The 108,548-nt window shown below is 71.5% G+C and carries 115 protein-coding genes, 1 tRNA gene, 10 pseudogenes and 2 riboswitches (2 of these 128 running past the window's edge); of the genes and pseudogenes, 65 read left to right on the plus strand and 61 right to left on the minus strand.

What is annotated here, in order from left to right; genetic code table 11:
• From RBJ77_RS32205 to bla, 4 genes are all read left to right on the plus strand, one after another.
• A protein-coding gene (locus RBJ77_RS32205; protein WP_372348198.1) for a hypothetical protein crosses the window boundary here: on the plus strand, positions 1–258 show its final stretch. 654 nt of this gene lie to the left of the window's left edge; the window shows 258 of its 912 coding nt (coding positions 655–912); its start codon lies beyond the left edge, outside the window; it ends in the stop codon at positions 256–258.
• A gap of 38 nt (positions 259–296) precedes the next feature.
• A complete protein-coding gene (locus tag RBJ77_RS32210) occupies positions 297–827 on the plus strand; it encodes a carboxymuconolactone decarboxylase family protein (RefSeq protein WP_372348199.1) in 531 nt (176 codons plus the stop codon).
• A gap of 83 nt (positions 828–910) precedes the next feature.
• The gene (locus RBJ77_RS32215; protein WP_372348200.1) at positions 911–2,185 is read left to right on the plus strand and encodes an MFS transporter; all 1,275 of its coding nucleotides are present in this window, start codon (positions 911–913) and stop codon (positions 2,183–2,185) included.
• Positions 2,186–2,463: 278 nt separating this feature from the next.
• Positions 2,464–3,447: a class A beta-lactamase gene (bla, locus tag RBJ77_RS32220; protein ID WP_372348201.1), complete on the plus strand. Its 984-nt coding sequence runs from the start codon at positions 2,464–2,466 to the stop codon at positions 3,445–3,447.
• Positions 3,448–3,468: 21 nt separating this feature from the next.
• Here the strand turns inward: bla and RBJ77_RS32225 are convergent, their stop codons facing one another.
• Positions 3,469–5,115, minus strand: a complete 1,647-nt coding sequence (locus tag RBJ77_RS32225; protein ID WP_372348202.1) for a TlrC/CarA/OleB/SrmB family ABC-F type ribosomal protection protein — start codon at positions 5,113–5,115, stop codon at positions 3,469–3,471.
• A gap of 214 nt (positions 5,116–5,329) precedes the next feature.
• On the opposite strand from RBJ77_RS32225, the gene RBJ77_RS32230 reads away from it, so the two are divergent.
• From RBJ77_RS32230 to RBJ77_RS32245, 4 genes are all read left to right on the plus strand, one after another.
• A complete protein-coding gene (locus tag RBJ77_RS32230; RefSeq protein ID WP_372348203.1) occupies positions 5,330–5,569 on the plus strand; it encodes a hypothetical protein in 240 nt (79 codons plus the stop codon).
• Positions 5,569–5,943, plus strand: coding sequence for a toxin Doc (locus RBJ77_RS32235; RefSeq protein WP_372348204.1), 375 nt, complete (start codon positions 5,569–5,571; stop codon positions 5,941–5,943). Before RBJ77_RS32230 ends, RBJ77_RS32235 begins: the two co-directional genes overlap by 1 nt.
• Positions 5,944–6,032: 89 nt before the next feature.
• Positions 6,033–6,611: an RNA polymerase sigma factor gene (locus RBJ77_RS32240; protein WP_372348205.1), complete on the plus strand. Its 579-nt coding sequence runs from the start codon at positions 6,033–6,035 to the stop codon at positions 6,609–6,611.
• Positions 6,608–7,606 (plus strand): hypothetical protein, encoded by a 999-nt coding sequence (locus RBJ77_RS32245; RefSeq protein WP_372348206.1) that lies wholly within the window; start codon positions 6,608–6,610, stop codon positions 7,604–7,606. Before RBJ77_RS32240 ends, RBJ77_RS32245 begins: the two co-directional genes overlap by 4 nt.
• A gap of 63 nt (positions 7,607–7,669) precedes the next feature.
• Here the strand turns inward: RBJ77_RS32245 and RBJ77_RS32250 are convergent, their stop codons facing one another.
• The 4 genes from RBJ77_RS32250 to RBJ77_RS32265 form a co-directional block, all read right to left on the minus strand.
• Complete coding sequence (locus RBJ77_RS32250; RefSeq protein ID WP_372348207.1) at positions 7,670–8,557, minus strand: geranyl diphosphate 2-C-methyltransferase; 888 nt, start codon at positions 8,555–8,557, stop codon at positions 7,670–7,672.
• Between the two features lie 16 nt (positions 8,558–8,573).
• Positions 8,574–9,914, minus strand: a complete 1,341-nt coding sequence (locus RBJ77_RS32255; RefSeq protein ID WP_372348208.1) for a family 2 encapsulin nanocompartment cargo protein terpene cyclase — start codon at positions 9,912–9,914, stop codon at positions 8,574–8,576.
• A 111-nt stretch (positions 9,915–10,025) separates the two neighbouring features.
• Positions 10,026–11,438, minus strand: a complete 1,413-nt coding sequence (locus RBJ77_RS32260) for a family 2B encapsulin nanocompartment shell protein (RefSeq protein ID WP_372348209.1) — start codon at positions 11,436–11,438, stop codon at positions 10,026–10,028.
• 464 nt (positions 11,439–11,902) lie between these two features.
• Positions 11,903–12,352 carry a MarR family winged helix-turn-helix transcriptional regulator gene (locus RBJ77_RS32265; protein WP_372348210.1) on the minus strand — a complete coding sequence of 150 codons (450 nt, stop codon included), beginning with the start codon at positions 12,350–12,352 and terminating at the stop codon, positions 11,903–11,905.
• A gap of 73 nt (positions 12,353–12,425) precedes the next feature.
• On the opposite strand from RBJ77_RS32265, the gene RBJ77_RS32270 reads away from it, so the two are divergent.
• On the plus strand, positions 12,426–13,295 hold the full coding sequence (locus tag RBJ77_RS32270; RefSeq protein WP_372348211.1) for an alpha/beta fold hydrolase: 870 nt from the start codon (positions 12,426–12,428) through the stop codon (positions 13,293–13,295).
• Positions 13,296–13,300: 5 nt separating this feature from the next.
• Here the strand turns inward: RBJ77_RS32270 and RBJ77_RS32275 are convergent, their stop codons facing one another.
• Genes RBJ77_RS32275 through RBJ77_RS32295 form a run of 5 tightly spaced genes read right to left on the minus strand, consistent with a single transcriptional unit; the run spans position 13,301 to position 16,617 of the window.
• The gene (locus tag RBJ77_RS32275; RefSeq protein WP_372348212.1) at positions 13,301–13,726 is read right to left on the minus strand and encodes a hypothetical protein; all 426 of its coding nucleotides are present in this window, start codon (positions 13,724–13,726) and stop codon (positions 13,301–13,303) included.
• Positions 13,727–13,728: 2 nt separating this feature from the next.
• Entirely contained in the window at positions 13,729–14,478 is a 750-nt protein-coding gene (locus RBJ77_RS32280) for a class I SAM-dependent methyltransferase (RefSeq protein ID WP_372348213.1), read from the minus strand.
• On the minus strand, positions 14,475–15,224 hold the full coding sequence (locus RBJ77_RS32285) for a DUF2071 domain-containing protein (protein WP_372348214.1): 750 nt from the start codon (positions 15,222–15,224) through the stop codon (positions 14,475–14,477). Before RBJ77_RS32285 ends, RBJ77_RS32280 begins: the two co-directional genes overlap by 4 nt.
• Before the next feature lie 38 nt (positions 15,225–15,262).
• On the minus strand, positions 15,263–16,222 hold the full coding sequence (locus tag RBJ77_RS32290) for a hypothetical protein (protein WP_372348215.1): 960 nt from the start codon (positions 16,220–16,222) through the stop codon (positions 15,263–15,265).
• On the minus strand, positions 16,192–16,617 hold the full coding sequence (locus RBJ77_RS32295; protein WP_372348216.1) for a DoxX-like family protein: 426 nt from the start codon (positions 16,615–16,617) through the stop codon (positions 16,192–16,194). The genes RBJ77_RS32290 and RBJ77_RS32295 overlap by 31 nt, the downstream gene beginning before the upstream one ends.
• 95 nt (positions 16,618–16,712) lie before the next feature.
• Between RBJ77_RS32295 and RBJ77_RS32300 the strand changes: the two genes are divergently transcribed.
• Positions 16,713–17,078 (plus strand): hypothetical protein, encoded by a 366-nt coding sequence (locus RBJ77_RS32300; protein ID WP_372348217.1) that lies wholly within the window; start codon positions 16,713–16,715, stop codon positions 17,076–17,078.
• Positions 17,079–17,177: 99 nt separating this feature from the next.
• Here the strand turns inward: RBJ77_RS32300 and RBJ77_RS32305 are convergent, their stop codons facing one another.
• The 3 genes from RBJ77_RS32305 to RBJ77_RS32315 all read right to left on the minus strand — a co-directional run bounded on the left by RBJ77_RS32305 (position 17,178) and on the right by RBJ77_RS32315 (position 18,360).
• Positions 17,178–17,486, minus strand: coding sequence for a hypothetical protein (locus tag RBJ77_RS32305; RefSeq protein ID WP_372348218.1), 309 nt, complete (start codon positions 17,484–17,486; stop codon positions 17,178–17,180).
• 87 nt (positions 17,487–17,573) lie between these two features.
• Positions 17,574–18,080 carry a DinB family protein gene (locus tag RBJ77_RS32310; protein ID WP_372348219.1) on the minus strand — a complete coding sequence of 169 codons (507 nt, stop codon included), beginning with the start codon at positions 18,078–18,080 and terminating at the stop codon, positions 17,574–17,576.
• Between the two features lie 148 nt (positions 18,081–18,228).
• Positions 18,229–18,360 carry a hypothetical protein gene (locus tag RBJ77_RS32315; protein WP_372348220.1) on the minus strand — a complete coding sequence of 44 codons (132 nt, stop codon included), beginning with the start codon at positions 18,358–18,360 and terminating at the stop codon, positions 18,229–18,231.
• 213 nt (positions 18,361–18,573) lie between these two features.
• Here RBJ77_RS32315 and RBJ77_RS32320 point away from each other — a divergent pair, with 213 nt between their 5' ends.
• From RBJ77_RS32320 to RBJ77_RS32330, 3 genes and pseudogenes are all read left to right on the plus strand, one after another.
• Entirely contained in the window at positions 18,574–19,620 is a 1,047-nt protein-coding gene (locus tag RBJ77_RS32320; protein WP_372348221.1) for a hypothetical protein, read from the plus strand.
• A gap of 129 nt (positions 19,621–19,749) precedes the next feature.
• Complete coding sequence (gene mptB, locus RBJ77_RS32325; protein WP_372348222.1) at positions 19,750–21,183, plus strand: polyprenol phosphomannose-dependent alpha 1,6 mannosyltransferase MptB; 1,434 nt, start codon at positions 19,750–19,752, stop codon at positions 21,181–21,183.
• A gap of 245 nt (positions 21,184–21,428) precedes the next feature.
• Positions 21,429–22,034 (plus strand): annotated as a pseudogene (locus RBJ77_RS32330) (glycosyltransferase family 87 protein); the annotation flags it as partial.
• A gap of 300 nt (positions 22,035–22,334) precedes the next feature.
• Here RBJ77_RS32330 and RBJ77_RS32335 read toward each other — a convergent pair.
• Positions 22,335–23,549 carry a YbhN family protein gene (locus RBJ77_RS32335; protein ID WP_372348223.1) on the minus strand — a complete coding sequence of 405 codons (1,215 nt, stop codon included), beginning with the start codon at positions 23,547–23,549 and terminating at the stop codon, positions 22,335–22,337.
• Positions 23,447–24,427, minus strand: a complete 981-nt coding sequence (locus tag RBJ77_RS32340) for a DUF2804 domain-containing protein (RefSeq protein ID WP_372348224.1) — start codon at positions 24,425–24,427, stop codon at positions 23,447–23,449. The genes RBJ77_RS32335 and RBJ77_RS32340 overlap by 103 nt, the downstream gene beginning before the upstream one ends.
• Positions 24,428–24,598: 171 nt before the next feature.
• Between RBJ77_RS32340 and RBJ77_RS32345 the strand changes: the two genes are divergently transcribed.
• Both RBJ77_RS32345 and RBJ77_RS32350 read left to right on the plus strand, forming a co-directional pair.
• Positions 24,599–26,197 (plus strand): amidohydrolase family protein, encoded by a 1,599-nt coding sequence (locus RBJ77_RS32345; protein WP_372348225.1) that lies wholly within the window; start codon positions 24,599–24,601, stop codon positions 26,195–26,197.
• A gap of 153 nt (positions 26,198–26,350) precedes the next feature.
• A complete protein-coding gene (locus RBJ77_RS32350; RefSeq protein WP_372348226.1) occupies positions 26,351–27,328 on the plus strand; it encodes a teichoic acid biosynthesis protein C in 978 nt (325 codons plus the stop codon).
• 55 nt (positions 27,329–27,383) lie between these two features.
• Here RBJ77_RS32350 and RBJ77_RS32355 read toward each other — a convergent pair whose 3' ends face one another.
• Complete coding sequence (locus RBJ77_RS32355; protein WP_372348227.1) at positions 27,384–27,857, minus strand: hypothetical protein; 474 nt, start codon at positions 27,855–27,857, stop codon at positions 27,384–27,386.
• A gap of 189 nt (positions 27,858–28,046) precedes the next feature.
• Between RBJ77_RS32355 and RBJ77_RS32360 the strand changes: the two genes are divergently transcribed.
• Positions 28,047–28,736: a DUF4232 domain-containing protein gene (locus RBJ77_RS32360; protein WP_372348228.1), complete on the plus strand. Its 690-nt coding sequence runs from the start codon at positions 28,047–28,049 to the stop codon at positions 28,734–28,736.
• Positions 28,737–28,792: 56 nt separating this feature from the next.
• Here RBJ77_RS32360 and RBJ77_RS32365 read toward each other — a convergent pair whose 3' ends face one another.
• Positions 28,793–28,960 (minus strand): hypothetical protein, encoded by a 168-nt coding sequence (locus RBJ77_RS32365; RefSeq protein ID WP_372348229.1) that lies wholly within the window; start codon positions 28,958–28,960, stop codon positions 28,793–28,795.
• 432 nt (positions 28,961–29,392) lie between these two features.
• Positions 29,393–29,590, minus strand: a complete 198-nt coding sequence (locus tag RBJ77_RS32370; RefSeq protein ID WP_372348230.1) for a hypothetical protein — start codon at positions 29,588–29,590, stop codon at positions 29,393–29,395.
• A 273-nt stretch (positions 29,591–29,863) separates the two neighbouring features.
• Between RBJ77_RS32370 and RBJ77_RS32375 the strand changes: the two genes are divergently transcribed.
• Positions 29,864–30,415 (plus strand): hypothetical protein, encoded by a 552-nt coding sequence (locus RBJ77_RS32375; RefSeq protein ID WP_372348231.1) that lies wholly within the window; start codon positions 29,864–29,866, stop codon positions 30,413–30,415.
• 53 nt (positions 30,416–30,468) lie between these two features.
• On the opposite strand, the gene RBJ77_RS32380 is transcribed toward RBJ77_RS32375, so the two are convergent.
• Positions 30,469–31,092: a hypothetical protein gene (locus tag RBJ77_RS32380; RefSeq protein WP_372348232.1), complete on the minus strand. Its 624-nt coding sequence runs from the start codon at positions 31,090–31,092 to the stop codon at positions 30,469–30,471.
• Between the two features lie 182 nt (positions 31,093–31,274).
• On the opposite strand from RBJ77_RS32380, the gene RBJ77_RS32385 reads away from it, so the two are divergent.
• Positions 31,275–31,886, plus strand: coding sequence for a hypothetical protein (locus RBJ77_RS32385; RefSeq protein ID WP_372348233.1), 612 nt, complete (start codon positions 31,275–31,277; stop codon positions 31,884–31,886).
• On the opposite strand, the gene RBJ77_RS32390 is transcribed toward RBJ77_RS32385, so the two are convergent.
• Positions 31,871–32,737 (minus strand): GNAT family N-acetyltransferase, encoded by an 867-nt coding sequence (locus RBJ77_RS32390; RefSeq protein WP_372348234.1) that lies wholly within the window; start codon positions 32,735–32,737, stop codon positions 31,871–31,873. The two genes, RBJ77_RS32385 and RBJ77_RS32390, sit on opposite strands and share 16 nt — an antisense overlap.
• Positions 32,738–32,959: 222 nt before the next feature.
• Here RBJ77_RS32390 and RBJ77_RS32395 point away from each other — a divergent pair, with 222 nt between their 5' ends.
• Positions 32,960–34,162: a serine hydrolase domain-containing protein gene (locus tag RBJ77_RS32395; RefSeq protein WP_372348235.1), complete on the plus strand. Its 1,203-nt coding sequence runs from the start codon at positions 32,960–32,962 to the stop codon at positions 34,160–34,162.
• Here RBJ77_RS32395 and RBJ77_RS32400 read toward each other — a convergent pair.
• Positions 34,156–36,339: an MMPL family transporter gene (locus RBJ77_RS32400; RefSeq protein ID WP_372348236.1), complete on the minus strand. Its 2,184-nt coding sequence runs from the start codon at positions 36,337–36,339 to the stop codon at positions 34,156–34,158. The genes RBJ77_RS32395 and RBJ77_RS32400 overlap by 7 nt on opposite strands.
• Positions 36,340–36,615: 276 nt before the next feature.
• Here RBJ77_RS32400 and RBJ77_RS32405 point away from each other — a divergent pair, with 276 nt between their 5' ends.
• From RBJ77_RS32405 to RBJ77_RS32415, 3 genes are all read left to right on the plus strand, one after another.
• Positions 36,616–37,725 carry a sensor histidine kinase gene (locus RBJ77_RS32405; RefSeq protein ID WP_372348237.1) on the plus strand — a complete coding sequence of 370 codons (1,110 nt, stop codon included), beginning with the start codon at positions 36,616–36,618 and terminating at the stop codon, positions 37,723–37,725.
• A gap of 31 nt (positions 37,726–37,756) precedes the next feature.
• On the plus strand, positions 37,757–38,428 hold the full coding sequence (locus RBJ77_RS32410) for a response regulator (RefSeq protein ID WP_372348238.1): 672 nt from the start codon (positions 37,757–37,759) through the stop codon (positions 38,426–38,428).
• A gap of 97 nt (positions 38,429–38,525) precedes the next feature.
• Entirely contained in the window at positions 38,526–39,152 is a 627-nt protein-coding gene (locus RBJ77_RS32415; RefSeq protein WP_372348239.1) for a GNAT family N-acetyltransferase, read from the plus strand.
• 36 nt (positions 39,153–39,188) lie between these two features.
• Here the strand turns inward: RBJ77_RS32415 and RBJ77_RS32420 are convergent, their stop codons facing one another.
• A complete protein-coding gene (locus RBJ77_RS32420; RefSeq protein WP_372348240.1) occupies positions 39,189–43,223 on the minus strand; it encodes a trypsin-like peptidase domain-containing protein in 4,035 nt (1,344 codons plus the stop codon).
• 8 nt (positions 43,224–43,231) lie between these two features.
• Complete coding sequence (locus RBJ77_RS32425) at positions 43,232–43,543, minus strand: trypco2 family protein (protein ID WP_372348241.1); 312 nt, start codon at positions 43,541–43,543, stop codon at positions 43,232–43,234.
• Between the two features lie 200 nt (positions 43,544–43,743).
• Between RBJ77_RS32425 and RBJ77_RS32430 the strand changes: the two genes are divergently transcribed.
• From RBJ77_RS32430 to RBJ77_RS32445, 4 genes are all read left to right on the plus strand, one after another.
• The gene (locus tag RBJ77_RS32430) at positions 43,744–44,976 is read left to right on the plus strand and encodes a cytochrome P450 (protein WP_372348242.1); all 1,233 of its coding nucleotides are present in this window, start codon (positions 43,744–43,746) and stop codon (positions 44,974–44,976) included.
• A gap of 222 nt (positions 44,977–45,198) precedes the next feature.
• Positions 45,199–45,810, plus strand: coding sequence for a DUF6417 family protein (locus RBJ77_RS32435; protein WP_372348243.1), 612 nt, complete (start codon positions 45,199–45,201; stop codon positions 45,808–45,810).
• Between the two features lie 46 nt (positions 45,811–45,856).
• The gene (locus RBJ77_RS32440; RefSeq protein ID WP_372348244.1) at positions 45,857–46,726 is read left to right on the plus strand and encodes an NAD(P)-dependent oxidoreductase; all 870 of its coding nucleotides are present in this window, start codon (positions 45,857–45,859) and stop codon (positions 46,724–46,726) included.
• 53 nt (positions 46,727–46,779) lie between these two features.
• Positions 46,780–47,298, plus strand: a complete 519-nt coding sequence (locus tag RBJ77_RS32445) for a hypothetical protein (protein WP_372348245.1) — start codon at positions 46,780–46,782, stop codon at positions 47,296–47,298.
• Positions 47,299–47,333: 35 nt separating this feature from the next.
• On the opposite strand, the gene RBJ77_RS32450 is transcribed toward RBJ77_RS32445, so the two are convergent.
• The 3 genes from RBJ77_RS32450 to RBJ77_RS32460 form a co-directional block, all read right to left on the minus strand.
• A complete protein-coding gene (locus RBJ77_RS32450; protein WP_372348600.1) occupies positions 47,334–48,215 on the minus strand; it encodes an IS5 family transposase in 882 nt (293 codons plus the stop codon).
• Positions 48,216–48,335: 120 nt separating this feature from the next.
• Positions 48,336–49,463, minus strand: coding sequence for a lipid II:glycine glycyltransferase FemX (locus tag RBJ77_RS32455; RefSeq protein ID WP_372348246.1), 1,128 nt, complete (start codon positions 49,461–49,463; stop codon positions 48,336–48,338).
• Positions 49,464–49,659: 196 nt separating this feature from the next.
• Positions 49,660–50,214, minus strand: a complete 555-nt coding sequence (locus RBJ77_RS32460; protein ID WP_372348247.1) for a hypothetical protein — start codon at positions 50,212–50,214, stop codon at positions 49,660–49,662.
• A gap of 254 nt (positions 50,215–50,468) precedes the next feature.
• Between RBJ77_RS32460 and RBJ77_RS32465 the strand changes: the two genes are divergently transcribed.
• Both RBJ77_RS32465 and RBJ77_RS32470 read left to right on the plus strand, forming a co-directional pair.
• Complete coding sequence (locus RBJ77_RS32465) at positions 50,469–50,753, plus strand: hypothetical protein (RefSeq protein WP_372348248.1); 285 nt, start codon at positions 50,469–50,471, stop codon at positions 50,751–50,753.
• Positions 50,754–50,879: 126 nt separating this feature from the next.
• On the plus strand, positions 50,880–51,131 hold the full coding sequence (locus tag RBJ77_RS32470) for a hypothetical protein (protein ID WP_372348249.1): 252 nt from the start codon (positions 50,880–50,882) through the stop codon (positions 51,129–51,131).
• Between the two features lie 101 nt (positions 51,132–51,232).
• On the opposite strand, the gene RBJ77_RS32475 is transcribed toward RBJ77_RS32470, so the two are convergent.
• Positions 51,233–51,308, minus strand: a tRNA-Trp gene (locus RBJ77_RS32475).
• A 246-nt stretch (positions 51,309–51,554) separates the two neighbouring features.
• Between RBJ77_RS32475 and RBJ77_RS32480 the strand changes: the two genes are divergently transcribed.
• A complete protein-coding gene (locus tag RBJ77_RS32480) occupies positions 51,555–52,355 on the plus strand; it encodes a GTP pyrophosphokinase family protein (protein ID WP_372348250.1) in 801 nt (266 codons plus the stop codon).
• A 47-nt stretch (positions 52,356–52,402) separates the two neighbouring features.
• Here the strand turns inward: RBJ77_RS32480 and RBJ77_RS32485 are convergent, their stop codons facing one another.
• Positions 52,403–53,629 carry an MFS transporter gene (locus tag RBJ77_RS32485; RefSeq protein ID WP_372348251.1) on the minus strand — a complete coding sequence of 409 codons (1,227 nt, stop codon included), beginning with the start codon at positions 53,627–53,629 and terminating at the stop codon, positions 52,403–52,405.
• A gap of 55 nt (positions 53,630–53,684) precedes the next feature.
• Between RBJ77_RS32485 and RBJ77_RS32490 the strand changes: the two genes are divergently transcribed.
• A complete protein-coding gene (locus RBJ77_RS32490) occupies positions 53,685–54,047 on the plus strand; it encodes a winged helix-turn-helix transcriptional regulator (RefSeq protein ID WP_372348252.1) in 363 nt (120 codons plus the stop codon).
• A 65-nt stretch (positions 54,048–54,112) separates the two neighbouring features.
• Here the strand turns inward: RBJ77_RS32490 and RBJ77_RS32495 are convergent, their stop codons facing one another.
• Positions 54,113–54,457 carry a hypothetical protein gene (locus tag RBJ77_RS32495; protein WP_372348253.1) on the minus strand — a complete coding sequence of 115 codons (345 nt, stop codon included), beginning with the start codon at positions 54,455–54,457 and terminating at the stop codon, positions 54,113–54,115.
• Between the two features lie 162 nt (positions 54,458–54,619).
• Between RBJ77_RS32495 and RBJ77_RS32500 the strand changes: the two genes are divergently transcribed.
• The 3 genes from RBJ77_RS32500 (at position 54,620) to RBJ77_RS32510 (ending at position 57,442) form a co-directional block, all read left to right on the plus strand.
• Positions 54,620–55,243 (plus strand): YdcF family protein, encoded by a 624-nt coding sequence (locus RBJ77_RS32500; RefSeq protein ID WP_372348254.1) that lies wholly within the window; start codon positions 54,620–54,622, stop codon positions 55,241–55,243.
• Positions 55,244–55,358: 115 nt separating this feature from the next.
• On the plus strand, positions 55,359–55,841 hold the full coding sequence (locus tag RBJ77_RS32505) for a pyridoxamine 5'-phosphate oxidase family protein (protein ID WP_372348255.1): 483 nt from the start codon (positions 55,359–55,361) through the stop codon (positions 55,839–55,841).
• 125 nt (positions 55,842–55,966) lie between these two features.
• The gene (locus tag RBJ77_RS32510; RefSeq protein WP_372348256.1) at positions 55,967–57,442 is read left to right on the plus strand and encodes an FG-GAP and VCBS repeat-containing protein; all 1,476 of its coding nucleotides are present in this window, start codon (positions 55,967–55,969) and stop codon (positions 57,440–57,442) included.
• Positions 57,443–57,503: 61 nt separating this feature from the next.
• Here RBJ77_RS32510 and RBJ77_RS32515 read toward each other — a convergent pair whose 3' ends face one another.
• A complete protein-coding gene (locus RBJ77_RS32515) occupies positions 57,504–58,748 on the minus strand; it encodes an MFS transporter (protein ID WP_372348257.1) in 1,245 nt (414 codons plus the stop codon).
• A gap of 190 nt (positions 58,749–58,938) precedes the next feature.
• On the opposite strand from RBJ77_RS32515, the gene RBJ77_RS32520 reads away from it, so the two are divergent.
• Together RBJ77_RS32520 and RBJ77_RS32525 are read left to right on the plus strand one after the other, a co-directional pair.
• Complete coding sequence (locus RBJ77_RS32520) at positions 58,939–59,238, plus strand: hypothetical protein (RefSeq protein WP_372348258.1); 300 nt, start codon at positions 58,939–58,941, stop codon at positions 59,236–59,238.
• 90 nt (positions 59,239–59,328) lie between these two features.
• Entirely contained in the window at positions 59,329–59,892 is a 564-nt protein-coding gene (locus tag RBJ77_RS32525) for a GNAT family N-acetyltransferase (RefSeq protein WP_372348259.1), read from the plus strand.
• Between the two features lie 64 nt (positions 59,893–59,956).
• On the opposite strand, the gene RBJ77_RS32530 is transcribed toward RBJ77_RS32525, so the two are convergent.
• Positions 59,957–60,901, minus strand: a complete 945-nt coding sequence (locus RBJ77_RS32530) for an SDR family oxidoreductase (RefSeq protein WP_372348260.1) — start codon at positions 60,899–60,901, stop codon at positions 59,957–59,959.
• Positions 60,902–61,081: 180 nt separating this feature from the next.
• On the opposite strand from RBJ77_RS32530, the gene RBJ77_RS32535 reads away from it, so the two are divergent.
• The gene (locus RBJ77_RS32535) at positions 61,082–61,951 is read left to right on the plus strand and encodes a helix-turn-helix transcriptional regulator (RefSeq protein WP_372348261.1); all 870 of its coding nucleotides are present in this window, start codon (positions 61,082–61,084) and stop codon (positions 61,949–61,951) included.
• Between the two features lie 54 nt (positions 61,952–62,005).
• Here RBJ77_RS32535 and RBJ77_RS32540 read toward each other — a convergent pair whose 3' ends face one another.
• The gene (locus RBJ77_RS32540) at positions 62,006–62,776 is read right to left on the minus strand and encodes a calcium-binding protein (protein ID WP_372348262.1); all 771 of its coding nucleotides are present in this window, start codon (positions 62,774–62,776) and stop codon (positions 62,006–62,008) included.
• Between the two features lie 90 nt (positions 62,777–62,866).
• Here RBJ77_RS32540 and RBJ77_RS32545 point away from each other — a divergent pair, with 90 nt between their 5' ends.
• From RBJ77_RS32545 to RBJ77_RS32575, 7 genes are all read left to right on the plus strand, one after another.
• On the plus strand, positions 62,867–63,076 hold the full coding sequence (locus RBJ77_RS32545) for a hypothetical protein (RefSeq protein ID WP_372348263.1): 210 nt from the start codon (positions 62,867–62,869) through the stop codon (positions 63,074–63,076).
• A 113-nt stretch (positions 63,077–63,189) separates the two neighbouring features.
• A complete protein-coding gene (locus RBJ77_RS32550; protein ID WP_372348264.1) occupies positions 63,190–64,314 on the plus strand; it encodes an NADH:flavin oxidoreductase in 1,125 nt (374 codons plus the stop codon).
• 170 nt (positions 64,315–64,484) lie between these two features.
• On the plus strand, positions 64,485–64,931 hold the full coding sequence (locus RBJ77_RS32555) for an LAETG motif-containing sortase-dependent surface protein (RefSeq protein WP_372348265.1): 447 nt from the start codon (positions 64,485–64,487) through the stop codon (positions 64,929–64,931).
• 22 nt (positions 64,932–64,953) lie between these two features.
• Positions 64,954–65,655, plus strand: a complete 702-nt coding sequence (locus RBJ77_RS32560) for an RNA polymerase sigma factor (RefSeq protein WP_372348266.1) — start codon at positions 64,954–64,956, stop codon at positions 65,653–65,655.
• The gene (locus tag RBJ77_RS32565; protein ID WP_372348267.1) at positions 65,652–66,107 is read left to right on the plus strand and encodes a hypothetical protein; all 456 of its coding nucleotides are present in this window, start codon (positions 65,652–65,654) and stop codon (positions 66,105–66,107) included. The genes RBJ77_RS32560 and RBJ77_RS32565 overlap by 4 nt, the downstream gene beginning before the upstream one ends.
• Before the next feature lie 117 nt (positions 66,108–66,224).
• Entirely contained in the window at positions 66,225–66,788 is a 564-nt protein-coding gene (locus tag RBJ77_RS32570) for a dihydrofolate reductase family protein (protein ID WP_372348268.1), read from the plus strand.
• A 77-nt stretch (positions 66,789–66,865) separates the two neighbouring features.
• Complete coding sequence (locus tag RBJ77_RS32575; RefSeq protein WP_372348269.1) at positions 66,866–67,114, plus strand: SCO4226 family nickel-binding protein; 249 nt, start codon at positions 66,866–66,868, stop codon at positions 67,112–67,114.
• Positions 67,115–67,135: 21 nt separating this feature from the next.
• On the opposite strand, the gene RBJ77_RS32580 is transcribed toward RBJ77_RS32575, so the two are convergent.
• A complete protein-coding gene (locus tag RBJ77_RS32580; RefSeq protein WP_372348270.1) occupies positions 67,136–67,756 on the minus strand; it encodes a DUF6000 family protein in 621 nt (206 codons plus the stop codon).
• A 286-nt stretch (positions 67,757–68,042) separates the two neighbouring features.
• Between RBJ77_RS32580 and RBJ77_RS32585 the strand changes: the two genes are divergently transcribed.
• From RBJ77_RS32585 to RBJ77_RS32595, 3 genes are all read left to right on the plus strand, one after another.
• Positions 68,043–68,573, plus strand: a complete 531-nt coding sequence (locus RBJ77_RS32585) for a hypothetical protein (RefSeq protein WP_372348271.1) — start codon at positions 68,043–68,045, stop codon at positions 68,571–68,573.
• Positions 68,574–68,676: 103 nt separating this feature from the next.
• Positions 68,677–69,348 (plus strand): HEAT repeat domain-containing protein, encoded by a 672-nt coding sequence (locus tag RBJ77_RS32590; RefSeq protein WP_372348272.1) that lies wholly within the window; start codon positions 68,677–68,679, stop codon positions 69,346–69,348.
• Positions 69,349–69,351: 3 nt separating this feature from the next.
• Positions 69,352–70,365 (plus strand): MerR family transcriptional regulator, encoded by a 1,014-nt coding sequence (locus RBJ77_RS32595; protein WP_372348273.1) that lies wholly within the window; start codon positions 69,352–69,354, stop codon positions 70,363–70,365.
• 87 nt (positions 70,366–70,452) lie between these two features.
• Here RBJ77_RS32595 and RBJ77_RS32600 read toward each other — a convergent pair whose 3' ends face one another.
• From RBJ77_RS32600 to RBJ77_RS32610, 3 genes are all read right to left on the minus strand, one after another.
• Positions 70,453–71,409, minus strand: a complete 957-nt coding sequence (locus RBJ77_RS32600; RefSeq protein WP_372348274.1) for an SDR family oxidoreductase — start codon at positions 71,407–71,409, stop codon at positions 70,453–70,455.
• Complete coding sequence (locus tag RBJ77_RS32605; RefSeq protein WP_372348601.1) at positions 71,406–71,996, minus strand: TetR/AcrR family transcriptional regulator; 591 nt, start codon at positions 71,994–71,996, stop codon at positions 71,406–71,408. Before RBJ77_RS32605 ends, RBJ77_RS32600 begins: the two co-directional genes overlap by 4 nt.
• Before the next feature lie 124 nt (positions 71,997–72,120).
• The gene (locus tag RBJ77_RS32610; RefSeq protein WP_372348275.1) at positions 72,121–72,549 is read right to left on the minus strand and encodes an arsenate reductase ArsC; all 429 of its coding nucleotides are present in this window, start codon (positions 72,547–72,549) and stop codon (positions 72,121–72,123) included.
• A gap of 118 nt (positions 72,550–72,667) precedes the next feature.
• On the opposite strand from RBJ77_RS32610, the gene RBJ77_RS32615 reads away from it, so the two are divergent.
• Together RBJ77_RS32615 and arsB are read left to right on the plus strand one after the other, a co-directional pair.
• Entirely contained in the window at positions 72,668–72,979 is a 312-nt protein-coding gene (locus RBJ77_RS32615) for an ArsR/SmtB family transcription factor (protein WP_372348276.1), read from the plus strand.
• Positions 72,979–74,097, plus strand: a complete 1,119-nt coding sequence (arsB, locus tag RBJ77_RS32620) for an ACR3 family arsenite efflux transporter (RefSeq protein WP_372348277.1) — start codon at positions 72,979–72,981, stop codon at positions 74,095–74,097. The genes RBJ77_RS32615 and arsB overlap by 1 nt, the downstream gene beginning before the upstream one ends.
• 10 nt (positions 74,098–74,107) lie before the next feature.
• Here arsB and RBJ77_RS32625 read toward each other — a convergent pair whose 3' ends face one another.
• Positions 74,108–74,509, minus strand: coding sequence for an ArsR/SmtB family transcription factor (locus RBJ77_RS32625; protein WP_372348278.1), 402 nt, complete (start codon positions 74,507–74,509; stop codon positions 74,108–74,110).
• A gap of 197 nt (positions 74,510–74,706) precedes the next feature.
• Here RBJ77_RS32625 and RBJ77_RS32630 point away from each other — a divergent pair, with 197 nt between their 5' ends.
• A complete protein-coding gene (locus RBJ77_RS32630; RefSeq protein WP_372348279.1) occupies positions 74,707–76,101 on the plus strand; it encodes an NAD(P)-binding domain-containing protein in 1,395 nt (464 codons plus the stop codon).
• Between the two features lie 128 nt (positions 76,102–76,229).
• Positions 76,230–76,550, plus strand: coding sequence for a GNAT family N-acetyltransferase (locus RBJ77_RS32635; protein ID WP_372348602.1), 321 nt, complete (start codon positions 76,230–76,232; stop codon positions 76,548–76,550).
• A 103-nt stretch (positions 76,551–76,653) separates the two neighbouring features.
• Here RBJ77_RS32635 and RBJ77_RS32640 read toward each other — a convergent pair whose 3' ends face one another.
• A complete protein-coding gene (locus tag RBJ77_RS32640; protein ID WP_372348280.1) occupies positions 76,654–77,286 on the minus strand; it encodes an SMI1/KNR4 family protein in 633 nt (210 codons plus the stop codon).
• 155 nt (positions 77,287–77,441) lie between these two features.
• Here RBJ77_RS32640 and RBJ77_RS32645 point away from each other — a divergent pair, with 155 nt between their 5' ends.
• Positions 77,442–77,825 carry a hypothetical protein gene (locus RBJ77_RS32645; protein ID WP_372348603.1) on the plus strand — a complete coding sequence of 128 codons (384 nt, stop codon included), beginning with the start codon at positions 77,442–77,444 and terminating at the stop codon, positions 77,823–77,825.
• Positions 77,826–77,866: 41 nt separating this feature from the next.
• The gene (locus RBJ77_RS32650) at positions 77,867–78,349 is read left to right on the plus strand and encodes a hypothetical protein (RefSeq protein ID WP_372348281.1); all 483 of its coding nucleotides are present in this window, start codon (positions 77,867–77,869) and stop codon (positions 78,347–78,349) included.
• 33 nt (positions 78,350–78,382) lie between these two features.
• Here RBJ77_RS32650 and RBJ77_RS32655 read toward each other — a convergent pair whose 3' ends face one another.
• A complete protein-coding gene (locus RBJ77_RS32655) occupies positions 78,383–78,988 on the minus strand; it encodes a hypothetical protein (RefSeq protein WP_372348282.1) in 606 nt (201 codons plus the stop codon).
• A 254-nt stretch (positions 78,989–79,242) separates the two neighbouring features.
• Here RBJ77_RS32655 and RBJ77_RS32660 point away from each other — a divergent pair, with 254 nt between their 5' ends.
• Positions 79,243–79,671: a PleD family two-component system response regulator gene (locus RBJ77_RS32660; RefSeq protein ID WP_372348283.1), complete on the plus strand. Its 429-nt coding sequence runs from the start codon at positions 79,243–79,245 to the stop codon at positions 79,669–79,671.
• Between the two features lie 319 nt (positions 79,672–79,990).
• Here the strand turns inward: RBJ77_RS32660 and RBJ77_RS32665 are convergent, their stop codons facing one another.
• Genes RBJ77_RS32665 through RBJ77_RS32680 form a run of 4 tightly spaced genes read right to left on the minus strand, consistent with a single transcriptional unit; the run spans position 79,991 to position 84,462 of the window.
• Positions 79,991–80,635, minus strand: a complete 645-nt coding sequence (locus RBJ77_RS32665; RefSeq protein ID WP_372348284.1) for an SRPBCC family protein — start codon at positions 80,633–80,635, stop codon at positions 79,991–79,993.
• A gap of 25 nt (positions 80,636–80,660) precedes the next feature.
• Positions 80,661–83,072, minus strand: coding sequence for a xanthine dehydrogenase family protein molybdopterin-binding subunit (locus tag RBJ77_RS32670; RefSeq protein WP_372348285.1), 2,412 nt, complete (start codon positions 83,070–83,072; stop codon positions 80,661–80,663).
• On the minus strand, positions 83,069–83,608 hold the full coding sequence (locus RBJ77_RS32675; RefSeq protein WP_372348286.1) for a (2Fe-2S)-binding protein: 540 nt from the start codon (positions 83,606–83,608) through the stop codon (positions 83,069–83,071). The genes RBJ77_RS32670 and RBJ77_RS32675 overlap by 4 nt, the downstream gene beginning before the upstream one ends.
• A complete protein-coding gene (locus tag RBJ77_RS32680; RefSeq protein WP_372348287.1) occupies positions 83,605–84,462 on the minus strand; it encodes a xanthine dehydrogenase family protein subunit M in 858 nt (285 codons plus the stop codon). Before RBJ77_RS32680 ends, RBJ77_RS32675 begins: the two co-directional genes overlap by 4 nt.
• Positions 84,463–84,609: 147 nt before the next feature.
• On the opposite strand from RBJ77_RS32680, the gene RBJ77_RS32685 reads away from it, so the two are divergent.
• A complete protein-coding gene (locus RBJ77_RS32685) occupies positions 84,610–85,746 on the plus strand; it encodes an XdhC family protein (protein WP_372348288.1) in 1,137 nt (378 codons plus the stop codon).
• On the opposite strand, the gene RBJ77_RS32690 is transcribed toward RBJ77_RS32685, so the two are convergent.
• Positions 85,721–86,140 (minus strand): MarR family winged helix-turn-helix transcriptional regulator, encoded by a 420-nt coding sequence (locus RBJ77_RS32690; RefSeq protein ID WP_372348289.1) that lies wholly within the window; start codon positions 86,138–86,140, stop codon positions 85,721–85,723. The genes RBJ77_RS32685 and RBJ77_RS32690 overlap by 26 nt on opposite strands.
• A gap of 64 nt (positions 86,141–86,204) precedes the next feature.
• A complete protein-coding gene (locus tag RBJ77_RS32695) occupies positions 86,205–86,810 on the minus strand; it encodes a TetR/AcrR family transcriptional regulator C-terminal domain-containing protein (protein WP_372348290.1) in 606 nt (201 codons plus the stop codon).
• A gap of 67 nt (positions 86,811–86,877) precedes the next feature.
• Here RBJ77_RS32695 and RBJ77_RS32700 point away from each other — a divergent pair, with 67 nt between their 5' ends.
• Complete coding sequence (locus RBJ77_RS32700; RefSeq protein ID WP_372348291.1) at positions 86,878–88,110, plus strand: beta-ketoacyl synthase; 1,233 nt, start codon at positions 86,878–86,880, stop codon at positions 88,108–88,110.
• A 108-nt stretch (positions 88,111–88,218) separates the two neighbouring features.
• The gene (locus RBJ77_RS32705) at positions 88,219–88,914 is read left to right on the plus strand and encodes a class I SAM-dependent methyltransferase (RefSeq protein WP_372348292.1); all 696 of its coding nucleotides are present in this window, start codon (positions 88,219–88,221) and stop codon (positions 88,912–88,914) included.
• A 155-nt stretch (positions 88,915–89,069) separates the two neighbouring features.
• Here RBJ77_RS32705 and RBJ77_RS32710 read toward each other — a convergent pair whose 3' ends face one another.
• The 4 genes and pseudogenes from RBJ77_RS32710 to RBJ77_RS32725 form a co-directional block, all read right to left on the minus strand.
• Positions 89,070–89,450 carry a glutamate synthase-related protein gene (locus tag RBJ77_RS32710; protein ID WP_372348293.1) on the minus strand — a complete coding sequence of 127 codons (381 nt, stop codon included), beginning with the start codon at positions 89,448–89,450 and terminating at the stop codon, positions 89,070–89,072.
• A 107-nt stretch (positions 89,451–89,557) separates the two neighbouring features.
• Positions 89,558–89,815, minus strand: coding sequence for a glutamate synthase-related protein (locus RBJ77_RS32715; RefSeq protein ID WP_372348604.1), 258 nt, complete (start codon positions 89,813–89,815; stop codon positions 89,558–89,560).
• A pseudogene (locus tag RBJ77_RS32720) lies at positions 89,745–90,038 on the minus strand (glutamate synthase-related protein); the annotation flags it as partial. The gene RBJ77_RS32715 and the pseudogene RBJ77_RS32720, both read right to left, overlap by 71 nt.
• A gap of 11 nt (positions 90,039–90,049) precedes the next feature.
• Positions 90,050–90,373, minus strand: coding sequence for a hypothetical protein (locus RBJ77_RS32725; protein WP_372348294.1), 324 nt, complete (start codon positions 90,371–90,373; stop codon positions 90,050–90,052).
• A gap of 347 nt (positions 90,374–90,720) precedes the next feature.
• Positions 90,721–90,843, plus strand: a riboswitch (cobalamin riboswitch).
• Between the two features lie 57 nt (positions 90,844–90,900).
• Between RBJ77_RS32725 and RBJ77_RS32730 the strand changes: the two are divergent.
• From RBJ77_RS32730 to RBJ77_RS32740, 3 genes and pseudogenes are all read left to right on the plus strand, one after another.
• A pseudogene (locus tag RBJ77_RS32730) lies at positions 90,901–91,343 on the plus strand ((2Fe-2S) ferredoxin domain-containing protein).
• A 352-nt stretch (positions 91,344–91,695) separates the two neighbouring features.
• Positions 91,696–91,908: a hypothetical protein gene (locus RBJ77_RS32735; protein WP_372348635.1), complete on the plus strand. Its 213-nt coding sequence runs from the start codon at positions 91,696–91,698 to the stop codon at positions 91,906–91,908.
• Positions 91,875–91,970 (plus strand): (2Fe-2S)-binding protein, encoded by a 96-nt coding sequence (locus RBJ77_RS32740; protein WP_372346924.1) that lies wholly within the window; start codon positions 91,875–91,877, stop codon positions 91,968–91,970. Before RBJ77_RS32735 ends, RBJ77_RS32740 begins: the two co-directional genes overlap by 34 nt.
• Positions 91,971–92,206: 236 nt before the next feature.
• Here RBJ77_RS32740 and nrdR read toward each other — a convergent pair whose 3' ends face one another.
• The 3 genes and pseudogenes from nrdR to metE all read right to left on the minus strand — a co-directional run.
• On the minus strand, positions 92,207–92,695 hold the full coding sequence (nrdR, locus tag RBJ77_RS32745) for a transcriptional regulator NrdR (RefSeq protein WP_372348605.1): 489 nt from the start codon (positions 92,693–92,695) through the stop codon (positions 92,207–92,209).
• Between the two features lie 271 nt (positions 92,696–92,966).
• Positions 92,967–93,350: pseudogene (locus RBJ77_RS32750) on the minus strand (VOC family protein).
• Positions 93,351–93,626: 276 nt separating this feature from the next.
• Positions 93,627–95,983: pseudogene (gene metE / locus RBJ77_RS32755) on the minus strand (5-methyltetrahydropteroyltriglutamate--homocysteine S-methyltransferase); the annotation flags it as partial.
• 109 nt (positions 95,984–96,092) lie between these two features.
• A riboswitch (cobalamin riboswitch) is annotated at positions 96,093–96,314 on the minus strand.
• 125 nt (positions 96,315–96,439) lie between these two features.
• Here metE and RBJ77_RS32760 point away from each other — a divergent pair.
• Together RBJ77_RS32760 and RBJ77_RS32765 are read left to right on the plus strand one after the other, a co-directional pair.
• Complete coding sequence (locus RBJ77_RS32760) at positions 96,440–96,688, plus strand: NUDIX domain-containing protein (protein WP_372348295.1); 249 nt, start codon at positions 96,440–96,442, stop codon at positions 96,686–96,688.
• A gap of 476 nt (positions 96,689–97,164) precedes the next feature.
• A complete protein-coding gene (locus RBJ77_RS32765) occupies positions 97,165–97,356 on the plus strand; it encodes a hypothetical protein (RefSeq protein WP_372348296.1) in 192 nt (63 codons plus the stop codon).
• A gap of 227 nt (positions 97,357–97,583) precedes the next feature.
• Here RBJ77_RS32765 and RBJ77_RS32770 read toward each other — a convergent pair.
• The 8 genes and pseudogenes from RBJ77_RS32770 to RBJ77_RS32805 form a co-directional block, all read right to left on the minus strand.
• A pseudogene (locus tag RBJ77_RS32770) lies at positions 97,584–97,920 on the minus strand (pyridoxamine 5'-phosphate oxidase family protein); the annotation flags it as partial.
• The gene (locus RBJ77_RS32775) at positions 97,917–98,447 is read right to left on the minus strand and encodes a hypothetical protein (protein WP_372348297.1); all 531 of its coding nucleotides are present in this window, start codon (positions 98,445–98,447) and stop codon (positions 97,917–97,919) included. The pseudogene RBJ77_RS32770 and the gene RBJ77_RS32775, both read right to left, overlap by 4 nt.
• Positions 98,384–98,878, minus strand: coding sequence for a hypothetical protein (locus RBJ77_RS32780; protein WP_372348298.1), 495 nt, complete (start codon positions 98,876–98,878; stop codon positions 98,384–98,386). The genes RBJ77_RS32775 and RBJ77_RS32780 overlap by 64 nt, the downstream gene beginning before the upstream one ends.
• Entirely contained in the window at positions 98,872–99,051 is a 180-nt protein-coding gene (locus RBJ77_RS32785) for a hypothetical protein (protein ID WP_372348299.1), read from the minus strand. The genes RBJ77_RS32780 and RBJ77_RS32785 overlap by 7 nt, the downstream gene beginning before the upstream one ends.
• Positions 99,052–99,495: 444 nt before the next feature.
• Positions 99,496–100,689: pseudogene (locus RBJ77_RS32790) on the minus strand (metallophosphoesterase); the annotation flags it as partial.
• A 717-nt stretch (positions 100,690–101,406) separates the two neighbouring features.
• Positions 101,407–101,643, minus strand: a complete 237-nt coding sequence (locus tag RBJ77_RS32795; protein ID WP_372348606.1) for a cysteine hydrolase family protein — start codon at positions 101,641–101,643, stop codon at positions 101,407–101,409.
• Positions 101,612–101,839, minus strand: a complete 228-nt coding sequence (locus tag RBJ77_RS32800) for an isochorismatase family protein (protein WP_372348300.1) — start codon at positions 101,837–101,839, stop codon at positions 101,612–101,614. Before RBJ77_RS32800 ends, RBJ77_RS32795 begins: the two co-directional genes overlap by 32 nt.
• Positions 101,840–101,929: 90 nt before the next feature.
• Positions 101,930–102,703, minus strand: a pseudogene (locus tag RBJ77_RS32805) (MBL fold metallo-hydrolase).
• Between the two features lie 513 nt (positions 102,704–103,216).
• On the opposite strand from RBJ77_RS32805, the gene RBJ77_RS32810 reads away from it, so the two are divergent.
• The 3 genes from RBJ77_RS32810 (at position 103,217) to RBJ77_RS32820 (ending at position 106,260) form a co-directional block, all read left to right on the plus strand.
• Positions 103,217–105,004, plus strand: coding sequence for a glycosyltransferase (locus RBJ77_RS32810; RefSeq protein WP_372348301.1), 1,788 nt, complete (start codon positions 103,217–103,219; stop codon positions 105,002–105,004).
• 241 nt (positions 105,005–105,245) lie between these two features.
• Positions 105,246–105,506, plus strand: coding sequence for a hypothetical protein (locus RBJ77_RS32815; protein ID WP_372348302.1), 261 nt, complete (start codon positions 105,246–105,248; stop codon positions 105,504–105,506).
• A gap of 529 nt (positions 105,507–106,035) precedes the next feature.
• Positions 106,036–106,260, plus strand: a complete 225-nt coding sequence (locus RBJ77_RS32820; protein WP_372348303.1) for a hypothetical protein — start codon at positions 106,036–106,038, stop codon at positions 106,258–106,260.
• Positions 106,261–106,295: 35 nt separating this feature from the next.
• Here the strand turns inward: RBJ77_RS32820 and RBJ77_RS32825 are convergent.
• Positions 106,296–107,110, minus strand: a pseudogene (locus tag RBJ77_RS32825) (class I SAM-dependent methyltransferase).
• 850 nt (positions 107,111–107,960) lie between these two features.
• Here RBJ77_RS32825 and RBJ77_RS32830 point away from each other — a divergent pair.
• Positions 107,961–108,548: pseudogene (locus tag RBJ77_RS32830) on the plus strand (cyclopropane-fatty-acyl-phospholipid synthase family protein); it runs 187 nt beyond the window's last position.

Genomic DNA, 108,548 nt, shown 5'->3' on the forward strand with positions numbered 1-108,548 from the left:
CACGTCCACCCGGAGGGCGCCCCCGGTGACGGCGTCACGGCACCGGGCCCGGAGATCGCGTTCATGGCGGCCGCCCCGTCGGCGGGCAGCTACCGGCTGTTCCTGGACTTCCAGCACGAAGGCGTCGTGCGGACCGCCGAGTTCACCGTCCGTACCACCGAGGCCGGCCACGCCGACCACGCCGACCACGCCGACCACATGGCCCCGGCGGCACCCGGGCACGCCGGTCACCACCACGGCGCCCACGCCCACCACTGAGCGACCGACCGCGATCGACCAGCAGCGGAAGGAGCACCATGCCACGCCTCGCCCGGCTCACCCCCGACACGGCCGTCGGCACCTCGCGCGACCTCCTCGCCGAACTGACCTCCCGGCACGGCCGGACCGGCGACATGGTCGCCACCATGGCCCACTCGCCGGCCGTCCTGAGCGGCTACCTCCAGCTCAGCCGGGCCATGGGACGAGCCAAACTCGACCGCCGGATCGGCGAACGCGTCTCCATCGCCGTCCAGACCCTGCAAGGCTGCGCACTCTGCCTCGACGCCCACGTCGACGCCGCCCGCGCCAGGGGAGTGGACGAGGAGGAGATCGACCGGGCCCGCGAAGGCACCTCGGCCGACCCGGCGATCGCCGCGATCATCACCCTCGCCCTCCAGGTCTACCGGCAGCCGACGTCGATCACCGACGAACAGATCACCGCCCTGCGCGAGTTCGGCCACAGCGACCGGGCGATCGCCGACGTCGTCGGCATCGTCGCCCTGAACGTCCTCACCGGCGCGTTCAACCTCGTCGCCGGCCTCACACCGGGGAGCGACACCGGTGCGTGACGACACCCCCGCCGCCTGTATCCGCGGGGCGCGCTCCCCGCGCAGGGGCCGCGCCCCGCCGGACGCCACCGAAGGAACCCGCCATGCGACTCTTCGCCATCCGCGACTACCGCCACCTCTTCGCCGCCCAGGTCATCGCCCTGTTCGGCACCGGACTCACCACCGTGGCCCTCGGACTGCTCGCCTACGAGCTCGCCGGCCCGCGCGCCGGAATGGTCCTCGGCACCGCCCTCACCATCAAGATGGTCATGTACGTCGCCATCGCCCCGCTGGCCGCCGCGTACATCGACCGGCTCCCCAGAAGAACCCTCCTGGTGCTCCTCGACGTCATCCGCGGCGCCGTCGTCCTGGCGCTCCCGCTGGTCACCGAGGTCTGGCACATCTACGTCCTCATCGGCCTGCTCCAGGCGGCCTCCGCCGCGTTCACGCCGACCTTCCAGGCGGTCATCCCCGACATCGTCACCGACGAGGCCGCGTACACGCGGGCCCTGTCCGCGTCCCAGGTCGCCTCCACGATGGAGAGCCTGCTCAGCCCCGTACTGGCGGCCCTCGCCCTGACGTTCCTCTCCTTCGACCGGCTGTTCCTGGGCACCTCCGCCGGATTCCTGATCTCCGCCGTACTCGTCCTGCTGACGCGCATCCCCGACGCCCGCCCCAGCACCCACACCCGGGCCCGGGACAAGGCGGCCGCCGGGATCAGGACCTTCCTCGGTACACCGCGGCTGCGCGGCATCATGGCGCTCAACCTCACGGTCGCGGCCGCAGGTTCGATCGTCGTCGTCAACACCGTCAACTACGTGCGCGACGAACTCGGCGGTTCGCAGCAGGACGTCGCCTGGATGCTCGCCGCCTCCGGCACCGGAACCCTCCTGGCCGCCCTCGCACTGCCCCGCGTCCTCGACCGGGTCGCCGCCCGTACCGTCATGATGACCGGCGCCAAGGTCCTCGTCGCCGCCACCGCCGCCGCGGTCACCCTCATCGCCACCGGCCTCACCACCTGGGCGGGCACGGCGATCGTGTGGACCGCGACCGGCATCGGCATGGCGCTGATCATCACGCCGACCGGCAAGGTGCTGCGTGCCTCCGTCGAACGCGCCGCGATCCCCGAGGCGTTCGCGGCCCAGTTCTCCCTGTCCCACCTGGCCTGGCTCCTCACCTACCCCGTCGCGGGCTGGCTCGGCACCCGGGCCGGTTTCACCCCGGCCTGGTCCGTCCTCGCGACGCTCGCCGCGGCGGGCGCGGTCGGTGCCCTGCTCCTCTGGCCGCGCCACGACGGTCGCGGAACGGCCGCCGTGCCGAGCGCGACCGGCCCGGCCGCCACCAGCGAGGACCGGTCCACCCTGGTCAAGGCCGCGTGAGCGCCGCGTGCCAGGAGCAGCTCCCGGCAGTACGGCCCGGCCTCCCGCAAGTCCGCCTTGTGGGAGGCCGGGCCGCGCTCCGTGGAACCACCCGCCCCGGTCGCCTTCCGCAGGGCGCGCGGGCCGGATGTAATGGCCGCCGCACGCCATGATCGGCGAGGGTTGGCCCCGGGTGTCACCGACGCCCCGGCCGGGAGCCCGTCGCGAGCCGGCCGTCCGCTGCCCGAAGACCGGAGCCGTCACGCCCGGCGCCCGGGCCCATCGGAAGGACTCGACCGATGCACCACCAGCGACCGCCCCACCGCCGACGAACGACCCGGGTGCGCCGCGCGGGCCTCGGCGTGTGCGCCGCCCTGGGGCTCCTCCTCGTGACGGGCTGCGGACAGGACGGCGGCGGGGGCAGCGGCGGGCCGTCCGCCGCCGCGTCGTCCGACCGGCCGACGCCGACGCCGACGCCGGCATCCAGGAGCGTCGACCTCGCCGGCCTGGAGCGCGACTACCGGGCGCACATCGGCCTGTACGCCGTCGACACCGGCAGCGGCCGTGCGGTCACCTGGAACGACACCCGGCGCTTCTCGTACAACTCGACCGTCAAGTCCTTCCTCGCCGCGGCCGTCCTGAAGAAGAACGGCATCGACGGGATGGACCGCGTGCTGCGCTACGACCGCTCCGATCTGATCGCCAACTCACCCGTCACCGAGCGGCACGTGGACACCGGCATGAGCCTGCGGGCCCTGTGCGACGCCGTCGTCCGCTACAGCGACAACACGGCCGCCAACGTCCTCTTCGAAGATCTCGGCGGCCCCGGCGGACTGGGCGTCTTCCTCAAGGGCGAGCTCGGTGACACGGTCACCCGCACCGACCGCATCGAGCCCTACCTCAGTCGATGGAGCCCGGGGGAGGAGCGCGACACCTCGACACCGCGCCAGATGGCGTCCAACCTGCGCGACCTTGTCCTCGGCGACACGCTGCCCGCGGCCGAGCGGCGCCTGCTGACCACCTGGCTGCGGACCAACACCACCGGGGACAGGGCCATTCGGGCCGGGGTCCCGGACGGCTGGGTCGTCGGGGACAAGACCGGGACCGGCTCCTACTTCGCCGCGCGCGACGACATCGCGGTGATCTGGCCGCCCGGCCGCAAGCCGCTGGTGATGGCGATCCTCACCTACCGCGACGGCGCCAAGGACTCCGACGCCGACGACCAGCTCCTCGCCGACGCGGCGGCAGCGGCGGTCGCCGCCCTGGAGGCCGACGACGGCTGAGGGCCCCTCGGGCGCCCCGCGTCACACCCCCACGACGGTCCGCCCGCCGGCCAGTTCGAGCCGGGCTCCCCGGAACCGTGCCCGCATCCGCCGGTCATGGGTGACGACCACCAGCGCACCCTCGTACGAGGCGAGGGCCTCCTCGAGTTCCTCGACCAGCGCGGGCGCGAGGTGGTTGGTCGGCTCGTCCAGGAGCAGCAGGTCGACCGGTCGTGTGACGAGCCGTGCCAGTTCGATCCGCCGCCGCTGCCCGTACGACAACTCGCCGACCCGCAACCGCAGTTCGGCGGGCCGGAACAGGCCGAGCGAGAGCAGCTGTTCGCGCTGTTCCTCCCGGTCGCCCGGCCGGTCGTGGGCGAAGGCGCCGAGCACGCTGACGCCGGCGGGCCACGGCGTCTGGTGCTGGCGCAGGATGCCCACCCGGCCGGGCACCCGCACCGTGCCGCGCCGCGGTCGCACCTCGCCGGCCAGAATCCCGAGCAGCGTGGACTTGCCCGCCCCGTTGGGACCGGTGACGAGCAGCCGCCGGCCCGGATCGAGGCTCAGGTACGGCACGTCGAGGCGGCCGTCCAGGTGGACGTCGACGAGTTCGGCGGCGGGCCCGGCCACCGTGTCCCGGTCGGCGGCCGTGGCGACCGACGCCTCGAACACCAGTGGATCGGGCGGCAGTTGGGCCGGTGCGGCGGTGAGCCGGGCGACCCGCTCCTTGGCGTTGCGGATGCGGACCGTCGCGCCGTGGGTGCGGCCCCGCGCGCGGAACCCGCCGTGCCCGAAATTCGCCAGCGGCACCTTGCGCGGGATCGCGTCGAGGCGCTGCGCGTGGGACTCGGCGAGGTGGCGGTTGCGTGCGAGGTCGTCGCGCCACCGCTCGTACTCCTGGATGCGGCGGCTGCGTTCGGCGGCCTTCGCGGTGCGGTAGCCGGCGTAGCCGTCGCCGTAGCGGGTCACTCGTCCTTCTCCCACCTCCAGGACGGTGCTGGTCAGGTTCTCCAGGAACGTGCGGTCGTGGGTGACCGCGACGACGGTGCCGCGGTGTCCGCGCAGGTGTGCCTCCAGCCAGCCGACGGCCTGGTCGTCCAGGTCGTTGGTCGGTTCGTCGAGGAGCAGCAGTTCGGGCCGGGCGGCGAGCGTGCCGGCGAGTGCGAGCCGGGACCGCTCGCCGCCGGACAGCGAGCCGAGCCACCGGTCCCGCGCGAGGCCCGGCAGCCCGAGCCCGTGCAGCGCCATGTCGACGCGCGCCTCGGCCGCGTAGCCGTCGCGCGCTTCGTAGCGGGCGAGGTGACGCTCGTACGAGGCGAGGGCCGCGTCGAGACCGGCGCCCTCGGCCGACTGGAGCTGTCGCTCGTCGTGGCGCAACTGGGCCTCCAGTGCGCGCAGTTCGGCGAGCGCGAGGTCGACGGCGTCCTGCACCGTCGCGCCGGCGGGCAGGTCGAGTGCCTGCGCGAGATAGCCGGTGCCGCCGGGCGCGGAGACGGTGACCTCGCCGCTGTCCGGCCGCTCGTGGCCGGTCAGCAGCCTGAGCAGGGTGGACTTGCCGGACCCGTTGTCGCCGATCACGCCGACCTTCTCGCCGGGTTTCACGGAGAAGGAGACGCGGTCCAGGACGAGGTGGTCGTCGTAGCGCTTGGTCAGGTCGTGCACGGTGAGCTGGGCGGTACGGGTACGCAAGACAGGGCCCCCTCGGGGAGTGATGGACAGGTGGCGGTGCGCCTACCGCGGAGCGCGGCTCCACGCGGTGGCGCGTGCTGTCATCACAGAGTTCCCATGGGCAAGACGGTACGGGACGGTGCCGACAATCGCAAGACGATTCGTATCGTCTTGTTGGAGAGTGGGTGCTGTGAGGTTCGGACGGGTCAGGTACCAAGTAGGTACCATGAGGGGCATGCCGTCACTGAATGTGTCGTTCACGGATGAAGAGCTCGAGGCTGTGCGCGCCGCCGCGGCGGCCGAGGGCAAGAGCCTCAAGCAGTACCTGCACGACCTCGGCGTGCGCGAGATGGCCAGGAAGCGGTTCGTCGCCGGGGCCCTGGACCGCTACGAAGCGCTGCGGGGCGAGTTCGACGAGGCGTTCCCCGGCGAGATCCCGCCCGCCGAGCGCAAGAACGGGGCGAGCGCCGCCTGATGGTCCTGTACGTGGACGTGTCCTGGCTCCTGGACGTGCAGGAGCGCGCGGCCCTCGACGAGATGACCGTCGCCGACTACTCGGGGCTGGTCGCGGCCGTCGCCCGGCACCGGACCAGGACGCCGACACTGGAGGCGTCCGACCCCGACGCTTCGTGGCGAGCGGCCGCGCTGCTGCACACCATCGTCCGCCTCGAACCCCTGCCGTTCCGCAACTCCCTGTTCGCGGCCGTCATCGCGGCGCAGTACCTGCACGACTCGGGCGAAGGGATCGATCCGCCCTACGGCGCCCTGCCGGACCTCGTCCGCAAGGTCCGCGAGGAGCGGATGAGCGTCTACGCGGTGGCCGGGCAGCTGAGGGCCTGGCGGGTGTGAGCCCCGCGTCCCCGTGCGAACGCTCCGCCCCGCCGGGCGCAAGTAGGGGGTGAGACCGCCGCCCGGGCGGTCAAGGACAGGGGGGGTTCATGGATCCCGATCCCGATCCCGTTGCGGACGAGGATCTGCTCGTGCGGGCCGCCACGGAGCCGGCCGCGTTCGAGCCGCTGGTCGCGCGGCACTCCGTCGCGCTGCACGGCTATCTCGCACGACGGGCGCCGACCGCCGCCGACGACCTGCTGTCGGAGGTGTGGCTGCAGGCCTTCGCCCACCGGCACACCTTCGACGCGGCCCGCGGGGCGGCCCGCGCCTGGCTGTTCGGCGTGGCCCGCAACGTACTGGCCCGGCACTGGCAGCGGGCCGCCCGAGATCCGGGCCCGTCGGCCGAGGACGAGCCGTCCGGCAGCGACCCGTGGCAGGCGGTGGACCAGCGGCTCGACGCCCTGGCGGCCGGACCGCGGATCCACGCCGGGCTCGCCGAACTGCCCTCCGTGGAGCGGGAGTTGCTGCTCCTCGTCGCCTGGGAGGGGCTCACGCCCACCGAGGCCGCGGCCGTCGTCGGCATCCCCGCCGGCACCGCCCGCTCCCGGCTGCACCGGGCCCGCGCCCGGCTCCGGTCCCGCCTGTCCGACGGCACCCTCACCACCCTGACGGGAGAGCTCGCATGAGTGCGCAGCGACACGACGATGTGCTCGACTTCCCCGGCGCCGCGGAACTGGTCGCCGCCGGTCGTACCACCGCACCCGACCCGGCGGTCCTGGCCGCGGCACTGGCCGCGGTCCGCACCGCGATCGACACCGAGACCGCGAAGCCGCAGGGCCCGGCCGCCGCTGAACCCCGCGTGGTCGTTCCGCTGTACCGCCGGCGCCGCGTCCTCGCCTCCGCTGCGGCGGTCGCCGCGGTCGCCGCGGCGGCGATCATCGCCCCCGTGACCAGCATGGACGGTGGTGCGCCCGCCGCGAGCGCGGAGGCGGCGGCGTTCTTCGGCACGATGGCCGACAAGGCGGCCGGCGGCGCGGACGGCCCGTACTGGAAGATCACGGCGACCGAAGCGGCCCCGGGCACGGCGACCCGCACCCGGACCGTCTTCCTCGGCCCCGACGGACTGACCTCCGTCGAGAACGGCGAGAAGCTGGCCAAGCCGCAGCCGAACGGCATGACCTGGCGCGTCGGCGACCAGCGGCTGGACTGGAAGGGCCTGCGCGCTCTGCCCACCGACCCGTCCCGGCTCCGCGCCGAACTGGCCGCGGGGAAGGACGGAGCGGCAGCGGACGAACAGGTCGTGACCGAGGCCGGGCACCTGCTGTCGTTCAGCCCGGCCCGGGCCGAACTGCGCGCCGCGCTCTACCGGGTGATGGCGGACACCCCCGGCGCGGACATCCGCACCGGAGCGAGCGACGCGAAGGGCCGCAAGGGCACCGAGGTGACCTGGAAGTACACCAGCGCCGAAGGGCCCGGCATCGCCACCACCCCGCACTGGATCATCGACCCGGCGACGGGCGGGATCCTCGAGGAGAACCGCACGGCCGCCGAGTCCTACGACGGCTCGCACTGCCGGCCGTCGGACGGCGTGGACAAGGAGTGCACGCCGTCGCTCTCCAAGGGCGAGCTGACGAGCAGGCGGACGTTCCTCTTCAACGGCCCGGTCGCGGGCATCGGTTGACCCAGGACGCCCGGGGAACGAAGGGAGGGCCCGATCCTGTCGGGCCCTCCGGTCAGCCGACCGTCACACGCGGTCGGCCGCGATCAGGAGGTACTGGAACGAACCGTCCTGGTAGGAGTTGATGAACGCGTCCTCGATCCCGGTGACCAGCGACGACGTGGCCCGCAGCTCCCAGTAGGGCAGGGTGTCGGGGGTCAGGTCGATGACGGCCTGCGGCACGAGCCGGTTGTCCGCCATGGCGCGCAGGTACTCCCGGCGCGAGTGGATGTTGCACTCGAAGTGCGCGTTGATCTGGGACACCCACTTCGACGGCTGGCCGTACCGCGGGTTCCAGCAGCCGGTGATGGTCACGTAGCGACCGCCGACCCGCAGGATCCGGGAGTGCTCGGCCATCAGGTCGTCCAGGTCCACGTACATGCTCGACTCGTTGTTCCAGGAACCGGCGGCCTGCCCGGTCTCGAACGGCGTGTCGAGCATGTTGCAGACGCGGGCGCGGACGTGGTCCTCGATGCCGAGTTCGGCGGCGCGTCCGTTGGCGAAGTCGGCCTGCTTGGCCGACAGCGTGACTCCTTCGACCTTGCATCCGAAGCGCTGGTGCGCCATCACCATCGAACCGCCGCGGCCGCAGCCGGCGTCCACCAGGGTGTCGTCCCGCCCGATGGCGCCGAGGTGCCCCAGCAGGACGTCGGCCTGTGCCGACTCCAGCCGGTGCAGTTCGGCGATCAGTTTCTGCTCGTTCTGCCTGTCCCCGTCGCCGCCGAGGGCGGCGTGGTCCACCGCACCGATGCCGTAGTGGTGGTGGTAGAGACCGTCGACATCGCCGAGCCGCAGGTTCACGGGCCGGGCCTCCCCGTCCCAGTAGCGGGCGATGTCTCCCTGGTAGGGCGTGGCCGGGTTGGGGACGAGCGGGGAGCGACCGGTGCTGGGGGCGGTGAGTTCGGTGCTGGTCACAGATGGTTCCAATCTCTTACCAGAAGTCGGGCAGGCTGTAGCGGTAGGTGTTGTTCTGGTGCCAGTGGTGGTTGCCGTCGACCCACGCGGCCACGCCGCGCAGGAAGCGTTGGACGGTCGGGAGCGGGCAGTCGGCGGCGAGGGCGGCGGCCTCGGACTCGAAGCTGTGCATGAGGTCGTTGTGGACCTCGACCGACTTCAGGTAGGCGTCCCGTTCGCAGAGGCCTTCCCGTTCCGCGATCACGACCGGCAGGTTCAGGTGGGTGCCGGGGGAGTCGAGTTCCTTCGTGTACGAGTAGAGGTCGTTGACGATGGTCGTCGCGTTGCCCGCGAGCGCGATGACCTTCTGCATGGCCGGTTGGGCGTGCAGGTCCGCCGGCAGTTCGTAGCCGCCGACGGTGTCGGTGATGGTCGGGCAGGGGCGGAAGTTGTTGAACTGGCGCATCGCCAGGTACTCCCACACCTCGGGCACCTGGTCCAGCTGGGACCAGGCGGCCTCGGCCAGGTAGCCCAGGTGCAGCCGGGCCATGTCGTGCCGGAACCGGTCCGCCTGGGAGGGGCTGCCCGCCTGGACGAAGTACTCCATGGCGGAGCGGTACGCACGCCGGGGCGCGTCCGCGTGGAGCGACTTCGCCCAGTCCGGCTGGTACTCCTCGGTGGTGTGGAGGGGGTCGAGGGCGGTGTGCGCGAGGAGCAGGCGCTCGCCGAGGCCGATGGGGGAGCCGCCGTGGTCCTCGCAGTAGCAGTCGTCCACCGCGTTCTCCGCCACCATCAGGCGCGTGGCGATCATCAGGTGGTCGACGGTGGGCGCGTCCGGATGGCAGCCGACCATGTAACTGCCCACGGAGAAGCCGTCGAACTCCTCCTCCCAGTCGTCGGGATAGAGGGAGACCTCGTCCAGCGCCCAGGACTTGATGCGCCGGCTGACCTCCTCGACGCGCACCGGATCCGGGTCGGCCACCTGGTGGTAGTACAGGCCGGGGATCGGCCTGCCCTTCGGGGCGGTCGCCGGCGGTTCGGGCGCGGCCGGCCCGGGACCGGCCGGCGGTTCCTCCCGCAGGGTGAGGCGCAGGCCGGACGTGCCGATGCCGCTGGGGCCGCGCAGCACCCGCTCCAGGTCGGCGCTCGGCGCCGGGACGTCGGCCGCCGGACCTTCGAGGGGCGGCAGCGTGGGCTCGGGCACCGTGGGCGCGGCGGTCACGGAGGGGGCACCGGGCAGGCCGCCGGTGGCGGCAGTGATGTCGCAGGCGCGGGCCGCGGCATCGGTGAGGACCTGCGTGCCGAAGCGGGCGGCTGCTTCCGGCAGGCTCGATTGCGGCAGGCTCGCTTGCGGAGGTGTCGGATCGGGTGGTGGCATCCCTGACTCCTAGAGGGATCGAGAGGGGGTGGGTGCCCGGCGCGGTCCTTTCGGGCATGCGTGACCGGCCCGGGGACCGGGCGACGCACCACGCCGTGCGGACCGTGCGTACTACCTGGGCCAGTGGGAGATCTGCACGTTCTCCAGGACGCCGACCGCGTCCGGCACGAGGATGGCGGCGGAGTAGTAGGTGCTGACCAGGTACGAGGTGATCGCCTTCTCGTCGAGGCCCATGAAGCGCACCGAGAGTCCCGGCTCGTACTCGTCCGGCAGCCCGGTCTGCCGCAGACCGATGACGCCCTGGCTCTCCTCACCGGTACGCATGATGAGGATGGAGCTGGTCCGCTCCTTGGTGATGGGGATCTTGTTGCAGGGCAGGATCGGGACGCCGCGCCAGGCCGTGACCTGCCGGCCGCTCAGGTCGACGTTGTCCGGGTAGAGGCCGCGTGCGGTGAACTCCCGCCCGATGGCCGCGATCGTCCGGGGATGCGCGAGGTAGAACTTCGATCCGCGGCGGCGGGTGAGCAGTTCGTCCAGGTCGTCCGGCGTCGGCGGGCCGGAGTGGGGCTGGATGCGCTGCTTGAAGTCGGCGTTGTGGAGCAGTCCGAACTCGCGGTTGTTGATGAGCTCGTGCTCCTGGCGCTCGCGCAACGCCTCGATGGTCAGCCGGAGTTGTTCCTTGGTCTGGTTCATCGGCTGGTTGTAGAGGTCGGCGACCCTGGTGTGGACGCGCAGGATCGTCTGGGCGACGGAGAGTTCGTACTCGCGCGGCTTCTCCTCGTAGTCGACGAAGGCGCCGGGCAGTTCGTGCTCGCCGCGGTGGCCGGCCGACATGGCGATCTCCGCCTCGCCGCGGTGGTTCTGGCGCCGGCCCGCGCGGGACCTGAACTCCTCGATGTGGGCCCGCAGGTTCGGGGCCGAGGCCAGCACGGACGCGAAGTCGGCGCGGGACAGGGTGAGCAGGGTGCCGGCGGTTTCGGCGACCGCGGTGTGCTTCCAGCGGGCGCTCTCGTCCAGGAGGGCGTCGTCGCCGAACCGGTCGCCGTCGGCGAGGACGTCGAGGGCGATCTCGTCGCCGTACTCCCCGACGGAGAACTGGCTGACGCGGCCGTGGGCGATCAGGTGGAGCCGGTCGGCGGGCGCGCCGCGCTCGACGAGGGTCTCCCCGGCCCGGAAGTCGTGCTGCTCGCACCGGCCGGCGACGGCGGTGAGCACCTCGACGTCGTCGAAGCCCCGCAGCAGGGCCAGTTCGCCGAGCTCCCGGGGGATGACGCGGACCCGCGCGCCGTCCTGGACGAACTCCACGCTACCGTCGCCGACGGTGTACGTCAGGCGACGGTTCACCCGGTAGGTGCCGCCCGTGGTCTCCACCCAGGGGAGCATCCGCAGCAGCCAGCGGTCCGTGATCTCCTGCATCTGCGGGACGGACTTGGTGGTGGTGGAGAGGTTGCGGGCGGCCGCCGTGCCCAGGCTGGACTGTCGGGGCGGCTCCAGGCGAGCGTCCGGGGTGGAGTCAACGGTCATCTGGGAGGGCTCTCCTTGGTCGGGCTGCGGCGGGCGGGCCCGGACGTGATCGGGCAACGGGAGCAAATGCGGTGACAGGGACGGGATTTCGTCCGGATTTCGCAAGAACAGTAAGGGTCCGTCCGCCCGTCGGGCCAAGCGAAGTCGGTGACATTAACTCGATGCGATGATCACGGCCGCCCGATGTTTGCCCGGGCAACGGCGGAACTCGGCCCGCTTTTCGCGGTGCCGCCCGGGCGCCGGCCGGCGCGGCGGACCGTGAGGGTGGTCGAAGAGTCGTGGGACCCCCGAAGTGCCGTACGACCAGGGCTGTTGTGGGCGTGCGGCGCCCTCGTGAGCGCATGCCGGCCGCAGCCCGCCGGCCGCGTGACGCACGGCCGCTCGCACGGAGGTGCGTCGAATTCCGGACAGGGGTCGGCTCGGCGGCCGTTGCGTCGCCTCCCGGTGGAAGCCTTGCCTCCCGTTCAGCGCGCCCGCGCGGTCGACTCCAGAACCGCCGTCAGGAACCGTCGCACCGTCGCCAGTTCCGCTTCCTCGAACCCTTCCGCGGCCCGCACCAGCTCACCGATGACCGGCCCGAAGAAGGTCTCGCCGAGCACCGTGGCCTTCTCCTCCACCTCCAGCAGCACGCGTCGCCGATCGGCGGCGTCCTTGCTGCGCCGGACGAGCCCGAGCCGCTCCAGCCGGTCCACCAGGGCGGTGGTCCCCGCGGAGTTCAGCCGCAGCTGCCCGCCGAGCCAACCGGGTGTGGCCCGGGTGCCGGACCGGGCGGCGTCCAGGAGGTGGATCAGGGCGCGCACGTCGGTGGGGTGCAGTCCGTGGCGCGCGGCGAACTCGGCGCCGAGCAGGTCGAATTCCACGGTGACCGCGCGCAGCAGGTGCACCAGACCCATCTCCGTGCTTTCGGCATCCATACCCGCTCCGCTCCCTCGGTCCTTGCGTACTATCTCGCTGAACGAGATTATCGCCCAGCGAGAGGAATGCGCGATGTCCCCGTCCGCCTTCGACCTTGCCTATGACGCGCTGCGCGCCCGCTGGCCGGAGTCCACCGAGGAACGCGACGTCAAGACGCCGTTCGGATCCGCCCGGGTGCATACGTACGGTCCGCAGGACGGCAGCCCGCTGGTGCTCCTGCCCGGCGGCTCGGCGACCGGCCTCTCGTGGTTCGCCAACGCCCCCGCACTCGGTGAGCGGCACCGGGTCCATGCCGTGGATCTGGTCGGCGACGCGGGCCGGTCCGGGCGCCAGGGAACCCCGCTGAAGAACGCCGACGACCTCATGGCCTGGCTCGACGCGCTGCTGGACGGACTCGGCATCGCCCGCACCCACCTGTGCGGCCACTCCTACGGTGCCTGGCTCGCCACCCGATACGCCCTCCACGCACCCCGGCGGGTCGACCGCCTCGCCCTCGTCGACCCCACCCAGGTCTTCGCCGGATTCCGCCCCGGCTACCTGCTGCGCGCCCTGCCCTCCCTGATCCGGCCGAGCGAGGACCGCGCCCGCGCCTTCCTGGCCTGGGAGACCGCGGGCACCCGCCCCGACGAGACGTGGCAGCGCCTCTACGCGCTGGCCACCACGGTTCCCGGCCGGAAGTTCGTCACCGGCGGCCGCCCCCGGGCCGCCGACCTGCGCATGCCGGCCTTGGTCCTGGTCGCGGCACGCAGCCGCGCCCACCGCGCCGCCCAGGTCGCCGAACGGGCTCGCCGGACGCTTCCGCGGGGCGAGGTGACCCTCCTGCCCGACGCCACCCACCACTCCCTGCCGCACACCGCGCCGGAGCGGCTGAACGAGCGGCTCCTCGACTTCCTGGACCGACCGCTCCAGGCGAATGAGGGACGCACCGGCGGGCAGGGCTGAGTTCCTCATCCCAGGGCGTGCACGGTCGCCGTCGCGAAGACCACGGTCACCCAGGTCCACAGCACGGCGAGCGCGCCGTGGCCGGCCGTGCGCAGCCGGTCGCCGCGCCACAGCCGCGGGGAGAAGTAGGCGAACTGCATGATCCAGCGCAGGCCCCAGAACAGTGTCTGGGCGCCCAGCAAGAACGTCGGCAGGGGAGCGCCGGTGAGGAGGGCCGGGGCGAACGCGAGGGGGAGCGTGCCGAGCAGCGCGCAGGTCAGGGCGATGAAGAAGAGGTGGGCGTAGGAGACCTGGCGGGTCAGCAGGCTGCTGGCGCGCAGGTCGGCGGGCCAGCCCAGGATGCGCGGCAGCACGGCGTGCACCAGTCCCATGACGATGAGGGCGACGCCGACGAGCCGCAACTGGCCGGTGAGGCTGAGGAGTTCCGTCATGCTCACCCCTTGGTGAAGGCGAACGCCGTGACCAGGCGGGCGAGTCGGCGCTCGGCCGATCGGCGCAGTCCGGTGTGCGCGGCGAGTCGCAGCCACTCCGCCCGGGGCAGGAAGTGCCAGGCGCCGGGTCCGAACGCGGCCGTGTTCGCGGCGTCCCTGAGGTGTTCGGCGACGAGCAGGGTGCCGCCGGGGCGCAGCACCCGGGCGCACTCGGCGAACAGCTTCTCCCGGTCCCGGGCCCGGCGCAGTTCGTGTGCGGCGAAGACCAGCAGGACGGCGTCCGTCCCGGCCGAGGGAAGCGGCAGCGCGCCGGGGCGGCCCGCCACGGCATGGGCGGGCGGCGGCACGCGGCGCCGGGCGCGCCGTATCGAGCGTTCGTCGGTGAGCGTCGGGTCGTACAGGTCGACGGCGGACTGCCGGGCGGCCGGCCAGCGTGCGGCGAGCGAAGCGCTCACCTCGTCGAGCCCGCAGCTCACCACCAGGTACGAGGACGGTGTGCGGGGCAGCAGCGCCGCGAGCCAGTCGTAGGTGTACAGGTCGGAGCGGTCGTACACGTACCAGCTCGCCGCCGTCGCCGTGCCGAGGAGAGCGAGCGCCGTCGCGGATCCGATCCGGGCGAAGTGGCGTACGGGCCGGGGAAGCCGTCGGGCGACGACGCCGGCGGTGACCGCCGTGGCCAGCCCCGCCGCGTACTGCGGCCAGTTGTAGGCGATCACGTCGCGGGCGCCCGAGTGCCGCTGCTCCGGCGTCATCGCACGCCCCCGCTCTGCGTGCGGCGCACACCGCGGTGCCAGCCGTAGTCGACGTCCGCGACGTGGAAGGCGTTGGCGAGCACGGGATCGGTCCCGGCGAGCGGGCCGTGGTCGAAGAACGTCAGACGGCGCACGTCGACGGAGACGGGCTGCGGATCCCACTGCGTGCGGAACGCCTTGACGACGATCACGGAGCGGGTCTGCGGCTCGTACTCGAAGGTGTACGGCAGCGGCCCGGCGAAGCGGCGTGCCGCGCGCGCGTCGGCGAACGGGCTGTGCGGCGGCAGCGGTGCCGGGGCGGTGCGCAGATCGGCGGCCACCTCCAGGTCGGCGTGCCCGTCGCCGCTGTCGACCCGGAACTCCAACGTGCCGTCCGTGACGCGTGAACCGATGTGTGCCAGGCGGTAGTTGTAACGGGTGAGCAGGTTCCCGCCCCACCGCATGAGGCGGGTGTCGGTGTCGCTGCGCAGGATGCGCAGCCCGCGCATGGTGCGACCGCCGGGGGTGCGGAAGCGGGTGAAGACGCGGTAGCCGGTCAGCAGGAAGTCGCGGCCGAGGCGGGCGGGCAGGCCGGCCGGGCGCAGGGAGCGGGTGTCGACGAGGGCGGCGGCCACGAAGCCGTACTCCACGTCGTGTTCGCCGGCCCGGTACGTGTCGAGGTCGAGGCCGGGAGGGACGAGCGGGCGCAGCACCGGTGCGGGCAGGGCGTAGGTGAGGACGAGTGAGTGCGCGAAGTACGTGCGCATGGCTATTGGGTGACGCTGTATCAGGTACCGGGGGTCTCTCACGGTTCGATCCTTCTGTCGTCGGTGCCTTGCGGGTCCGCGCCCACGCGGACCACGCGGACGACGCCCCACAGTGCGGAGCGGTCCTGACCCGCCCAGCCGGGCCCGGCCGGTCCGGGTTCCCGGAAACTCCGCAGGATGACGGTGCCGCCGGGGCGCAGGGCGTGACGGACGGCGGTGCGCAGGCGACGGGCGAAGGCGGGGCCCGGGCCGTCGAGCACGTTCGAGAGGAACACGGCGTCGAAGCCGGCGCGGGGCGAGCCTTCGAGGACGTCCACCACGTCGCCCTGGAGCAGGCGGACGTCCGGCGCGAACAGGCCGTCCGATTCGGGGAGTTCGGTGTCGGCCAGTAGGCGCGCCATCCAGGGGTTGGTGAGGTTGGGGTGCTGGGTGACGGTCCGTTCCAGGCGCCGCAGCAGCACCTCGTCGAAGCGCGCGGGGACCACTCCCGCGAACGACGGGCGCAGGGCCGCGGCGAGTGCGCCGCCCGGTCGCAGGGCGAGCGTGAGCATCCGGCGCAGGCCGGGGCCGTCCAGCTCGGCGTGCCAGCGGCGGGCCTGCTCCGCCGGATCGTCCAAGGCGCAGAAGGCGCGCAGGGCAGGCGCGCGCCAGGCCGGCAGCAGGGCGCCGAGCGCGCCCCGGCCCAGGCGCATCAGCCGTTCCGCGGTGCCGTCCGTGGTCGGGCCGCCCGCGAGTCGGCTGCGCGCGTAGGCGAGTTGGACCGGATTGACGTCCACGGCCGTGACGTCGTGGCCGGCCCGGTGCAGGGCGGCGGCGGTGTCGCCGGCGGAGGCGATGCACAGCACCCGGGCCCCCGATGCGGGCAGGACGCCCAGCTCGATGCCGTGGTCCTCGTACATCCGCCCGAACAGGAGGCGCGGGCCGCCGGATCCGCTGATGATCCGGCCGCGGGCCCAGGGAGTGCCGCTCACCGGGCCGCCCTCCGCGGCGACATCCACGTCACCGTCCAGATCAGGGCGACGAAGGCCAGGTTCTGCGTGAGCAGCCGTCCGGGCTCGTCGATCTGATCGGGGCTGAACAGCAGGCCGCCCGCGTTGAACCCGACCACGAGCAGCGTCTGCACGACGGCCGCGGCCCGCACCTGCCGCCCGGTCAACACCCAGACGCCGATGGCGACTTCGGCGAGTCCGACGGCCACCAGCGCCGTCGTCACCGCCCAGGCGGGCAGGAACGGCACGTCTCCCACGATGGCCCGCTGGTCCGCGCGTCCCGGCCAGACCTTGCACCACCCGCCTTCGTAGAACCACACCAGGGCAACCGCCCCGCGAGCCGCCACCCCGTGCAACTGCCCGGGCAGTTGCCGACGCTGCTGGATCTCGGCCACACCACTCATGCGCACCCCACCACCGATCCGCTAAATTGAACGCGTTCAAGAAGAGCATACTGATCGCGAGCATGGGAGATTCACCGATGAAGAGGGGTGGCCGAGTGGCCGCGCGAGCCGGGGCGGCCTGCGTGGTCGCCGTCGTGGCCGGCGTCGTGATGACGGGCTGCGGGTCCGGTTCCGACGGCTCCGGGCGGCAGAAGGCGCAGATGCGCAGCTACTGCGTCGCGCTGTGGGCCTGGCAGGAGGCCAGGGACGAGGCGAACGGGGACGCCGGAGTCGTGAACGGTGCGGGAGACGCGGCGCTGGCCGTGGCCAGGCATCTGGACAAGAGCGGGCTCGCACCCGCGGGAGGCGACCTTCTGGCCGACACCTCCCACGCGGTGCACGGCGACACGACCTCCGAGGGCCGGGCGGTGTCCTCCTGCGACGCCGACGGCTTCGAAACCCTGGTCCACCAGCCGTCATGACAGCCGCCGGCCGGTTTCACCGGGATTCCTTCGGCGAACGGCGGTGGCGCCCGGCGGATTCCGCCGGGCGCCACCGCCGCCCCAGATGGTCCGCGCCCGTCACTGTGCGGCGATCGCCTCGCGGATCAGCGGCTCGAACTCCCTCCGCACATAGACGTCGAACGGCGCGGTCAGCGCGCCGTCGATCACTCGCCCCACCCGATGTTGCGCCGCGAACTCCTTGATCGACGCGCGGGACCCGGGCCCCACGCCACCACCGATGATCAGCACCCCGAACCGCTCGGTCGCCAGCAGCTTCAGGGCCTCTTCGTCGGTGCTCACTCCTTCCGCGTCAAAGCCGTCCGCGCGAAACGTGTCCAGCACGCCCGTCACCCTGGCGGGCGTCCTTCCCAGCACCAGCGTCCTCATGGCCGTTCCTCCCGGTACGTCGGCATCGACGCCCCCGAGCCTAGAAACTCAACCGGACTTGAGGTCAACCCCGACGCCCGGCCGGTCCTAGTCGCCGGTCGTGCCGTCGAGCAGCTCCCGCAGGATGTCCAGGTGGCCGTTGTGGCGGGCGGTCTCCTCGGTCAGGTGGAGCAGGATCCAGCGCAGGTCGACGTGGAGCCCGTCGCGCACGGCTCGCCGCGCCTTCTCGTCCAGGCCGCGCCCGGCGGCCAGCTCGCGGTACCGGGCGCTCTGCTCCGCGTACTCGTCGAGCAACTGGGGGAGCGGGAAGTCCACGGCGACGCGCATCTCGCGGTCCGGGTCCTCGTCGGTCCAGGGGCCCTCGTCCTCCTCGCCGAGGAAGACCACCTGGAACCAGTAGTACTCGACCCAGCGCAGGTGGTTGATCAGCCCGCTCATGGTCATCAGCGGCGATCCCGGCAGCAGCGCCTTGCGCGCGTTCTCCGCGGAGACTCCCTCGCACTTGGCGCGGGCGGTGTCCCGTGCGTAGTCGAGGAACGTGGTGAGCTGCGTGCGCTCGTCCCACGCGGGCGGTGTGTCATCGGTTCTGGTCATCGCGCGAAGCGTTCCTGATCAAGGTGACCGATGTCCAGGGCATTTCGGGGCCCGCGCGTCGGGCCCGGAACGCGAGGGCCTGGGCGGCCGCCGCGGTGGGCGGCCGGATGCGCGCGGGTCCCGATCGCGCACTGGCCCCGGTGGCTCCTTACAGATGCCCGCCCGCCATCATCCGCAGCGCGTCCCACAGTGCGCGGGCCACGAGTGCCGCGCCGGTGCGCACCGCGAGTTCCCGCAGCATGCTGTCGCCGTCACGTCCTGTCCTGCGGTTCCGCTTCATGGCCGGCTCCTCGGTGTCGTGTGTCCGCTGCGAGTGCGTTCAGCGCGTTCATCAGGTCGATGGACTCACCTTGCGGGAGGGACGTGGTGTTGCGGAAACTGCATCGGGGCGTTGCGGAGAACTGGCACCACAGACGGGGTGGGTGACGGTATGTCAGAGAGCGGTGATGATGACTGGCGGCACCTTCCGCCACCCACTGACCTCGGCGCTGACATGCAAGAATTCCTCCAGGCGCTGCGCCTCTACATGGGGTCCACGAACCTCTCGCTCCGTGCGTTCGGGAAGAAGCACGGCTACGACCCCGGCACCGTCTCGCGCTACCTGAGCGGCAAACGGCCCGCCACGAGTGTCTTCCTGCACGATCTGCTGAAGGCGGCGGCGACCGCCGGTCAGCAGGTGGGGGATAGCGACCGGATGCGCCTGCAGCACCTCCAGCGACGCGCTCTGGCCGAAGCCGGGAGCGCGGCGTCCAAGGACATCCTCAGGACCGAGTTCGCCAAGGTCTCCCGGGAGTTCGAGCAGCAGGCAGGCGCACTGGAGGCGGTCGTGGCCCAGCTCGCCCTGGCCAGGATCGAGGTGTCGGACCACACCGAGCGCATCAGCCAGTTGACCGAGTCCCTGGCTCTAAAGAAGCGCGACATTCATGCCCTCGAGGCCCAGCTGGCGGAACACCGGCGCGAGGGGATCGGACAGCAGGAACTGCGGGACATGACCGACGCCTACGAGCAGGCCCGAACCGAGGCCGACACCCTCAGGACGGAGCTGGCGAAGACCAGGACGCTGTTGCGCGAGGCCGAACAGCGGCTGGAGGACAGCCGGCGCGGAATGGAGTTCGTCGCGTCGAAGATCGGCCGGGAGCTCCGGGAACAGGAAGTCGCACACAAGGCCCGGGTGCGGGAGCTGGAGTCACGGCTTCGAGCCCTTCAAGAAGCCGTGAACCGCGGTCAGGCGAGGGACAGGCCGGCCACGGACGAACTCGACACGCAGGTGCCGGGCGACCTGCCGATCGATCCGCAGTTGCAGAACGACCGGGTCGGCGCGGCCCTGCGTCAGCTGCTCGCCCACGCCCGCTCACCCGGACTGAGCACCGTGAGCCGGCTGTCGTCGGTGCCGCTCGGCGACGTCCAACGGATGTTCATCCACAACGAGGTACGCGACGGGGAGAAGCTGCGGGCGGTCGCCGTGAAGCTGGCCGAACGTGCGGGACGTCCCCAGGACGTGCGGGAGATCATGGACCTCTGGCAGGCCGGACGGAACTGATACCGGACCTGACGCCGCCGCACTGAAACCGGACCTGACGCCGCCGGTCTGCCCGTACGACATGTTCCGGCCGCGTTCCGCTGTGTCGGGTGTTCCCTTGCGGCCACCGGCCGCGGGCACGCTGCCAGCGTGTTCACCCCCGGCGACGAATCCCACATACACAGGTGCCGGCTGCTCGGACTCACCGGATCAGCGGCGCTGGCCGTCGGTGGGGCGAACGCCGGTGCGCTGCCCGTCGAGGACGCGCTCGATCCCGGGTCGGGGCCGGCGGCCGTCGGTCTGTTCGGTGCCTACTTCGGGCTCGTGCTGATGGTGGCCGCCTGGCTCTGGCTGGGGCGGGCCGTCCAGGGGCCCCGTCCGCCGGGGCGGCGCAGCATGGTCGTGACGCTCGCCGTGTGGGCCGCACCCCTGCTGGTGGCGCCGCCGCTGTTCAGCCGCGACGTGTACAGCTACCTCGCGCAGGGCGCCATGGTGGACGCCCACATCGACGTCTACGCCCATGGCCCGGACCGGCTCGGCGGGCACCTGGCCGCGCAGGTGCCGTCGGTGTGGCAGGAGACCCCGACGCCGTACGGGCCGGTGTTCCTGTCGTGCGCCGCGCTGGTCGCGCGGCTCACCCGGGCCGAACTGTCCACCGGCGTCCTCGGGTTGAGGGGCGTGGCCCTGCTCGGTGTGGCGCTGATGGTGCTGGCGCTGATTCTGCTGACGCGCGGCGACCGGCGGCACTGCGCGACGGGGCTGTGGCTGGGCGCCCTCAACCCCTTGCTGCTGCTGCACCTGGTGGCGGGCGCGCACAACGACGCGCTGATGCTGGGTCTGCTCGGCATCGGGCTCGCCGCCGCCCAGCGCCGCGCCCCCGCCCTGGGCGCCGTCCTGGTGGCACTGGCCGCGCTGGTGAAGGCGCCGGCGGCCCTCGGTCTGCTGGCCGTGGTCGCGTTGTGGGCGGGGCAGCTCGACGGACGGTACCGGTACGTGCGGGCGGCGGGCGCCGCGACGGGCATCGCGTTGGCGTGCACCGCCGCCGTCACCGCCCTCACCGGCACCGGGTACGGCTGGATCGCCGCGCTCAACACCCCGATCACCCACAACAACTGGGCCCTCACCTCGGTCCTGGGCCGGGCCACCGCTGCCGCGCTGGGCGGTGACGGCGGCGGCCTCGCCGCGCTCGCCGTACCGGCCTGGCGGGTGGCCGGGCTGGCGATCGCGGGTCTCACCGTTCTGCTGCTCTGGCTGCGCGGCCCCCGGCACGGTCCGCTGTTCGCGCTCGGCCTGAGCCTCATCGCGGTCGCGGTCCTCGGCCCGGCGATCCGCCCCTGGTACGTCCTGTGGGGACTCTTCCCGCTGGCCGCCGCCGTACTGCCGGGGCGCGTCCGGCGGACGGTGGCCGTCGCCAGCGGTGTCCTCGCCCTCGCCGAACTGCCCAGCGGGCTGGCCCCCGACGGGGTCCAGGTCGCCGTCGCGACCTGCGGGGCCCTGGTCGCCCTCGGCGCGCTGTGGTGGGCCCGCCAGATGATCGCGCAGGAGCCCCGCCTGGGCGCGGGAGAAGCGGGGAGCACGCTGTGAGCACGGGGATGCGCGTCCAACTGCGCGCCGAATCAGGCCGGTTGCTGCCGCTGGGCGTGCTGTGCGCGGCCGTGGGTCTCTTCCTGGCGCTGGTCCCGCTCCACCGCGACTGGTTCGACCTGCGGGTCTACTACGACGCCGTCCACTCCTGGGCGGAAGGGCCCGGCGGCCTGTACGACTACCGGGTGCCGGGGCAGACGTACGGGTTCACCTACCCGCCGTTCGCCGCGGTCTGCATGTGGCCGATGACGCTCCTCAGCTGGCCCCTCGTGGTGGCCGTCGGCACGACGGCCAACCTGATCGCCGCCGTGACGGTCCTTCGGCTGCTCGCCGGACCGGTCGTCCGCCGCCACGGCTTCCCCCCGTTGCCCGCCTACGTCGTGGCCGGCTGCCTCTTCGCCCTCTTCGAACCGGTCTACGACACCGTCAGCTTCGGACAGGTCAACCTCTTCCTGCTGCTGCTCGTCCTGTCGGATGCCCGGCAGCTGGCGCGGGGCGGCCGGGCGGCGGGCGTGGGCACCGGTGTGGCCTGCGCGATCAAACTCACCCCCGCGCTGTTCATCGGCTACCTCGTGATCACGCGCCGCTGGCGGGCCGCGTCCCTCGCCACCGGCGTGGCCGCCGCCGCGACGCTCCTCGCCCACTGGCTGGCCCCGGACACGTCGCACACGTTCTGGGCGACGGCCCTGTGGGACACCAGCCGCCTGGGCGAACTCGCCTACGTGTCCAACCAGTCGTGGCAGGGGGCACTGGCCCGCCTCGCCTATCCGGGACAGCCCAGCTCGGTGTGGTGGGCCTGCGGCGCGCTCGTGGTCGTCGTCCTGTGGGCGCTGAAGGTCCGCCGGGCGGGCGCCGACGACGTACGCCTGGGTGTCGCGGCGACCGGCGTCGCCGCCTGCCTCGTCAGTCCGGTCAGCTGGGTCCACCACCTGGTCTGGCTGCTGCCCGCGCTGGTCCTGCTCGCCGACCGTGCCCTCGAACCGCCGCGTCGTCGCCTGCCGTTGGCCCTCGTGGGCGCGGCCTACGTGCTGCTGAGCAGCAGCGTCGTGTGGCTGTGGCGCTACGACTCCGGCGGCATCGACGGATTCATCGGCGGGAACGCCTTCGTATGGGTAGAGCTCGGCCTGCTGCTCGCCCTGTCGGTCCGCCCGTCAGATCACCTTGCGGCGCACGAGCGAGGCCAGGACCAGCGCCCCGGGCAGCAGCGGCAGCCAGACCGTGATCAGCCGGAAACCCAGCACCGCGGCGGTCGCGTCGGCGACCGGGGACCCCACGCCGACGAGCGCCAGGAGGAGCGCCGCCTCGACGGAGCCGATCCCGCCCGGCGTCGGCACGATCCCGGCGACCACCGTGGCCGCCAGATAGGCGAGGGTGACGTCCAGCGCGGGCACCGGCAGCTGGAGGGCGCGTGCCACCGCGACCATGACGGCGGCCTGCAGCGCGGGGAAGCCGACGGCCCCGCACCACAGGGCGAGCGCCCGGGCGGGCCGGGTGTGCAGGGCGCGGGCGTCGGTCAGCGCCGTGCTCAGCAGGTCCTGGACGAAGGCGCGCAGCGGACGCACGCACCACAGCAGCGCGGCTCCGACGGCGCCGACCGTGACCAGCAGGAACAGGGCGAGGACGCCCCGCTCGGCGGGCAGCAGGCCGCCGAGCGCGGACGCGTCCGGTGAGGCCGCCATCAGCACGATCAGCAGCGCGTACCGGCCGACGGGCTGGGCCAGCGAGTACAGCGCGAGCGCCGCGCAGGCCCGCGGGCCCGACATCCCGCACGAGCGCAGGAAACGCAGCGTCACGACGTGCGCGCCGAGCCCGGCCGGCAGCAGATGGTTGGCTGACCCCGCCGCGACCTGCGAGGCGAACAGCCGCCGGGCGGGCAGCCGCTCCAGCACGGTGCCCTGCCGCAGCAGACACACCGGCAGCCAGCACGCCACGGTGAGGATCCCGGCGGCCACCAGCCACGCCCGGTCCGCGCCCCGCAGTCGGACGAACCCCGAGGCCAGCACCGGCCAGTTCCCGGCCGCCCACACGGCGACCAGGACGAGGGGGACGAGCGGGAGCAACTGCCGTACGGGCAGCCGCCGCAGGGCGGGCGGCAGTGCTGTGACCACGACTCGGCGTCCTTTCGGGGCGCGTGCAACGCGGGGAGCATCCGTCACGGAGATGCCCGCCGCACGGGACGTCACGGTGTCGCGCGGTCGTCGATCGGCGGAACGGAGAGCGCCCGGGCGCACACGGCGGCCGACGAAGCACCGCCGGGCCGCCGCTACCAGCGGTTGCGTGCCTCCTCGGCCCAGCCGACCAGCCCGTCCAGATCCGTCTTCGTCCCGTCGTCGGTCAGGGCCCAGCCGGTGAAGTGGCCGAAGCACTGGTGCGTCTCGTTCCCTACGACGCCGAGATTCGTCCGGGACACCTTCTCGTGGAACGGAGTGAACGTCACGTCCACCCGCTCCCCGCTGATGCGCCACGGCCGCAGCCAGTCCGACCGGTCGTAGGTCCAGCGGAGCTCCTCGCCGATCTTGTGCAGGCGACCGTCGACGACCAGGGCGTTCTCGGTGACGCCCGTTCCGTCCGTCCACTTCCCGCCCAGCTGGATCGCCCGCCCGGGCGCCGCCCCGGCCGCCCAGTTCCAGGTGATCGCGTACGGCCACTTGCCACGGCCGTGGTCCAGCACGGCGAACGCGTCCGGACCGCCCACCTCGTAGGTGCGTCCGTGCACCACGAGCGTGCCGCGCACGGGCCGGCCGACGTCCTTGACCGTGTACTGGAACCGCTTGGCGCTCCACGGCACGACGACGCCGAGCGACTCGTGCCCCGGCGGCAGCGGCACGTCGACGTCGAGGCGGACGTCGGGCGCGGTCGCCCGGATCGTGGTGCCGTCCGGGCGCTGCGCGATCCTGGCCCGCAGCGCGCCGGCGCGCACCGCGACGACGCCCTCGCCGCTGCGGGGCGGCAGCACCGAGCCGCGGGCCAGCGGCACCACCGAGTCCGTGCTGGTCTCCCGCCCGGTCGCGCGGTCCAGGACGTAGAGCCCGTGCACGCCCGCGTAGTCCAGCGACGACACGACCAGGCCGACCACGTGGTCCGGCGTGACGATGCCCCAGTACTCCCAGCGCTTCGAGCGCCCCCAGCCGCGCAGGTGGGCGGAGTGCAGGGGGCGCCGGGTCCAGCCGACCGCGGCCGGGTTCAACCGCCCGTCGGGCAGGCACAGTTCGACGGGCGAGGTCAGCTCGGGTTCGTGCGTCATCAGCGCAGGATAGTTCGGCGCCACAGACGGTCGAGAAGGCGTCGTGCGGGTGGGCCCAGCACCACCCCCGGATCCACTGTCTGGCCGCACTGTCCGATCGCGCGGTGTCCGCCAGAGTCGTGGTGCCGGCGGAAAGGGACCGACGGACACGACATCAGGAGGGAACACGGCATGTCCGAAACGACAGTTGGGGAACACCGTGGCATCGGACGACGAGGTCTGCTGGGCGGAGCTTCCGCGGTGATCGGCGCGATGCTGACGGGCACGGCATCCGCCGCGACGGCACGCGCCGCGGGGACGCGTGCCGGGACGCGTGCCGGGAACGGCGGCGCCGCGGGGCCGTTGGCGTTCACGAACGTCACCGTGATCGACGGCTCGGGAGCGCCACCCGCCCCCGGCATGACGGTGGTCGTCGAGGACGGCCGCATCACCGGACTCGCACCCACCGGCCGTATCCGGCTGCGCCCGGGCACCCGGACGGTCGACCTCACCGGCAAGTACGTGACCCCCGGACTGATCGAGGCACACACCCACAGCGACGGTCCCGAGGCCGTGGTCGCACCGCTGTACGCCCTGACCGGTGTCACCACCGTCCGCGAGATGTGGGGCAAACCGGTCCACCACGAGTGGCGCGACGAGATCCGCGACGGGGCGCTCCTCGGCCCCCGTTGTGTCATCGGCAGCCCCATCGTCGACGGCGCGCCCTCCCTGTGGACGGCCGACGTCGGCCCGGCCGTCGAGGTGCGCGACGCGGCCGAGGCCCGGCGCGTGGTCCGGCAGGTCAAGCGTGCGGGCGCGGACTTCGTGAAGGTGTACTCGCGCTTGTCCCGCGAGGCCTACTTCGCCCTCGCGGACGAGGCCCGCCGCCAGGGCATCGCCCACCTCGGGCACTGCCCCGACACCGTACGGATCGCGGAGGCGAGCGCCACCGGCCACCGCAGCATCGAGCACCTGCACGCCCTGCTCCTCGCGACCTCCCGGCACGAGAAGGAGATCCGGCGCCGCCTGGCCGCCGTACGGATCGACCCGGGCGACCCCAGCAGCCTGTCCCGCTACCACAGTTGGTTCCAGCAGGTGCACCCGCTGGAATGGCGGGCGGTGCGGGGCTACGACCGGGACCGGGCGGACGCCCTCTTCCGCACCCTGGCGGCCCACGGGACCACGATCGTGCCCACGCTCAGCGTGCACCGCACCCTGGAGCTGCCCGACGACGTCCCGACCCGGGCGGAGGAGTGGAAGTGCCTGCCCGCCTGGCAGGTGGAGAGCTGGCCGGACCAACTGGCCGCCCTGACCGGCGGACGCACCCCCGAGCAGGCCCGGGAGATCAGCCGGATCTTCCGGCACCGGCAGCGGCTGGTGAGCGAGCTGCGCGACGCGGGCGTACGGCTGGCGGCGGGCACCGACACCGGCACGGGCTACCTCGTCCCGGGCTTCGCCCTCCACGACGAACTGGCGCTGCTCGTGGCGGCCGGCCTCACCCCCGCCGAAGCCCTGCGCGCGGCCACCCAGGACGCGGCCCGCCTGCTCGGTCTGTCCGGCGTCGGCACCGTGGCCCGCGGGCAGGCCGCGGATCTGCTCGTCCTCGACGCCGACCCGTTGCGCGACATCCGCAACACCCGGCGCATCCACGGCGTGGTCGTCGACGGCAGGTGGATCCCGCCGCAGGAGCGCAGCCGACTCCTCGCGGACGTGGAATCGGCCGCCGCGCAGACACCGCCGCCTCAGGAGGGGGCGACGGTGACCGGGTGCGGCTGCGGCGGGCATCCCTGAGGACGGCAACGCGGTCCCCTTCTCAGCCACCGAACGGGCCGCAGGCAGAGGTGAGTTGAGTGGATCCGGCCCGTTGGTGAGGGCCCTGCCGCCCCTCGCCGTGGCGGTTAGCATCACGTGCGCGTGTCTTCCCCCCTATCACTGGAGACCCCCATGACCCGCACACCTCGCCTCCCCCTCACCCGCCGCGGTCTCATACGCACCGGCGCCGGCGCCTCGCTCGCCGCGCTCGGACTCGGCGTCGGCGCGCAGAGCGCCTCCGCGGACGTGGCCGCCACGAAGCGGTTCGACCTCACGCAGCCGTCGTACGACCTGTTCCGGGACAAGGACCTGCACGGCCCGCGGGTCCAGCAGAGCTTCGCCTTCGACTGGGAGAACAAGTTCCTCTTCGTGGCGACCAAGCGGGACGGCAGCCCCGACTCCGCCGGCGACCTGTGCATCAACAAGATGGACTTCGACGGGAACTACATCTCGTACATGCACCTCAACGGCTTCGGGCACGGCGTCGCCTTCGCCGCGCTGCCGGACGGCTCCGGAACCGAGCTGTGGATCGAGTGCGCCACCAACACCGGCGGCTACGGCACCGCGCTCGCCCCGATCCGCTACACCGCCAACACCACGCTGGGCTCGCCGGCCGGGTCGGCCGCGTACCGGCCGATCGCCGCGGCCAGCGAGTACACCTGTTCCGTCGACCCGGTCTACCAGCGCATGATCGTGCGCTACCACACCAGCGCGGGCAAGCGGATCGCCGTCTATCCGCTCTCCGCCTTCACGTCGCGCAGCTTCGGCACACCGCTCGTCGACTTCAAGCAGCCGACGATCAGCGGAACCGCCCAGGGGTACGCCCTCTACGGCTCGTACATGTACTACCTGACCGGCGACGCGTACCCCGGCGACGGCACCCCCACCGGCGACGGCAACACCTACGTCACCAGCGTCGACATCAACACCGGCACCGTGAAGCAGGGCCCCGTCCTCACCAAGGCGGGCTCCACCCTCCACCACCGCGAGCCCGAGGGTCTGGCGATCTACCGCACGGACGCCGGTGAGGCCCGCCTCTTCATCGGCTTCGCCACGGGGTTCGAGGGCGACCGCAGGTCCAGCATCTTCTACAAGAACGATCTGATCTGACACTCGAACGCCATGTCGCCCCGCCCCTCGGACTTCCCGGTCGGTGGGGGCGGGGCTACGTCGCGCCGGGCAGCCCCAGTGCGGTCATGAGGGCCGACGCGAGGTCCTCCGCGAAGACGGCCGACCCGGTGAGCGCGCGCCGGACGGCCGCCTCGTCGGGCGTCAGGCCGGCAGCCGCGGACCACGCGAGCGCAGCGGTGACCGCCGACTCGACGGGGAAGGACTCCAGAGGTATCTCGTAGCTCTCCGCCACTTCGCGGTTGAGCAGGCCCTCCCAGGCGGCGCCGTCCGGCGTGAGCGCCTCCACGAACCCCACGTCGCTGTCGTGGAAGGACACCATGACGGCCGGTGCGCCGGTGCTCCGGACGATGTGCGCGAGGCTGTGCCGACCGGAGTCGGCGAAGTCCGTGACCTGCCAGCCGCCCGCCGAGGCCGCTGTGTCCTCGATGTCGGTGAACCCTGCTTCCCGCATGAGCAGGTGCAGTTCGCCCGTGGACCGGGCCGCCAGAGATCCGCCTGAATTTCCCATGGTCGGCAAGGTAGTCGATGCCTCTGACAAGTCGGCGCGCCCGAAGTCCGGCACGCATTTCGCGCGGCCGGTCACGAGTCCGTGCTGTGTGTAACAGGAAGGTAATTGGGTGCGGGCGGTCGGAACGCGGCGCCGGATCGGCGGCTCTTGGTCCTCGTAAAGCGACCGCCGACACTGAGGAAGAAAACGATGCGCGTTCACAAGGTCACCATCGCCGCCCTGGCCCTCGCCGCGGGCCTCTCGCTCACGGCCTGCCAGAACGGCGACGACGACAAGGCGGAGAGCGCCCCGTCGGCCACTTCCAGCGCCGCCGGCGGGTCCACCGGATCCGCCGGGGGCTCGTCCGACGGCGGTTCGGGGGCGGGCAGTTCGGATCAGGGCGGCGGGAAGGACTCCGCGGGCAAGACCTCCGGCGGCCAGGGCTCCACCGCGGGTACCGGCTCCGACGCGAACAGCAAGACCGGCAAGTGCCGCACCGCCGATCTGCAGATCACGGCGAGCGACAGCACCATCGACGGCGACGACGACCTGTCCGTAGCCGTGACGCTGAAGAACACCAGCGGCCGGAACTGCACGATCTCCGGGTACGCGGGCGTCGACCTGAAGACCAACGCAGGGTCGCTGTCCGCGCAGCGCACGGGGCAGGAACCCACGTCGGGCGTCCTCAAGAACGGCGAGTCGGTGGCCTTCGGCATCACCTACCCGGCCAACGACTCGGGCGGCTCGGGCGTCCGCATCACGGGCCTGCTGGTGACCCCGCCGGACGAGACGAGGACGGTCACCCTGAACTGGCCGGGCGCGGCCTCGCTGCCCGTCACGGAGGGCGGCGGTTCCCCGGTGAAGGTCGGCCCGATCGGCAGCGCCGGCCAGGGCGGCTGACCCGGCCGCACCGACGACTGCCGCCGGCCGTCGTCGGCCGTGCGGGATCGGGCGGTTCAGGACGTGGGGGAGTCCTGGAGCTGGGCGGCGAGGGACTTGTCGGGTTTCGGGATGGACCGGTAGTCGGCGTCCGAGGCATCCAGGGCTTCCAGTCGTTGGACGGCGTTGTTGAGGGAGCAGGACAGGCCCCGGTTGTGGGCGGGCCGCTCGCCACTGAGGCCCACGTCGAGTTCTGTCGAACTGCCGGTCCGGCAGGTTGGCGATGGCTCCGTAGACGCCGAGCGCGGATTCCATGACGGCGAGCTGGCTGCGCACGCCTTCGAGGGCGGCGCGGGTGACCTTGTCGAAGACGGCGGTCTGGGCCATCGCGGGTTCCTTGCCCAGGCTCTCGAGTTCGACGGCGACTCGGTGCTTGAGCAGGTTCCAGGCGCAGACGTGCGGTCGTTCCTGACGCATCAGCGACGACCAGTTCACCGCGATGTACAGGAACACCTGGTGGACCAGCCGGTCGGCTTCGCCCTTGCTGCCGAGCTGGAGGTGGGCGTAGCGCTGGTACGGGGCGTAGTACTGGGTGTGGAAGGCCCAGAACGCGGCGGGCAGTTGGACCCCGGCCAGCGCGCGGGCCGGTGGTGGCGAGTACGGCGTGGGCTGACTCGTCATGGCGAGTCCTCCTGGCTCGGGTCAGTCGAGGAGTCGGGGGGAGGGCCGGGCGGGCGGCGCCCTTCGGCGAGCGTGGCGGCTCCGGTACGCACGGCGGCGGCGAGGAGACGCCGCCCGATGCCGCGGGCGTCGGGGACGGCGATGCGCAGGGCGAGGGACAGCATCAGGGCGTCGTGGATGGCGTCGGGGCTCACGGTGAAGCGGCTCCTTAGGGAGGGCGCCGGCCACCTGCCGAGTCTTCGGAGGCGAGGCGTCGGACGAGCTGTTCTGATTCCAGCTAAGCGACTCAAGTGGCCATACGTGCAAGGGGAGTTCGAGATTCTTGAGTTGCACGGACGTTCGACGTCTCACCCGGGTGGCGTAAGCCCTCCGGGAGCTCCCTTCCGCACGGCGGGTACGGGTCGGGTACGGGCGGCTGCGTGAATCTCGGGAGACCGCGGGCGACCCCGCCTGCGAGACTGCGCGACATGACGCGACCCGACCTGACCGAGGCCGAGTATGCGGGGGAAGTCGAGAGACTCGCCCGCGCGGTCCGGTCCGCGGCCCTGGACGAAGGATGGCTGAGCTACGGCCCCGACCCCGAGGACGCGACCGCCCTCCAGCGCGCGGTGAACGCCCTCGCGCGAGCGCTGCGCCACCACCACTTCCCCGGTGACGGCTGTGTCGAGGAGGACCGGCCCCTGGTCGAGCTGGCGGGCGTGGTGGTCATCCGGCCGGGGTCCATGCCGGCCGCGTCGGACGAGACGTACGAGCAGGCCTGCCTGCGCATCGGCGTGGAGCCCCGCGAGGAGGGGTGGGCCCTGTGGTGCACGTGGGGCAAGGAGCGTGCCCGCATCACCATGGTGGTGTCGGCCGTCGACACGACTGAGGGGCTGCTCGCGAACTGGTCCCGTGGCGTGGCCGTGAGCCCGGTCCGGCCCGTACCTTCGCAGATCGCGCTGATCCACCAGGGCTGGGCCGGCCCCATGACGCTGTCACCGCGCGCCGGGCAGCAGCTCGGCCTGCTGGAGTCCCCCTGACTTTTGCGACTTCGGCCGGCGGTGGAAGGCGCAGCTGGGCCTACCCCGTGCGATCAGCGCGGGCCGGGCGCGGCGACGCGGTATGCGGGGTCGCTGCCGCGGGAGTTGCAGAGCTCGGCGAGCAGTCGCTTGTGGTGGCGGTCGCGGCGGATGGCGGTGACCGCGACGAGGGCGATGCAGGCGGTGATGCCGAAGACGCAGAGGACGGCGCCGATGAGCAGCCGGCCGGTCAGCGCGACGAGGCTTCCGGTGTCCCCGATCGCGTACCGGGAGGGGCCCTGGGAGGAGCAGGTGATCTTGTAGTCGCCCGCCCGTGGCGCGTCGATGGTGTACAGCGGGTTCCACGCCGCGTCATAGGACAGGAACACGTCGATGCCCGGATCACTGAGACCGGGGTCGCCCGGACCGGTGATGTCGCACTTCTGGTCGGGAGAGGGGCCTCGTTCCGCGATCCAGATCGCCTTCTCGCTCCCTGCTTCGAGATGCAGGGTGAGGGAGCCGCCGTTGGCGAACTGGTTGTCCGTGTCCACCGCGTTCATCGCGTCGTGGAACCGGAGCGCACCGATGACCACGCCCAGCGTGGTCAGCAGGACGGCGAGCGCGGTCGCCACGACGTACCAGTATCGGCCCGGCCGCAGGGCGTTCGCCGGTATCCGTGGTGGTGGGGAGGGCTGCATCGACGCATCTTAGACGGTCCGACCGCTCACGGGCGGCGTGCCCGGTACACGGGGATCACAACCTCTGCCGTATGCCCGGCCGTGGTCCTCGATCATGATTGCCTGAGAGGAATCATGACTGCCGCGGTCGGGTGGGGTGGGCCGTGCGACGGCGCGGTTCGGCCCGGCGGAGGGGAAGAACAGTGGGACTGATCTACGGATACGACATCTACCTGCCGCCCCGGAACATCTCCCGGGTGCTGACCGAACTGGCGGCACTGGCACCGCCGGCCCGTCGCAAGCCCCCGCTGGAGGTCAAGCTCCCGGGCGGCGAGCGACTCGTCCTGCCGTTCACGTCCCGGTTCAAGAGCGATCCGGTCGACTGCGCCGACAGGCGCACCCTCGAACTCGACACGTCCCTCATGTTCGACCTCGACGACGCCTTGCGCGCGTACGCGGAGGAATGCGGTCCCGAAGCCGACGAGGACGGGCGGCTCCAGATCGGATACGTCTACCTGACGCTCCGGTTCGAGTCCCTGCTGCACCCGGGCTATGCGTCGGCGGAGTTCTGGGCGGCGACATCGGGGATGAGCCGCCTGTTCGCGCGGTCGGCCCGGGTCAGGGACGTGTTCACCGGGCTCACCGCCGCCGGCGGCGGAGTGTGCTGCCTGTTCGACACCGGCGACGGAGGCCCGGAGAAGGTGTGCTGGCTCAACGGCGAGCCGGCCGATGACCTGATCTCCGGGCCCCGCTTTCCCGATCAGCGGTCCCTGGTGGCGACGTGGCCGGACCCGGATCCTCAGGAGAACCGGTAGCCGGCGAAGTCGCCGATGCGGACGTATCCGAGGCGCTGATAGAGAGCGTTGCTGGTGGGATTGTCCGGATCCGTGAACAGGACGACGTCGCTCGCGCCCGCGGCCAGCGCGGCCCGGCTCGCCGCCACGGTCACCGCACCCGCGTAGCCGTGCCCCCGGAGGCGGGCCGGTGTGTAGACGGGGTCCACCCGGACCATGCCGCCGACCACCGAGGTCCGCGCCGCCATGGAGACGGGCGTGCCGTCCGGCGTCTCCCAGAAGGTGAAGTGCCTGTCGCCGAAGCGCGATTCGGCCCACGAACCGGCGTCGATCAGATCGATGGACCGCTGTTCGCCGACGTCGACGCAGAACTCCCGGCACCAGCGCACGACGTGCTCCCGGTCCGCGTCGCCGACGCCGCGCCCGCGGCCCGCCGGACCGGGCTGCGGTGGCGTGAGCGTGCCGAGTCGGTAGAGGTGGGTTCGCCAGAAGAGTTCCGACGCGGCGCCGGTGCGCTGCTGCCACGCCTCGGCGAACGACGTGGCCGTGTCCCGGTCCGCGATGACGGTGGCGGGGGCGTGGCCGAGGTCGGCCAGGCGGGCGGCGAGGTGGCCGGTCTGGTCCGCGGAGAGGGAGGTGAGGCCGAGCCGGCCGCGCGTCGTGAGGTAGAAGACGGCGCGCACCTCGCCTCCTGACTCCAGCCGGCCGAAGGCGACCGCTGCGGCACCGTGCGCGTCCGTCCCGTGGGTCCGCAGCTTCTCGATGTCCGTGAGGGGCGTGTTGTGCAGGGCGGGCCGTGAGCGCAGGAAGTCTCCTGCCCGGGCGAGGAAGTCGTCCACGTCGTCGGTGAGGTGCCAGTCGTCAGGGAGCATGCCTCATGATCTCGCAGACGCCGTGCGGCAGTTGCTGCCCATGCCTGTTCTCGCCTTCGCACGGGTGCCGTGTCGGGGGACAACCCCCGGTACCGCCCTGATGGCAGCACACGGTGCTTCAGGGGGAAGGCCGCATGGGCCGATCCCCCCTCCACTGCTGGGATGGTCGCCGAACGCCCGCAGCAACCGAACGCCCACAGCAGAGCAAGCGGAGGAGTCGGCATGCATGGATCACGAAGGCGCAGACGCGACGTTCTGGCCCTGTCCGGCGCGGCCGTGGCCGCCCTGGCCGTATCGGCCGCGCCCACGGCGGCGGCGAAGCGATCGTCCGGCCCGCTGCAACGGCAGGTGGACCTGATCCACGACAGCGGCGCCGTGGGGGTGCACGCCGAGGTGACGGCACGGGGCAGGCGCCAGATCGCGTACGCCGGCACCGCCGCGCTGAACTCGCGGCAGCCGATGCCGCGGAACGGCAGGTTCAGGATCGGCAGCGCCACCAAGACGTTCACCGCCACCGTGGTCCTGCAACTGGTCGGCGAGGGGCGCATGTCCCTGGAGGACACCGTGGAGCGGTGGCTGCCGGGAGTGGTCCGGGGTCGTGGCAACGACGGCAGGCGGATCACCGTGCGGCAACTCCTGCAGCACACCAGCGGCGTCCCTGACGTCGGCCCGCGGATCCCCGCATTGACCAGCGCGGAGGGCTACCGGGCCGAGCGCTTCCGTACGTACACCCCCGCGGAGTTGGTGCGGCTCGCGATGCGCCGGCCGCCCAACTTCTGCGCGGGCAAAGGCTGGTCGTACTCCAACACCAACTACGTCCTCGCGGCCATGGTCATCCACGCGGTCACGGGCCGGAGTTGGGCCGGGGAGGTGCGGGAGCGGATCGTCCGCCGCCTGGCTCTGAGAGACACCAGCGCGCCCGGCGCCCACCCGTCCATCGCGGGCCCGCACGCACACGGGTACGCCAAGTTCCCCACAGGCACAGGCACAGGCACAGGAACAGACAGCGGCAGCGGCAGCGGCTCAGGCACGGAGGTCGACGTCACCGAGCTCAACTCGACCATGGCCGTCGGATCCGGCGCGCTCATCAGCACCGTGCACGACCTGAACCGCTTCTACGCGGCGCTCCTCGGCGGCCGTCTGCTCGCCCCGGCCCAGCTCGACGAGATGACGACCACCGTGCCCGCCCCTGAGCTGGGCGTGCCCTACGGACTCGGACTCGCCGAGATCCCTTCGCCCTGCGGCGGCAGCTACTTCGGGCACCGCGGCGAACTCCTCGGATACGTGGCCTGGGCCGGCGCCACCCGGGGCGGGTCACGCACCGCCGCCGTGTATGTCACCAGTGGCGGCGGTGCGCAGACCGAGCAGGCCATGTTGACCCTCGTAGGTCAGGGACTGCGCGGTGAGGGACTGTGCGGTCAGTGACCGTGAGGGCCCTCGATGGACACCTTGGGCAGCTTTCGGGCCAGCCACGCCGGAAGCCACCAGGCCCTCTTGCCCAGCATCTGCATGACCGCGGGGACGATGAGGCAGCGGATCACCACGGCGTCGAGCAGGATGGCGACGGCCAGGCCGAGGCCGAACTGCTGGAGCATGCGGTCGGAGCTGAGGACGAAGGCCCCGAAGACGAACATCATGATGGCCGCTGCGGCCGTGATGACCTTGCCGGTGGAGGCGAGTCCTTCCCGTACGGACTGCGACGGGTCCTTGGTGCGGGTCCACTCCTCGTGGATGCGTGAGACGAGGAAGACCTCGTAGTCCATGGACAGGCCGAAGACGATCGCGAAGATCAGCGCGGGGATGAAGGCTTCGACGGGTCCCGACTGTGCTCCGAACCAGCCGTGCTGGAACACCAGGGTGATCACGCCGAGCGCGGCGGAGATCGACAGCAGGTTGAGGACGGCGGCCTTGACGGGGATCCAGACGGACCGGAAGACCAGCAGGAGAAGGAGCGAGGAGAGGCCGACGACGACGGCGACGAACAGGGGGAGCCGGTCGGCGAGCGTCTCGGAGACGTCCTGGGAGGCCGCGGTGGCGCCGCCGACCAGGACCTTCGCACCGGTGGAGTGCTCCAGGGGCGGGGCCACGTCGTCGCGCAGGCGGTGGACGAGGTCCACGGTCCCCTCGTCCTGCGGAGAGGTGGTCGGGTAGACGAGGACGGTGGACAGGGCGCCGTCCTCGGAGGGCAGCGCAGGGCTGGCCGCGGCGACGCCCTCGGTGGTGGTGAGCCGTGCCCGGACCGTCCGGCCGGCTTCCTCGTCGCCCTTCACCAGGACGATGAGGGGGCCGTTGAAGCCGGGGCCGAAGCCTTCGGCGAGCAGGTCGTAGGCGTGCCGGGACGTGGTCTCCCGCGGATCGTTGCCGGAGTCGGCGAACCCCAGACGCATCCCCAGGGCGGGTGCGGAGAGGGCCAGCAGTGCGATCACTCCGGCCAGCAGGGTCGGCAGGGGACGTCGTTGCACGGCGCGGGCCATGGCGCGCCAGCCGTCGCCCTCGGTCCGTCCCTTCTCGGCCGCCTTCGCCCGTTGCTTGAGCACGTGGCGCTGAATGCGCCGGCCGAACAGGGCGAGCAGCGCGGGCAGCAGCATCAGGGAGGCGGCCATCGTGATGAGGACGGTGATGGCCACCGCGAGGGCGATGCCCTGCAGAGAGCCGAGTCCGAGGGCGACCAGGCCCAGGAGGGCGACGATGACCGTGCAGCCCGCGAAGAAGACGGTGCGGCCGGCGGAGTCGAGGGCCTTGCGGCCGGCCTCCGCGGGTCGCACGCCGGCGAGGAGTTCCTGGCGGTAGCGGTAGAAGATCAGCAGGGCGTAGTCGACGCCGACACCGAGGCCGACGAGCATCAGGATGGGCGGGGTGAAGTCGGCGACCGTGAAGACGTGCGAGGCCAGGGCGATCAGGCCGATGGCGCCGCCGACGGCGAACAGTGCGGTGATCAGCGGCAGGGACGCGGCCAGCAGCGAACCGAACAGCAGCACGAGGATGACCAGGGCGGCCGCGATCCCGGCGAGTTCGGCGGTCGGTCCCGCCTTGTCCTCCGCATTGCGGGCCGCCTCCCCGCCCACCTCGACCTGGAGGTGCCCGGTGGCGATGCTCTGCGCGGTGTCGATGATCCGGGCGACGTCCTCCTTGGGGACCTCCTCCGTCTTGCCGTCGAGGGTGACGGACGCGTAGGCGATCGTGCCGTCCCGGGAGACCGCCGAGGCGTCGGAGAAGGGGCTGCGCACGTCGGCGACGCCCGCCATCCGCCGCACCTCGTCCAGCATCGGCTCGATGCCGGCCTTGGCGCTCCGGACGCCGGAGGAGTCCTTGAAGACGATCTCGACGCTGTCGCCCGCCTGGTCGCTGCCGTGCTCCTTGAACAGGTCGGTGGCCGTCTGGGAGTCGGTGCCCGGCAACGAGAAGTCGTTCTTGTACGCGGAGCCGACCGCGGTCGAGCCCAGCGTGATGGCAGCCACCACGGCCACCCAGAGCACGACGGCGGCCCAGCGGTGGCGCTGCGCCCAGCCGGCCAGGGCGCCGAATCGTCCCAGGGGCGGGGACGGTTCGGCCTGGGGCGCGGGCGGAGCGGGGGGCGCGGCGGAGCCGCGGGGGGAAGACATGCTGCCTGCCTCGAAGTCGAGCGGGTGGGGTACGGGGCCGTCGCCACGCCCATGACCGGGCGGGCGGCGACATGCCCTCGATCGTTCCCGTGCGCCCCGGTCGCGAGCGTCGGCCCACGGCTGACACCTGCCCTGCACCAGGCGCAGGAGGCGGCGAGCGCGGCGTACACCAGCAGATGTACGTTCCGGCCGCGGCGTACTCCTCCAGCACGCACTCCTGGAGCAAATACGGAGATAACAGGCAAGGAATCATGGTGCTGCGGGCAGAATGAAGCAATGCCCCAGCTCCCCGTGTCCCGCCTCCGCCTGCCCGAAGGGCCGCGTACGGACGTGGTGCTCGCCGGGGTCGTGCTGGTGCTGGCGGGGGTGGCCGAAGGGCAGCGGCTCGGCCCGGACCGGCACGCGACCGCGTCCGTCGTCGTCTCCTGGCTGCTGGCGGCGGCCGTGTGCGCGGCGCTGCCGTTGCGGCGGCGCCACCCGGTGGCGGTCGGCTGGTTCGTGGTGATCGGCGCGGGCGCGTACTACTTGACGAGCACGGTCGACGGCCCGGCCGTCGTGATCCCGGTCGTGGCGCTGTACGGGCTGGCGGCCCGGGGGAGGATCCGGGCGGCGACCGCCATGGCGGCGGTGATGGTGACCGGAGTGGGCGCGAGCGTGCTGGCCGGCACCGGCGACGTCAACGGAACGGCGGTGTTCATGCTGGCGGGCTGGCTGGTCGCCGTGGTGGCGCTGGGCGCGATGCGGCACGGCCGGGTCGCCTACGCCGAGGAGGAGGCCCGGCTGCGCGCCACCCAGGAGCGGCTGCGCATCGCCCGTGAACTGCACGACGTGATCGGCCACACCATGTCGATGATCCACGTGCAGGCGTCCTCCGCCCTGCACCGGATGCAGAAGGACCCCCACCAGGCGCAGGAAGCGCTGGCGGCCATCAAGCAGGGCAGCAAGGAGGGTCTGCGCGAACTGCGCGCCACGCTCGGGGTGTTGCGCCAGGTCGACGAGGAGGCCCCCACCACTCCCGCGCCCGGCCTGTCCGGGATCGACGACCTGGTCTCCTCGGCCGTCCGAGCCGGTCTGGACACGCGTGTCGAGCGGAGCGGAGCGCCGTCCCCGCTGCCGGCCGCGGTGGACCTCGCCGCGTACCGCATCGTTCAGGAGTCGCTCACCAACGCCGTGAAGCACAGCGGCGCCCGCCACGCCGTCGTCCGGCTCCACCACGGCGACCGGGAGTTGGTCCTCGACGTCGAGGACGACGGGAACGGAACCGGAACCGGGAGCGGGAGCGGGATCGCCGGCATGACGGAACGAGCTCGGGCGCTGGGCGGAACCCTGAGCGCCGGGCCGGGTGACGCGGGCGGGTTCGCCGTGCGGGCCCGGCTACCGTTCTGAGACCACCACGAGCCGATCGGCGGAGCAGCAGATGATCAGGATTGTGCTGGCGGACGACCAGCGCCTCGTGCGCGCGGGGATCCGCGGCATCCTCGACGACGAGGACGACCTGCACGTGGTCGCCGAGGCGGCCGACGGGCACGCCGCCCTGGCCGCCTGTCGCGAACTGCTGCCCGACGTGGTGCTGATGGACATCCGCATGCCCGGCATGGACGGACTCGAAGCCGCGCGACGCATCGCCGCCGACGAGCGGCTCCGCTCCGTGAAGGTGGTCATGCTGACGACCTTCGACCTGGACGAGTACGTGTACGGGGCGCTGCGGGCCGGCGCCACGGGCTTCCTGGTCAAGGACACCGAACCGGCGGAACTCCTGCACGCCGTGCGGGTCGCCGTCCGGGGCGACGCGCTGATCAGCCCGTCCGTCACCCGGCGGCTCATCGCCGAGTTCGCCGGCCGCCCGGAGAGCGGCCGTGCCCCGGACGAGCGGCTCGAGGTGCTGACCGGGCGCGAGCGCGAGGTGATGCGGCTGATCGCCGCCGGGCGCACCAACGACGAGATCGCCGCCCAACTCGTGGTCTCCCCGCTGACGGCGAAGACTCACGTCAGCCGCATCATGGCCAAACTCGGCGCCCGCGACCGCTCCCAAGTGGTGGTCATGGCCTACGAGTACCGCATGGTCAGCCCCGGTTGGCTCGCGGACTGAGCCACTCGACCCATCGCCGCCAAAGCCCGATGACCTTGTGGTTGCGGGTTCACCGAACCCCGTGCGGGAGCGCTCCCATCATGGAAGGCTGCGGCGCATGGAGACACGCCCTTTCGTCCGCCCCTACGAGAAGTCCGACCGCGACCGGATCGCCGAGATCTGCGTGAAGACGGCTCACGAGGGCCAGGACTCGTCGCAGATCTATCCCGACCACGACCTGATGCCCTCGATCTTCGCCTTGCCGTACGTGGAGTTGGAGCCCGAGCTGGCCTTCGTGCTGGACGACGGGGAGGGGCAGGCGGTCGGATACGTCCTGGGCGCCGCGGACACGGCGGGGTTCGCCGACCGCTACCGGGCCGACTGGCTGCCCCGGGTGGCCGACCGGTATCCCGCGCCGACGCGCGAGGCGCGCACGCCGAGCGAGGAGATGATCGGGCTCCTGCACACCCCGGAGCGCATGGTCCGGCCGGAACTCGGCGCGTACCCGGCCCATCTGCACATCGACCTGCTGCCCCGATGGCAGGGCAACGGCCACGGGCGCACGCTCATGTGGGCGCTCCTGGATGCCCTGCGCGGCAAGGGAGTCGATGCCGTCCACCTGTGCATGGTGCAGGCGAACCGGCCGGCCAGGGCCTTCTACGACCGGTTGGGGTTCGAGCAACTGGCCGTGCCCGACCCGGGGCCCGTCTGGTACTTGGGAAGGTCCACGCAGACTCCGTCGTGAGGCAAGGGGAGCGGCGGGGGCCCGACGCGTCGCCGGTCAGCCGGGCGACGGAACCACCCCGAGCTGCGCGGCGATCTCGTCGAGGCACCCCGGATCGAGGGCGGCCAGGGGCGCGATGACCTCCTCGGTGAAGCCGTGGGCCAGGGAGCGCTTGACCAGGTCGAGGTGGGGCGGGGACGCCGTCGCCGCGGCGAGGGCGAAGACCCGGGCGCGGTCGTCCTGGAGATCGTCGATGAGGGGGAGGGCCTCGGCCAGGAGCCCTGCGGAGAGCATCGCTTCCACCAGGTCGGCCAGTACTCCCTCGGAGAGCACCTCGCTGATGCGGCGCGCGTCGGCGTGGTAGCGATCCCACAGGCGCAGGCGGACGACGACGTCCGGCGGCACCGTGTTCGTCGCGTAGTGGGCGCCGGTGACCAGGGCGGTGTGTTCCACCAGGGCCGAGAGGCGGTGGAACTCCTCGTCGAGGCCGGTGGCCCGGCAGGCCGCGGCGAGCCGGGGGTGTGCCCAGAGACCACTGTCCAGCGTCAGGTCGGGGTCCGCGGCCGCCGCGAGTCGCGCCGTGATGTCCCGGCACTGGAGAGCGTGTCCGGCGTCGTGCAGGGCGAGGACCATCGAGGCGGCCTGCTCCTGCGCGAGGACGGAGTCCCGCGGGGAACTCTCGGTTTCGGGGAAGGCCGTTTCGCGGATCAGCGCCAGTGCGGCGGGGACGTCGTCGGACAGCAGGTGCGCGCGCAGTTCGAGGGCGCGGCCGGAGGGTTCGGTCCGGGGGAGTCGTCGGGCCAGGTCCAGCGCCGTAGCAGCGTGACCGGCGCGGAGGTGGAGCGAGACGAGGTCGAGGGTGACGCGGCTGCGCCAGCCGGACCTGGTCGGGTCCGTCGACCTCTCGATGCCTTCGGTCACGTGAGCGACGAGCCGGTCGAGGTCGGCCGGGGCGTGATCGTTGTCCGCGACGAGGGCCTTCGCGGCGACGAGGAACACCTCCATGTGGTCCGTCGGATCGTCCTCGAAGCCCGCCGCGAGCCTCAGCACGTGGTCGAGGCTGCCGAGGCGGGCGGCCGCGCGTGCCACGGCCCGGCCGTCCCACGCGCGGTGGGTGTCGTCCTCGTTCCACAGCACCGTGTGCAGCGCCAGGTCCAGGGCCGGCGCGGCCAGGTCCGCCCGCCCGGCGTCGCCCGCCGCCTCCGCGAAGGCCGCGAGGATCGTGGGTGGTGGCGTGTTCCGGATCTCGTCGAGGGCCGTCTCCACCGCGCGAACCACCCGGGTGACCTCCTGGGGCGTGTCGGAGTCGAGCAGCGCGAGGGCGATCCCGGAGAGGCGTTCGGCGCGGGAGGAAGGGACGGTGATGTCCTGGGCGAGGGAGACCGCCAGGGAGAGGTGGCCGTTGGACAGCGCGGACCTCGCAGCGTCGCTGAGCAGTTCCTCCGTAGCGCCCGGTTGCCGGGGATCGATGCCGTGGGCGGCGAGCGTGACGTAGGCGAGCTCGGCCGGATCGTCGCCGGGCGGGTCCGAGGCGTCCTCGGAATCCGAGGCGGCGAGGTCGAGCAGGTGGAGGGCCCGGTCCTCGTCCTGGTAGGGAGCCGATTCCACGAGTTCGGCAGCGGAGAACTCCTCGTTGAGGGCCGCGAGGAGTGCGGCGGGTACGTTCCGGCGGCCTCCCTGTCTGAAGTGCTCCTCGCCGGCGGTGAGGAGGGCGTGCTTCCTGTCGTCGCGGTCCAGGTCCGCGACGTGTTCCAGGAAACGGTCGAGGTCGCCGAGGATGACGAAGGCGGTCGCGAGGAGGCCGCAGAACTCGGGCCGGTCCTCGAGGCCGGCTCGCTCGATGGCCGTCTCGGCGAGCGTCCGGGTCAGCTCGGGATCGATCTCGGCCAGTGCGTCGGCGGCAGTGGTGAGGGACCAGCCGTACTCGTCGCCGGTCCCCGTCACGGCCCGGCGCGCGATGTCGGCCGCGCCCGGGTCGCCGTGTCGCGCGAGCGCGCGTGCCGCACGCACCGAGTGCGCCATCTGTTCCAGCGTCAACCGGCCCGTGACGGCCATGGATTCGTGGATGAGGTTCCGCGCCTCGACCGGCTGGTCGGCCAGCAGGTGCTCGCCGATCGCCAGCAGCGCGTCTGCCCGCTCGTAGGTGTTCTGCAGGGTGCGGGCGAGCTGTACGCCCTCCTCGGTTCGGCCGAGGCGCACGAGCAGCAGCGGATACGTGCTGGGCACGGTGAGGTGGTCGTCCTCGATGCGCCTGTGGAGCAGCGAGACGCGCGTGAGCAGGGTCAGGTCGCCGTCGGGGTCCTCGGCGAGGAGCCGTGCGGCGTTGGACAGTTCGGAGAGCGCGGCCAGATCGCCCTTGGTGCGCCGGCGGAGCAGGGCGCGACGCGCGGGGGAGGCAAGCGCCGCCAGCGTCGGGCCGGCGCGCTCGGTGAGCAGGAGGGTCGGATAGGCGTCGGTCAGGTAGTCCGGTGTGTCGTCGGGCCAGTCGGCCGCGGCGAAGGTGCCGGCCCATTCGTCGACCGCGATGCGGGTAGCGGTGGACTCCTCGGGTTCCAGGTCCTCCCGCACGGCGGCGGCCAGGACGTCATGGGCCAGGGTGTACCGCGGCGGATTGCCGGGACGCTGTTCCACGACCCGGGAGAGGCCGCGCTCCAGGACGCGGCGGATCACCGGTGCGGAACCGCTGCCGATCGCGGCGACGTCCCTGCCGCTCAGGGCGCCGCCCGCGACCGTCAGGGTGGTGAGGATGCTGCGGGGGACGGGCTCGGCGAGGACGTGGTCCAGGTCCTGGCGGGCCCGCAGGAGCAGGCTCGTCGCGGCGGGGAACGGTGTCAGCACCTCGCGGCGGCAGGTGCGCAGCGGGTGGCCGCCGTCCACGTCGAGAGGGAGCTCGGTGTGCCGGCTCGTCACCAGGACGTGCGCCGCCGGGCCGGGAGCGGCCGGGAGTTGGGAGGCGATGCTGGGTTCGGCGAGTTCGCGGTGGTCGTTCTCGTCCAGGCCGTCGACGAGCAGCAGCAAGGATCGTCCGGGGATGCGCATCGCCCGTTCCCAGAGGCTGAAGAAGGCGGCCGCGTCCGGCCGGGCGGGCGGGAACTCGCCCAGCAGCGCGGCGAGTTGATCGCACACGGCCTGGTGGAACTGCTGGACGCGCATCTGCGCGTCGCGCCGGGAGATCACGAACGACACCACGTCGAGGCCGGGGTGGGGTCGCGTGGCGAAGTGCGTGACCAGTGAGGTCTTTCCGGCCCACGGACCGGCGACCAGCATCAGGTAGGGGTCGGGCCCGGTCGCGAACGCCAGGAGGTCGGCGAACTCCCTTTCGCGGCCGGTCAGTTGTGTGCACCGGTCCGCGTACTGGCGCACCATCGCCGCGTAGGCCGGGCGCCGCCGCTCCAGTCCGTGCAGCGTCCGGGGCACGACGCCGTGCGCGGCCATCAGTTCGCGTGCGACGGCGGCGCTAGGCCCGGGTTCGCGCTCGCTGTCCGCGCGCGGCTCGTACGTGCCGATCGCGGCGGCCAGCCGGACGGCCTCCAGCCCGCCGGAGCGGGTCGATTCGACGACGACGCCCACTGCCGCGCCTTCGCAGACGACGCCCGCGCCCGAGAAGCCGCTCCACTCCCGCGCTTCGAGACGTCGGCCGTCCGCGCGGTGCAGCAGCAGCCTGCCCCGTTTGAGGCTCGACCCGAGCGGGATCACTCCGTCGATCTGGTCACTGTCGCGCCAGGTCGCCGCCTCGTCGTCCGTCCAGCTCTGGTGGCGCGGAAAGCCGATCGCGGTGAACGGCAGACGCCCGTCGGCCTCGCCCGGCACCACTCCCACGGGCATCGGGGCGATCTCGTCGAGCGGTGCGTCCGGGGCGAGTTCGACCAGCGCGACGTCAAGGCGGGTGCTTCGCCACACCGTCCTGCCGCTGACGACGGTCTCGTCGGCGGCGCCACCGTACAGTCGCACGCCGACCGGCCCGTGGCCCTCGACGACGTGTGCGGCCGTCACCACCAGGGCCGTCGCCAGCCGCAGCCCCGAGCCGTACCCGGTGGCGCCGTCCCGTCGGACCAGGATCTCGGCGCAGCGCCCGGCGAGCGAGTCCGTCACGGCGTGCTTCAGCGCGGGAGTTCGGGCAGGCGGTCGGTGACGGACAGCGGCCGGCCGGCGTCGTCGGTCGGCGTCAGGGTCATCCGCACCCGCTGGGTCCGGCCGCCGCTGTGCCTGCCGTCGGCGCCCGCCTCGACGACCCACAGCTTCACGCCGCCGCGCCCGCTCGCCTCCCGCGTCATCGTGACCTCGAACTCCAACTCCACATCGCCGACGCCGAATCTGACCCCGCGGCTCGCGCCTTCCTCCTGCGCCGTCTCCAACTGGTCACGGAGCACGCGGATGTAGTCGGCCAGGAGCACGCCTTCGGGTTCGCTCATCGGTTGTTGCCTCCAGGTATGCCGATCGCCACGAGTCTGCCAGGTGGCTGCCGCGTGCGTACCTGAACCCCACTCGTTGGATCTTCACCCCGGTCCGTGCGCCACCTCCACAACCAAAACGGGGAGTGCTCCCCGCTTCGTGTTAGGGTCCGTCGACACGTAAACGGGGAGCGATCCCCAGTTCTGTCCGGGAGCCGTCCATGCCGTCCACGCCGTCCATGCCGTCGTCAGCGGGCACGCAACACCCCACCGTCCGACTCGCCGACCTCACCGACGACTTCACCATCGACCCCCACAGCGCTTTCGCCGCGCTGCGCACCAGCGGCACCGTCCACTACGCGCGGTTCCCCACGGGAGACGAGTCATGGCTGGTCATCGGCCACGAGGAGGTGCGCGCCGCGTTCACCGACCCCAGGCTGCGCAACGACGTACGGCACTCCGCCGACTTCCAGGACGACGGTCTGTACGCCGTGGGCCGCAACATGCTCCAGGTCGACCCGCCGGACCACACCCGCCTGCGGACGCTGGTGGCCCGCGAGTTCACCGCCCGCCGCGTCCAGTCGCTGTACCCGCGCATCGAGGAAGCGGCAGGTGCGCTCCTGGACGCCGTGGCCGACGGCCGCGCCGACCTCGTGGCCTCCTACGCCTATCCGCTGCCGCTCACCATCATCTGCGAGCTGCTCGGCGTCCCCGACGCGGACCGGCCCGCCTTCCGGGCCTGGTCCACGCAGGTCGTCGCCCTGGACGATCCGGCAGGTTCCGCCCGTGCGTCGCAGGAGATGGGCGCGTACCTCGCGGGGCTCGCGGAGGAGAAGCGGCGGCTGCCGGACGCGGCGGACAGCGATCTGCTGCACGCCCTCGTGCGCAGCCACGACGGGGACGATGCCGACCGCCTGACGCCCGAGGAACTGCTCGGCATGGCCTTCCTGTTGCTGGTCGCGGGGCACGAGACCACGGTCAATCTCATCTCCAACGCCGTTCAGCTGCTGCTCGGCCATCCCGAGCAGCTGGCCGCCCTCCGCGCCGACCCCGCGCTGCTGACGGGCGCAGTCGAGGAGACGCTCCGCTACGAGTCGCCCGCACCGGCCGGCACCTACCGCTACACCGCCGAACCGGTCGAACTCGGCGGCGCCCGGATACCGGCCGGCGCGCGCGTCGTCCTGTCCATCGCCGCCGCGAACCGCGACCCCGCGCGCTTCCCCGCCCCCGAAAGGTTCGACATCACCCGCGACCCGGCCAGGACCCGCGCCCACCTCGCGTTCGGCCACGGCCTGCACCACTGCCTCGGCGCCCCGCTGGCCCGCATGGAAGCGACCGTGGCCCTGCGCGTCCTGCTCGACCGCTTCCCCCGGCTCGCCTTCGACGGCGACGGGACGCCGCAGTGGCGCACGAGTCTCATGCGGAGCCTGCGCGAGCTGCCGGTGCGCTGGTAGACGCCGATGGCGGGCAGGCGGTCCTCGCCGCTCGCCGCCCTCGTCGCTGGGTGCCCTTGTCGCTCGGCGGCCTCTCGGCTCGGCGCGCTGTGGTTCGGAAGAGCGCGCGAGAGGACCGCCGCGCGCCTACCAGTTCGGGGGATGCTGCCCACAACGCGCCCGGCCGGACCGCCCCGCACGCTAGCGTCACGCCATCGCACGGGTCGGCAGGAAGGCCGGGGGATGGGACGTTCAGAGGGACACATCGCGTTGCTGCAGCGCGTGGCGGACACGCAGGGCGAGCCGGACGGCTGGGCCACGGCCGGCCCCGGGCTCGACGCACGCACCATGTCTCCGCTGGTCAAACTCGGCCTGGCCAGAGTGGCGTCCGCGAACGAGCAGGCCGAACTCGCCGCACGGACGGGCGCGCCGCCGCTGTGGGCGGTGCGACTCACCCCGGACGGTTGGGACGTGCTGCTCTACGCGGAGCGGCGGGCCGCCCCCGTAACCCTCGAACCACCCGCGCCCGGACTGCAGATGGTGGCCCTGCGCCGCTCGGAACTCGACGTACTGAAGCGGTTCGTCGCCCTCGGCGACCGGCTGCGTCACCGCCCCGCGGACGGGCTCCAGCCGGTCGTCGACTCCGCGCGCTTCAACGCCGTCGCCAACCGATGGATCATGCACGTCGACGGAGCACAGATGCGATGCATAGCCCGTGCCTTCTTTTTGGAACGGCTCGGCGGCTCGGCGGCGCCGGCCAATCGGTTCGGCCGCATCTACGGAGTGGTCTACCCGCCGCAGCCGATGCCCGTCCCGCACGAGGCCGAGGAGCACAGCGGAACCGCCCAGGCGTGAGGGGGCGGGTGGGCGTGCCGGCCGGGGCCGAGGAAGATGATGCGTCGTGAACGTACTGATGGTGGGTGGCAGCGGCTTCCTCGGGCGCGAGGTGGCTCGGCAGGCGGCGGCCGCCGGGCACACGGTCACGGCGACCTTCGCCACGCAGGCGGTCGACATCACCGGAGTCCGCTGGCTGCCGCTGGACCTGAGCCGCACGGCAGAGATCGCGGCGGTGGTCGACGGCGTCCGGCCCGACGTCGTCGTCAACGCGTCCAGTGGCGGCGCCGACTGGGCAGTGACGGCTCAAGGCCCGCTCCACCTCGCACTGGTCGCCGCGCGGCACGGGATCCGTATGGTCCACGTCTCGAGTGACGCGGTGTTCTCCGGGTCCGACCGCGTCCACTACGACGAGTCCTGCCTCCCGGATCCCCTCACCCCTTACGGAGCCGCCAAAGCCGCGGCGGAGACCGGCATCCTCGCCGTGCATCCGAAGGCGGCCGTCGCCCGTACGTCCCTGATCATCGGCCACGGGCGTTCCGTGCACGAGCGACTGGTGCACGGACTCGTCGCCGGTACCGCCGACGGCGCCCTCTTCACCGACGACGTCCGCTGCCCGGTCCACGTCACCGACCTGGCGGCCGCCCTGCTGGAACTGGCCGCGCACAGCGCGCCGGGCATCCACCACCTCGCCGGGCCCGACGCCCTGAGCCGCCACGAACTGGGCGTCCTCATCGCCCGCCGCGACGGTCTCGACGCGTCCCGCCTGCGCACGGGGCTGCGGGCGGAGAGCACGGTGCGCGGGGCACTCGACGTACGCCTCGACAGCCGCGCGAGCCAGCGGCGGCTGCGTACCGTGCTGCGTGGAGCGGTGGAGTTTTTGCAGTCTGAGGTGACCCCGGCGGCATCGTCGAGCGCCGAGGCCGGCGCACGCTAGGGCCTGTCCGGTGAGTCGGCAGGATCCCCTTACTCGCCTTCTAGGCTGGCGCCATGAACAACGGGCTCGCTCACGAGGAAAGCGCCTTCATCAACTTTCGACGCTACGTCCCGGATCCGAAGGAGCACGGTTTTCGGTGGGTCGACATCAAGCAGTTCCGCTTCTCTGCGGAGTCATTGGACGATAGAGGGCTGCTTGCTGCACTGATTGGGCATGAGCAGTTCCGGGACGACTACGCAGGTGGTGGAGTGCTGCCGGACGGGCCCCGGCACGGTCCATATTGGCTGCGGTTGATCACCTCCGACCTGTACGAGCCCATTAGCCATCAGAAGGCCGTGCAGATCTTGCGGGAGTGGGTGGATCCACTCTCGGACGTGCCCACCGAGCTGGAGGCAGATCTACAGCGGGAGGTGTGCGCCCGCCTGGCCGCAGCCGATGGCATCTACTACCTCAGCGAGCTCGGTGATGAGGCGATTCATGACTGGGGACGCGTGCACGACTACTTCCACGAGTTCGTGCTTGTGGACCGCTCGGCTGGACGGATCACGCTCATCGTCGCCGCCGACGACTGAGGCAACCACCGGGGCATCGGCTGTGGTGGCTGATATCAGTAGCGGAGCCACAACCGAATCGCCGCAAGAGTGACCGTGCCGTGGAAGACGTAGGCCCTCTTGTCGTAGCGAGTCGCCACGGCTCTGGAGCCCTTGAGCGCGTTGAAGCAGCGCTCGACTTCGTTCCTCCTTCTGTAGGTAGTGCTGTCAAAGCCGGTCGGCCGCCCACCGTGGCTACCGCGCCGTTGGCGGTTGGCCTTCTGGTTCTTCGGCTCGGGGATGGTGTGCTTGATCTGGCGTCGCCGCAGGTAGCGGCGGTTCCGGCGAGAGCTGTACGCCCTATCGCCACACACGTGGTCCGGTCGCGTCCGCGGGCGACCGCCAGCTGGGCGAGGGACTCGAACACGATCCATTACCTTGATCAGCTGTGGCGCGTCACCCCACTGTCCGGGAGTGATCAACACAGCCAATGGGCGGCAGCTGCCGTCACTCGCCAGATGAATCTTCGTCGTGAGACCGCCCCGTGACCGGCCGAGCGCCTCATCAAGGCGATGCTCGGCCGGACGGCGCCGGCGCACCAGCACCCGGGGCACACGGCGATGAGCCCCGGCCGCGTGCTGATGGGCGCGGCAGACCGTCGAATCCACGCTCACCACACTCCAGTCGATCCGCCCCTCGCCGTCGGCGTCGGCCTGAACCGTCCGCAGGACACGCTCCCACGTGCCATCTGCGGACCACCTGCGATGGCGGTCATAGACCGTCTTCCACTTCCCGAAGCGGGTCGGTAGATCTCGCCACGGCAGACCGGTGCGCTGCCGGAACAGAATCCCGTTGATCACGCGCCGATGGCACTGCCAACGTCCGCCCCGCCCAGCGTTCTTGGGCAGACTCGGTTCGAGTCGAGCCCACTCGTCATCAGAAAGATCGCCCCGCCCCACACCGGACAGAACGACCGGCAACCGAGCGGGTTACCTGACCCATCGGACAGGCCCTAGTCGAATGCCGGAGGTCAGCGGTCAGCGGTCAGCAGTCAGCGGTCAGCGGTCGGCTTTCAGCCGTCAGCGCCGCGACATATAGAGGTCGAGGGCTTTGTGGAGGACCTTGTTGAGCGGGTAGTCCCACTCGCCGATGTACTCCACGGCCTGGCCGCCGGTGCCGACCTTGAAACGGAGCAGGCCCAGCAGGTGGTTGTCCTCCTCCAACGTGTCGGTGATGCCGCGGAAGTCGTAGGTGCCGGCGCCGAGTTCGTAGGCGTCGGACATCATCCGCCACTGGATGGCGTTGTTCGGCTGGACCTCGCGCCTGCGGCTGGTCGACGCGCCGTAGGAGTACCAGGCGTGTTCGCCGACGGTCAGCATCGTGGCGGCGGCGAGCACCTCGCCCTCGTGGTGCGCGAGATAGAGGCGCATCCGGTCGTCGTCCTCGGCGCGCAGCGTCTTCCACATGCGCTGGAAGTAGGCCAGCGGGCGGGGGATGAAGCGGTCCCGCTGGGCGGTCTCGACGTAGATCTCGTGGAAGGCGGGCAGGTCGTCGTAGCCGCCCCGCACGACTGTGACGCCGGCCTTCTCCGCCTTCTTGATGTTGCGCCGCCACTGCTGGTTGAGGCTCCGCTGCACCTCGTCCAACGTCCTTCCGGCGAAGGGTACTTGGAACACATAGCGCGGCTGGCCCGCGGCGAAGCCGTCCTCGCCGTCGGGTTCGGTCTGCTGCCAGCCCATGCGGCGCAGCCGGTCGGCGAGGTCGAAGGCCTGCGGCTCGTGTGCGGTGGCCTCCACGTCGCGCAGCTTCCTGGCCTGCGGATCGGCGATGGCGGCCTTGACCGCGTCGGCGCTCCAACGGCGGGTGACCACGGGCGGCCCCATCTTCACCGAGAAGGCGCCGCGCTCCTTCAGGTAGGCGAGCATCGGCTGAAGCCACCGCTCCACGTCGGGGGCCGTCCAGTCGATGACCGGGCCCTCGGGCAGGTAGGCGAGATACCGCTTCAGCTTCACTTTCGGCAACGGCCGCAGCAGCACCAGCCCTGCCCCGACCAGGCGACCTTCCTCGTCGAACCATCCCAGACTCTCCGCCCGCCAGTCCGGCTTCACGTCCCCCCACGCGGGAACCTGCATGTGACTCACCGATGGCCGGGTCCCGACGAAGGCCAGATGCTCCTCGCGGGTGATCGCCTTCAGTCGAAAGCTCATGCGCACCGCTCCTTTGCTCGTCGGCCCAGCCTAGTGAGGCGTGGGGCAGGGGCGGGTGCTCCGGGAGTGGGTGCGCGCGGCGCCGTCGATCCGACGGAGAAGCGGACCGCCAGGCAGGAGCACGAGGGTGTGGTGTGGGGGTTCAGTGCGAGGCCCGCTCACGGACCGACCGGCGCGTCCCGGCCGTGCGCTGCGCTCAGTGCCCGCCGCGGTTCTCCACGCAGGGCCCGGACGGGTCCGGTTCCGCGTAGGCGCCGTAGACCTCGGTCGTCACGGCTTGCGTCGTGATCTCGGCGGACACGCAGGAACTGCCGTTGTGGAAGGAGAACCAGACGCGCTCGTACTGCGGCGCCCCGGAGGCGATCGCGAGTCCGTTGTCGTCGCCGCACCCCCACGTGGACAGCACGGTGCGCACGCTCTCCTCGCTGAACTGCTTGTCCTTGCGCAGCTTCTCCAGCGCCGGACGGATCAGGCGCACGGTGGCCTCGCCTGCTGCCCGGTTCTCGGCGGTGAGTTGCCCGGACATCCGGTAGGCGTGGTTCTCGTCGTAGTGAGGATTCTCCGGAGAGGGGCCGCTGTCGGCGGTTGCCGCATCGGACTCGGTGGGCGAGGCCGAGGGCACCGGGTCCGAGGGCGCCTTCGCGCATTCCGGGCGTCCGGTGAACGACGGGGACGGGGACGAGGGCGGGGCGGACACGGAGTCCCCGGCCACGTCGCTGCTGTCGGCGGTGCCGCACCCGACGAGCAGCATTCCCGACGCGAGCGCCGCAGCTGTGAAGTGAACCCAGCGTCTGGACCGGTCAGTTCCCATTCCCCACCCCTTGGTCGACGTGGCGTGATCATACGAGCTGCCTCTGGACGGCGCTTCGAGGTGCTCACGCCCCAGGCTGCATGCACGGCGCCGCGCAGGGCGGCGACCTCGTGGTTCTTGACACGAGCGGCCTGTGTGCGGCGCTCGTGTGGTGAGATGGCCGCCTCGTAGATTCAGGTGGGGGTAGCCGTTCCATGTCCGTGCATCCGTCGTTCCCGTCGCTCACACGCGCCTTGGCCGAGGCATTGGTCGATGTGCTCTGGTTCGTCGAGGGGAGCGAGGAGGAGCAGATGGATCCGGATGACGCGGTGAAGGTCCTGGAGGGTGTGGGCGCGCTCGTGGATCAGCTGTCGAGTGACCAGAGAGCCGAGTTCATCGACTTGCTCGGGGGCATGGCTGCGGAGGAGACCGATCCGTCGCGTCGCGCGTTCTTGGAGGGTTTCCCGGAGGGATTCGGACTCGTCGACGCTGACTGCTGACGTCGTCAGTACCCGCGACCGTACGTTGAGCGCCTGACGCCCCTGAGACAGATCAGCAGAGTTGCGGGGCGCGATGGGCGGCGGATGCTGCGTCATGGCGTCGTCGGTGGTGTGTGGGGGGGAAGCATGGCCAAGTGGAGGATGCGGCAGACCTCGATCCTGACCGGGCGGAACAAATGGCCCTTCTACGTGTTCACGCGGGTGACGGATCCGGTGGCGCTGGAGGCTCTCCACAACCACCTCTACGAGGTTCACGGCGCTCTGGCGTGGCCCGACCGGTCCTGGGAGGGCATGGTTGCCGACCATTGCGCCCGGCACGACCGAGACGGTTGGGGCACGCACTCCCATCGCGAGATCCCCGAGACCAGCTGGGAGTGAGAGGGCGAGATCGAGCGCGACGTCGGAGCTGTGCCGCGCAGTCGCCCACGGGCGGGCACGCCACTTACGTCGATCGATCGTCGGCACAGCGGTGGCAGGGGTGGCAGGGGTGGCAGGAGTCGAACCTGCGGCATCCGGTTTTGGAGACCGGCGCTCTGGCCTCTGAGCTACACCCCTTCGATGGGCGTAAGTGTGGCATCGCGGTCTGCCCGGCGGCCAACGGATTGTCTGCAGCCACCGTCCGTCCGGGTGATCCGATCTGGGGAACGGGGGCGCCGCGATGGCGCGTCCAAGTGCAGCTCCTCGTACTGGTCCCCGTACAGGTTCCCGTACTGGTCCCCGTGCAGCCCCCAGGATGCGGAAACTGCGGGCAGAGGGTCGGATGGGGCTGATGGAGGGAGTCCTGAGAGAGGACCAGCGACAGTGGCCGACCCGACGCAGGAACCCGCGGACAGCAACAGCGCCGGAGGGGAGCCTCCGCAGCTGATGGACGTGGCGTTCGCGCACCGCATGCGCAGGGACTTCCAGCGCATCCAGATGGAGCACGAGTTCGCCGTCGACGAAGTGCTGACCAAGGTGTCGATCCTGCGCAGGGAGTTCCTGCACCTGCACCGGTACAACCCGATCGAACACGTCGGCTCCCGCGTCAAATCCCCCGAGAGCATCCTGAAGAAGGCCGCCCGCCTCGGCATCGACCCCACGCCGGAGGCGATCCGGGCAGGGATCTACGACATCGCCGGCGTACGGATCACGTGCAGCTTCATCGCCGACACCTACCGGGTTCTCGAGGCCCTCACCTCCCAGACCGACGTCGGCGTGCTCCGGGTCAAGGACTACATCGCCCAGCCGAAGGCCAACGGCTACAAGAGCCTGCACGCGCTGCTCGAGATCCCCGTCTTCCTCAGCACCGGCCCGGTGCCCGTACCCGTAGAACTGCAGGTACGGACGATCGCCATGGACTTCTGGGCCAGCCTGGAGCACAAGATCTACTACAAGTACGAGGGCTCCGTCCCGGCCGAACTCGTCACCAGCCTGACCGAGGCCGCGCACCTCGCCGAGCAGCTCGACCAGCGGATGGAGGCGCTCCACACCAAAGTGCGCGGGGCCGGGTGGGAGCGGGTCGAGAACGAGCCGTCGGGCATGAACGAGGAGATGCTGGTGCGGCTGTGGGAGAGCGCTCGCGCGAGTACGGCGTCGGAGGAGAGCAGGCGGTCGGCGGACTGAGGAGTCCGTCCCGCGGTCAGGGCACGGGCAACTGGCCACGCGCGGGGCTACACCTCACCGATGCGGCTCCGTGCCGCCGGTACCGTCCGGCCGATCACGGTGGCGAGGGCCGCCCCGAGGGCGCTGACGCCGACCAGGGTCAGCCAGATCGCGGGGGCCCCGGCGGACAGCAGTCCGGAGAGGGCGATCGGGGCGACCGCTCCTGCGACGGTGACGGCGAGCTGGTTGAGGGCCAGGTACCGGCCGCGGAGCGCCTCCGGGGCGCTCTCCGCGGCGACCGTCGCCGTGACCGGGCCGCCGAGGATCTCGCCCAGGGTGTAGGAGGCCGCGCCGAGCAGTACGACCGTGACCCCGAAGGCGAGTGCGCGCACGCCGTCGGCAGCCAGGAACAGGACGTAGCCGGTGGCGAAGCAGACGTGGCCTGCGACGAGGACGCGGCCGCGGACCCGCCCGCGGAGCCGGCCGATGACGATGCCCTGGCCGAAGCCGACCATCAGGGTGTTGAGCGTGAAGACCGCTCCGGCCGTCCAGCCCGGCAGTCCCAGGACGTCCACGGCGTAGACCGGTATCGCGATGTTGAGGGCGAACAGCGAGATGGCGAAGCACAGTTGATGGGCGACGACCGGCAGGTACCGCCGGTCCCGGAGTACGCGCCGCCAGCCGCCCGCAGGATCGTGGCCCGCCGTGGGACGGGCGTTCGGCACGGACCGCAACAAGGTGAAGGCGGCGACATAGGACAGGGCGTTGAGGGCCACGATCGTGGCGTAGGCGCCGTCGGTTCCGATGCCGACGGCGACGGCGGCCAGGAGACCGCCGACCGCGTACCCGAGGTTGCGCACGGACCCGAGAAGGCCGAACCAGCGCTCGCGCCGGCCGGGCGCGGCCAACGCCGTGACGGTCACGCCGTAGCAGCCGAAGAACACGGCCCTGCCGGCGCTGTTCAACCAGGCGCAGACGACGATCTGCCAGGTCTGGCCGACGACGAGGTATCCGGCGAAGCCGAGCGCCTGGGCCAGGTTCGCCGCTTGCAGCACCGGCTTGGCGCCGTACCGGTCGACCAGTCCTCCGACCAGTGGACCTGCCGGGAGTGCCAGCAGCCCGGCCGCCGTCAGCGCCGCGCCCACCTGGACCAGCGTCAGCGAGGTCGTGGCCAGGAAGTACAGCATCGATACGGGGATGAAGACGCCGGTGCCGATCGAGTCGATGACGATCGCGGTGACGAAACGGGCGTGTCGAGTCTTCGGGGGTCGGATTGCGGAATCGAGGTCTGCCACGACTCGGACGGTATATTTTGTATATCGGTATCTACAACGCTACCGGGAGTCCTCCATGGGCAAGGCCTACAACGTCATGGCGGCGACGTGCCCCAGCCGCACCGTCCTGCACCGGATCGGAGCGCGCTGGACGGTGTTCGTCGTCAACGCGCTCGACAGGGCGCCGATGCGCTTCACCGAACTCAAGGCGCACATCCGCGGGATCACACCCAAGGCGCTCACGGAGACGCTGCGCGCGATGGAGTACGACGGCCTGATCTCCCGCACCGAGATCTCCGTGAACCCGCCGCACGTCGAGTACGCCCTTACGGACCTCGGCCGGTCCCTGCTCGTGCCGCTCCGTGCGGTCAGGGAGTGGGCCGAACACCACGTCCCCGACATCGAACGTGCCCGTGCGCAGGCCGAGTCGGGGCGGTGAGGCGGGGGCCGTTGATCCGGGCGTGATCCCCCAGCTGGGTGTGGGCGGACGAGGCCCTGGCCGGGTCAGAGATCCCGGGCGTCCTCACGGAGGTCCGTCGCGCCCGGATAGTGGCGGCGGAGGTCGCTGAGTACGCGCTCATCGACAGCCCTGACGTCCCACCACGAACTGTCCGCTTCGGTGAGGACCACCATCAGCCGGCCGTCGACGCCGAACCCACGCGCTTCGGCGTCGATGAGCTGGAGGAACGGGCTGGTCAGCGACAACAGTGTCAACGTGTCCATGCCGGTCCCAGTGGATCGTCTCTCCAGCTCGGCACAACGAGGATCGACGAACTCGTCGCATTCGACCCGCCACATCAGGTCCAAACCGGAACTGCCGAGGCGGACCAGGAGTTCCGCCAGCGTCACGTAGTGCCTACCGTGCCAGGCAGGAAAGGTGATCCCGTTCAATCCTGCCTCCGATACGGCCGAATCAATGGGTCGGTAAGTTCCTTCCCGTCAGGCGCCGAACACTAATGCACCGCCCTGACACGCCCACACGAATAACCAACCAGGCCCTAGAGTCCCCCCATGCGGCGAAGCACTGGACTGGTGATGGTGGTCGGGGTGGCCGTTCTGGCCTGGGGGGAGTGGGTGAACTGGCGGTGGTCGCGCGTGCTCGTGGGGGAGCGTGAGGGCGGTTCCGTGGCCGTCGTGGTGTTGGGGTACCGGAATCCGCGGTCGACGGTGAACCTGATCAACCGTTGGCGTGTCCGTGCCGGGATTCGCTCCGTCGTTGATCGCGAGGCGGGGGAGACCCGTGTGGTGTTCAGTGGTGGTGCGGCCGCCGGTCATGGCGCCACCGAGGCGCAGTTGATGGCTGACTACGCGAAGTCGGTGCTCGGGTTCGACGGGCGGGTGGTGCTCGAGGATCGGAGCGCGACCACGTGGGAGAACGTCACGAACGTGATCCCCGAGCTGGAGGACGTGGACCGCATCAAGGTCGTCTCCCAGCCGGCCCATGCGCTCAAGGCCCGCGCGTACTTGCGGCGGCAGCGTCCCGATCTCGCGGAGAAGTTGGTGCGCGCGAACGACTATCGCGCGGGGGAGTGGCTGGCGGTCAAACCGTTGCTCGCGCTCTACGGGCTGTGGTCACTTCGTGGCCTCACGGCCGACGAGCGCAAGGTTTCGCCGAGGACCGGCCGGTCCGTGTAAGGCCTCCCCGTCCGGTTGAGCGGCTCGGCGCACGGGTAGCCGCAACTCCGCGCCGTGAGCGGGTGGTTGGCGGGAGTGACCGGGCTTGAGGGCGTGTGAAGGTACGGTCTGCGTCATGGATACCGGAAAACTTGAGGTCACCGGTCGGGCCATCATCGACGCGAACCGTTTCATGACGCTGGGGACCGCCGACTCCGACGGCCGGCCCTGGGTGTCGCCGGTCTTCTACGTGGCCGACGGGTACTCGACGTTCTACTGGATCTCCTCACCCGAGGCGACGCAGGTCCGCAACATCGCGGTGCGGCCCGAGGTCGGCATCGTGGTGTTCGACTCACAGCAGGAACCGGGCTCCGACGAGGCGGTGTACATGGCCGCCACGGCGTGCGAGCTGACCGGAGCCGAACTGGACCGGGGCCTGGAGGTCTACCTGAGCGCGGCACCGTTCGGCAGGGGACCGGAGGCCTTCCGGCCTCCCGGGCAGTACCGGGCGTACCGGGCAACGGTGACCGAACACTCCATGCTCTGCCCGCAGGCGTCGAGTGAACCGTGCCCCGTGCACGGCCGCGTGTCCGACCACCGCGTCGCGGTATTCCTGTAGCAAGGACCCGTACCTGAACCCAGCACCCACCGGGCGCACAACCATCAGCTGTCTCCACGGGTCTCTCAGGTGAATCTCGTCCCTGCGCACGCGTCTCGATCTCGCCTGCGCCTCAAGGAGGAACCGTGGGCATTCGTCGACCCGCCGTATCGACCGCCGTGGCTGCCGCCCTGATCGGGTCGCTCGGCGTCCCGATCGTGGCGGGCACCGCATCCGCGAAGGACGGCGCCACCACCGTGCGCGAGGACTTCGACGGCGACGGCTACCAGGACGTCGCCGTCTCCGCCGCCGGCGCCAAGGTCGGCGGCCGGCTCTGGGCCGGATACATCACCATCACCTACGGCTCGGCGCACGGCATCGACCCCGCGCGCACGACCACCATCACCGAGGACACGCCCGGTGTGCCGGGCACCTCCGGCGACAACCACGTCTTCGGGTACGCGATGATCGCCCGCGACCTGGACGGCGACGGCCTGACCGACCTCGCGGCGGTCGCCCGCGGCTACCGTCCGGACGACAACGCCAGCGGATCGGTGACCGTCCTGTGGGGCCGCAAGGGCGGCATCACCGGTGAGGGCGCCGTGCGGGTCCCCGCACCGGCGAACGCCCAGGTCGGCGACGACATCACCGCGGGCGACTTCGACGGCGACGGTCACGTGGACCTGTTCATGAGCAACGGCGAGGACTACGACCACCACGACGTCCTCTACGGGCCGTTCGGACGCGACGGAGCCCCGGCCCGCGAGCAGCAGGTGAAGGTGTTCAGCACCGACAACTTCATCAACTCCACGGCGGCGGGCGACTTCAACGGCGACGGCATCGAGGACCTCGCCACCTTCTACGTCTACGAGAACCACGCCGAGGGCGGCAAGCTCTGGCTCGGCACCAGGACCGGCCTGTCCACCGTCCCGCAGCGGCTGAACTCCGCGGCCGCCACCGCCGTCGCCGACTTCGACCAGGACGGGTACGCCGACCTCGCCACCCGGATCTTCCCGGGTGAGGACACCGAGGCCACCGACGACGACCCCGGCACCGTGAAGATCTTCTACGGGTCGGCGTCCGGCCCCAGCCAGACCCGGACCCGGACGATCACGCAGGACACGGCCGGCGTGCCCGGGGCGAGCGAGAAGGGCGACCAGTTCGGCGGCCGGCTGAGCGCGGGCGACGCGAACGGCGACGGATACCCCGACCTGGCCGTCGGCGTGACCGGCGAGGCGATCGGTACGAAGACCCGAGCCGGTGCGGTGGTGCTGCTCAAGGGCGGCAAGGGCGGGCTCACCGGACAGGGCGCCCAGGCGTTCCACCAGGACACGGCGGGCGTGTCGGGTGTCGCGGAGAGCGGCGACGTGTTCGGCGGATCGGTGCGCCTGCTGGACGTGACGGGCGACGGGAAGGCGGACCTGGTCGCGGGTGCGCCGGGCGAGAACCTGGACCTCGTCGTGAACGGTGGCGCCGTGTGGATGCTGCCCGGCGACGCCTCCGGCGTGACGGCGGCGAAGTCGGTCGCGCTGAACCCGAGGGACATCGGGGCGCCGGCCACGAAGGCGCTGTTCGGCTGGAACCTGGGCGGCGACAACGGCCCCGGAGCACTGATCCCCTAGCGGGTGACGGGCGAGCGCCGGCCGTCCGCGGGTGACCTCCCGGACGGCCCCCTCGCCGGCTTCACGCGCCGTCAGGCCAGCTCAGACGCCGGGTGAAATGGGTCCAGGCGGCCACGACCACGAGCGTGGCCGTCAGCCCGCCGAGCGTCATGACCGTCGACGGCGACGTCCGGTCCACGATGACGCCCCCGGCCAGCGCGCCGAGCGAGATCGTCGCTTGGAAGGAGGCGGTGAAGAGCACCGACGCCGCCTCCGGAGCGTGCGGGGTGGCCTTGGCGAACCACGTCTGCGAGGAGACGGGGACGGCACCATAGGCAACGCCCCACACGACCAGCAGCGCGACGGCACCGACTGGCCAGCGCCCGAGTACGGGCAGCGACAAGGTGACGGCAGCGATCATGCCGGCGGCGAGACCGAAGACCGCCCGGGGACGGCGGCCCACCACCGCTCCGCCCACGAAGTTCCCGACGATTCCCGCGGCGCCGTAGACCAGCAGGAACACGGTTGTCAGTCCTGAGCCGGCCTGGGTGACCCGCTCCAGGAACGGAGTGAGATAGGTGTAGGCGCCGAAGTGCGCCAGCACGGCCAGGAACGTCAGCAGCAGCGCGAACCGCGTGTTGACGCCCTTGCACATGCCGCGCAGGACACCCAAGCGGGTCGGCTGTTCTGGCGTCAGCGGCGGCATCACGAGGAGCAGCAGGGCCAGGACACCGACGGCGAAGGCGCCCAGCACCACGAACGACGTGCGCCAGCCCGCGACGTCCCCGATGAACGTGCCGACCGGTACGCCGAGCACGGAACCCAGCGGCACTGCCGAGAAGATCACCGAGTTGGCCCGTCCGACCGACTTCGCGGGGACCAGTCGTGGGGCCAGTCCGGCGCCGATCGACCAGAAACCGCCGATGACGACGCCGACGACGACACGAGAGAGCAGGACCAGCCAGTAGTCCGGGGCCGCCGCGGCCAGGAAGTTCGCCCCGGCCAGCATGAGCACGAACACGCACAGCATGAGACGGCGGTCGACGCGCGCGGTCGCCACGGTGATCACGGGTGCGGAGACGGCCGCGAGGAGGCCCGGCATGGTCATCATCAGCCCGGCCGCCCCGTCGGAGACGGCGAAGCCGGAGCCGATCTTGGTGAGCAGACCGATCGGCAGGATCTCGGTCGTGACGATCGAGAAGATTCCCAGCATGACCGCGACGACGGCCAGCCAGCCGACCAGAGGGGACCGCGTCGGTAAGTCGACTTCGGCGGGGCGGGGTGTCGCCGCGGGGCCGGCGGCGGTCGTGGTGTTCGTCGAGGCCATGGTTCCGTCCTGTGGAGGGACTGACGTTGTGTGATCAGTCCACAGGGCCGGCGCGGTGAACGCTGGCAGGTATGCGACGTCACCCGTGCGGTGCGCGGGGATCGTGGCGGCGCGTGACCTGGGCGGTGCTGCGGGAGTTGGGCAGGCGATGTCTCTTTGTCCTCTTGTCGTCGAAGCAGGGAGAACCCCCATGCGCATCCGTACCGCCACCGCCGCGGGAGCCGTCGTGATGGCCCTGGCCGCGCCCGTCGTCTGGTCCGCCCCGGCCGTGGCCGCCGGAGCCGAGCCGGGTCCGGGCACCGTCGTGCTGTCGGACGAGGCGTTCGGCAGTTTCGACCGGGCGGACGAGGACGAGCAACTGCTGATCCTGACGGACGCGTCCTACCGCGAGGCGTGGCTCTTCTGCCTGCGCTCCACGGAGCCCAGCCACGTCGAGCGCAACGGGTGGGGCCCGGGGTACGTGTGCATTCCGGACGGGGCGGTGCAGTAGAGCGCGCGGAGCAGTCACGGGAAGCAGAGGCCCGGTTCCGCTCGTAAATTCGGTGTCCTGCGCACACGCACGAGACGCAAGATGATGCGCATGACTCCGCCCACGCCCGCGCTTCCCACGCCCACCCTGCACACGGACCGCCTGCGACTGCGGCCCTTCACCGCCGCCGACGCGGACCACCTCTTCACGCTGCACAGCAACACCCACGTGATGCGCTACTGGGACTCCGAGCCGTGGACCGAGCGGGCCCGCGCCGACCGTTTCATCGCGATGTGCGGGAAGGTGGCCGACGAAGGCACGGGGGCGCGGGTGGCTGTCGACCGCGCTGCTGACGGTGCCTTCGTCGGCTGGTGCGGCCTGATCGGATGGGACCCGGGCAACCGCAGCGCGTCGTTGGGTTACTGCCTCGACGAGTCGATGTGGGGCCACGGCTACGCGACGGAGGCCGCGCACGCCTTGCTGGGGTGGGCGTTCGACACGCTGGACCTCAACCGGGTTCAGGCCGAGGCCGATACGCGCAACGCGGCGTCCGGCCGGGTCCTGGAGAAGAACGGGTTCGTGCGGGAGGGAACGCTGCGGGAGGACTGCGTCGTGAACGGCGAGGTGTCCGACTCGTGGGTGTACGGGCTGCTCAGGCGCGAGTGGCGGCCCTAGACCACGCCCATCCCGGTTCCCCGGCCGGGCGCCACGTGCCTTCTGCGGCGCTCAGCCGGGAGAGTCAGCTGGGAGAGAAGACGAGCTTCGTGAGTTCCTCGGAGATCTGCCAGATGCGTTGCGCCTGCTCGGTGCTGCGAAGGCGGGTGTAGAGGGTCTGTTCGCCGGGAGCGCCGCCCATGTGTCCGAGCCCGCCCGGTCCGTAGAACCCGCCGGGCCGGGCCTCGGGGGACGTGGCGGCGTACAGGGCGGGAAGTCGTGCGGTGTCGACCGTCCCCACGAGGATGCCGCGGGCCGACAGCGCCCGGATGACGCGCACGCCCAGGGTGTCCTTGGCGCGGCCCACTTCGGGGCGTGCGGCGAGCAGGTTCGTCGGAGCGACCCCGGGGTGGGCGAGGTTGCTCGTGATACCCCAGTCGTGGACCCGGCTGCGCCGGTCGAGTTCTAGGCCGAAGAGCCCGAACGCGATCTTCGACTGGCGATAGGCCTTCATGCCGTCGTAGGAGCGTTCCCAGTTCAGATCGGCCCAGTTGATGGAACCTTGGTTCGCCGCGACGCTGACCTGCGAGGTGACGCGCGCCCGACCCGCGCGCAGCAGCGGGAACAGTTGGGCCACGAGGGCGAAGTGGCCGAGGTGGTTGGTGCCGAATTGGAGCTCGAATCCGTCGGCGGTCGTCTGCCGGTCGGGCGGGGTCATCACACCGGCGTTGTTGATGAGGATGTGGATCGGCCGGTCCTCCGCGCGCAGGGCGTCGCCGAGCGCGGTGACGGAGGCGAGCGAGGACAGGTCGAGCTCGCGGAGTGACACGTCGGCCTGGGGGACCGTCCGGCGGATCGTGGTGAGCGCGGCCTCGCCCTTGTGCGGGCTGCGGACGGGCAGGACGACCTCGGCGCCGGCCGCGGCGAGCCTGGTGGCGAGGCGGAGCCCGATGCCGTCGCTGCCGCCGGTGACGACGGCGCGCTTGCCCGACAGGTCGGGGACGGTGATGTCGATGGGCTTGCGCGGCATGGGCTCACTCCGGGGTCGTGTCGTTGCGTCCACCGTCGTGGACGTCATCGAGCCTTGTTCGCCGCCCTGGCGGCGGCAACCCGTGAAGGGGGGATCGATGATCCGTGGATGTCGGGAGGCGAGGACGGTAGAAAGGAGGAGCGAAGAGCGAGGGGCCCAGCACGGTGAGGACGGCGCACGGTGATCGATCGGACCGGACTTGCGGACTTCCTCCGACGCCGGCGCGCGTCGCTGCAGCCCGAGGACGTGGGGCTCCCGCGCGGCCGGCGCCGTAGGACGAGCGGGCTGCGTCGGGAGGAAGTGGCCGTACTGTGCCACATGTCGACGGACTACTACGCGCGTCTGGAACGGGAGCGCGGGCCTCAGCCGTCCGAGCAGATGATCGCCGCCATCGCGCAGGGCCTCCGTCTCTCCCTCGACGAACGCGACCACCTGTTCCGCCTCGCCGGACAGACCCCGCCCCCGCGGGGCGTCGACAGCGAACACATCGGTCCCGGACTGCTGCGCATCCTCGACCGGCTGCAGGACACCCCTGCGGAGATCGTCACGGAACTCGGCGAGACCCTCCGACAGACCCCGCTCGGCATCGCGCTCACCGGTGACCTGACCGGATACACCGGTCCGGCCCGCAGTCTGGGCTACCGCTGGTTCACCGACCCGACGACGCGCGGGCTCTACGCTCCCGACGACCACCCGTTCCTCACCCGGATGTTCGTCTCCGGGCTGCGCGGGGTGGCCACGTTGCGCGGCCCCGGGTCCCGTGCGGCCCACTACGCCGATCTGCTGCTCGCCGAGAGCGAGGAGTTCCGGCAGGTGTGGCACGACCACGAAGTCGGCATCCGGCCCGACGAGGTGAAGCACTTCATCCACCCCGAGGTCGGCGCACTGGAACTGACCTGCCAGAGGTTGCTGGACCCGGACCAGTCGCACTTCCTGCTCGTCTACACCGCCGTCCCCGGCAGCGAGAGCTACGAGAAGCTGCGACTGCTGTCGGTCATCGGGGCGCAGACCCTGCGCCGGAGTGACTCAGGCGTCCGCGCGGGAGAGTAGACGGGCCGGCATCGGGAGACCCCGATGCCGGCCCGCTTCAGTTCCGCGGTGCGGCTACTTCAGGGCGACGCTGTCGCCGCCGGCGGTCACCGCGCTCGTCGTGCTCGTTCCGGCGAACTTCCAGCGCCAGGTGCCGGCCGAGTTCGCCGTGACCGTCGTCCTCAGCTTGCCCGTGCTGTCGGTGGTCACGGTCTTGACCGTGGAGTAGGCCGAGGAGCCGGACTTCTTGAACTGCAGGGCGACCTTCTGGGAGGTGTACCCGGCGTAGACGTTCGTGTTCCAGTTGGCCCGGGTGAGGGCGCCGGTCACCGTCAGGGTGCGGCCCTTGACGACGGGCTCGGGGCTCGCCTGCGTGGCGGTCAGCTTGGCGTAGCGCTTCACCTTGACCGTCCTGCTGGTGTCGAGCGTGTAGAAGTCCTGGTCGTTGGCGGCGGCCTCGGCGTCCAGGTGCCAGGTGCCGGCCTGGGTGTTCTTCAGGTCGGCGTAGTCGTCGGAATCGTTCGCGTCCAGCGAGTACGTCCAGGTGCACTTCATGGTCGTGGTCGTCGGCCGGGTGCAGGACGCGTCGACGGGGAACGCGATGTGCTGGTCGGGGCTGACCAGCTTGCCGCCGTAGATGCCCTTGATGCCGGAACCGTCCTTGGCGGTCGCCACGACGGTCAGGGACTGGGCGGCGCTGACGCCGACGTTCACGGTGGACTTGCTGAACGTCACCGACGTGAAGGTGGTGTCGCCCTTGTGGGCGTCCGCGTGCGCGGCGGGCGCGAGGACGCCGAGCAGGGCGAGGGCGCCGCCCGCGGCGGTGGCGGCCGTACGGATTCGCATGGTTCTCCAGGCAGGATGAGCCGGATCTCGGCCCGGGCGTGGAGAAGACACCCGGCAGGTCAGGTTGGTTGTACGGACGAGCACGTGGTCGTGGACGACGTGGAACGCTCCGGCACCCTCACGATCCTGCCCGACCACCCCGAACCCGCTCCCTGCCCGGTGGCCCTGGTCCGCCGCCGCGACCGGCTCCTGGCCCCGGCGGAACGCGCCTTCGTAGCCCTGCTCCGCTCGCCGGACGGCAGCCGGCCGCGCGAACTCGGCGACGGGGCACGGGACTTGCCCGGTCCTCGATCCCCATGAGGTGACCCCTCGGTCGAGGAATGTGGGCCCCGTCTCCGTAGTTACTTCAGGAGCTGTAACAATGCATGCTCACATACCAACTGGTCAGCCCAGAGTTTTCCGAGGAGCCCCACGTGACCGGCACGACGATCACCTCCCGCGCGGCCCGGGTCCTTTCCCGCCCGATCACCCTCAACGGCCTCACCGTTCCGAACCGCATCGCGATGGCGCCGATGACCCGCATGTTCTCCCCGGGCGGCATCCCCGGCGACGACGTGCGCTCCTACTACGCCCGCCGGGCCGCCGCGGGCGTCGGCCTCATCGTCACCGAGGGCACCTACGTCGGCCACGACTCGGCCGGACAGAGCGACCGGGTGCCCCGGTTCCACGGCGAGGACCAGCTGGCCGGCTGGGCGAAGGTTGCCGAGGACGTGCACGCCGCGGGCGGCACGATCGTCCCGCAGCTGTGGCACATCGGCATGGTCCGCAACCAGGGCGAGGCGCCTTACCCGGAGGCCCCCGCCGTCGGCCCCTCCGGCCTGGCCACGGCCGGCGCCGAGGTCACCGGCAAGGCCATGACGCAGCAGGACCTGGACGACGTCGTCGCCGCCTTCGCGCAGGCCGCCGCGGACGCCGAGCGCATCGGGTTCGACGGCGTCGAGCTGCACGGTGCCCACGGCTACCTCGTCGACCAGTTCCTGTGGGAGGGCACCAACCGCCGCACCGACGCCTACGGAGGCGACCCGGTGTCCCGCACCAGGTTCGCCGCCGAGATCGTCGCCGCGGTCCGCGAGAAGGTCTCCCCGACCTTCCCGATCCTGTTCCGCTACTCGCAGTGGAAGCAGCAGGACTACACCGCGCGCCTCGCCGAGACCCCGCAGGAGCTGGAGGCCGTCCTCGCCCCGCTCGCGGCGGCCGGCGTCGACGTGTTCCACGCCTCCACCCGCCGCTACTGGCTGCCGGAGTTCGAGGGCTCGGACCTGAACCTGGCCGGCTGGACGAAGAAGCTCACCGGCAAGCAGACCATCAGCGTCGGCTCGGTCGGCCTCGACGGCGACTTCGTGAACGCCTTCAAGGGCGAGGGCTCCGAGGTCAAGGGCATCGACAACCTCCTCGACCGCCTGGAGTCCGAGGAGTTCGACATGGTCGCCGTCGGCCGCGCCCTGCTCCAGGACCCCGAGTGGGCGGCCAAGGTGCTCGCCGACCGCGTCGAGGAACTGCGGCCGTACGACGCCGCCGCGATCAAGACCCTGAGCTGAACCACCTCGCCCCACCGCACTCCCGGCCCCTCGGCCGGGGAGTGCGGCGGGACGCTGTGACGGCGACTTGAAAGTTTTCTGTGGAACAGCGGCAACCTGCCGCGCACTCGCACGTCGTGTGGGGTGAAGGGCGCCATCCGGCACCCTTCACCCGACCGTGGAGTACCACTGTGAACCGTCTCGTCCCCGTCCGCACCGCTGTCGCCGCCACCGGCATGCTCGCCGCCCTGGCCGCGGCCCCCGCCGCCCACGCCACGTCGGCGCACCCCTCGCCGAGCCCCTCGCGCCACGCCACCGCGACGCCGGTCCCGTCGGCCCCTGCCACACAGGCGCCGAGCCCGGTCCCGTCGGCTCCCGGCGACGGCACCCCGAAGCCGTCCACGAGCATGCCGCCGTCGGCCGAACCGTCCGCCGCGCCCACGGCCCCGGGCGGCACCAAGACGGCCACCCCCTCGGCAGTGCCCGGCACGGCCACCCCCTCGCCCGCGCCCAGCCAGGACGAGCTCGCCCACACCGGTTCTTCCAGCACCACCACCGCCATCGGTGGCGCGGCCGCGGTATTCCTTGTCGGTGGCGCCGCCACCGTGATCGCCGTACGGCGTCGCGCACAGCGCTGACCTGCCCCACACAAGGAATCCCGTGCCCAGCCCCGCAGCTTCCGAACTCACCCTGCAACCCCGGCCGTTCACCCTCCCGTACGGGCGCGCCCGCGTCCGGTGGAGGGAACTGCTGCGCGGGCTGTTGCGCCGTGAATCCTCCACCCTCCAGGCGAGCGGCCCGGCCGCCGACGGGCCGCACCCGGCCGCGCCCGGGACCGCGTACCCGTACGGCACCACACACCCGCACCCCGACCGGCCGCCCACCGTCAGCGACCTGTACCACGCCCACCGCCTGCACATGATCCGTCTCGCCGTGCTGCTCGTCGACGACCTGGCCACGGCCGAGGACGTCGTGCAGGACGCGTTCGCCGCCCTCTACCGCCGCCACGGCGAACACATCACCGAGGTCGACAACGCGCTCGGCTACCTGCGGACCTCCGTCGTCAACACCGCACGGTCCGTCCTGCGCAGACGCCGCACCGCCCGCGCCTGGACGCCACCACCGGCCGGCGAGGCGCCCTCGGCGGAGGACGCCGTCGTCCTCGACGAGGACCACCGCGAAGTCCTCGCCGCGCTCGCCCGCCTCACGCCGCGCCGTCGACAGGTCCTCGTCCTGCGCTACTGGGCCGACCTCAGCGAGGCCGAGATAGCCGCCACCCTCGGCATCAGCACCGGTGCCGTGAAATCGAACGCCAGCCGCGCCCTGGACGCACTCGAGAAGAACCTGGAGGGCCGGATATGACCCCCCCGACGCCACGGGCCGACCCGGCCGACCACCCCGACACCCCGACCGAGCAGCGGCTGCGCGCGGCGCTGACCGCCCGCGCCGACACCATCACCCCCCTGTCCCTGCGCCCGGCCCGGCCGCCCAGGCCCGAGCAGCGCCGACTGCCGCGACTCCACCCCACCTGGCGGCGCTACGCCCTGCCCCTCGCGGGCCTCGCCACGGCCGCCACCGTCGTCGTCGCCTACATCGCCCTGACCCCCGACCCGGATCCCGACCCCGCACCCCCCGCGACCCCGCCGAGCCCCACGGCCCCCCATCTCCCGCCGACCTCCAGCCCCTCGCGGTCGACCCCTTCCACGCTCGCGCCGACCCCGAAGCCGGACTCCGCGACACCGTCCACGTCGTCCCCACCCTCCCCGCCCGCCCCGGACGACAACCGCCCCACGGCGTCCCCGAGCGTCCCCTGACTTCCTCGGTGCGCGGCCGCACGCAACGCGGGAACGACCGATGAGTTCCGGCTCCCGCGGAGGTCACCCCTTGCACGACAGCCGGCACGTCGACGTGCCCGTACCCGAGGGAGCCCCATGGCCAAGCTCATCTACTCGATGATCACGTCGCTCGACGGGTACGCCAAGGCGGCGGAGGGGGACCTCGGCAGCGGGGCGGGCGACGACCCGGAGGTGCACACCTTCGTCAACGACCTCTTCCGCCCGGTCGGCACCTATCTCTACGGCCGGCGGATGTACGAGACGATGCTCTACTGGGAGACCGCCCACGCCCTGCCGAACCAGCCTCCGCACATCGTCCAGTACGCCCGCGACTGGCAGGCGGCGGAGAAGATCGTGTACTCGACGACGCTGGAATCGGCGTCCAGTGAGAAGACCAGGATCGAGCGCACCTTCGACCCGGACGCGGTGCGCAAGCTGAAGGCGGAGTCCGATGCCGACCTCACCGTCGACGGCCCGAACCTCGCGGCCCAGGCGATCGCGGCGGACCTGGTGGACGAGTACCACCTGTTCATGACCTCGACCGTGGTCGGCGGCGGCACGCGGTTCTTCCCCGACGGGGTGCGCCTCGACCTCGAACTGGTCGAGGAACGGGCCTTCGACAGCGGCCTGATCCACGCGCACTACCGCACCAGGCGGTAGGAGCCCTCACGTGGCTGCTCGGGGAACGCGGGAGGAAAATGGACACACGGAGCCGCCATGAAAGGAGGTGCGACGACATGTCGCAGTTCATGGACGTCCACCACGGGATGAAGGGCCTCACGGCCGACCAGCTGATGAAGGCGCACCAGGCCGACCTCGCCATCGAGAAGGACGAAGGCGTCCACTTCGAGAAGGCGTGGGCGGACCCGGAGTCCGGCACGGTCTACTGCCTGTCCGAGGCTCCCTCGGCGGAAGCGGTCCAGCGCATCCACGAACGGGCCGGTCACAAGGCCGACGAGATCCACCCGGTGCCCCTGACCGCCTGACGACGGGGCCGGGCACCGCCCTCACCGATCGTGCGACGCACGGTGCCCGGCACACTCCTGGACGAAGGAACACAGCCTGGCCATCGTCTCCTGACACTCAGCGGGGTCCAGCTCACTCCTGTGGGACTGGCCTTCGATCCACCCTTGCCACGGGCCGCCCGGGACGAGGAAGCGAGCGGCGCGATCGGTGCCGTGCGCCTCGTCGATGTGGAGGAGGGCCGCGAGGGCGGCGGCCTGGTCGTAGTCGAGATCGGGCCGGGCCAGGTAGCGGTCGAGGTAGGCGGTCAGCAGGTCCGCGTCGTCCGTGGTTCCGAAGGCGGCGAGGGCCATGCAGTAGGAGTTGCCCGCGCAGCAGACCTCGCTGGCCAGGAGGAGCTCACCCAGGCGCGCCCGGAAGTTGTCCCTCCCCGTGATGGCGATCAGCCACGCCGCGGTCCTGCGCTCCCGCCACCCGCAGTCGAGCAGCAGCCCCAGTTCGCGGGGCGCGATGTCGTCAGCCGCCCGGGCCAACTCCCGCGCGAAACGGTGGCGTTGCCGATCGCCGAGCCGGAGGATGCCGTAACTCAACCGCAGGTAGCGCCGGTCGACTGCCACGTAGCGGCGCCGCAGCCGGTCGAGCTCCGGATCGCCATCACTACGCATCCCCAACACCCGCCCTTCGTCTTCGGTCGGCGGAATCGCCCGGTCCCGGAGAAGGCCAGGACCGAATGGCCTGCGCTGTCTTCCCCTTACGGTGCCACGTCGGCGTCAGCGCCGTGGCGGCGACGGCGAACAGGATCGCACCGTGAGTGTCACCAACAGCCACTTCCCCTGTCCGCATCTCTCACCCCGTGCCCTGAGCGCGACGACAAGAGTCGGCACACCGACGAGCCTGGATGAGCTGGCAGGTGACGGGCCGGCAACGAGTTGTGCTGGCATCGTATGGACCATGGCGGCTGTAGAAGACGGATCCGAAGTCGAATCCGACTGTCCGATGCGGGGTTCCCACCAGACGCTGGAGGAAGTGGCGTGGCTGTATCAGGTCGGGCAGATGCCTCCCGAGGACTTGCCGATGGCTGCCGCCCAGGCGCTCGCGGTGGGGGAGGAGTCTCCGACTCTGTGTGAGCTCGCCGGTCTGTCACGGCATGCGGACCCGCGAGACATACACGACGCGTTCGAGCAGGCCCTTGAGGAACTGGGGATCGCGCTGCCCGACTACCCACTGGCCAGACGGTACGCGTTGCACAGGCTGGCCACGAGTGTCGTAGCCGGTGAGGTGGTCCTCGCTGACCTGGCATCGGACGAGTGGGGCGAGACGGAGGTCGAGACCGCCGAGGAGCAGGCATTCCTGAGGCTTCTCCCGTCGTGTGGGTGCTGCTTCGAGTACACGCCGGGACTCGACGAAGCGCAGTGGGATGCGCAGTTGCGGATCGCGGCCCGTGCGCTGGTCCGGTGCCCCGCTGTCGGGCCGGGCATCTGATCGAGGGCATGGCCCGCTTGGGCGTCGCCCTCGAGTTCCGTGGCCGCTCCGCTTGACCTTGACACAGTGACAAGGCCTTCACTGCGGTCGAGGAGGCGTTCTGATGACCATGCCCGAAGAGGCCACGAACACCATGCGAGCCCTGAAGGGGCTGGAGAACGACAACCCGTCGGTTCGGCTGCGGGCCGCGCTCGCCGTCGGTACGGACCCGGACCCCGGATCCGTCGGCAGGCTCGTCGCGCGATGCGCGGTCGAGCCCGAGTTCTACGTGCGGGAGATGCTGACGTGGGCGCTCACCCGGCACGAGGCGTCGATGACGGTACCGCTGCTCGTCGACGAAGTGCGTGCGGGGAGCGTGCAGGCGCGGAGTCAGGCGTTGCACACGTTGTCCAAGATCGGGGATCGGCAGGCGTGGCCGGTGATCACTCCGGCGCTGCTGGCCGACGCGGACGACGAGGTGGCCCGGAGCGCCTGGCGGGCGGCCGTCGTGCTCGTGCCTGAGGGAGAGCGGCACGAGTTGGCCGTACTGTTGGCGGCGCAGCTCGGACGTGGTGGACGAGAGACGCAGTTGAGCCTCAGCCGGGCGTTGATCGCGCTCGGCGAGGTGATGCTGCCGGCACTCGGCGCCGCGACGACGGATCCGGACCCGCGCGTGCGCACACATGCGGCCGCCACGGAGCGGCTGTGGCGGGACCCGGACGCCGGATTCGAGTTCGCCGTCGAGGAGGCGAAGCGCATCCACGCCCTGGGCGGGGCCGGCCGGAAGGAACCGTAGGCAGTGTTGATCGGTGATGTCGCGCGGCGGTCCGGCGTCAGTGCCCGCATGCTCAGGCATTACGAGTCGCTCGGGCTGGTGCGGCCGACGGGCCGCACCGGCGCCGGCTATCGCGAGTACTCCAGCGAGGACATCCGGCGGATCTTCCACATCGAGAGCCTGCGATCGCTGGGGTTGTCGCTGCGTGACGTCGGCCGCGCCCTCGACGACCCCGGCTTCGCGCCGGCGGAACTCGTCGACGACCTCATCCGCCAGACCCGCGAACGCATCGCGGTCGAGACGGAGTTGCTCACGCGCCTGCGTCGCATCGGTGCTGCGGAGCCTGCCGGGTGGGAGGACGTTCTGCAGAGTGTCGCGCTCCTTCAGGCCCTGGGGTCCAAGAGCGCGGGAACGCGGCAGCGTGCCGCGCTCTCCGCCGTCGAGGATGCTCCTGTGCCGGTCGAGGCGTTGGTCGACGCCGTGCTGAGCGAGTCGGACCCGATCGTGGCCGGAGCCCTGCGCTGGGCGCTGGCTCACTCGGAGGCGGACGGACTGTCCCTGCTGGCGGCGGGCCTCGGCTCGTCCGCGGCCGAGGTGCGGAAACGGGCCGTCCAGTCCATCGCCGAGATTCCGGGCGATGAGGCCACCGAGCTGCTGCGGGACGCCCTCGCGAGTCCCGACGGAGCGGTGGGCAGGTGTGCGGCTCTGGCGCTCGGGGCGCGGGGAGTCGCCGACGCGGTCCCGACGCTCATCGGCGTGATCGTCGAGGAGGGGAACGGCGCGGCCGACGTCGACGCGGCCGATGCGCTGGGCGCCTTGGCGAGTGATGCCGCGGTGGCGGACCGGATCGCCACGGGGCTCATCGACCGCCTCGCGACCGGCACCCTGGGAGCGCCCGCACGCCGACGCCTGACGCAGGCGCTCGCCGACATCCCGGGGACCGCTGCCTCGAGCGCCTTGGCGGATCTGGTGCATGACGAGGATCGAGCCGTTGCGCTGACGGCGACGTACGTTCTCGAGCTGCGCAACGGCGCGTAGCGAGCGTGAGCGTGAGGGGCCTGCGAGGGGGAGTGCGCTGGCTGACGGGGTCTGCTGGTGCGGAGCGCACCGTGAGGCTCCGCGGTGTCACAACGGGTCTCCGAGCGGCCCGTACGGCTCTTCCAGAGCGTCGGCCCAATGGGCGCGCCAGTCGGGTTGGGTGCCGTCGGCGTCGGTGAACCCGTATTCCTCGTACAGGCCCCAAGTGGCCAGCGCCTGACCGGTCTTGGCCATGACGTCGGGGTCGGCGGCCAGCGCGGCGACCGCCCTTCCCAGGTAGGCGGGGGTTTCGGAGCTGGCGAAGTGGGGGTCCTTGGCCGCGCCGTCCCGCCAGTTGGCCTCCGTGACGCCGAAGCCCTCCAGCATGGCCTCCGAGCGCAGGAAGCCGGGTGTGATCGCCACGGCCGCGACGCCGTGTGGCTTGAGTTCCGCGGCCTGGGCGACGGCGAGACGGATCACCGCGGACTTGGCGAGGTCGTAGAAGAACGAGCCGCGGTAGCGGGCGGTGTTGCCGTCGGTGACCTCCACGACCAGGCCGGTGCCGCGGGCGACCAGCAACGGAAGCGCGAACCGGCTGGTGATCACGTGGGTTTCTACCGCCTGGCGCAGCAGTCGCAGTCCGGTGTCCAGGTCCTGCTCCCACAGCGGATGCTCCCAGTCGGTCAACGGATCCCCGCCCCATACGGAGTTGACCAGGATGTCGAGCCGTCCGTTCTGCTCGGTCGCGATCCGGTCGACCAGGGCGCGGACCTCGTCGGGGCGGCTGTGGTCGGTGCGGACGGGGATGCCGCTGCCACCGGCGGCCGTGATCTTCGCGGCGGTCTCCTCGATGGTTTCGGCGCGGTTCAGGTCCGAGCGTCCGGCGGCGCTGCTGCGGCCGGTGACGTACACCGTCGCGCCGGCGGCTCCCAGTTCGACGGCGATGCCCCGCCCGCCGCCCCGGGTGCCCCCGGCGACGAGGGCCACCTGTCCGGCCAGTGGCTGTGCGTCAGCCCCCTCGGTGATTCCCCCGGAAACGCGGTCGGTGTTCCCCTCGGTCGTCATGATCCCTCCAGGTCGTGGTGGCGGACGTGGCCGGGCGGGAGGTGCGGGGCCAGTACGTTGTCCAGCTCCTGGCGGATCCGCTGTTCGAGGGTGCCCCGGCGATCGAGCGCCCACAGCAGGCCCGCACCCGAGGTGATCGCCTGCACGGATCCGGCCAGGGCCACCGTGTCCGTCCCGGCGCGGAGTTCGCCCGAGAGCAGGGACTCCGCGAGCAGTGCCTCGATGGCCTGGGTCTGACTCTCGTGCATGGTCAGGGCGTGCCCGCGGAACTGCGGATCGGTGAGGTCGACGCACAGGAACGCCAGGTGGTTGGCGTAGGTCTCGGGTGTGGTCATCGACGCCATCGGTTCCACCATCAGCGCTTCGAGCGCCTGAAGTGCCGATTGGTGCCTCTCCCGTACGCGCCCGGGCAGCGCCTCGGCGTTCTTCGCGGACTGTTCGGCGAGCGCGAGGAGCAGCCCGCGCTTGGACCCGAACCGCTGAACGAGCGTGCCGGGCACCAGTCCCACCTCGCGCGCCACGACGGCCAGCGTCAGCCCCATGGGCCCGACGCGGCCGATCACGTCTGCCGCCGCCCGCAAGATCACCGCATCGTCGACTCCACGGGGGCGTCCGGCCACGATGACTCCCGTCCATTAATAAATGCCTGTTCATTCATTAAAGGGGTCGGGCGGGCGTACGGCAACCCGCTGACGGCGGAGGCTCTGCCCATCACGGTGAGGAGACCTCGTCGATCTCGGCGACGAGCGCCTCGACCCGGGTCCTGATCTCGTCACGGATGGGCCGGACCGCCTCGACGCCCTTGCCCGCCGGGTCGTCGAGGACCCAGTCGAGGTACTTCTTGCCGGGGAAGACCGGGCAGGCGTCGCCGCAGCCCATGGTGATGACGTAGTCGGAGCGCTGCACGGCCTCGGTGGTGAGGACCTTGGGTGTGGCGGCGGTGAGGTCGACACCGACCTCCGCCATGGCCTCGACGGCCGCCTGGTTGACCTGGTCGCCGGGGGCGGAGCCGGCGGACCGGACCTCGATCCGGTCGCCCGCGAGGTGGTCGAGGAAACCCGCGGCCATCTGGGAGCGGCCGGCGTTGTGGACGCAGACGAACAGGACGGAAGCGAGGGGAGTCGAGGGCGCTGTCGACATGGGTTCCTCCGGCGAGGGGCGGTCGGGGCCGACTGGGGCCTGCTGGGGTCTGGGGCCGGCCGCGCCACGTATCAGCAGCAGCTGGTATCAGTCTGGAGTGATGTGACAGTATCAGCGCATGCTGACGTCAGTCGATACTGATCTGATCCGAGTGCTCGCCGACCCGCTCAGGTTGCAGATCGTGAACCTGCTCGCCCACGAGACCCTGTGCACCACACACCTGGTCGAGGAGACCGGAGCGAAGCAGACCAATCTCTCCAACCACCTGAAGGTCCTGCGCGAGGCGGGCGTCGTGGAGACCGAACCGTGCGGACGGTTCACCTACTACCGCCTCAAGCCCGACGTCATCGCGCACCTGGCCGGCCAGTTCTCCGGGCTCGCCGAGACGGCCCGCAGGACTGCCGAGACCGGCCGGAAGCGGGCCTGCTGATGACCACCACCACGACGGACGAGTCGGACACCACGGCGCAGGCGGCCGGGACCGGCCGCTCGGTCAGCGCCGGGCTGTCCACGCTCGACCGCTACCTCGCTGTGTGGATCCTGCTGGCCATGGCGATCGGACTCGGCCTCGGACGGCTGGTTCCCGGCCTGGGAGACGCGCTGGCGAAGGTCGAGATCGGCGGCATCTCGCTGCCGATCGCGATCGGCCTGCTGGTGATGATGTATCCGGTGCTCGCCAAGGTCCGCTACGACAAGCTGGACACGGTCACCGGCGACAAGAGGCTCATGGTCTCGTCTCTGGTCGTCAACTGGCTCGTCGGCCCCGCCGTGATGTTCGCCCTGGCGTGGATCTTCCTGCCGGACCTGCCGGAGTACCGCACGGGCCTGATCGTCGTCGGTCTGGCCCGCTGCATCGCGATGGTCATCATCTGGAACGACCTGGCCTGCGGCGACCGCGAGGCCGCCGCCGTCCTGGTCGCCCTCAACTCCGTGTTCCAGGTGATCGCGTTCGGCCTGCTCGGCTGGTTCTACCTCGATCTGCTGCCCGGGTGGCTCGGTCTCGGCGACGGCCAGGGGCTGGACGTCTCCGTCTGGCACATCGCCCTCAACGTCATCGTCTTCCTCGGCGTCCCGCTGGTCGCCGGATTCCTCACCCGTCGCATCGGGGAGGCCAGGCTCGGCCGGGAGCGCTACGAGTCCAAGGTCCTGCCCGGGATCGGCCCGTGGGCGCTGTACGGACTGCTGTTCACGATCGTCGTCCTCTTCGCCCTGCAAGGGAAGACGATCACCTCGCAGCCGGTCGACGTCGTCCGGATCGCGCTGCCCCTGCTGGTCTACTTCGCCGTGATGTTCTTCGGCACCTTCCTGCTGGGCAAGGGGCTCGGCCTGGCCTACGACCGCACGGCGACGCTCGCGTTCACCGCGGCGGGCAACAACTTCGAGCTCGCCATCGCGGTCGCCATCGCCACCTTCGGGGTCACCTCGGGGCAGGCGCTCTCCGGTGTCGTCGGGCCGCTCATCGAGGTGCCGGTGCTGATCGGCCTCGTGTACGTGGCCCTCGCCTGGCGCAGGAGGTTCGGGTCGCCGGAGGCGAGTGCGTCCGCGTGATGCGGGCGGGTCACGCGGGTGCGGGTGCGGGTGCGTGCGCGGACACCGGGGCGTGGGGCAGCAATTGGCTCATGCCCGCGAGCGCGGACGCCTCGACCCGGTAGTAGACCCAGGTGCCACGCCGCTCGGAGGTGAGCAGGCCGGCCTCCTTGAGCTTCTTCAGGTGGTGGGAGACGGTCGGCTGGGACACCCCGACGTCGGAGATGTCGCACACGCACGCCTCCCCGCCCTCGTGCGAGGCGACGAGCGTGAACAGGCGCAACCGCACCGGGTCGCCGAGCGCCTTGAACATGCGGGCGGCCGTCTCGGCCTCGTCCGCGGTGAACGGGCGCTCCGTCAGGGGCGGGCAGCACGGTTCGACGCCCTGGCGGCCGGTCGACTCGATGAGGGGCAGCGCCTTCGTCTTCGACATGCATCTATGTTGACACACGTCGATACAGGCGGTTCGGGGCGTGGCTGCTGCTGCGACGGCTGGGGCGACCAGGGCGGTGCAGCCGGCGGAATCGACTGTACTGATTCGATGAATGTCTATGTTGACGTTCGTCAATTCAAGGTGCCATGCTGGGGCCATCGGACATCGACAGTTGTCGAAACAAGCAAGGAGTCGCCGTGAACGCGCCTGCCACCTCCGAACTGCCCGTCGTCGTGATCGGGGCCGGCCCCATCGGCCTGGCCGCCGCGGCCCACCTCGTCGAGCAGGGCATCGAGCCGCTCGTCCTGGAAGCCGGCCCCCGGGCAGCGGCAGCGGTGCGCGAGTGGTCCCACGTACGGCTCTTCTCCACCTGGGGCGAGGTCGTCGACCCGGCTGCCGAGAAGCTGCTCGCCCCGACCGGCTGGACCCGCCCCGATCCCGCCGCCTACCCCTCCGGCGGCGACTGGGCGAACGACTACCTCCAGCCGCTCGCCGACGTCCTGGGCGACAAGGTCCGCACCGGCGCCACCGTCACGGGCGTATCGCGCTCCGGCCGGGACCGCATCGTCGACGCCGACCGCGAGGCCCAGCCCTTCGTCGTCCACGTGAGCCACGCCGACGGCCGCGAGGAGCGCCTGTTCGCGCGCGCCGTCATCGACGCCTCCGGTACCTGGACGACCCCGTCCCCGGCGGGTGGCAGCGGTCTGCCCGCGCTGGGCGAGCGCGCCGCCGCCGACCGCATCACCTACCGCGTGCCCGACCTCCAGGACCCTGCCGTCCGGGCCCGTTACGCGGGCAGGCGCACCGCCGTGATCGGCTCCGGCGCCTCCGCCTTCACCGCTCTCGCCTACCTGGCCGACCTGGCGAAGGCCGACGACGGCGCGGACACCAAGGGTCTGTGGATCCTGCGGCGGGGCATCTCCGGCTCCACCTTCGGCGGTGGCGAAGCCGACCAGCTCCCGGCCCGCGGCGCCCTCGGCCTCGCGGCGAAGGCCGCGGTCGACGACGGGCACGCGGATGCCGTCACCGGCTTCCGTACCGAGACCGTCGAGCGCGACACCGAAGGCCGCCTGGTCCTGATCGCCGAGGACGGCCGACGCCTCGACCCGGTGGACGAGATCATCGTGCTCACCGGATTCCGCCCCGACCTGTCGTTCCTCTCCGAGGTCCGCCTGCACCTCGACGAGCGCCTGGAAGCGCCGGTCGAGCTCGCCCCGCTGATCGACCCCAACCAGCACTCCTGCGGCACCGTCTACCCGCACGGCCACCGCGAACTGTCACACCCCGAGCGGGACGTCTACCTGGTCGGCATGAAGTCCTACGGCCGTGCCCCCACCTTCCTCGCGATGACCGGCTACGAGCAGGTCCGCTCGGTCGTCGCGGCGCTCGCCGGCGACACCGAGGCCGCCGACCGAGTCGAACTGACCCTCCCCGAGACCGGGGTCTGCGGGGGCGCGGGCCTCTTCGACACGCCTGACGCGGAGCAGGACGGGTCGGGTGGCTGCTGTGCGCCTGCCCCGGCCCTGATCCAGATCGGAACTCCAGCCGCCGCCGAGCACGGTGAGTCCCCTTCGGCAGGCGGCTGCTGCTGAACGGACCGTCGACGCCGACGAACGCCCGGTCCCACTGTCGACTTGCCGAGTTACCGACATGCCGAGGCGTGAGGGCCGTGGCGCGGTTCGTCGTGCCGGGACAGGCGATCCGTGCTTCGGTGGACACCATGGTCAGCGAGAACGACACCCCTGCCGTCACCGTCCAGGTCGAGGACGACCCCGCCGCCAACCGCTGGGTGGCGCGCGTGACCGGGTCGGGCGAGATCGCCGGCATCGCCCAGTACGTGCGCACCGACGGACTCGTCACCTTCGTGCACACCGAGGTCGATCCGGCCTACGAAGGCCGCGGGGTCGGCTCGAGCCTCGTACGGACGTCGCTGGACGCCGCCCGTGAGCAGGGCGTCTCGGTGCTGCCGGTCTGCCCCTTCTACCAGCGGTGGATGGACACCCATTCCGATTACCAGGACCTCGACTACCGCAGGCGCTGACCGACCCGCGCGGGGCCGGCTCCGATCACGCCGAAGGGGACTCGCGTCGTCCGGGCGTGATGTGGGCCCGGTGTTGAACATCCCTCCGTGGGTGACGGGTTATCTAGGAGCGGACCTCCCACTCGATGCAGGACCTGCCTGAAGAGTGCTCGAAGGTGACCGGCCAGTAGTACTTGAAGGGAGTGCCCGTCTCCAGGGCGTCCGTCACGGCGCGGACGAACTCGGTCAGGCTCGAACCCCAGAGGGTTCCGTCCAGATCGCCGGAGCCTATGCCCATCTCGTACACGTGCCCGTACGTGGGCCCAGGCCGATGGTCGACGAACGCGACACCTCCGTCATTGGGCAGCGCGAACGGCACGCAGAGGTGCAGATGACCGGCCAGGTCTTCGTCGTCCCACAGACCGGCGTCGGCGTTGTCCTCGCCGACGTCGACGAGAATCTCGTACATCGACGCGATCTCAGCGGTCGAACCGAGCCGATGTCCCAGCGGCAGAATGTTTCCGGCCGGGAAGACTCCGGTCTCGGTCCCGCTGTTCCACTCGGGCTCGACGGCCCCGTTCCGTCGCTCCAGCAGTCTCCTGAGCTCGGGGTGAAGGGCGAAACCCACCTTCCCCTCCAGGTCCGCGATCTCAGCAGCCGTCGCCGGCGCGCGCAGCGCGGCGTGATCCGCCGGTGACCGGGCGGCCAACCACGACTCGAACCGCTCCCACGCCTCGTCGAACGCAACAAGATCCATCGATGTCATGGGCCGACCCTAGACGGCGCCTCTGACAACGGGCGCGCACGACCTGCGGGGCTTGAGGCGCCGCCCGCATCCAGGTCCGCACGGGCGCCGGCCGGTACGTGGCGCAGCCGATCGCCCAGCGTCCTGTGTCAGTGCTCTGCGGCATGATGACCGGCATGGACACCGAGATACTCGTGGACGTCTGGCGGCGGCTTCTCGTCGATCCTCGCAAGTCGTGGGTGCTGTTCGAGCACGGCACGTGTGTCGTGCTGCCCGATCCGGATGGCGAGCTCGCCGAGCAGGCCACGGAGATCCTGAAGCAGTTCGGACCCGCGCGTGCCGGATCCTCGGCCGGGGACTTCGGGGTGATCGACGTCAAGGACGCCGAGGGTTGGGTTGTCACCGGGCACCACAACGACGTCCTCACCTATGTCGGTCCAGATGAGCCTCACGAGCAGTCGCAGATCGTCGTCGGGCTGTGCGGACGGTCCAAGCGGGATCAGGACGGCACCGAACTGCACGTCGTCCACGTCGAGGACAATCGGGACTGAGTCAGTCCCGCGTGGGGCGCTCGCTGTTGGTGACCGGAGAGATGAGCGCCCTGATGACCGTCCTGCTGACCGCCTTCCAGTGTCGTAGCTGCCGCCGCGCGGTCACCCCGACGCTCCTTGAGCGGCCCCTGCCGGACGACGGCGTGGACGAGGGGTGGTACCGGCCCGAGGCGTCGCCCGAGGACGCGAACGGGCACTGTGCCGAACCCATCGTGCGGATGCCCCCGGGAACCTTCGCGGTCGACCCCGATCCGTCCGGCCCGCCTTACGTCCTGGACAAGCAGTCCGGCCTCCTGGTGGAGGCAGGTCCGAACGGCACCATCGTGCTCAACCCCGGCGACGGGCTGGGCCTGGCGGAACACCCCGACGTCGCGATGAGGCGCGGCTACTGCTGCGGCATGGACGGCGAGTGGGGACCCAACCTGGCGTGTGCCTGCGGTGCGATCGTCGCCACCCTCTACTCGGACTGCTATCAGGTCCAAGAGCTGAGGCTGCAGCCGGCTGCCGTCGAACGTCGCGAATGAGGCCTGAGCGGTGTCCCGTTCCGGGGTGCCTTGTCAGTGGACGGGGCGCCAGTCCGGCAGCGCATCGTCCAGCAGCGGGCATGCGGGGTCGTCCCAGATCAGGCAGCCCCACACCAAGCCGGGCACGTCCGGGCCCATCGCATGCGCGGGCCCCTCGGTGAGTGTGCGGTGCACGGCCTCAAGATAGGCGGCGATCGACGGATGACTTGGCCTGTCGCAGGCCAGGTCGTCCGGCAGCGACCAGGAGCCGACACCGTCCGGGCCCGCATAGTGGCCGGACTCGGGACCCGCCTCGTCGCAGGTCAGCCACGGCACCACCGCTGCGCCCCACACGTCGCGGCGGCCGGTCTCCGGCAGTCGCAACCAGAGCGCCTCCCTCGGCCCGAACACGATCCCGCCGGGCAGGAACGCCCCCGATCCGACCTCGCCCTCCTCTTCATTGGCCTCGATGTACTGGTGCTCCACACCGCCGCACAGCCGCCACAGCGCGGCCAGCTCCGGCGGCAGGCCGAACCCGAGGTGCTGCCGGAGCGCCGCGTCGGCGTTCGCTATCTCGGATTCCGGCGCAGGCGGCAGAAGCGAGGAGTACGAGACGGGGGCGTGCTCGGAGAGCCACTCGGTCAGCGTGCGCCACGCCACTGCGACGGGCTCGGATTCGACGCCAGGGTGTGATGGAAGGGGCATTCGGCCACGCTACAAGGTCAGTTGACGTGCTGGGGCCCTGTCTCGGCGGCGGGGCGCTGGAGCCGACGGCCGGCGGCGCCCACCCCACAAATCGGTCAACCTTCGCTCTACTCGACCCAGTCGCCCCGCCAAATCGCAGCGCGAACGCGCCTTGCTGGCCCACAATTTTCAGAAGCGGGAAGAGTGTCGATGGCGGGGGTGGAGCGGCCATGGCGGAGAAGTTGAGGATCTTGCTGGTCGACGACCACGAGGACACTCTGTTGGCCCTGGAGGCCGCGCTGGTGCCATTGGGGCATCCCGTGGAACGTGCCACCGGTGGTGCCCATGCGCTCAAGGCGGCCCTGAAGGGTGGTGTCGGCCTGGTCGTCATGGACGTGCGCATGCCGCTGCTCAGCGGGATGGAAGTCGCCCGCTACCTTCGGCGGCTCGATCAGACCTGCCACATCCCGATCATCCTGGTGACGGGGATGCGGTTGGACGACGACCTCACGGCCGAGGCCCTGGAGGTCGGCGTCGCCGACATCATCAGCAAGCCCATCGACCTCAACGCCCTGAGGGTCAAAGCCGGTTACATGATGCGGCTCGGTGCGGAGCGCGCGACGGCCCCGCGGTCGGTGACGACGTCCGGCGTGCCCTAACGATGTCAGGTGCTGGCGGCGCCTGAAGCCGGCCGTAGCCCGCTGGTTCTTCTGCAGGGCGCGGGCGGCGCCCGCGATGACGGCGGTCGTCAGCGGTAGCCGTAGCCGACGGTCGCGTCGAGTACGGCTACCGCCCCTGCGCCGCTGTTCCGGGCAAGACCGAGTCGTCGACGGGTGTGATCGGTCGGCGCCAAAGCGTGGTGCCGATGCAGAGGGCAGTGACTCGCCCACTGTGACCACCGGCCTGATGGCGCATCGGGAGGGCCGGCGTGCTGTGTGCCGGGTTGCGGCACGGCCGACGGCCCTCCGCGGCGCTCCGTCAGTTCCTGGCCGCTCCGGATTCTCCGTTGCCGCGCCGCAGCGCCCGTACGAGCAGCCAGCCGAGCAGGCCCAGCGCGCCGGCCACGGCCGCGGGCTTCGCCGCGCGTCGGGCCAGGACGGGGAGGACCGCGGCGCCCAGGTCCACGGCCTCCGGTTCCGCTGCCGCGGGACCGGAGGCCGTGGTGGTGCCCGTCACCTGGGGTCCGGCAGCCAGATAGGCCGCCAGGTTCTTGGCGAACTGCTGGACCAGGCGGTCCGCGACCTCGACGAGGATGCCGCGGCCGAACTGGGCCGGGCGTCCCGTCAGATCGAGATCGGTGCGCACGGTGATGCGGGTGCCGGTGCCGTCCTCGCCGAGGTGCGCGGTGACCCTCGCGGCAGCGGTTCCCGCGCCGCGGGTCTCGCTGCCGGTCAGGTCGAGAGTGATCGTCAAGCCGGGCTCGTCGCGGGCGATGGTGCCCTCGCCGCGGTAACTCATCTGCACGGCACCGACCTTGACCCTGACCCGGCCGGCGAAGGTGTCGCCCTCCGCGGAGTCGAGGACCGCGCCGGGCATGCAGGGGGCGACGGCGGCGATGTCCTGGAAGGCCTTCCACGCCTCGGCGGGCGGGACGGGGACGGTGAAGCTGTTCTCGAGTTGCATGGGGTTCTCCGTGCGTCGGGGCGTGTCAGTTGTCGCGCAGCAGCGCGCGTACGCGGTCGGGGGTGAGGGGACCGCGCCGGACCACCACTCCGTACGGCAGGAGGGCGTCCTCCACGGCGTTGGAGACGGCGGCCTGCGGGGCGATCGCGCCGCCTTCGCCGAGGCCCTTCACACCGAGGGCGTTGAGGGTGCTCTCCGTGACGATCTCGGAGATCTCCAGGTCGGGGATCTCCTCGGAGGTGGGGACGAGATAGTCCATGTACGTGGTGGTGACGGGCTGGCCGTCGGGGCCGTAGCGCATCTCCTCGTACAGGGCGCCCGCGATGCCCTGGGCGATGCCGCCGGTGACCTGGCCGTGGGCGATGACGGGGTTGACGATGCGGCCCGCGTCGTGGGCGACGGCGTACTTCTCGATCTCCACGTGGCCGGTGTCGGTGTCCACGTCGACGATCACGCCACTGGCGCCGCTCGCGAAGGTGAAGCCGGGCGGGCGGAAGTATCCCGTCTCGCTCAACTCGTAGCCTGCGAAGAGCAGTTCGGGGAGAGTGAGGCGGCGGCCGGTGGCCGGGTGGGTGATCGCGCCGTCGTCGAGGAGGAGGTCGGGGGCCGGTACGGCGAGGTGGTCGGCGGCGGCCGCCAGGATGCGTTCGCGCAGCCGGCCGCCCGCGATGTGGGTGGCGTTGCCCGCGGTGACCAGGGCCCGGGAGGCGATGGTGCCGACTCCGTGCGGGACGGTGTCGGTGTCGCCGCCCTCGATGTCGATCAGCTCGAAGGGGAAGCCGATCGCGTCGGCGGCGATCTGCGCCATGCTCGTGGCGTGGCCCTGGCCCTGTGAGGGTGCGCCGAGCGAGACGCGGATGCGTCCGTCGGGACGGACGGCGGCGCGTGCGGACTCGAAGGGGCCGAGCCCGGTCGCCTCCAGGTAGACGGCGAAGCCGACGCCCACCCGGTGCGCGGAGCCTGCGGCCGCGAGTTCGGCCTGGCGGGCGCGGACGGCCGGTACGTCGACCATTTCCCTGACCCGGCGCAGGAGTTCGGGGAAGTCGCCGGAGTCGTACTCCTGCGGGTTGCCGGAGCGGTCCAACAGCCCGGTGCGATAAGGCAGTTCGTCCGGGGTGATGAGGTTGCGGGCGCGCAGCTCGGCCGGTTCCAGGTCGAGCGCGCGGGCGAGCCGGTCCAGGGCCCGCTCCATCGCGAACACCGCCTCGGGGCGGCCCGCGCCCCGGTAGGGGGAGGTGGGCGCGGTGTTGGTGAGGGCGGCGCGGGTGCGGATGTCGGCGTTGGGGATCCGATAGGGCCCCATCAGGTGGACGATCGAGTTGTAGGGGACGACGAGTCCCGTCATGGTCGTGGCGCCGAAGTTGACGACGAACTCGTCGCGCAGGCCGAGCAGTCTGCCGTCCGCGTCGGCGGCGAGGGAGATGCGGTGGACCTGTTCGCGGGCGTGGGAGGCGGCGACGAGGTTCTCGTTGCGGTCCTCGCGCCACAGGACGGGCACGCCGAGATCGCGGGCGGCGACGGGGATCAGTACATCCTCGACGTAGATGATGCCCTTCTGCCCGAACCCGCCGCCGACGTCGGCGGCGATCACGTGCACGGCGAGCGGCGGTACGTCGAGGGCCTCGGCGATGTGGTCGCGCACCCGGTGCGGCGTCTGGGTGTTGGACCACACCGTCATGCGTCCGTCGTACGCGCCGGGCGCGGCCTGCACCGCGCGGGTCTCCATCGGCGACGCGACGTAGCGGTGGGCGTGGAACTCCTCCTCGATCACCACCGCCGCCTCGGCGAACGCCGCGTCCGTGTCGCCGACGCGGGCCTCGGCGCGCAGGGCGAGGTTGTCGCCCCAGCTCTCCTCGATCAGCGGGGCGCCGGGGGCGAGTGCCTCGTCGGGGTCGATGACGACGGGCAGCGGCGCGTAGTCGACCTCGATCAGTTCGAGGGCGTCTTCGGCCAGGTAGCGGCTCTCGGCGACGACCATGGCGATGGGCTGGCCGACGAAGTGGACCTTCCCGGAGGCGAGCAGCGGGTAGGGGAGGCGACGCACGAGCGGATCGATGGCCTGCTCGAGGCCCTCGGGGACGCGCAGTTCGGCCTCGTTGACGACCGGCGGCAACTGGTCGGTGTCGGCGGCGGTGTACACGGCGCGCACGCCGGGCAGGGCGCGGGCGGCGGCCGTGTCGATGCGGGTGATGCGGGCGTGCGCCTGCGGGCTGCGCAGGAACGCCACTTCGAGGGTGCCCGGCAGACGGATGTCGTCGACGTAGCGGCCGCCGCCGCGGAGCAGGCGTTCGTCCTCGACGCGGAGCCGGCCGCGGCCGATCCAGGCGCTGTCCGTGCGCGGCTCGGTGCTGACCTCCGTACGGGACTGGGTCCCGGGCTCCGTGAGGGGGGCGGTGCCGGGCTCCGTGAGGGTGTCGATGCGGGTCTCGGTGCTCAACTCGTCTCCTCCTGCTGCCCGTAACGCTCGTCGAGGGCCTGCCGCACGGCGGCGCGGATGTTCTGGTAGCCGGTGCAGCGGCACAGGTGGCCGCTGAGTTCGTCGGCCACCGTCTCGTCGTCGGGTCGGCACGCGCGCTCGGTGAGGGCCGTGCACGTCATGACGTAGCCGGGGGTGCAGAAGCCGCACTGCATGCCGTGCTGTTCGTGGAAGGCCCGCTGTACGGGGGTGAGTGGGCGGCCGTCCTGCGTCAGTCCTTCGACCGTGCGCAGCTCGGTGCCGGCCGCCTGGACGGCGAGGGTGAGGCAGGTGCGTACGGGAGCGTCGTCCAGCAGGACGGTGCAGGCGCCGCAGACGCCGTGCTCGCATCCGGCGTGGGTGCCGGTCAGTCCGAGCCGGAGGCGCAGGAAGTCGCTGAGCAGCAGGCGGGACTCGACCTGTGCGGTGACGGGCTCGCCGTTCACGGTGAGGCTGATCGTGTGCCAGGCGGTGGGCTCGGACAGCGGCGGCAGGCCGGGGGCGGTCGGGGTGCTCATGCGGTGCGCTCCCATGCTTCGGCGAGGGCCCGGCGCAGCAGGACCTCGGCTCCCTCCCGGCGCCATTCGGCACCGGCGTGGACGTCCCCTTGGGGGTCGAGTGCGGCGTGGGCCGCCGCCACGGTGGCCTCGGCGTCGAGGCCACCGCCGATCAGGGCCTGCTCCGCGGCCGGCACCCGGACGGGGGTGGAGCCGACGCCGAAGAAGACGATGCGGGCCGCGTCGACGCGCTCGCCGGCGCGGCGCAGGAGCACGGCGACGCCGACACCGGCGAAGTCGCCGCGGCGGTGGACGAGTTCCTGGAACGCCCAGCCGGTTCCGGCGGCCTGCGGCGGGACGACGACGTCGGTGACGATCTCGTCGGGTTCCACGTCGGTGGCGAAGGTGGAGAGGAAGAAGTCCGCGGCCTCTACGGTGCGCGTGCCGCGCGGCCCGGCGACCGTGAAGCGGGCGTCAAGGGCGAGGGCGGCGGCCGGGAGTTCGGCGGCCGGGTCGTGGTGGACGAGACTGCCGCAGACGGTGCCGCGGTTGCGGATCTGCGGATGCCCGATCTGCGTGATCGCGGCGGCGAGCAGGGGCCAGCCCTCACGTACGACGGGGTCGGCGGCGACCGCGGCCTGACGCACGGAGGCTCCGATGCGCAGGGCGCCGTCGTCGCCCACGGCCAGCTGTCCGAGCTCGGGGATCCGCGTGATGTCGACCAGCAGTTCCGGGCGGGCCAGGCGCATGTTGAGCATCGGTATCAGCGACTGGCCGCCGGCCAGCACTTTGGTGTCCCGCTCGGTGCCGGACAGCAGCTGCAGCGCCTCGTGCAGCGTGTCCGGAACGGCATAGTCGAAGGGGCCCGGTTTCACATCGCACCACCTGGTCAAGAGGCCCCTACCGCTCTGAAGCGTCTAAGGGCTAAAATATAAGGAGACTTAGATAGGAGACGCCGGAGCAGGCGAACCTGTCAACCCTCGATCCGTACGAGGCGGTACGGAGACCACAAGGAGGCGGCCGTGCGGGACATCCTGGACCGGCTTCTCGACTGGCAGCGCCACGGTGTCGCGTGCGCCCTGGCGACGGTGGTGCGCACCAGCGGTTCCGCGCCCCGGCCGATCGGCACGTCGATGGCGGTCAGCGCCGACGGCGAGGTCCTCGGCTCGCTCTCCGGCGGCTGCGTGGAGGGTGCGGTGTACGAGCTGGCCCGCGAGGCCATCGCCGAAGGAGTCACCCTGGGCGACGCGTACGGGATCGCCGACGGCGACGCCTTCGCCGCCGGACTCACGTGTGGCGGGGAGATCGAGGTGCAGGTGCGTCCGCTGGGAGCGGCCGAGTACGCGGTGCTGCGGGAGCTCGCCGCGCTGCGCGACGCGGGGCGCCCCGTCGCGCTCACCGTGCCGCTCGGCGACGGTGCGGGTACCGGTCCTGGTCGGGACTGGTCCCTGGCCACGCCCGACCGGCTGCCCGACGGCCCGGTCGGCGAGGTCGCCCGCCGAGCCCTGTCGGACGGCACCGCGCGCACGGGCGCCGCCGACGGGAGCGATCCCGCCTGCACCGGCGAGTCGGCCGCGCACCTGGTCGTGCCGTTCGTGCCGCCGCTCCGGCTGCTCGTCTACGGAGCCACCGACTTCGCGGGCGCCCTGTCCCGGATCGGGCGCTTCCTCGGCTACCGGGTCACGGTGTGCGACGCCCGGCCGGTCTTCACCACCACCGAACGATTCCCCGACGCGGACGAGGTGGTGGTGCAGTGGCCGCACCGCCACCTGGAGTCGATCCGCGGCGAGCTGGACGCGCGCACCGCGGTCTGCGTCCTGACCCACGACCCGAAGTTCGACGTCCCCCTCCTGGTACGGGCGTTGCGCTCACCCGTCGGGTACGTCGGAGCGATGGGCAGCCGGCGCACGCACGCGGACCGCCTGGAACGGCTGCGGGAGGCGGGCCTGAGCAGGCTCGAACTGGCCGCGCTGCACTCGCCGATCGGGCTCGACCTGGCCGGCAGCAGTCCCGAGGAGACGGCCCTGTCGATCGCGGCGGAGATCGTCGCCGCACGGCGCGGCGGCAGCGGCGCACCGCTCGGCGCTCTCTCGGCACCGATCCACGGGGCCGCCTTCGGCGCCCCCGCAGTGGTTACAGCCGTTCCAGCAGGCTCCTGAGCTGAGCGACCTCGGCCTCGCTGAGCGGCGCGAAGACCTCCTTGAGCTTCGCCCGCACCGGCTCCTCGCACCGCTGGACCAGCGCCTTGCCGCGGCTGCTCAGGCGATGGCGGTAGAGCCGTCCCATGCCGTCGGCGCGGTCCACGAGCCCGGTCTCCACCAGGGTGCGCAGGGTCGCCCCCACGGACTGGTCGGTCTGCGCGGTGCGGACCGCCACCGCGTGGGCGGAGGCTTCGGGGAGTTCGGCGACCGCGAGCAGCACCACGTACTGCGACATGGACAGGCCGAACGGGGTGAGCGCGGCGTCGATCTCGCGGTGCTTGCGCTGGTGCACCTGCCGCAGCAGGACACCCGCCCGCCAGGCGTCACCGACGCCCACATCACTGTCATGCATGAAGGAAGCCTAACGAGCGGATCGTGCCGGTCGAACGGGCCCCGCGCGGTGCCCGCGGGCGCCGCTACGCGTCGTGGACGGTCAGCGCTCCGGCGAGGTCGAGTTCGGCGTTGCTGCCGTGGGCTCCGGCGCGGACGAGCAGGACGGCGCCGAGCGCGGTGCTCCAGAAGGTTCTCGCCTCCACGTTGAGCGGGCGACGCGTGCTCCAGCCGCGCGTGTCGACGAGCTGGCTCACGAACCGTTCGGACTGCCGGAAGAGCAGTTGGAGGTGCTGGTCGATCACGGGGGCCAGTTCGGGCTTGGCGATCCCGGTGGCGAGGGCTCGCGCGACGGACGGGAGCGAGGGCAGTGCCAGCACGGCGCGGGCGATGTTGCGCCGGAACGTGGCGGCGTCCGGGGCCTGGCGGCCGATGCGCTCGATCCGCCGGGTGTCGTGCAGCAGGCACAGGAAGGCGCCGTGCACGAGCAGGGAGTCCTTGGAGCCGAAGTAGTAGGTGACCTGGTTGGGGAAGACCCCCGCCGCCTTCGCGATCTCCGCGACGCTCACCTCGCCGCCGGGCCGCTCCGTGCACAGCTGGGCCGTGACCTCGATCAGCCGGCGCCGCGTCGCGCGCCCTCGGTCCAGTGCCGGGGTCGGGGTCGCCCGGGCGTCGGTTCGCTTCTTCTCCACCCGCGGATTGTATGTGATACAAAAAAGATGCACTCGTTTGTATCGCATACAAGAAAGGCTGGAGCACATGCACAGGACGGACGTCGTCGTGACCGGACTCGGCGCGATCACACCGCTCGGTGGGGACGTGGCTTCCACCTGGGACGCTCTGCTGGCCGGCCGGTCCGGCATCCGCGGGGGAGCCCTGCGCGACCAGGAGGGCACGGGCGTTCCCGACACCGTCGCGGGAACGATGGCCGTCGACCCCGCCGAGTCGCTGCCACCGGTGCGGGCCAGGCGGCTCGACCGGTCGCAGCAGGCGGCCATGGTCGCGGCGGCCGAGGCATGGGCCGATGCCGGCGCCCCTGACGTGGACCCGGACCGGCTCGCCTCGGTGATCGGCACGGGCATCGGTGGCGTACGGACGCTGCTGGAGCAGGACGACGTACTGGAGGCGTCCGGGACCCGGCGCGTCTCTCCCCGCACCATCCCGATGCTCATGCCCAACGCGGCTGCGGCACTGATCAGCATCGAGTACGGGGCACGGGCCGGCGCCTACACGCCCGTCTCGGCGTGCTCGTCCGGTGCCGAGGCGATCGCGCTGGGGGCCAGGCTCATCCGGGCCGGTGAGGCGGACGTGGTCGTCGTCGGCGGAACCGAGGCCGCCATCACCCCGCTCACCGTCGCCGGATTCACGCAGGCACAGGCACTGTCGCGCGACACCCTCGAACCCGCGTCGGCGTCACGGCCGTTCGCCGCCGACCGCAGCGGCTTCGTCCTCAGCGAGGGCGCCGCCGTCCTGGTGCTCGAGAACGCCGAGCACGCCAGGGCCCGGCACGCCCGCGTCCACGCGGTGCTCGCCGGCGCGGGCATCGCCGCCGACGCGCACCACATCACCGCCCCCGCACCCGACGGCACCGGCCAGGTCTCCGCCATGCGCAAGGCACTCGCCCAGGCAGGTCTCGCACCCGAGCGGATCGGCCACATCAACGCCCATGCCACCGGAACCCCGGTGGGCGACGCCGCCGAGGCCCGGGCGATCGGAGAAGTCTTCGGCAGCCGGGCCACCGCGACCGCACCCAAGGCGGCGCTCGGCCACCTCTTCGGCGCCGCCGGCGCGATCGAGGCGCTCATCGCCGTCCTCAGCGTGGAACACGGAGTCGTCCCGCCGACCCGCAACCTCGAGAAGTCCGGCGTCGACGAGGACATCGACCTCGATGTCGTGACGGAGCGACGGGACATCCCCCAGGATGCCGTGCTCAGCAACTCCTTCGGCTTCGGCGGACAGAACGTCTCCCTGGTCGTCACGACCGCACGGTGACACACGGAGACATAGAGACATAGAGACGCAGAGACACTGAGACCACTGCCCTCCGCGCGATCACGGAGCGACCGGCCGGCGCGGCACGGCTCCTGCGAGAATCCGTCCATGGCAGCCGATACCGCGTATCACGGGGAGATGGGCCGGCAGTTCGCACTCCAGGCCACGCACAGCGCCTACAACGCGTACACCGATCGCCCGGCCATGCTCGAACTCGCCGGTGAGGTGAACGGCCTGCGCGTACTGGATCTCGGCTGCGGGGCCGGGCACTACGCCGCCGACCTGCTGCGGAAGGGAGCGCGGCAGGTGGTCGGCGTCGAGGGCAGCGAGACCCTGCTGCGGGCCGCACGGGAACGGCTCGGCGACAGAGCCGTCCTGCACCAGCACGACCTGGAGGAGCCCCTGTCGTTCCTGGCGGACCAGTCGTTCGACCTCGCCGTGATGGCCCTCGTCTACCACCACATCGACGCACGGGCCCAACTGCTCGCGGAAGTACGACGCGTGCTGCGGCCGGGTGGCACGCTGCTGGTCTCCACCACCCACCCCACCGGCGACTGGACCTACTTCGGCGGTTCCTACTTCGCCGGTGAGCGGGTGGAGCTTCCCTTCGGCGACGGATACGCCCTCAGCTACTGGCGCATGACGCTGGAACAGTTCCTGGGAGAGCTGCTCGGGGCCGGATTCGTGCTGGAAGAGCTGAGGGAACCGCGCGCCACGCCGGAGGCCCGGCAGGTCGACGTCCGCCGGCACGACAAGACCCACCAGCAGCCGCACTTCCTGGCCGTCAGGCTCCGGCGTCCGTGACGCGGTCCGCGAGCTCAGCCGGCGGTCGGCTTCCGGTCGGCGGCCGGCGGTGGTGAGCAGCGCGGTGATCTCCTGGGCGAGGTCCGTGCCGAGTTCGCCCCAGCCGTCCTTGTAGCCGTAGACGCTCGCCAGGCTGCGGGCGTCGTAGTCGCCGTTCATGATGTCGATGTCGGCGGGGGTGATGAGCGACGGATGGGCGACGCCGAGCAGCGCCCGAGATCTTCAGCAACTCCCGGCGCAGAGTGCGCAGGTAGACGAAAGCGGCCCGCTGGGCTTCGACGGCGCGTCGACGCCGCGCACCAGCCACGGGCCTGGGTGGCGATACCGGTCGGGCACTTGTCCGTGTGGCACTTCTGGGCCTGGATGCAGCCGATGGACAGCATGGCCTCGCGGGCCACGTTGATCATCATGTCGACGCCCAGGGCGAAGGCCACCGCGGCGTTCTCCGGCAGACCGAGCTTGCCGGACCCGATGAAGGTGACGTCGTCCGTCAGGCCCCGCTCGGCGAACGCGGGGTAGACGCGGGAGAAGCCCATCCCGGAACGGCACCGACACGGAGTCGGCGAAGATCAGCGGAGCCGCCCGGTGCCGCCCTCGCCGCCGTCGATGGTCACGAAGTCGACGCCGCGGTCACCCCGCGCCATCAGCGTGGCCAGCTCCTCCCAGAAGCCCATGTCGCCCACGGCGCTCTTGATCGGCCGGCAGTCCGGTCTCGGTGGCGAGCAGTTCCACGAAGTCGAGCATCGAGTCGACGTCGTGGAAGGCGCTGTGCCGGGAGAGGCGCAGTCCTTGCCCACCGGGATGCCGCGGATGCGGGCGATCTCGGGGTCACCTTCGCACCCGGCAGCATCCCGCCGAGCCCCGGCTTGGCGCCCTGGGACAGCTTGATCTCCAGTGCCATCTCGCGGGGCGCCCGCGACCACGGCCTTGAGCTTGTCGAGGTTGAAGGTGCCGTCGTCGTTGCGGCAGCCGAAGTACGACGTGCCGATCTGCAGGACGAGGTCACCGCCGCTGCGGTGGTACTCGGAGAGGCCGCCCTCGCCGGTGTTGTGCATCGTGCCGGCCAGCGCCGCGCCCTTGTTGAGCGCCGTGATGGCGGGTCCCGACAGCGAACCGAAGCTCATCGCCGATATGTTCACGACGCTGGCCGGCCGGAACGCCTTGGCCCGCCCGCGCGGCCCGCCAGTACCTTGGCCGAGGGCAGCGGCGCCTGCGCGGTCGTGCAGATCGGGCAGTGCCCGGCGAACGTGCGCTGCTTGATGTAGGCGTGGCCCTGCACGTGCTCGACGTCGTTGTCGGTGCCGAACCCGAAGTAGTTGTTCTCACTCTTCGCCGACGCGTAGATCCAGCTGCGCTGGTCGCTGGCTGAACAGGCGCGTTCCTCGTCGTTGGAGGTCACGACGTACTGCCGCAGCTCAGGGCCGATCGCCTCCAGCAGGTACCGGGCGTGCCCGAGCACGGGAAGTTCCTGAGGAGCGCGTGCTTCTTCTGGACGAGGTCGCGGGCCGCCACCAGGGCCAATCCGCCGCGGCGGCCGCACGCAGATGCTCCGAGCACGCATGAACGTTCCCTTTCCTCGACTGCTGGATCCCCGACGCAACCGCCGTAGCGGCGGCGGACGTCATGGACGCCCGACGACGGATCCGACCGGCATGGGCCGGTGCCCGACGACGCGACGCCCCACGAGCCTAGAGGTCCGGAGCGACGGCGGACGGCTCAGCCCTGTGCGTCAGCGCCGCGCAGCGCGGGCAGTTCTGGACTCGGGAGCGTGAGAGGATGGCCGACGATTTAAAGGCGATGGCGGACAGAGGAAGCCGGTGCGATTCCGGCGCGGTACCGCCACTGTGATCGGTGAGCCGATCCCGAAAGGCCACTGCCCGTACGGGTGGGAAGGCCGGGACCGGCGGTGACCCGAGAGCCAGGAGACTCACGCTGTCGCCTCCTCGACGGGTACCGGGGCGGATCTCCCGGTGAGAGGAGTGGGGCATGACAGGAACACCGACCGGAGTCGCGACGCCGGCCGAGGGCGCGCGGGAAGCGGCTCCGAGCCGGGTGGTGGTGTGCCGACCGTTGCTGCGGCACGGTGAAGGTGGCCGGTGACCACGCGGCGCAGACGGCACGGTTGCGGTCCGCGGTTCCCGTGCGCGTCTCGGAATGTCTGGACGTGTGCGAGCAGGCGAACGTCATCGTGGTGCAACCGTCGGCCGAGGGACGCGCCGGCGGAGCGCGTCCGGTGTGGCTCTGGGCTCGTCAACGACCCGGAGGCGACGGAGGACATCGTCACGTGGGTGCGGGAGGGCGGGCCCGGCGTCGCGCCGATGCCCGAGATCCTCGACCTGTACGTCGTCACGCCTCCCGGCGCCGGACGACACGGTGAGCGGTTCCGGTATGGAGGAGCGGGCGAGGGCGGCCTCCGCCTCTGTGGGTGACGCGCTGCGCGACGTGGCCGGACTGGGCGGATTCTTCGACCTGCCCAGCACGGCCGGCGCGGCCGGTCCGCGAAGGGCCACGCGTCGTTCGCGGACGGATTCGCCGAGCGCGCACGCGAGGTGAACCGCAGGTTCGGGACGAGCGAGGCACGCGTCGGAGTGTCGATGGTGCACCTGGGGCCGCGGCCCGGCTGTGGTCACCACTCCTGGCGTGCACCGTCCTGCACGGGATCGTGCCCGACCTGAGGAACCTGGAATGGGTCGACGACACCTCGGCCGTCCGGTTGCAGGGGCCTCCCGAAGGCCGCCCGGCAGGCGAACCGCTGACGTGGCGGTCGGGGTGTACGAGCAAGTGGCCCATCCCTTGGCGGAGTTGGAGGGCACGTTCGAGGTGAAGGTCGCGCGGCGGCTCCTGGACGGGAACGTCGCCTCCGCGCTCGTAGGGTCCGCCGCCGTGCTCGCTGCGAGTCCGCCCGACGCGCGCTCGGCGGTGCTCCGTCTGACCCGCGACCGCTGGGCACGGGACGCCTCGTGGGTACGGGCAGCGTCACCGGCCCGGATCTGACGTTCCGGCGGCGCAGCTGCTGCCTGCTCTACCGTGCCTCGAACGGCGGCAAATGCGAGTGACTGCTGCCTGTGAGCGCGGTGACGCGACGAGGCGGACCGCAAGGAGCACCGACACGATCACGAGCTCAACTGCCTGAACCTGCCCGCAATGCACGGACTGACCGACCGCCGGGAAGACGGCAGTCAGGGAGCAGCCGCGGGCAGTCAGGGAATGGCGTGCGATGCGCGTTCGTCGCGTTCCATGGAATGCGACCGCTGGAATGCCGCGACGCGGACACCACTCAACGGGGCGGGGATCAGCCGCACTTGGTGCGCAGCTCCGCGATGGCGTTCTCGAAATCGGTGAGGGATTCAAAGGCGCGGTATACGGAGGCGAACCGCATGTAAGCCACCGGATCAAGTTCGCTCAGCGGCTCGAGAACGGCCAATCCCACCTCGTGAGTGGACAGTTGCGCGCTCCCGGTGGCCCGCACGTTCTCCTCGACCTGCTGACCGAGACGGTCGAGCATGTCCTCGGTGATGGGACGGCCTTGGCACGCCTTGCGGACGCTGCTGACAATCTTGGTGCGACTGAAAGGCTCGGTCACTCCACTGCGCTTCACCACGAGCAGGGAGTAGGTCTCCAAAGTGGTGAAGCGCCGCTGGCACGTGGGGCACTGCCGCCGTCGGCGGATCGACGTCCCGTCGTCGGTCGCCCGGCTGTCGATGACGCGACTGTCGGGGAGCCTGCAGAAGGGCAGTACACCGTTCGTTTCCTCTCGGGATGCATGAAACGGCCGGGGCATCTTCCGCTGTCCGGCCGATCGCGCGACGACATCGATCATATCCGAACTGACCTGGGCTTATTCATCAGATCTACAAATCGGACGGCCCCTTCGGCGCGGAGTGCCGGAGAAGTGCCGACGGGTGCCGAGCGGGTGCCGACGGGTGTCGAAGCGGGGCCGAGAATCGGAGGGCCGAGCCGATTGCCTCTTCAGCCGAATTCCTCCCGGGTGGGCAATTGCGCGCCGCTCCAAGCCACTGGCAACGGCCCTCCTTCGCTGCCCGGCAGCCCCGTCAGAGAGGGCGAACGCGAGTCTTGAGCAGGCAGAACGCATTGCCCTCGGGGTCGGCGAGGACGTGCGCCAGACTCGTCGCCGGTCTGCCCGACGTCGGCGGGGCGGGCCCCGAGCTTCAGGAGGCGTTCGAGTTCGGCGTCCTGGTCGCGATCGGTGGCGTTGACGTCGATGTGCAGCCGGGGCTTGGTCTCGTCCGTCGGCTCCTCGGGGCTGAGGATGATGGTCGGCGCTGCGGGCCGCCGAACCCTTCGCGCGGCCCGATCTCGAGGCTGCCGTCCTCCTCGCGGCCGAGTACGACGAAGTCAAGGACCTCGCACCAGAACCGGGCCAGCGCCTCGGGGTCCCGGCAACCGAGCACGAGTTCAGTGATACGACATGCCATGGACGAAACCTGCTCTCAGCGTCGGGACTGCCGGGGCGGCCGCACGCGGAATCCTGGGCTCGCCGCCGTGAGGACATCGCTCGAGACGTTACCGGGCGGGACGAGCAGGCGCGAAGCGCTTCGGGGCTGTCCCCGGACGCGTACGGGTGGTGAAGCTCCACGGCCGCGTACTGCACGGGCCCGGTCCGGGGTCCGGCGTGCCGGCCTCGCCGGGGTCGTTCGCCGGGCCGGGTGCAGTGGGCCCCGGCCCGGCGGTGTCAGAGACGCGGGAGTGTCGAGCTCGGCGCGGACGGTGCGGGCGGCGGCGACGAGGTTCTCCAGGGACGCGCGCGTCTCGGGCCAGCCGCGGGTCTTCAGACCGCAGTCCGGGTTGACCCAGAGCCGCTCGGCGGGGATGGCCTCAAGTCCCGTACGCAGCAGGGCGGATGCCTCGTCGCGGCTGGGGACGCGGGGAGTGGATGTCGTAGACGCCGGGCCCGGCCTCGCGCGGGTAGCCGTGCTCGGCCAGTTCGCGGGCGACCTGCATGTGTGAGCGCGCCGCCTCCAGGCTGATCACGTCCGCGTCGAGATCGTCGATCGCCTGCACGATGTCGCCGAACTCGGCGTAGCACATGCGCGTGTGGATCTGCGTCTCCGGCCGCACGCCGGCAGTGGTGACCCGGAACGCCTCGGTGGCCCAGGCCAGGTAGTCGGCGTGGTCGGCGGCGCGCAGCGGGAGGGTCTCGCGCAGCGCGGGCTCGTCGACCTGGATGACCGAAGTGCCGTTCGCCTCCAGGTCGTTGACCTCGTCGCGCAGGGCGAGGGCGACCTGGCGCGCGGTGTCGCCGAGGGGCTGGTCGTCACGGACGAACGACCAGGCGAGCATGGTGACCGGCCCGGTGAGCATGCCCTGACGGGGCGGCCCGTCAGGGACTGCGCGTACGCGGTCCAGCGCACCGTCATCGGCTCGGGCCGGGAGATGTCGCCGGCCAGGACCGGCGGGCGGACGTAGCGGGTGCCGTAGGACTGCACCCAGCCGGCCTGCAGGGCGAGATAGCCGGTGAGCCGCTCGGCGAAGTACTGCACCATGTCGTTGCGTTCGGGCTCGCCGTGCACGAGGACGTCGATGCCGGTCTTCTCCTGGAAGGAGATGACGTCGCGGATCTCGGTCCTGATGCGTTCCTCGTAGCCCGCGGTGTCGATGCGGCCGGACCTCAGGTCGGCGCGCGCGGTGCGCAGTTCGGTGGTCTGCGGGAAGGAACCGATCGTGGTGGTCGGCAGCAGCGGCAGATCGAGGTGGGCGCGCTGGGCGGCGGCCCGCTCCGCGGGTGGGCCTGGGCGCGCCGGGTGTCGGCCTCGGTGACGGCCAGCGGCGCGGGCCCGGACGGCCGGGTCGCGGGTGATCGGGGAGGCGGCGCGGGAGGACAGGGCGGCCCGGTTGACGGCGAGTTCGGCGGTGATCGCGTCGGTGCCCTGGGCGAGGCCCTTGGCGAGCGTGGCGATCTCGGCGGTCTTCTGCCGGGCGAAGGCCAGCCAGCGCAGGATCTGCGGATCGATGTCGCGCTCCAGCGACGCGTCCAGGGGGACGTGCAGGAGCGAGGAAGAGGCGGCCACGTCGACCCGGTCGGCGAGGCCCAGCAGGTGCCGAGCGTGGCGAGGACTGCTCCAGGTCGTTGACCCAGATGTTGCGGCCGCTGACGACCCCGGCGACCAGGCGCTTAGCCGGGCAGTCCGCCGACGGCGGCGAGAGCGTCGAGGTTGGCGGCGGCCGCTTCGGTGAAGTCGAGGGCGAGTCCGTCGACCGGGGACGCCTGGCGAGGACGGGCAGGGCGTCGCCGAGGCGGTCGAAGTAGCTGGCGACCAGGAGCTTGGGCCGGTCGGTGAGGGCACCGAGATCAGCGGTAGAGCGCGCGCGGCGGCGTTGAGTTCCGCGGGGGTGCGGTCCTGGACCAGGGCGGGCTCGTCGAGTTGCACCCACTCGGCGCCCGCCGCGCGCAGGTCGGCGAGGACCTCGGCGTAGACGGGCAGCAGCCGGTCCAGGAGGGTCAGCGGGTCGAAGTCGGCGGCCACACCGGGGGCGGGCTTGGCGAGGAGGAGGTACGTGACCGCCGACCAGGACCGGCCGGGCGACCAGTCCGAGGGCCAGGGCCTCCTTGAGTTCCGCGACCTGCTTCGTGGAGTCGGCCGTGAAGACGGTGCCGGGCCCCAACTCGGGCACCAGGTAGTGGTAGCTGGTGTCGAACCACTTGGTCATCTCCAGCGGCGCGACGTCCGCGTGCCGCGGGCCATCGCGAAGAGGCCGTCCAGGGCGTCGGCGTCCACGGCGGCCCGGTGGCGTTCGGGGATCGCACCGACCATCACGGTCGTGTCGAGGACGTGGTCGTAGAGGGAGAAGTCGCCGGTGGGGACTTCGGTGATCCCGGCGGCGGCCAGTTCCTGCCAGTTGGTGCGGCGCAGGCCGGCGGCGGTGGCCCGGAGGGCGTCGGAGGTGACGCGGCCCTTCCAGTAGCCCTCGACGGCCTTCTTGAGCTCGCGGTTCTGGCCCGGCGCGGGTAGCCGTACACGGTGGCCCGTGCCGCCGCGGCTGCGTCCTGGTGGTCACGGAGATCTCCTTCGAGAGACGTATCCCTGGGGTCCCGAGGACCTGTACGCACGAAGGAGTGACACGGACGGCGGTGCGCTCTCGCGCCGGATGGCGCGGTCGTCCGCCTGATGTGTACGCCGACCCGCCCACGAGGTCACCGGGATGTCCGTGCGCGCGTCGTACGCCCACGGGCAGGTGGCAGGTCTTCGGACTCGTGAGCACGTCCATCCGACCGGACGGACTCCTAGTGGCCGTCGCTTCCCAGATCCCTTGCCGGGACCCAGTGCGTATGACGGCGGTCGTTCTCACTCACCGCTGCGGCAGTCCCGGAATTCCACCGGGTTCCCTCTCTGCGACGCCCTGTCCGGCTGACAGGGCGAACCAGCTGCGGGAGCCACCTTATGGGTTCGCGGTCGAGGATCGCTGGGTCGTCCGGAATCGGGAGGGTGAAGTGAGACACGTCGACGGGTGGCGGCGCAGGAGGCCGGGGTGCGCGGAAGGCTGATCGGGCCTGCACAATGCAGGGATGGATCATGCAGTCATGAAGGTCGTCGCGGCGGCCGTGGTCGAGGACGGGAAGCTGCTCGTCGTGAGCAAGCAGGCAGCGCCGGACGTCTTCTACATTCCGGGTGGCAAGCCCGAGGCCGGAGAACAGCCCGAAGAGACCCTGGAACGGGAGTTGCGGGAAGAACTGGGTGTAGAGCTGCGGACACGCTCGAACATCTCGCGGTGGTGGAGGAGACGGCAGCGCTGGAAGGCGTGCCCATGCAGCTGACCGTGTTCTCCCGCGACGCTGATCGGTGACCCGGTCCCCGCGGCCGAGCTGGCGGCCCTTCGCTGGACCGACGGCCGGGACGCGGGCCTGCGGTTGGCGCCGGCCGTCGAGCACCACCTGCTGCCGTTGCTGCGCCGCCAGGAGTGCTCGGGACGTCCAGCGGCGGGTGACACGGGCCGAGGGGGTGCCGGCGGGTGACACGGGCCGAGGGCGTGCTGCGTGGAAGCGAACAACGCCAACAGTCGTCGCGACCTCCGCCAGACTGGAGCGGCGCACGAGGTCGTCGACCGAGAGGCGCAGCGGCGGCACGAGGCGCGACAGAGAGTTTCGATCATGGCTGACTTCATCCGCACGGGGAGACTGTTCCGGATCGTCCGGTCTCGATCCGTCCCACCGGCAGCTCTTCCTGCAGAGCGAAGCGACGACGGCGGACCGACCACCACGCGCATCGAGATATACATCGCTACGTGGAGCTGATGCTCCTTCAGCCCGTCTACGGCAACGGTCTCCACATCCGGCGCGCCGCCTCCGGGGAGTTCGCCGTGCTGCAGGAGCGGCACCGGCTGGATCCGGCCGACGCCGAGTACACGTGGATGCTGGAGCCTGACGGGGACAGCGCTTCGTCATCGGGGGCATCCCGAGCTGGCGCGAGGCGGAGTACGAGCTGATGGGCGACCGGGAATTCCTGTTCGACTGGTCCAAGCCGTGGCCGCCGGACTTCCCGGTGGAGACGGGCCACGTCCTCTGACCCGCCCGCCACGGGGCCTGGGTTCCTGCCTGCGGGGCCTTCTCGGTCTGCTCGGTCGGTGGCCGGCATCCACCGGTCGGGCTCACTCGTACCGGTAGTTGAGCGACTCCGCCTCCGCCCGCTCGACGTCGGCGATCGTCAGCCCCGGCCGGCGCAGCAGCGACTTGGGGCGTTCTGCAGGGTGTCCAGACGCTCGTTGCCGGTCGCGTCCGGTATCGCCACCGTCCGTGCGTCGAGGACGGAGGCGAACCCGGCGGGGCCGCCGCGCGGGGAGACGTCGCAGGTGCCCTCGGCGTCCGTGTCGGCGATCAGGGCCAGCGACGAGGCAGGCGATCAACTGCCGGGTATGGTCGGTGAGTTCGGTCATCTGCTTCCGTACGGCCGCGTCGCTGGGCGCCGCGTAGGTCTGGCGCAGCGTCTCGTGGTCGGGCACCGCGTCGAGGAGGAGCGAGTCGAAGGCGCTGCGGGCCAGGGAGGTCGTCATGCCTCTGGCCCTAGAGTGGGGCCGATGGCTCCTGGCGGGTGGGTGGCCTCCCGACGTGGAGACCGGAGGGTGGGGGCTGAACACCATCGCCGGCGCACAACCCGCCAACTCGCCGCCTTTAGGTTCGGCCCGGTTCGGCCTGGCCCGGCGCCCGTGCCTCGGCTACCCGGCGATGTAGCCGACCTCGGATGGCGCGACGACGCGCCCCACAGCACGTGCCCGGTGTCCGGGCGGCCGCGCAGGTGCAGATCGAAGAAGGCCCGCACGGTCGCCCGCACGCCGGCCACCGCCCGGTCGGCGGGGATCGCGCCGATCTGCAGCGTGTCGCGGACCGGCTCGGGGACCTGCGGGGCGAGCGCCACGATGTCGGTGAAACAGTTGTGGTCGGCGTCCGCGAGGCGAAGGCAGCGGCGCCAGTCGCTCAGGTGCGCCCAGAACGGGGGCCAGGACCCGTCCTGCTGGTTCAGTCCGTCGTGGACGACCGTGTCCATGAGCAGGAACGGCCGGTCGAGGCCGTGCTCGACCACCGGCCCGTACAGCAGCGCCGTCCAGATCGATGCCGGCGCGCACCCGCTCGTCCAGGAACATCACCGACGCGGACGCCGCGCCGCCCCGGGAGTGGCCGAACGCGCCGACGCGCGTGAGGTCCAGCGCCCGGTGCAGTCCGCGGGAGGAGGGGGCGTCGCTCTGCGTCGGGGTTGCCGCCCCGCTCCAGTACGGTCAGTTGGTCGAGGACGAACCGCAGGTCAGCGGCCCGCACCGCGACGGCGGCCGTGCGGGCCTTGTCGCTCGCGTCGTCGGGACGGTTGACGACCACACGGCCGTCCGGGAACTCGACCTCACCCGAGTCGTAGGGATGGTCGACGGCGACCACGACGTAGCCCCAGGAGGCCAGTTCCTCGATGACCAGCGTGTTGAACGTGCGGTCCGCGTTGTATCCCGGCGAATGGATCAGCACCGACGGCGCCCGGGGCGAGCCGGGGCGCCGACCGCGCTGTGGGTCGTCGGGAGCGCGTAGCCGTCCACGGCGCCCCCGAAGCGGGCCTTCAGGGCCCGCTCGGCGCCGGACGGCAGCCAGGGCATCATGGTGCGGCCCCGCACGTCTGCGGCCGGGTACGTCACGGTCGCCATCACCTCCCGCGGCTGTCCCGACCAGGGGTCGGTCCGCGAGGGGTCGGCGAGGTGCAGCTCTGCGGCGCCACCGGCGAGCGGCCGGTCGGCCCGGCCAGCCGGAGGGGCGTGAGACCGGCTGCCACGGCCGGCGTGGACGCCGACAGCGGGACGGCGGCCGCCGCGGCCACTGCGAGACCACCGGCGATGAGGGAACGGCGATTCGGGCGTACGGGAGGCACTGCGCTCCTTCCGTGGCCGGACCCCAGGGGCGCACAGCGAACAGGTGAAGGGAACGCCATCGTCCGGCCTGCTGATCGTCAAGTCCCTTGCAGACTAGATCATTTGGCCGCGCAAGTCGGATCATTTATGGGCGACCTGGAGATCCCGGCCACTCACAGGAGCAGTCCGCCCGCCCGCCTCTACGCACTGCGCACCACGCGCGCTACGCAGACGAGGGGTTCCCTGGGGTGAGCGCAGGACGAGCAGGGTGATCTCGCTGGGTGCGAAGACGCGGAACGGCGGTCCCAGAAGCCGGTGCCGCGGCTGGTGTAGAGGAGGGTGCGCGTGCCGTGGCGGCTGAGGCCCGCGAGGGCGGGCTGACTCGAGGCCGACCAGGTGGTGGAAGGGCCAGATCTGGCCGCCGTGGGTGTGGCCCGAGAGCTGGAGGTCGACACCGCCGGCCGCCGCCCGGTCGACGAACTTGGGCTGAGTGGGCCAGGAGCAGCACGGGCAGGTCGGGGTCGGCGCCGTCCAGGGCTCCGGCGAGGTGGGCGCGGTGGCCGGCCAGCCCGGAGGACTCGGCGGTGACGTCGTCCACGCACGGCGACCACGAGGGTGCCGCCGCCGCGTTCGAGCGGCAGGTGGCGGCTGCGCAGCGGTTCCAGCCCAGCTCGCCCATCAGGTCGACCCAGCCCTGGGCCTCGCTGTAGTACTCGTGGTTCCCGGTGACGTAGACCCGGGCGTGGGCGGCCTGCACCGTACCCAGCGGTCGCTCTGGGCGCGGCGGCGTTCGGCCGTGCCGTCGGCGATGTCGCCGGTGTGGCAGACGAGGTCGGCCTCCAGGCTGTTGACCGTCTCGCAGACCCGCTCGACCAGCGGGCGCGGTCGAGCGGCCCGTAGTGGGTGTCGGTGATCAGGACGACCCGGGTGCCGTCCAATCCGGCGCCCAGACGGGAGTTGCACGTCGAGGCGGCGCACCCGCGGTACCCGGCGGGCCTCGAAGGTTCCCCAGGCCAGCAGGACGACGGCTACGCCGAGGACCGCCCAGGTGACGATCCGCGCCCGCTCTGCCGTCGCCGACGACCGGCCACGCTCAGGGCCAGGCGCAGCGGATGCCGAGCAACACGGACCAGGTGAACACGATCCAGCTCGAACCCAGCAGGGTGTCACCGACGATCGCCGCCCGGTCCTGCTGCCGTCGGCCGTGCCCTGCGCACCATCGCGAGCGGCATCGTGATCAGTCCGGCGACGAACAGCGCGGTGCCGCCCAGCGTGACGGGAGGGGCCAGTGCTGGCCCGCGTACAGCAGACCCAGCAGGGCACGGCCCACAGCAGGACGGGCGCGATGAGATGAAGCGCATCAGGCGGCGCGAGGGTGCTCTGTTCGCTCGCCTGTCCTGCACTGTCGGCGGGCCGGGTCTCGCTGGTGTCGGTCACGCTTTCCTCCATGAGTAACCGCTGCCGTCGCGCGCACTTTATCCGGTCGGCCCAGAAGCCGTTCGGCGGCCCCGGGCGTCCAGCGGCCCGCACCGCCTGCGCGGTCGGTGGTTCTGCCAGGAGCAGGGGAGGGTCAGGCGGCGAGGACCAGCCTCCCACCGTCGCCAGCGCGCCCGCCGCGAAGGACAGGGCCGCCATCCGCTTCGCATTGCGCACGTAGCCCACGCGCGTGCGCGCGCTCCTGCGGACCGCCGCCTTCGTTCCCAGGTGGACGCGCTTCGTGTTCTGCGGATCTAAGACCATCGGGTACTCCTCGCCGACCACGTGCGCGGGGCCGACCTCGGCACCCTTGTCGTGGTGAGCGGTGCCCTGCGGTGACGGGAACTCGTAGCGGGCGTGCGCATAGCCCTGTTGCCGAACGGCATCCCGCGAACGCCGTCGTCTGCACCGGGGTGGGTGCACGGCTGGGACTCCTGGCGGTGTTCGTGGTGGTGGGCGTCATCGCGGGGCTCGTCGACTACGGGACGTACCGGCTCGATGCTTCCGGCGTTCGGAGGATGACGGCAGCCCCGCGACCGCCTGCGCGAACCTACGCGGAACCGAGCCCGCGCACCCACTCGTCCGCCTTGAGGACCTCCGCCCACTGCGGGAACAGCCGCTCCGTGAGGACCCGATGCACCTCGGGATCGGGGTCCAGGCAGGCGTCATCGAGGACCGTCAGCCGAAGTCGAGGTCGTTGGCCTGGCACAGGTGGACAGGACGACGGCGCTGGTGGCGTATGCCGGTGAGGACGAGACTGTCGATGCCGCCTGACCTGAGCACCATGTCGAGGTCACTGCCCGTGAAGGCGCTCGCCCGCCTCTTGGTGACGACCACGTCCCCGGGCTCCGGTGCGACCTCGGGATGGATCGCGGTGCCGGTCTCACCTTCGACGTAGAGCCCGGCCCCCGCGATGGCGGCGAGTGGCTTGTTGCGCGTGCCGACCTCTGGATGGCGGGCGAAAGGCGATGACGACGTAGATGACGGGGATCTCCGCGGACCTGGCCGCATCGATGGCCCGCCGCAGGCGCGGCAGGTATCCCGAGCCGCCGTCGTCCACGGCGTCGACGATGTCACGTTGAACGTCCATCACCAGCAGGGCCGGTCTCATGCGGAACCTCCATGTTCATCGCGCTCAAGTTCTCAGCCACGCACGGCAGCGTTGACAACCAAGTTCTCGGGCCCGGCGTGCAGAGCCTGCTCACCCGCCGTGGCGGGCCGCCGCGTGCTCGCGAGCCACCGAGGCGGCCTCTCGGACCGGCCCCCGGTGGACGGGCCGTGCCCCGGAAGCAGCACGTCCGCGTCGACGCCCTCGATCAGGTCCAGGGACTCCAGAGCCTCGGCCCGGCTGCTGTGGAACATGGTCGGCAGGAGCTGCGGACCCTGGATGCGGGACGTGGGTGAGCCGTCACCAGGGCATCGCCCGTGACGAGGATCCCGTGCGCGGGCGGGTGGTAGGCGCAGTGCCCACGCGTGTGCCCCGGCGTGTGCACGGGGACGGGGGAGCGCGGGCAGATCGAGGGGCCCCTGCAGTGGGATAGGCCTGGGGCTTGGCGACCGGGACGTGACGGGTCCCGCCGGAACGCAGCGCGTGCACGGCCCAGGGAGAACCCCGGACGCCACGCCCTCGCGAGAATCTGCCCGACGGACACCTGGTCGAGGAAGTCACGGCGGGCGTGCGGACTTCGGCCTCGTGCATGAGGACCGGCACGCCGTACTCGGTGCTCAACAGCTCGGCGGCACCGATGTGATCGTTGTGCGCATGCGTGACCAGGACGGCTGACACGTCCCGCGGGTGCAGCCCGACCTTCTCCAAGGAGGCCAGGACGGCCTCCTGGTCGCCGGGGTAGCCGGTGTCGATCAGCGTCCCGCTGTCGCCGTCCTTGACGATCACCCAGTTGGTGTTGCTGCCCGTGACGGCGTAGACGTCACTCGTCACGCGTACGACAGCGTCATCGTGAAGGGCTCTCGGCATGGAAGTGCGGGTCCTCTCGTGCAGGTGCCACGGGTTCGGGTGGCGGTCGGGTAGCGGTGCCCGGCCCGTCAGGGCTTGCGCTTCGACCCCTATGGTCAGACGCGCCGGAAGGAGGCTGGACACCGCAGTTGATGTCGGAGCTTATCCACTCCACCGCGTGGGTGGGACGCCGAGCCGCGCCCCACGAACTCCCGCACTCCGCAGCCGGGGTGGGGCCTTCCCACTCCGGCCCAGGGGGCTTGTCGGCGTGCCCGCGTCCGGCGCCACATGATCGCAGCTGTCCGTACGAGCAATCACGACGGAAGGCGGACAGGTGAAGGCGCGGATCGGGTACGCGGCATGGACTCGTGGCGTGGTGCAGTTCTTCGTGGTGCACGCGAAGGCGGAGGCGGCGTGGGCGAGAGACCGTACAGCTGGGCCCGGAACAACATCAGTGACTTGGGAACGCCCACTGCACGCACTGCGGTCCGACCCTGAACCGCGCTACATCTGCTCCCCGGAGCACGGCAGCTGATGAACGCCTCGTTCGTCGTCCTCGGCGTACTGCTCGTCGTCGGCGTCGCGCTGACCGGCAGTGCGGTGTGGCGCAGGGGCAAGATCGCCGTAGCGGCCACGGATCCGCTGGCCGGGGCCGGCGCAGGGTTCGTGCTGGCGGGACTGGCCTGCCGACGTCAACGAGAACCAGCACGTCCTGGGCGCCCTCCTCATCATGGGAACGGGCAACGTCGGCCTCGTCCTCGCGGGGTTCGGCCTGGCGGAGCAGGTGCGACCGCCGCTGCGGTGGGGCACCAGCGTCCTGGGCGCCACCGCGATCACGGCTTTGGCACTGTTCCTCTCGCACCACTACCTCGGCCTCGGGATGGGAGGCATGGAGAGGGTCGCCGCGTTCCCCCTCCTGCTGTGGGCTCTGGTCGCAGGAGCCCGCGGCCTCGTCCGGGCCGCCGGCGGCCACGTCGCGCGAAGCGATTCCTGCGGAGCAACTCGGCAGGGCCGGCTGAGAGTTCAGCCGACTCCTCGCCCCGGTCGTCCGTCCGCGCGGCTCTGGTACTGGAGACAGGCCGCTCGATCGGACGGCGTTGCGTGTGGGAGGCTCCCCGTGGATCTGAGGCTGCGCCTCCAGGCCCGACCTCGTGCACGCATGACACCGACTGGAGCCCACCTGTGAGCAGCAAGCAACCCGCCCTCCGTCTGATCGTGACCGGCGGCGGGACCGGTGGCCACACCTACCCCGCGTTGACGGCGGTGCGCACTGCTCCAGGCGCGCCTGGCCGCGGAGGGCCGGGGGCTGGAGACGCTGTGGGTGGGCAAGGCCGACAGCCTGAGGAGCGGGTCGCGGCGGGCGAGGGGATCGCGTTCACCCCGGTCGCCGTGGGCAAGATCCGCCGCTCGAAGAACCCGATCAAGATGGCGTCGCCCGCGAACGTCGCGGACATGGGCCGCGTCCCGCTCGGCGTCCTCCAGGCCCGCCGCGCGATCAACTCCTTCGGCCCTGACGTGGTGTTGGCGACCGAGAGGTACGTGGCGGTGCCGGTCGGTGTCGCGGCGACCCGGCTGTGCCGCGTCCCGCTGGTCGTCCATGAGCAGACGGTTCGCCTGGGCCTGGCCAACAAGACTCTCGCCGGCGCCGCCAGCGGTGTCGCGGTGTCCTCGGAGTCGACGCTGCCGCTGCTGCCGGAGTCCGTCCGCAGGTCGGCGGTCGTCACCGGAAACCCGGTACGCCCCGAGGTGCTGACCGGGCAGGGCGACAAGGCCATCGAAGCGCTGGGCCTGACCGGCTTCGACCGGCGGCTGCCGACCGTGTACGTGACCGGCGGCGCGCAGGGCTCGCTGCAGATCAACCACCTCGTCCGTGATCTGCTGCCCTGGCTGCTGGGCCACGCGGACGTGATCCACCAGTGCGGGCCCGACCACGTCGAGGACCTGCGCCGCGCCGCGGCAGCCCTCCCGCCGGAACTCGCCGCTCGCCACCACCTCACCGCGTACGTCGGGTCCGAACTGCCCGACGTGCTCGCCCTGGCCGATGTCGTGCTCTCACGCAGCGGCGCGGGCACCATCGCCGAACTGACCGCGCTGGGCAAGGCGTCCGTACTGGTGCCGCTCGCCACGTCGGCCGGCAACGAGCAGGCACACAACGCCGCGCATCTGGAGCAGGCCGGAGCCGCCGTGGCGCTGATCGGCGAGGTGACGGCGGAGCGGCTGCGCGAAGCGGTCACCCCGCTGCTGGCTGATCCCGACCGACGCGCCACGATGGCCACACAGGCCCGCACGCACGCGGCCGCCCGGACGCGGCCGAGCGACTGAGTGGATCTGGTGCTGTCCGTGGCTCGGCGTTAAGGGCGGCGCTGGCGGGCGGGGCAGAACGAGAGGCGACCCGTACGTGTTCGACTTCGGAATCGCTGACTACCGGCCGGAGTGGCGCAGCGGCTCTCCACTGTCCTGGAATCTTCCGGCTCACGCCTTCGCCGGTTGATCTCCCGGCCGCTGACGCACGCTTGGCTGGTCTGGGACCTCCGAGACGACAGAGTGGTTCACCGACTGCCCCGTGCTCCTCGACTTCGGCGGAGAGCAAGTGGAGGTGAGCCACTTCAAGTTCGGCGATCTGTCGATCACCTGGAACACCATCAGCCCTGACAAGCCCGGTCGGTGGCCAGGCTTCGACCTCCAATGGCGCCATGATGTGCGCCCTGACCTCTGCGCGCTCCAGGGCCAGCTCCTGCAAGACATCGAGCTTCTCGAGTGGGCCGGTGACGATCCGGCCCTCGACACAGTCGCCGTGAGCTTCGTCTTCCCGAGACCTCTCTGACCATTTTCAATGCGCTCGACGAGAACGGGTTGGCCATCGGGCTCCCGATCTCCGCTACCGCCGTCATTCGCTTCGACAAGCGTGAAGTGATGAGTCGTGCTTCGGGTCGGGAGAACACTCTGCCCTCTGTGTGACTTTTCGCCGGACTTCAGCAGCGTTATCGATGTCGGAGCGGTCAGCAATGATGTGGCGGTGGGCGATTTCGATGGGTTGATCAGCCGTGCTGCAGCCGCAGCGGCGGGAAGCGAGCTGTTGCGGGTTCCGGTGACAGCCACTGAGTTGGCGGACGCCGAGCGAGCACTGGGATTCAGGCTGCATCCCTGCTCGCAGCCCTCTACTTGAGGGTGGGCAACGGAGGCTTCGGACGGACGACTCCGTGTTGCCGCTGTGCGGTGAGCCGGACGGATTTCGAGTCGTCGGTCGTGCAGGGAGTACCAGGCCAGGCTTCCACCGGAAGACGCGACGACCTGGTGGGCCTGGCCCAAGGACGTCGTGCCGGTGCTGGACTGGGGCTGCGCGATGTTTGCGTGTGTGGACTGCCGCACCGAAGCGGGGACAGTGCTCGCTCTTCGAGCCCAACGCCATCAGGGATCAGGACGTTTCGACGGGGTGGTTCGTCGAAGCAGGCAGCCTTGAGGACTGGCTGGAGACATGGCTGGACGGGCGCGGCTGGTACGAGGAGGGCACCGGCGCCGGCCCGGCCAAGGATCGATGGGCGGAAGCCTCCGAACGGTTGTGGCCGGGCGTCTCGTGACCGTTGCGTGGGGCTCACATCGGGGCGGCTGCGTCCTACCGACGGACCGCTGAGATCAGTCCGCCGGGCTGCTCCTCGGGCTGTGGCGTGGTGCTGAGCGGGCGGCCATACGCGGCGGCGCGTTCGCGCAGGGTGTGGCAGGAGGCTTCCCAGCCGTGTCCGGCCAGCCAGGCGACCGGGTCGTCGGGCATCTCCAGACCCACATCGACGCAGCCGATCCCGGCTCGGCGCGCGTGCCGAAACGCTCGATCACGCCGCGCGAACCCAACGTCAATCCCATCCGGCTCCCCGGCGCCGACTGCGCGCTGATCCGGGAGCCAGCAGCAGTTCCACCGCGTCCTCGGGCAGGTAGATCAGCAGCCCTTCGGCGATCCACACGGTCGGCGCCGCCGGATCGTGCCCCGCGGCGGTCAGCGCGCCCGGCCAGTCCTCCCGCAGATCCACCGTGACGGCGATCCGTTCGCAGCGCGCCTCGGCCCGCTCCTGGCGCAGCACCGAAGCCTTGAAGTCCAGCGGCTCGGCGGTGTCGACCTCGAACAGTCGGGTGCCTCTCGGGCCAGTCCATCCGGAAGGCCCGGCTGTCCATACCGGCGCCGAGCAGCACCACCTGCCGGATCCCGGACGCGGACGCCTCCCGCAACAGGTCGTCGAGGAACTTCGTCCTGATGACGATGGAGGTGGCCACACCCAGTCGACGGCGTCGCTCGACCTCGTCACCGGGCTGCGGCGGCGGCGAGGAGGCGCCCAGGCCACCGGCGGTGGCGAAGGCCCGGGCCAGTGGATCGTGGAACAGTGCGTTCTCGCGCTCGGTCTCCCGCGCTCGCACGGGCCACACCGCCGTAGCCCACACGCCCGACGGCTGCACCCTCGCTCCCGCTCCTGCGCCTGCTCATCAGTCACCGAGCCAGCCTAGATGACCTGGATACGGCGACTTCTTCGGCCCGCAGCTCTGCGCGCTCATCGGGCACATGGCGGAGGAAAGATCGTTCCTGCGTGTTCATCAGGTGACCGCGGCGCGGACTGCCCCTGCCTCCGCGCCGTACCAGGACAGGCTTGCGGCACCGCACACCGATCAATGGAGCTCTGCATGCGTCTTCGTACCACTGTGCCGCCGCCTCGGCGCGCTGGCCTGGCCATCGCCCTGCCGACGTCCGCGAGCGCCGCGACCGGCGACTTCTCCTACCGGTTCGTGGGCATGGACGGGAGCCCCAGTCGGTCACCCTCCACGACCCGGCCGGCGGCTGCATCCCCGTGGCCGAGGCCGCCGACCCGGCCTCCTCCGAACCGGCCTTCGCCCGCACAACGACACCGACGAATGGGTGATGGTGTTCACGGAGCCCGACTGCACGGGCGATTCCTGGACCCTGCGCCCGCACGGCAACCCCACCACCGAGAACCTCAAACTGCGCTCTCCGTCTACATCACCGGCAAGCAGCAGCGCTCGTAGGCTCGCGCGCCCGCATCGGGATCGCGGCGTCGTGGCTGGCGAACGATGCCAGGTACGACGCTCGGCGGCAGCCAACGGCGACTTCTGCCCCGCCCGGGGTGCATCGGAGTCGCCGGGATGCACCAGAACAGAACCGCGCCGCCGAGGAATCGCTGGAACTCCAGCCGGCCACGACCCTTTCGCTGCTCAGGGTGTCGGTGTCCGCGCCGAAATCGCTCGATACGCCACCCAAGAGGAACCAGCGTTCCGCCCCATGACAGCTCCCGATCTTCCTCCTCGCCTCGGCAGTCTGACCTTCCACGGCCCGCTCTCCGAGGCCCGTAGCCGAACGCATCGTCGCTCGTCTCGCCGACACCTCGCCCGCCACGGTCCTCGACATCGGCTGCGGCTGGGGCGAACTGCTGCTCGCGTGGTCGAGTCCGTCCCCGGATCCACGGGTGTGGGATCGACATCAACACCGAGGACCTGGCGAGGGGCCGGAACCTTGCGGAGGAACGCGCGGGCTCGGTGAGCGGGTCGAGTCACGTGGAGGAGTCGGCCCGCGGAACGTTGCGTGGACCGGCCGACGCGGTGTGCTCTGCGTGGGCGCCGGCCAGGCACTGTGCGATCCGGAGCGGCCGTGCACGATCCCGGTGTCGTCCTGCGCGAGCTGCGCCGTCTCGTGCGCCCGGGCGGACGAGTAGTCTCGGCGAGGGCTTCTGGGAGCGGACTCCGACGGACCAGGAACTCGTGGCGATGTGGCCCGGGGCGCACGAAGGTGACCACCTGCGCCTGGGCGGGCTCGTCGACCTTGCCGTCGAGGCCGGTTTCCGGCCGGCCTGGATCGAGTCGGCGAGCCAGG

The organism is Streptomyces sp. KL116D, assembly GCF_030766975.1.
Taxonomy (GTDB): Bacteria; Actinomycetota; Actinomycetes; order Streptomycetales; family Streptomycetaceae; genus Streptomyces; species Streptomyces longispororuber_A.

Coding starts and splice junctions, on each gene's coding strand:
- RBJ77_RS32660 (WP_372348283.1), top strand. CDS start 79,243: ATGGCGGAGAAGTTGAGGATCTTGCTGGTCGACGACCACGAGGACACT.
- RBJ77_RS32405 (WP_372348237.1), top strand. CDS start 36,616: ATGCCCCAGCTCCCCGTGTCCCGCCTCCGCCTGCCCGAAGGGCCGCGT.
- RBJ77_RS32705 (WP_372348292.1), top strand. CDS start 88,219: ATGGCAGCCGATACCGCGTATCACGGGGAGATGGGCCGGCAGTTCGCA.
- RBJ77_RS32610 (WP_372348275.1), bottom strand. CDS start 72,549: ATGTCGACAGCGCCCTCGACTCCCCTCGCTTCCGTCCTGTTCGTCTGC.
- RBJ77_RS32765 (WP_372348296.1), top strand. CDS start 97,165: ATGCTCCTTCAGCCCGTCTACGGCAACGGTCTCCACATCCGGCGCGCC.
- RBJ77_RS32575 (WP_372348269.1), top strand. CDS start 66,866: ATGTCGCAGTTCATGGACGTCCACCACGGGATGAAGGGCCTCACGGCC.
- RBJ77_RS32565 (WP_372348267.1), top strand. CDS start 65,652: ATGACCCCCCCGACGCCACGGGCCGACCCGGCCGACCACCCCGACACC.
- RBJ77_RS32635 (WP_372348602.1), top strand. CDS start 76,230: ATGGTCAGCGAGAACGACACCCCTGCCGTCACCGTCCAGGTCGAGGAC.
- RBJ77_RS32415 (WP_372348239.1), top strand. CDS start 38,526: ATGGAGACACGCCCTTTCGTCCGCCCCTACGAGAAGTCCGACCGCGAC.
- RBJ77_RS32760 (WP_372348295.1), top strand. CDS start 96,440: ATGGATCATGCAGTCATGAAGGTCGTCGCGGCGGCCGTGGTCGAGGAC.
- RBJ77_RS32380 (WP_372348232.1), bottom strand. CDS start 31,092: ATGCAGCCCTCCCCACCACCACGGATACCGGCGAACGCCCTGCGGCCG.
- RBJ77_RS32530 (WP_372348260.1), bottom strand. CDS start 60,901: ATGCCGCGCAAGCCCATCGACATCACCGTCCCCGACCTGTCGGGCAAG.
- RBJ77_RS32425 (WP_372348241.1), bottom strand. CDS start 43,543: ATGAGCGAACCCGAAGGCGTGCTCCTGGCCGACTACATCCGCGTGCTC.
- RBJ77_RS32500 (WP_372348254.1), top strand. CDS start 54,620: ATGCGGCGAAGCACTGGACTGGTGATGGTGGTCGGGGTGGCCGTTCTG.
- RBJ77_RS32665 (WP_372348284.1), bottom strand. CDS start 80,635: ATGCAACTCGAGAACAGCTTCACCGTCCCCGTCCCGCCCGCCGAGGCG.
- RBJ77_RS32215 (WP_372348200.1), top strand. CDS start 911: ATGCGACTCTTCGCCATCCGCGACTACCGCCACCTCTTCGCCGCCCAG.
- RBJ77_RS32275 (WP_372348212.1), bottom strand. CDS start 13,726: ATGACGGAACTCCTCAGCCTCACCGGCCAGTTGCGGCTCGTCGGCGTC.
- RBJ77_RS32515 (WP_372348257.1), bottom strand. CDS start 58,748: ATGGCCTCGACGAACACCACGACCGCCGCCGGCCCCGCGGCGACACCC.
- RBJ77_RS32785 (WP_372348299.1), bottom strand. CDS start 99,051: ATGGCGACCGTGACGTACCCGGCCGCAGACGTGCGGGGCCGCACCATG.
- RBJ77_RS32340 (WP_372348224.1), bottom strand. CDS start 24,427: ATGACGCACGAACCCGAGCTGACCTCGCCCGTCGAACTGTGCCTGCCC.
- RBJ77_RS32400 (WP_372348236.1), bottom strand. CDS start 36,339: ATGTCTTCCCCCCGCGGCTCCGCCGCGCCCCCCGCTCCGCCCGCGCCC.
- RBJ77_RS32505 (WP_372348255.1), top strand. CDS start 55,359: ATGGATACCGGAAAACTTGAGGTCACCGGTCGGGCCATCATCGACGCG.
- RBJ77_RS32625 (WP_372348278.1), bottom strand. CDS start 74,509: ATGTCGAAGACGAAGGCGCTGCCCCTCATCGAGTCGACCGGCCGCCAG.
- RBJ77_RS32310 (WP_372348219.1), bottom strand. CDS start 18,080: ATGACCAGAACCGATGACACACCGCCCGCGTGGGACGAGCGCACGCAG.
- RBJ77_RS32675 (WP_372348286.1), bottom strand. CDS start 83,608: ATGAGCACCCCGACCGCCCCCGGCCTGCCGCCGCTGTCCGAGCCCACC.
- RBJ77_RS32585 (WP_372348271.1), top strand. CDS start 68,043: ATGGCGGCTGTAGAAGACGGATCCGAAGTCGAATCCGACTGTCCGATG.
- RBJ77_RS32255 (WP_372348208.1), bottom strand. CDS start 9,914: ATGCCACCACCCGATCCGACACCTCCGCAAGCGAGCCTGCCGCAATCG.
- bla (WP_372348201.1), top strand. CDS start 2,464: ATGCACCACCAGCGACCGCCCCACCGCCGACGAACGACCCGGGTGCGC.
- RBJ77_RS32650 (WP_372348281.1), top strand. CDS start 77,867: ATGAGCGCCCTGATGACCGTCCTGCTGACCGCCTTCCAGTGTCGTAGC.
- RBJ77_RS32390 (WP_372348234.1), bottom strand. CDS start 32,737: ATGCTCCCTGACGACTGGCACCTCACCGACGACGTGGACGACTTCCTC.
- RBJ77_RS32430 (WP_372348242.1), top strand. CDS start 43,744: ATGCCGTCCACGCCGTCCATGCCGTCGTCAGCGGGCACGCAACACCCC.
- RBJ77_RS32455 (WP_372348246.1), bottom strand. CDS start 49,463: ATGAGCTTTCGACTGAAGGCGATCACCCGCGAGGAGCATCTGGCCTTC.
- RBJ77_RS32810 (WP_372348301.1), top strand. CDS start 103,217: ATGAACGCCTCGTTCGTCGTCCTCGGCGTACTGCTCGTCGTCGGCGTC.
- RBJ77_RS32570 (WP_372348268.1), top strand. CDS start 66,225: ATGGCCAAGCTCATCTACTCGATGATCACGTCGCTCGACGGGTACGCC.
- RBJ77_RS32375 (WP_372348231.1), top strand. CDS start 29,864: ATGACGCGACCCGACCTGACCGAGGCCGAGTATGCGGGGGAAGTCGAG.
- RBJ77_RS32715 (WP_372348604.1), bottom strand. CDS start 89,815: ATGGCACTGGAGATCAAGCTGTCCCAGGGCGCCAAGCCGGGGCTCGGC.
- RBJ77_RS32615 (WP_372348276.1), top strand. CDS start 72,668: ATGCTGACGTCAGTCGATACTGATCTGATCCGAGTGCTCGCCGACCCG.
- RBJ77_RS32645 (WP_372348603.1), top strand. CDS start 77,442: ATGACCGGCATGGACACCGAGATACTCGTGGACGTCTGGCGGCGGCTT.
- RBJ77_RS32210 (WP_372348199.1), top strand. CDS start 297: ATGCCACGCCTCGCCCGGCTCACCCCCGACACGGCCGTCGGCACCTCG.
- RBJ77_RS32640 (WP_372348280.1), bottom strand. CDS start 77,286: ATGGATCTTGTTGCGTTCGACGAGGCGTGGGAGCGGTTCGAGTCGTGG.
- RBJ77_RS32540 (WP_372348262.1), bottom strand. CDS start 62,776: ATGCGAATCCGTACGGCCGCCACCGCCGCGGGCGGCGCCCTCGCCCTG.
- RBJ77_RS32700 (WP_372348291.1), top strand. CDS start 86,878: ATGCACAGGACGGACGTCGTCGTGACCGGACTCGGCGCGATCACACCG.
- RBJ77_RS32270 (WP_372348211.1), top strand. CDS start 12,426: ATGTCCCCGTCCGCCTTCGACCTTGCCTATGACGCGCTGCGCGCCCGC.
- RBJ77_RS32305 (WP_372348218.1), bottom strand. CDS start 17,486: ATGAGGACGCTGGTGCTGGGAAGGACGCCCGCCAGGGTGACGGGCGTG.
- RBJ77_RS32315 (WP_372348220.1), bottom strand. CDS start 18,360: ATGAAGCGGAACCGCAGGACAGGACGTGACGGCGACAGCATGCTGCGG.
- nrdR (WP_372348605.1), bottom strand. CDS start 92,695: ATGCCCCGGCCGTTTCATGCATCCCGAGAGGAAACGAACGGTGTACTG.
- RBJ77_RS32355 (WP_372348227.1), bottom strand. CDS start 27,857: ATGGGAAATTCAGGCGGATCTCTGGCGGCCCGGTCCACGGGCGAACTG.
- RBJ77_RS32460 (WP_372348247.1), bottom strand. CDS start 50,214: ATGCTGCTCGTCGGGTGCGGCACCGCCGACAGCAGCGACGTGGCCGGG.
- RBJ77_RS32265 (WP_372348210.1), bottom strand. CDS start 12,352: ATGGATGCCGAAAGCACGGAGATGGGTCTGGTGCACCTGCTGCGCGCG.
- RBJ77_RS32470 (WP_372348249.1), top strand. CDS start 50,880: ATGGCCAAGTGGAGGATGCGGCAGACCTCGATCCTGACCGGGCGGAAC.
- RBJ77_RS32410 (WP_372348238.1), top strand. CDS start 37,757: ATGATCAGGATTGTGCTGGCGGACGACCAGCGCCTCGTGCGCGCGGGG.
- RBJ77_RS32800 (WP_372348300.1), bottom strand. CDS start 101,839: ATGAGACCGGCCCTGCTGGTGATGGACGTTCAACGTGACATCGTCGAC.
- RBJ77_RS32360 (WP_372348228.1), top strand. CDS start 28,047: ATGCGCGTTCACAAGGTCACCATCGCCGCCCTGGCCCTCGCCGCGGGC.
- RBJ77_RS32280 (WP_372348213.1), bottom strand. CDS start 14,478: ATGACGCCGGAGCAGCGGCACTCGGGCGCCCGCGACGTGATCGCCTAC.
- RBJ77_RS32600 (WP_372348274.1), bottom strand. CDS start 71,409: ATGACGACCGAGGGGAACACCGACCGCGTTTCCGGGGGAATCACCGAG.
- RBJ77_RS32590 (WP_372348272.1), top strand. CDS start 68,677: ATGACCATGCCCGAAGAGGCCACGAACACCATGCGAGCCCTGAAGGGG.
- RBJ77_RS32710 (WP_372348293.1), bottom strand. CDS start 89,450: ATGGGCTTCTCCCGCGTCTACCCCGCGTTCGCCGAGCGGGGCCTGACG.
- RBJ77_RS32525 (WP_372348259.1), top strand. CDS start 59,329: ATGACTCCGCCCACGCCCGCGCTTCCCACGCCCACCCTGCACACGGAC.
- RBJ77_RS32445 (WP_372348245.1), top strand. CDS start 46,780: ATGAACAACGGGCTCGCTCACGAGGAAAGCGCCTTCATCAACTTTCGA.
- RBJ77_RS32465 (WP_372348248.1), top strand. CDS start 50,469: ATGTCCGTGCATCCGTCGTTCCCGTCGCTCACACGCGCCTTGGCCGAG.
- RBJ77_RS32295 (WP_372348216.1), bottom strand. CDS start 16,617: ATGAGTGGTGTGGCCGAGATCCAGCAGCGTCGGCAACTGCCCGGGCAG.
- RBJ77_RS32260 (WP_372348209.1), bottom strand. CDS start 11,438: ATGACCGTTGACTCCACCCCGGACGCTCGCCTGGAGCCGCCCCGACAG.
- RBJ77_RS32285 (WP_372348214.1), bottom strand. CDS start 15,224: ATGCGCACGTACTTCGCGCACTCACTCGTCCTCACCTACGCCCTGCCC.
- RBJ77_RS32230 (WP_372348203.1), top strand. CDS start 5,330: ATGCCGTCACTGAATGTGTCGTTCACGGATGAAGAGCTCGAGGCTGTG.
- RBJ77_RS32435 (WP_372348243.1), top strand. CDS start 45,199: ATGGGACGTTCAGAGGGACACATCGCGTTGCTGCAGCGCGTGGCGGAC.
- RBJ77_RS32245 (WP_372348206.1), top strand. CDS start 6,608: ATGAGTGCGCAGCGACACGACGATGTGCTCGACTTCCCCGGCGCCGCG.
- RBJ77_RS32520 (WP_372348258.1), top strand. CDS start 58,939: ATGCGCATCCGTACCGCCACCGCCGCGGGAGCCGTCGTGATGGCCCTG.
- RBJ77_RS32345 (WP_372348225.1), top strand. CDS start 24,599: ATGTCCGAAACGACAGTTGGGGAACACCGTGGCATCGGACGACGAGGT.
- RBJ77_RS32350 (WP_372348226.1), top strand. CDS start 26,351: ATGACCCGCACACCTCGCCTCCCCCTCACCCGCCGCGGTCTCATACGC.
- RBJ77_RS32320 (WP_372348221.1), top strand. CDS start 18,574: ATGCAAGAATTCCTCCAGGCGCTGCGCCTCTACATGGGGTCCACGAAC.
- RBJ77_RS32240 (WP_372348205.1), top strand. CDS start 6,033: ATGGATCCCGATCCCGATCCCGTTGCGGACGAGGATCTGCTCGTGCGG.
- RBJ77_RS32235 (WP_372348204.1), top strand. CDS start 5,569: ATGGTCCTGTACGTGGACGTGTCCTGGCTCCTGGACGTGCAGGAGCGC.
- RBJ77_RS32690 (WP_372348289.1), bottom strand. CDS start 86,140: ATGCATGACAGTGATGTGGGCGTCGGTGACGCCTGGCGGGCGGGTGTC.
- arsB (WP_372348277.1), top strand. CDS start 72,979: ATGACCACCACCACGACGGACGAGTCGGACACCACGGCGCAGGCGGCC.
- RBJ77_RS32580 (WP_372348270.1), bottom strand. CDS start 67,756: ATGCGTAGTGATGGCGATCCGGAGCTCGACCGGCTGCGGCGCCGCTAC.
- RBJ77_RS32395 (WP_372348235.1), top strand. CDS start 32,960: ATGCATGGATCACGAAGGCGCAGACGCGACGTTCTGGCCCTGTCCGGC.
- RBJ77_RS32490 (WP_372348252.1), top strand. CDS start 53,685: ATGGGCAAGGCCTACAACGTCATGGCGGCGACGTGCCCCAGCCGCACC.